Origin of the sequence: Paenibacillus nicotianae (assembly GCF_042681745.1) — a bacterium.
Taxonomy (GTDB): domain Bacteria; phylum Bacillota; class Bacilli; order Paenibacillales; family Paenibacillaceae; genus Saccharibacillus; species Saccharibacillus nicotianae.
Genome location: NZ_JBHUGF010000010.1, coordinates 2433928 through 2549270, shown reverse-complemented (window position 1 = coordinate 2549270; position 115343 = coordinate 2433928). Strand labels below are relative to the sequence as shown.

98 protein-coding genes, 2 tRNA genes and 2 riboswitches (2 of these 102 only partly in view) are annotated in these 115343 nt (G+C 39.6%); of the genes, 80 read left to right on the top strand and 20 right to left on the bottom strand.

The annotated features are described in order from the left end of the window. The 8 genes from ACFSGI_RS15360 to ACFSGI_RS15325 all read left to right on the top strand — a co-directional run. Positions 1-930, top strand: the 3' portion of a protein-coding gene (locus tag ACFSGI_RS15360) for an ABC transporter ATP-binding protein (RefSeq protein WP_204825099.1). Its footprint begins 609 nt before the window's first position; the window shows 930 of its 1539 coding nt (coding positions 610-1539); its start codon lies beyond the left edge, outside the window; it ends in the stop codon at positions 928-930. Next, entirely contained in the window at positions 923-2002 is a 1080-nt protein-coding gene (locus ACFSGI_RS15355) for an ABC transporter permease (RefSeq protein ID WP_204825098.1), read from the top strand. The genes ACFSGI_RS15360 and ACFSGI_RS15355 overlap by 8 nt, the downstream gene beginning before the upstream one ends. Continuing rightward, positions 2002-2964, top strand: a complete 963-nt coding sequence (locus ACFSGI_RS15350) for an ABC transporter permease (protein WP_204825097.1) — start codon at positions 2002-2004, stop codon at positions 2962-2964. The genes ACFSGI_RS15355 and ACFSGI_RS15350 overlap by 1 nt, the downstream gene beginning before the upstream one ends. Positions 2965-3935: 971 nt before the next feature. Beyond that, positions 3936-5684, top strand: a complete 1749-nt coding sequence (gene ilvB, locus ACFSGI_RS15345) for a biosynthetic-type acetolactate synthase large subunit (protein WP_204825096.1) — start codon at positions 3936-3938, stop codon at positions 5682-5684. Further along, positions 5681-6169 (top strand): acetolactate synthase small subunit, encoded by a 489-nt coding sequence (gene ilvN, locus ACFSGI_RS15340; RefSeq protein ID WP_069327256.1) that lies wholly within the window; start codon positions 5681-5683, stop codon positions 6167-6169. The genes ilvB and ilvN overlap by 4 nt, the downstream gene beginning before the upstream one ends. Positions 6170-6376: 207 nt before the next feature. Then, entirely contained in the window at positions 6377-7369 is a 993-nt protein-coding gene (gene ilvC / locus ACFSGI_RS15335; protein ID WP_204825095.1) for a ketol-acid reductoisomerase, read from the top strand. 199 nt (positions 7370-7568) lie between these two features. After that, positions 7569-9113 carry a 2-isopropylmalate synthase gene (locus ACFSGI_RS15330; RefSeq protein ID WP_204825673.1) on the top strand — a complete coding sequence of 515 codons (1545 nt, stop codon included), beginning with the start codon at positions 7569-7571 and terminating at the stop codon, positions 9111-9113. Between the two features lie 208 nt (positions 9114-9321). Next, positions 9322-10401, top strand: a complete 1080-nt coding sequence (locus tag ACFSGI_RS15325) for a hypothetical protein (RefSeq protein WP_204825094.1) — start codon at positions 9322-9324, stop codon at positions 10399-10401. A gap of 234 nt (positions 10402-10635) precedes the next feature. Here ACFSGI_RS15325 and ACFSGI_RS15320 read toward each other — a convergent pair whose 3' ends face one another. Continuing rightward, the gene (locus tag ACFSGI_RS15320; protein WP_204825093.1) at positions 10636-11616 is read right to left on the bottom strand and encodes an aldo/keto reductase; all 981 of its coding nucleotides are present in this window, start codon (positions 11614-11616) and stop codon (positions 10636-10638) included. A 376-nt stretch (positions 11617-11992) separates the two neighbouring features. Between ACFSGI_RS15320 and leuB the strand changes: the two genes are divergently transcribed. From leuB to ACFSGI_RS15285, 7 genes are all read left to right on the top strand, one after another. Further along, on the top strand, positions 11993-13087 hold the full coding sequence (leuB, locus tag ACFSGI_RS15315; RefSeq protein ID WP_204825092.1) for a 3-isopropylmalate dehydrogenase: 1095 nt from the start codon (positions 11993-11995) through the stop codon (positions 13085-13087). A 264-nt stretch (positions 13088-13351) separates the two neighbouring features. Next, the gene (locus ACFSGI_RS15310) at positions 13352-13900 is read left to right on the top strand and encodes a peroxiredoxin (protein WP_069327262.1); all 549 of its coding nucleotides are present in this window, start codon (positions 13352-13354) and stop codon (positions 13898-13900) included. A gap of 182 nt (positions 13901-14082) precedes the next feature. After that, entirely contained in the window at positions 14083-14487 is a 405-nt protein-coding gene (locus tag ACFSGI_RS15305) for a hypothetical protein (RefSeq protein ID WP_137222228.1), read from the top strand. A gap of 129 nt (positions 14488-14616) precedes the next feature. Further along, entirely contained in the window at positions 14617-15612 is a 996-nt protein-coding gene (locus ACFSGI_RS15300) for an AAA family ATPase (RefSeq protein WP_204825091.1), read from the top strand. Further along, positions 15613-16767, top strand: a complete 1155-nt coding sequence (locus ACFSGI_RS15295; RefSeq protein ID WP_204825090.1) for a DUF58 domain-containing protein — start codon at positions 15613-15615, stop codon at positions 16765-16767. It begins immediately after the preceding gene. After that, the gene (locus ACFSGI_RS15290; RefSeq protein ID WP_204825089.1) at positions 16764-18098 is read left to right on the top strand and encodes a DUF4129 domain-containing protein; all 1335 of its coding nucleotides are present in this window, start codon (positions 16764-16766) and stop codon (positions 18096-18098) included. The genes ACFSGI_RS15295 and ACFSGI_RS15290 overlap by 4 nt, the downstream gene beginning before the upstream one ends. Before the next feature lie 113 nt (positions 18099-18211). Further along, positions 18212-19183, top strand: coding sequence for an aldolase catalytic domain-containing protein (locus ACFSGI_RS15285; RefSeq protein WP_204825088.1), 972 nt, complete (start codon positions 18212-18214; stop codon positions 19181-19183). A 98-nt stretch (positions 19184-19281) separates the two neighbouring features. On the opposite strand, the gene ACFSGI_RS15280 is transcribed toward ACFSGI_RS15285, so the two are convergent. Together ACFSGI_RS15280 and ACFSGI_RS15275 are read right to left on the bottom strand one after the other, a co-directional pair. Continuing rightward, a complete protein-coding gene (locus tag ACFSGI_RS15280) occupies positions 19282-19542 on the bottom strand; it encodes a hypothetical protein (RefSeq protein ID WP_379283582.1) in 261 nt (86 codons plus the stop codon). After that, positions 19539-19862 (bottom strand): YbjQ family protein, encoded by a 324-nt coding sequence (locus ACFSGI_RS15275; protein WP_204825086.1) that lies wholly within the window; start codon positions 19860-19862, stop codon positions 19539-19541. The genes ACFSGI_RS15280 and ACFSGI_RS15275 overlap by 4 nt, the downstream gene beginning before the upstream one ends. A gap of 161 nt (positions 19863-20023) precedes the next feature. Here ACFSGI_RS15275 and ACFSGI_RS15270 point away from each other — a divergent pair. From ACFSGI_RS15270 to ACFSGI_RS15245, 6 genes are all read left to right on the top strand, one after another. Then, positions 20024-20100 (top strand) — tRNA-Pro (locus ACFSGI_RS15270). 9 nt (positions 20101-20109) lie between these two features. After that, positions 20110-20180, top strand: a tRNA-Gly gene (locus ACFSGI_RS15265). Between the two features lie 551 nt (positions 20181-20731). Further along, a complete protein-coding gene (abc-f, locus tag ACFSGI_RS15260) occupies positions 20732-22741 on the top strand; it encodes a ribosomal protection-like ABC-F family protein (protein ID WP_204825085.1) in 2010 nt (669 codons plus the stop codon). A gap of 482 nt (positions 22742-23223) precedes the next feature. Further along, positions 23224-24237, top strand: a complete 1014-nt coding sequence (gene pheS, locus ACFSGI_RS15255; protein ID WP_204825672.1) for a phenylalanine--tRNA ligase subunit alpha — start codon at positions 23224-23226, stop codon at positions 24235-24237. 19 nt (positions 24238-24256) lie between these two features. Further along, on the top strand, positions 24257-26698 hold the full coding sequence (pheT, locus tag ACFSGI_RS15250; protein WP_204825084.1) for a phenylalanine--tRNA ligase subunit beta: 2442 nt from the start codon (positions 24257-24259) through the stop codon (positions 26696-26698). Between the two features lie 179 nt (positions 26699-26877). After that, positions 26878-30516, top strand: a complete 3639-nt coding sequence (locus ACFSGI_RS15245; RefSeq protein WP_204825083.1) for a hypothetical protein — start codon at positions 26878-26880, stop codon at positions 30514-30516. 88 nt (positions 30517-30604) lie between these two features. Here the strand turns inward: ACFSGI_RS15245 and ACFSGI_RS15240 are convergent, their stop codons facing one another. Continuing rightward, the gene (locus ACFSGI_RS15240) at positions 30605-31051 is read right to left on the bottom strand and encodes a cupredoxin domain-containing protein (RefSeq protein WP_204825082.1); all 447 of its coding nucleotides are present in this window, start codon (positions 31049-31051) and stop codon (positions 30605-30607) included. 304 nt (positions 31052-31355) lie between these two features. On the opposite strand from ACFSGI_RS15240, the gene ACFSGI_RS15235 reads away from it, so the two are divergent. The 3 genes from ACFSGI_RS15235 to ACFSGI_RS15225 all read left to right on the top strand — a co-directional run bounded on the left by ACFSGI_RS15235 (position 31356) and on the right by ACFSGI_RS15225 (position 34898). Then, positions 31356-33728: an endonuclease MutS2 gene (locus tag ACFSGI_RS15235; protein ID WP_204825081.1), complete on the top strand. Its 2373-nt coding sequence runs from the start codon at positions 31356-31358 to the stop codon at positions 33726-33728. A 108-nt stretch (positions 33729-33836) separates the two neighbouring features. Then, a complete protein-coding gene (locus ACFSGI_RS15230; protein ID WP_204825671.1) occupies positions 33837-34235 on the top strand; it encodes a DUF350 domain-containing protein in 399 nt (132 codons plus the stop codon). Positions 34236-34277: 42 nt separating this feature from the next. After that, entirely contained in the window at positions 34278-34898 is a 621-nt protein-coding gene (locus ACFSGI_RS15225; protein WP_204825080.1) for a hypothetical protein, read from the top strand. Between the two features lie 119 nt (positions 34899-35017). On the opposite strand, the gene ACFSGI_RS15220 is transcribed toward ACFSGI_RS15225, so the two are convergent. Continuing rightward, entirely contained in the window at positions 35018-36268 is a 1251-nt protein-coding gene (locus tag ACFSGI_RS15220; protein ID WP_204825079.1) for an NAD(P)/FAD-dependent oxidoreductase, read from the bottom strand. Between the two features lie 229 nt (positions 36269-36497). On the opposite strand from ACFSGI_RS15220, the gene ACFSGI_RS15215 reads away from it, so the two are divergent. From ACFSGI_RS15215 to ACFSGI_RS15145, 15 genes are all read left to right on the top strand, one after another. Then, a complete protein-coding gene (locus ACFSGI_RS15215; RefSeq protein ID WP_204825078.1) occupies positions 36498-36998 on the top strand; it encodes an Lrp/AsnC family transcriptional regulator in 501 nt (166 codons plus the stop codon). Between the two features lie 90 nt (positions 36999-37088). Continuing rightward, positions 37089-38291: an aminotransferase class I/II-fold pyridoxal phosphate-dependent enzyme gene (locus tag ACFSGI_RS15210; protein WP_204825077.1), complete on the top strand. Its 1203-nt coding sequence runs from the start codon at positions 37089-37091 to the stop codon at positions 38289-38291. 162 nt (positions 38292-38453) lie between these two features. Continuing rightward, positions 38454-38663 (top strand): aspartyl-phosphate phosphatase Spo0E family protein, encoded by a 210-nt coding sequence (locus tag ACFSGI_RS15205; protein ID WP_379283983.1) that lies wholly within the window; start codon positions 38454-38456, stop codon positions 38661-38663. A gap of 165 nt (positions 38664-38828) precedes the next feature. Continuing rightward, positions 38829-39374 carry a hypothetical protein gene (locus tag ACFSGI_RS15200; protein WP_204825075.1) on the top strand — a complete coding sequence of 182 codons (546 nt, stop codon included), beginning with the start codon at positions 38829-38831 and terminating at the stop codon, positions 39372-39374. 30 nt (positions 39375-39404) lie between these two features. Beyond that, positions 39405-39971, top strand: coding sequence for a cob(I)yrinic acid a,c-diamide adenosyltransferase (locus ACFSGI_RS15195; RefSeq protein ID WP_204825074.1), 567 nt, complete (start codon positions 39405-39407; stop codon positions 39969-39971). 84 nt (positions 39972-40055) lie between these two features. Then, positions 40056-40973 carry an RluA family pseudouridine synthase gene (locus ACFSGI_RS15190; RefSeq protein ID WP_204825670.1) on the top strand — a complete coding sequence of 306 codons (918 nt, stop codon included), beginning with the start codon at positions 40056-40058 and terminating at the stop codon, positions 40971-40973. Positions 40974-41037: 64 nt separating this feature from the next. Then, positions 41038-41400 (top strand): arsenate reductase family protein, encoded by a 363-nt coding sequence (locus tag ACFSGI_RS15185; protein ID WP_204825073.1) that lies wholly within the window; start codon positions 41038-41040, stop codon positions 41398-41400. A gap of 231 nt (positions 41401-41631) precedes the next feature. Next, entirely contained in the window at positions 41632-42066 is a 435-nt protein-coding gene (locus ACFSGI_RS15180) for a hypothetical protein (RefSeq protein ID WP_204825072.1), read from the top strand. A gap of 98 nt (positions 42067-42164) precedes the next feature. Then, the gene (locus tag ACFSGI_RS15175; protein WP_204825071.1) at positions 42165-42617 is read left to right on the top strand and encodes a GNAT family N-acetyltransferase; all 453 of its coding nucleotides are present in this window, start codon (positions 42165-42167) and stop codon (positions 42615-42617) included. 139 nt (positions 42618-42756) lie between these two features. Beyond that, positions 42757-43635 carry a 5'-3' exonuclease gene (locus ACFSGI_RS15170; RefSeq protein WP_204825070.1) on the top strand — a complete coding sequence of 293 codons (879 nt, stop codon included), beginning with the start codon at positions 42757-42759 and terminating at the stop codon, positions 43633-43635. Continuing rightward, complete coding sequence (locus ACFSGI_RS15165; protein WP_204825069.1) at positions 43636-44727, top strand: phosphodiester glycosidase family protein; 1092 nt, start codon at positions 43636-43638, stop codon at positions 44725-44727. Between the two features lie 122 nt (positions 44728-44849). Next, positions 44850-45752, top strand: coding sequence for an ROK family protein (locus tag ACFSGI_RS15160; protein ID WP_204825068.1), 903 nt, complete (start codon positions 44850-44852; stop codon positions 45750-45752). Continuing rightward, positions 45742-46485 (top strand): DsbA family protein, encoded by a 744-nt coding sequence (locus ACFSGI_RS15155; RefSeq protein ID WP_379283573.1) that lies wholly within the window; start codon positions 45742-45744, stop codon positions 46483-46485. Before ACFSGI_RS15160 ends, ACFSGI_RS15155 begins: the two co-directional genes overlap by 11 nt. Before the next feature lie 4 nt (positions 46486-46489). Next, a complete protein-coding gene (locus tag ACFSGI_RS15150) occupies positions 46490-46954 on the top strand; it encodes a disulfide oxidoreductase (protein WP_204825066.1) in 465 nt (154 codons plus the stop codon). 240 nt (positions 46955-47194) lie between these two features. Then, positions 47195-49978, top strand: a complete 2784-nt coding sequence (locus ACFSGI_RS15145; RefSeq protein WP_204825065.1) for an HAD-IA family hydrolase — start codon at positions 47195-47197, stop codon at positions 49976-49978. Positions 49979-50149: 171 nt separating this feature from the next. On the opposite strand, the gene corA is transcribed toward ACFSGI_RS15145, so the two are convergent. Beyond that, the gene (gene corA, locus ACFSGI_RS15140; protein ID WP_204825064.1) at positions 50150-51085 is read right to left on the bottom strand and encodes a magnesium/cobalt transporter CorA; all 936 of its coding nucleotides are present in this window, start codon (positions 51083-51085) and stop codon (positions 50150-50152) included. 467 nt (positions 51086-51552) lie between these two features. Next, a riboswitch (SAM riboswitch) is annotated at positions 51553-51686 on the top strand. 138 nt (positions 51687-51824) lie between these two features. Here corA and metA point away from each other — a divergent pair. From metA to mqnC, 5 genes are all read left to right on the top strand, one after another. Beyond that, a complete protein-coding gene (metA, locus tag ACFSGI_RS15135) occupies positions 51825-52766 on the top strand; it encodes a homoserine O-acetyltransferase MetA (protein WP_204825063.1) in 942 nt (313 codons plus the stop codon). Positions 52767-52813: 47 nt separating this feature from the next. Beyond that, a complete protein-coding gene (locus ACFSGI_RS15130) occupies positions 52814-54004 on the top strand; it encodes an aminotransferase class I/II-fold pyridoxal phosphate-dependent enzyme (RefSeq protein ID WP_204825062.1) in 1191 nt (396 codons plus the stop codon). 6 nt (positions 54005-54010) lie between these two features. Beyond that, complete coding sequence (locus tag ACFSGI_RS15125; RefSeq protein ID WP_204825061.1) at positions 54011-55177, top strand: trans-sulfuration enzyme family protein; 1167 nt, start codon at positions 54011-54013, stop codon at positions 55175-55177. Between the two features lie 300 nt (positions 55178-55477). Further along, positions 55478-55591: a putative holin-like toxin gene (locus ACFSGI_RS15120; RefSeq protein WP_379283569.1), complete on the top strand. Its 114-nt coding sequence runs from the start codon at positions 55478-55480 to the stop codon at positions 55589-55591. A 478-nt stretch (positions 55592-56069) separates the two neighbouring features. Then, positions 56070-57206 (top strand): cyclic dehypoxanthinyl futalosine synthase, encoded by a 1137-nt coding sequence (mqnC, locus tag ACFSGI_RS15115; protein ID WP_204825060.1) that lies wholly within the window; start codon positions 56070-56072, stop codon positions 57204-57206. A 149-nt stretch (positions 57207-57355) separates the two neighbouring features. Here mqnC and ACFSGI_RS15110 read toward each other — a convergent pair whose 3' ends face one another. After that, positions 57356-58324 carry an NAD(P)H-dependent flavin oxidoreductase gene (locus ACFSGI_RS15110; RefSeq protein ID WP_204825059.1) on the bottom strand — a complete coding sequence of 323 codons (969 nt, stop codon included), beginning with the start codon at positions 58322-58324 and terminating at the stop codon, positions 57356-57358. A gap of 242 nt (positions 58325-58566) precedes the next feature. Next, complete coding sequence (locus ACFSGI_RS15105) at positions 58567-58899, bottom strand: antibiotic biosynthesis monooxygenase family protein (protein WP_204825058.1); 333 nt, start codon at positions 58897-58899, stop codon at positions 58567-58569. 108 nt (positions 58900-59007) lie between these two features. Here ACFSGI_RS15105 and ACFSGI_RS15100 point away from each other — a divergent pair, with 108 nt between their 5' ends. The 15 genes from ACFSGI_RS15100 (at position 59008) to ACFSGI_RS15030 (ending at position 77275) form a co-directional block, all read left to right on the top strand. Continuing rightward, positions 59008-59922, top strand: coding sequence for a LysR family transcriptional regulator (locus ACFSGI_RS15100; RefSeq protein WP_379283565.1), 915 nt, complete (start codon positions 59008-59010; stop codon positions 59920-59922). A 140-nt stretch (positions 59923-60062) separates the two neighbouring features. After that, on the top strand, positions 60063-60608 hold the full coding sequence (gene yfcE, locus ACFSGI_RS15095) for a phosphodiesterase (RefSeq protein ID WP_204825057.1): 546 nt from the start codon (positions 60063-60065) through the stop codon (positions 60606-60608). Between the two features lie 431 nt (positions 60609-61039). Then, entirely contained in the window at positions 61040-62980 is a 1941-nt protein-coding gene (gene thrS / locus ACFSGI_RS15090; RefSeq protein ID WP_204825056.1) for a threonine--tRNA ligase, read from the top strand. 188 nt (positions 62981-63168) lie between these two features. Continuing rightward, positions 63169-64236, top strand: coding sequence for a cell wall-active antibiotics response protein LiaF (liaF, locus tag ACFSGI_RS15085; RefSeq protein ID WP_204825055.1), 1068 nt, complete (start codon positions 63169-63171; stop codon positions 64234-64236). 3 nt (positions 64237-64239) lie between these two features. After that, entirely contained in the window at positions 64240-65310 is a 1071-nt protein-coding gene (locus tag ACFSGI_RS15080; protein ID WP_204825054.1) for a sensor histidine kinase, read from the top strand. Continuing rightward, positions 65279-65938 carry a response regulator gene (locus ACFSGI_RS15075; RefSeq protein ID WP_204825053.1) on the top strand — a complete coding sequence of 220 codons (660 nt, stop codon included), beginning with the start codon at positions 65279-65281 and terminating at the stop codon, positions 65936-65938. Before ACFSGI_RS15080 ends, ACFSGI_RS15075 begins: the two co-directional genes overlap by 32 nt. Before the next feature lie 186 nt (positions 65939-66124). Beyond that, the gene (locus ACFSGI_RS15070) at positions 66125-67780 is read left to right on the top strand and encodes a S1C family serine protease (protein WP_204825052.1); all 1656 of its coding nucleotides are present in this window, start codon (positions 66125-66127) and stop codon (positions 67778-67780) included. 205 nt (positions 67781-67985) lie between these two features. Next, positions 67986-68675 (top strand): response regulator transcription factor, encoded by a 690-nt coding sequence (locus ACFSGI_RS15065; protein WP_204825051.1) that lies wholly within the window; start codon positions 67986-67988, stop codon positions 68673-68675. A 20-nt stretch (positions 68676-68695) separates the two neighbouring features. Next, positions 68696-70207 carry a sensor histidine kinase gene (locus ACFSGI_RS15060; protein WP_204825050.1) on the top strand — a complete coding sequence of 504 codons (1512 nt, stop codon included), beginning with the start codon at positions 68696-68698 and terminating at the stop codon, positions 70205-70207. A gap of 142 nt (positions 70208-70349) precedes the next feature. Beyond that, positions 70350-71324 carry a 4-hydroxy-3-methylbut-2-enyl diphosphate reductase gene (locus ACFSGI_RS15055; protein ID WP_204825049.1) on the top strand — a complete coding sequence of 325 codons (975 nt, stop codon included), beginning with the start codon at positions 70350-70352 and terminating at the stop codon, positions 71322-71324. A 289-nt stretch (positions 71325-71613) separates the two neighbouring features. After that, entirely contained in the window at positions 71614-72678 is a 1065-nt protein-coding gene (gene aroF / locus ACFSGI_RS15050) for a 3-deoxy-7-phosphoheptulonate synthase (RefSeq protein ID WP_204825048.1), read from the top strand. 386 nt (positions 72679-73064) lie between these two features. Further along, entirely contained in the window at positions 73065-74489 is a 1425-nt protein-coding gene (glnA, locus tag ACFSGI_RS15045; protein ID WP_204825047.1) for a type I glutamate--ammonia ligase, read from the top strand. A gap of 641 nt (positions 74490-75130) precedes the next feature. Next, on the top strand, positions 75131-76219 hold the full coding sequence (serC, locus tag ACFSGI_RS15040) for a 3-phosphoserine/phosphohydroxythreonine transaminase (protein ID WP_204824903.1): 1089 nt from the start codon (positions 75131-75133) through the stop codon (positions 76217-76219). Positions 76220-76358: 139 nt separating this feature from the next. Beyond that, positions 76359-76823 carry a tRNA (uridine(34)/cytosine(34)/5-carboxymethylaminomethyluridine(34)-2'-O)-methyltransferase TrmL gene (trmL, locus tag ACFSGI_RS15035; RefSeq protein WP_204824902.1) on the top strand — a complete coding sequence of 155 codons (465 nt, stop codon included), beginning with the start codon at positions 76359-76361 and terminating at the stop codon, positions 76821-76823. 197 nt (positions 76824-77020) lie between these two features. Continuing rightward, positions 77021-77275: an AbrB/MazE/SpoVT family DNA-binding domain-containing protein gene (locus tag ACFSGI_RS15030; RefSeq protein ID WP_069326911.1), complete on the top strand. Its 255-nt coding sequence runs from the start codon at positions 77021-77023 to the stop codon at positions 77273-77275. Positions 77276-77433: 158 nt separating this feature from the next. On the opposite strand, the gene ACFSGI_RS15025 is transcribed toward ACFSGI_RS15030, so the two are convergent. Both ACFSGI_RS15025 and ACFSGI_RS15020 read right to left on the bottom strand, forming a co-directional pair. Beyond that, on the bottom strand, positions 77434-78501 hold the full coding sequence (locus ACFSGI_RS15025) for a phosphodiester glycosidase family protein (RefSeq protein ID WP_204824901.1): 1068 nt from the start codon (positions 78499-78501) through the stop codon (positions 77434-77436). Continuing rightward, positions 78498-78893, bottom strand: a complete 396-nt coding sequence (locus tag ACFSGI_RS15020; RefSeq protein WP_204824900.1) for a hypothetical protein — start codon at positions 78891-78893, stop codon at positions 78498-78500. Before ACFSGI_RS15020 ends, ACFSGI_RS15025 begins: the two co-directional genes overlap by 4 nt. A 247-nt stretch (positions 78894-79140) precedes the next feature. Here ACFSGI_RS15020 and ACFSGI_RS15015 point away from each other — a divergent pair, with 247 nt between their 5' ends. Continuing rightward, positions 79141-79860 (top strand): response regulator, encoded by a 720-nt coding sequence (locus ACFSGI_RS15015; protein ID WP_204824899.1) that lies wholly within the window; start codon positions 79141-79143, stop codon positions 79858-79860. Between the two features lie 48 nt (positions 79861-79908). Next, on the top strand, positions 79909-81126 hold the full coding sequence (locus ACFSGI_RS15010) for an aminotransferase-like domain-containing protein (protein ID WP_204824898.1): 1218 nt from the start codon (positions 79909-79911) through the stop codon (positions 81124-81126). Here the strand turns inward: ACFSGI_RS15010 and ACFSGI_RS15005 are convergent. Next, a complete protein-coding gene (locus tag ACFSGI_RS15005; protein WP_204824897.1) occupies positions 81123-81842 on the bottom strand; it encodes a DUF2161 domain-containing phosphodiesterase in 720 nt (239 codons plus the stop codon). The two genes, ACFSGI_RS15010 and ACFSGI_RS15005, sit on opposite strands and share 4 nt — an antisense overlap. Positions 81843-82111: 269 nt before the next feature. Between ACFSGI_RS15005 and ACFSGI_RS15000 the strand changes: the two genes are divergently transcribed. Both ACFSGI_RS15000 and ACFSGI_RS14995 read left to right on the top strand, forming a co-directional pair. Then, positions 82112-83167, top strand: a complete 1056-nt coding sequence (locus tag ACFSGI_RS15000) for a protoglobin domain-containing protein (RefSeq protein ID WP_204824896.1) — start codon at positions 82112-82114, stop codon at positions 83165-83167. A 115-nt stretch (positions 83168-83282) separates the two neighbouring features. Next, entirely contained in the window at positions 83283-83531 is a 249-nt protein-coding gene (locus ACFSGI_RS14995; RefSeq protein ID WP_069326918.1) for a type B 50S ribosomal protein L31, read from the top strand. A 206-nt stretch (positions 83532-83737) separates the two neighbouring features. On the opposite strand, the gene ACFSGI_RS14990 is transcribed toward ACFSGI_RS14995, so the two are convergent. The 4 genes from ACFSGI_RS14990 to ACFSGI_RS14975 all read right to left on the bottom strand — a co-directional run bounded on the left by ACFSGI_RS14990 (position 83738) and on the right by ACFSGI_RS14975 (position 88852). Beyond that, positions 83738-85057 carry an MBL fold metallo-hydrolase gene (locus ACFSGI_RS14990; RefSeq protein WP_204825043.1) on the bottom strand — a complete coding sequence of 440 codons (1320 nt, stop codon included), beginning with the start codon at positions 85055-85057 and terminating at the stop codon, positions 83738-83740. Next, a complete protein-coding gene (locus tag ACFSGI_RS14985) occupies positions 85057-86742 on the bottom strand; it encodes an ABC transporter permease (protein WP_204824895.1) in 1686 nt (561 codons plus the stop codon). The genes ACFSGI_RS14990 and ACFSGI_RS14985 overlap by 1 nt, the downstream gene beginning before the upstream one ends. 14 nt (positions 86743-86756) lie before the next feature. Then, positions 86757-87791, bottom strand: coding sequence for an ABC transporter substrate-binding protein (locus ACFSGI_RS14980; RefSeq protein WP_204824894.1), 1035 nt, complete (start codon positions 87789-87791; stop codon positions 86757-86759). A gap of 77 nt (positions 87792-87868) precedes the next feature. Further along, positions 87869-88852: an ABC transporter ATP-binding protein gene (locus ACFSGI_RS14975; RefSeq protein ID WP_204824893.1), complete on the bottom strand. Its 984-nt coding sequence runs from the start codon at positions 88850-88852 to the stop codon at positions 87869-87871. A gap of 217 nt (positions 88853-89069) precedes the next feature. Between ACFSGI_RS14975 and ACFSGI_RS14970 the strand changes: the two genes are divergently transcribed. Together ACFSGI_RS14970 and ACFSGI_RS14965 are read left to right on the top strand one after the other, a co-directional pair. Beyond that, positions 89070-89945, top strand: a complete 876-nt coding sequence (locus tag ACFSGI_RS14970) for a LysR substrate-binding domain-containing protein (protein ID WP_204824892.1) — start codon at positions 89070-89072, stop codon at positions 89943-89945. A 173-nt stretch (positions 89946-90118) separates the two neighbouring features. After that, entirely contained in the window at positions 90119-90991 is an 873-nt protein-coding gene (locus ACFSGI_RS14965; RefSeq protein ID WP_204824891.1) for a hypothetical protein, read from the top strand. A gap of 83 nt (positions 90992-91074) precedes the next feature. Here the strand turns inward: ACFSGI_RS14965 and ACFSGI_RS14960 are convergent, their stop codons facing one another. Beyond that, positions 91075-91371, bottom strand: a complete 297-nt coding sequence (locus tag ACFSGI_RS14960; RefSeq protein WP_204824890.1) for a hypothetical protein — start codon at positions 91369-91371, stop codon at positions 91075-91077. Positions 91372-91759: 388 nt separating this feature from the next. After that, positions 91760-91918: riboswitch (FMN riboswitch) on the top strand. A gap of 136 nt (positions 91919-92054) precedes the next feature. Between ACFSGI_RS14960 and ACFSGI_RS14955 the strand changes: the two genes are divergently transcribed. Further along, positions 92055-93032, top strand: a complete 978-nt coding sequence (locus tag ACFSGI_RS14955; protein WP_204824889.1) for a DMT family transporter — start codon at positions 92055-92057, stop codon at positions 93030-93032. Positions 93033-93251: 219 nt separating this feature from the next. Here the strand turns inward: ACFSGI_RS14955 and ACFSGI_RS14950 are convergent, their stop codons facing one another. Then, entirely contained in the window at positions 93252-94580 is a 1329-nt protein-coding gene (locus ACFSGI_RS14950) for a family 43 glycosylhydrolase (RefSeq protein WP_379283980.1), read from the bottom strand. A gap of 388 nt (positions 94581-94968) precedes the next feature. On the opposite strand from ACFSGI_RS14950, the gene ACFSGI_RS14945 reads away from it, so the two are divergent. The 11 genes from ACFSGI_RS14945 (at position 94969) to ACFSGI_RS14895 (ending at position 111265) form a co-directional block, all read left to right on the top strand. Further along, positions 94969-96258: an extracellular solute-binding protein gene (locus ACFSGI_RS14945; protein ID WP_379283552.1), complete on the top strand. Its 1290-nt coding sequence runs from the start codon at positions 94969-94971 to the stop codon at positions 96256-96258. Between the two features lie 3 nt (positions 96259-96261). Next, complete coding sequence (locus tag ACFSGI_RS14940; protein WP_379283550.1) at positions 96262-98052, top strand: cache domain-containing sensor histidine kinase; 1791 nt, start codon at positions 96262-96264, stop codon at positions 98050-98052. Positions 98053-98080: 28 nt separating this feature from the next. Further along, the gene (locus tag ACFSGI_RS14935; RefSeq protein WP_204824887.1) at positions 98081-99685 is read left to right on the top strand and encodes a response regulator; all 1605 of its coding nucleotides are present in this window, start codon (positions 98081-98083) and stop codon (positions 99683-99685) included. Positions 99686-99878: 193 nt separating this feature from the next. Continuing rightward, positions 99879-101171 (top strand): ABC transporter substrate-binding protein, encoded by a 1293-nt coding sequence (locus ACFSGI_RS14930; protein WP_204824886.1) that lies wholly within the window; start codon positions 99879-99881, stop codon positions 101169-101171. A 103-nt stretch (positions 101172-101274) separates the two neighbouring features. Further along, positions 101275-102159, top strand: a complete 885-nt coding sequence (locus ACFSGI_RS14925; RefSeq protein WP_204824885.1) for a carbohydrate ABC transporter permease — start codon at positions 101275-101277, stop codon at positions 102157-102159. 17 nt (positions 102160-102176) lie between these two features. Next, positions 102177-102989 carry a carbohydrate ABC transporter permease gene (locus tag ACFSGI_RS14920; RefSeq protein WP_204824884.1) on the top strand — a complete coding sequence of 271 codons (813 nt, stop codon included), beginning with the start codon at positions 102177-102179 and terminating at the stop codon, positions 102987-102989. 92 nt (positions 102990-103081) lie between these two features. Next, the gene (locus tag ACFSGI_RS14915; protein WP_204824883.1) at positions 103082-104845 is read left to right on the top strand and encodes a glycoside hydrolase family 2 protein; all 1764 of its coding nucleotides are present in this window, start codon (positions 103082-103084) and stop codon (positions 104843-104845) included. 298 nt (positions 104846-105143) lie between these two features. Further along, on the top strand, positions 105144-106697 hold the full coding sequence (locus ACFSGI_RS14910; RefSeq protein ID WP_204824882.1) for a PTS transporter subunit EIIC: 1554 nt from the start codon (positions 105144-105146) through the stop codon (positions 106695-106697). Beyond that, the gene (locus ACFSGI_RS14905) at positions 106672-107520 is read left to right on the top strand and encodes a PRD domain-containing protein (RefSeq protein WP_204824881.1); all 849 of its coding nucleotides are present in this window, start codon (positions 106672-106674) and stop codon (positions 107518-107520) included. Before ACFSGI_RS14910 ends, ACFSGI_RS14905 begins: the two co-directional genes overlap by 26 nt. A gap of 484 nt (positions 107521-108004) precedes the next feature. Next, positions 108005-109519: a glycoside hydrolase family 68 protein gene (locus ACFSGI_RS14900; RefSeq protein WP_204824880.1), complete on the top strand. Its 1515-nt coding sequence runs from the start codon at positions 108005-108007 to the stop codon at positions 109517-109519. Positions 109520-109723: 204 nt separating this feature from the next. Then, a complete protein-coding gene (locus tag ACFSGI_RS14895; protein ID WP_379283978.1) occupies positions 109724-111265 on the top strand; it encodes a glycoside hydrolase family 32 protein in 1542 nt (513 codons plus the stop codon). A 76-nt stretch (positions 111266-111341) separates the two neighbouring features. Here the strand turns inward: ACFSGI_RS14895 and hepT are convergent, their stop codons facing one another. The 3 genes from hepT to ACFSGI_RS14880 all read right to left on the bottom strand — a co-directional run bounded on the left by hepT (position 111342) and on the right by ACFSGI_RS14880 (position 112687). Beyond that, entirely contained in the window at positions 111342-111743 is a 402-nt protein-coding gene (gene hepT / locus ACFSGI_RS14890) for a type VII toxin-antitoxin system HepT family RNase toxin (RefSeq protein ID WP_204824879.1), read from the bottom strand. Beyond that, positions 111740-112153 carry a type VII toxin-antitoxin system MntA family adenylyltransferase antitoxin gene (gene mntA, locus ACFSGI_RS14885; protein WP_204824878.1) on the bottom strand — a complete coding sequence of 138 codons (414 nt, stop codon included), beginning with the start codon at positions 112151-112153 and terminating at the stop codon, positions 111740-111742. Before mntA ends, hepT begins: the two co-directional genes overlap by 4 nt. Before the next feature lie 96 nt (positions 112154-112249). Then, the gene (locus ACFSGI_RS14880) at positions 112250-112687 is read right to left on the bottom strand and encodes a GNAT family N-acetyltransferase (RefSeq protein WP_204824877.1); all 438 of its coding nucleotides are present in this window, start codon (positions 112685-112687) and stop codon (positions 112250-112252) included. A gap of 191 nt (positions 112688-112878) precedes the next feature. On the opposite strand from ACFSGI_RS14880, the gene ACFSGI_RS14875 reads away from it, so the two are divergent. The 3 genes from ACFSGI_RS14875 to ACFSGI_RS14865 form a co-directional block, all read left to right on the top strand. Continuing rightward, a complete protein-coding gene (locus ACFSGI_RS14875) occupies positions 112879-113070 on the top strand; it encodes a hypothetical protein (RefSeq protein ID WP_204824876.1) in 192 nt (63 codons plus the stop codon). Between the two features lie 180 nt (positions 113071-113250). Beyond that, positions 113251-114690 carry an amidase family protein gene (locus tag ACFSGI_RS14870; protein WP_204824875.1) on the top strand — a complete coding sequence of 480 codons (1440 nt, stop codon included), beginning with the start codon at positions 113251-113253 and terminating at the stop codon, positions 114688-114690. 187 nt (positions 114691-114877) lie between these two features. Then, positions 114878-115343, top strand: the start of a protein-coding gene (locus tag ACFSGI_RS14865; RefSeq protein WP_204824874.1) for a methyl-accepting chemotaxis protein. Its footprint extends 1070 nt past the window's final position; only the first 466 of its 1536 coding nucleotides appear in the window; the start codon lies at positions 114878-114880; the stop codon falls past the right edge of the window.

Sequence of the window (115343 nt, the reverse complement as noted above, 5' to 3'; positions counted from 1 at the left end):
AAAGAAATTATGCAAATTGCTGACAATGTAACAATTATTCGTCGTGGTAAGGTAATCGATACTGTCAAAAAGTCAGAAACGACACCACAAGAATTGGCTGAAAAAATGGTCGGTCGTAACGTTACTTTCAAAGTAGATAAAAAACCTGCTGAACCGGGTGCTGTTGTATTGCAAATGGAAAATATCATTTCTAACAACAAAGAAGGCGCGGCTATTCTACAAGGATTGAATTTACAAGTGCGAGCAGGAGAAATTCTGGGTATTGCCGGTGTTGATGGTAATGGTCAAAGTGAATTGATTGAAGCGTTAACCGGTCTGCGTCATGTTGATGGCGGTACTGTGAAATTGCTGGGGAAAGATATCACTAATTTGTCTCCACGTAAAATTACAGAATCCGGTGTATCTCATATCCCGGAAGATCGTCACAAGCATGGTCTAGTACTCGACTTTTCAGTGAGCGAAAATATGGTACTGGAAACGTACTATAAACCTCCGTTTAATAAAGGCGGATTTTTGAATTTTGATGCGATTGATAAGCATGCTACACGCCTTGTTGAGCGCTTTGATGTGCGTACACCGAGTATTGGTACACATGCGCGTTCACTATCTGGTGGTAATCAGCAGAAAGCGATTATAGCGCGTGAGATCGATAAAAATCCTACATTAATGATTGCTGCTCAGCCTACTCGTGGTCTGGATGTTGGTGCGATTGAATTTGTTCAACAACAATTGATTGCACAGCGTGATCAAGGAAAAGCAGTATTATTGATTTCATTTGAACTGGATGAAATTATCAACGTATCTGATCGCATCGCTGTTATTTATGAAGGACAAATTGTAGGCGAAGTGCTACCAGAGAAAACCAATGATCAGGAATTAGGCTTGATGATGGCAGGAAGCACCGCGAAGAGAGGTGCAGCACATGAATAATATTCTCAAAGCGATTACTAAAGATTCGTTTGTGTTGCCAATTGTCGCTATTATTATGGGTCTGATTCTAGGTGCTATCGTAATGCTGATTGGCGGATACAATCCGATTGATGCGTACTCTGCATTGTTAACTCGTGTCTATGGTGATCCGTATGATTTCGGTGAAGCTATTCGTGAAATGACGCCTTTAATTATGACAGGTATGGCGTTTGCATTTGCAGCACGCGCAGGGCTATTTAATATCGGTGGCGAAGGACAATTTCTAATTGGGATGACGGCTGCTACAGTCGTTGCTGTTAACCTTCATGGTCTACCAGCTTATATCCATGCACCACTTGCTATTATTGCAGGAGCTGTGTTTGGAGGATTATGGGCGGCTATCGCTGGTTTCCTCAAAGCTGTTCGAGGAGTTAATGAAGTTATCTCCTGTATTATGTTGAACTGGATCGGTCTGTATCTAGCTAACTTTGTGATTAATCACTTTATGCTATTACAAGGTCAAAACCGTTCAGAAGATATTCAACCAAGTGCATCGATTGCAATCATGTGGTTATCTGAAATGATGGGTAATGCTCGTGTACACTGGGGAACCGCAATTGCTTTGGCTGCGGCTGTATTCTTCTATGTATTTATGTGGAAAACAAAACAAGGGTACGAGCTTCGTGCTGTTGGTTTCAACCAAGATGCTTCCAAATATGCAGGGATGAACGTGAATCGCAATATTGTCAAAGCAATGTTTATCAGTGGTATGTTTGCAGGTCTTGCAGGATCTTTTGAAGTATTAGGTGTATTCCAATATCAATCGGTTATGGCAAGTTCGCCAGGAACTGGATTTGATGGAATTGCTGTAGCTTTGATTGGTCTAAATAATCCATTTGGTATTATTTTAGGTTCGATTCTATTCGGTACATTAACATATGGTTCAGCAGGCATGAGCTTTAGTGCTGATGTTCCACCGGAGATTGTACGGATTGTTATCGGAGCAATTATATTCTTTATTGCAGCGCAAGGCATTGTACGTTGGGTGTTAAAACCTTTTTATGCTAAACGTAAGAAAGAGAAGGTGTTGTAATGGACGTGTTGACTATTATTGGACAGCTAATTAATACGACGCTAGTCTTTGCTACAGCACTTATCTTTACATCTTTAGGCGGTATTTTCTCAGAAAAATCTGGGGTTACTAATCTAGGGTTAGAAGGTTTAATGATTTTTGGTGCATTTGCAGCAGGCGTAGCAGGATTTTATGCTCAAGATGCAGGATTAAGTGGCTTTGGTGCAGCTTGTATCGGTGTATTAGCAGCGATCGTATTTGGAGTGTTGGTTTCTTTAATTCATGCTGTAGCTTCGATTACGTTCAAAGCAGATCAGGTTATCAGTGGTATTGTTATTAACTTCCTGGCTGCTGGTAGTACATTGTACATGGTTAAATTGTTATTTGATGGTGCAGGTGAAACAGGATTGATCTCTGGATTTGATAAAGTGAATATTCCTTATTTGTCTACAATTCCATTGATCGGTGATGTCTTTTTCCATGCTTATCCTACAACGTATTTAGCTGTATTAGCTGTGATCGTTACTTATTATGTATTGTACAAAACACCATTTGGTCTACGTCTACGTTCTGTTGGGGAACATCCAAGTGCAGCAGATACGGTAGGGATCAAAGTCAATCGGTTACGTTATATCGGAGTTATGTTGAGTGGAGCACTTGCTGGTATCGGTGGAGCAACAATAACACTGACAACAACAGGAACATTTTCACATAATACGATCTCAGGTCAAGGTTATATTGCGATTGCGGCGATGATCTTTGGTAAATGGAATCCGTGGGGAGCATTTGGAGCGGCTGTATTCTTCGGTCTTGCTCAAGCAGTACGTAACTATGTACAGCTATTTGCTTGGACACAAAGTATTCCGCAAGAAGTGATTTATATGTTGCCATACGTATTAACAATTATTGTATTGGTTGCAGCAGTAGGACGTTCAAGCGCACCTTCTGCACTAGGACAACCTTATGATCCAAGTAAACGTTAATAGAGATAAGTGAGCTATCTTTGTAAATAATGAACTAAAGTCGAAGTTTGGATTTTTCCGAACTTCGACTTTTTTTATCTATATAAGCAGAAATATAAAATCAATTTGGTACTAAAAAGGTATACTTCCTGTAGATATGATATAATTTTTATAGGAATAAAAAGTAAAAAGAGTAAATATTTTATTTAGTGTAAAGAAACAAGTGAGCTAGCATTTTTTCCAACTTTTAGTGCTTGTTAAACAAAGATTTCTTTTATGCTATTTAGAAAGATTGTGCATAGGAGACAAAATACATACTTATTTACTTGGTATAATATATAATAGATATGTGTGCTAAAGCTTGGTTTGATTACTTTTTTTAAGTATGTAACAAATGATATGCCAAAATAAGATTGTAAAGAATGACAAAAAAGAAGTATTGACTCTATCGAAAATGAATCATATAATATTCCTAAATCATTTGAGTCGCTGACAAGCGTAAGCGGCAGTAATCATTGAATATTATGTATCGGCTATGAAGAGGACGAAGTTTTAAGGGCTCTTTTGTCCAGAGAGTGAAGCATTTGGTGTAAGCTTCATCAGAATCCCTTATATACGAGCTCACCTCGGAGCTGTTTTCCTGAAAGGCATATGCAATCGTTATAAATCGTATCGATTTGTATCTTTCTCGTATGATTATTAGGGAAAATCGTAAGGTCTACGTTACAGACAACAAGTAAAGTCTTAATCTACTTTACTTTATGAGGCGTACTTATGCTGTGAAGCTGTGCGCAAATATGGGTGGTACCACGGAAGCTTAGCCTTTCGTCCCTCAATAACAGATTTTTCTGTTTGAGGCGGCGAAAGGCTTTTTTGATGTCTTTCTTCCAGTTATAACAGAAGATCTGTATTGTATATCCTAAGCTGGATAAAAGGATTTTGTTCATTTGCCAATGTAAGATTGATGTGAATTTTTGGGAGGAGGATGACTTATGAGTACGAATATACCTAATGTACAATCAACAGATGAATTGCGTGAGAAATGGATGAAACCAGAAGTGATTACAGGTTCGGAGATGTTACTTCGTAGCTTACTACTGGAAGGTGTAGATTGTGTCTTTGGCTATCCGGGTGGAGCTGTATTATATATTTATGATGCGATGCATGGATTTGAAGATTTCAAACATTTGCTAACACGTCATGAACAAGGTGCTATTCATGCAGCAGACGGTTATGCTCGTGCTAGTGGTAAAGTTGGCGTATGTATCGCTACTTCGGGACCAGGAGCAACCAATCTGGTAACAGGAATTGCAACAGCTTATATGGATTCAACTCCATTGGTTGTAATCACCGGGAACGTAGCAACAACATTGATCGGAACCGATGCTTTCCAAGAAGCAGATATTACCGGTATCACAATGCCAATCACCAAGCATAGTTATCTGGTACGTGATGTAGAAGATTTGCCAAGAGTGATTCATGAAGCATTCCATATTGCCAATACAGGTCGGAAAGGCCCAGTATTGATCGATATTCCCAAAGACGTATCGGCAGCAAAAGCATTATTCAAACCACATACAGAACCTGTAGCAATGCGTGGTTACAATCCAACAGTGACACCTAACAGACTACAATTAGATAAATTACATCAAGCGATTGCTGAAGCAGAACGTCCATTGATCCTTGCAGGTGGTGGAGTCGTATACTCTGGAGGTCATGAAGAACTATTCAAGTTTGTTACTTCTGCTGGTATTCCGATTACAACAACTTTATTAGGTCTTGGCGGATTCCCGAGTGGTAATGATCTATGGATCGGTATGCCGGGGATGCATGGAACGTATACAGCGAATAATGCGATTCAACAATCAGATTTACTTATCAATATCGGAGCACGATTTGATGATCGGGTAACTGGTAAGTTAGATGGCTTCGCACCACATGCCAAAATCGTTCATATCGATATTGATCCTGCTGAAATCGGTAAAAATGTAGCGGTAGATATTCCTATCGTAGGCGATGTAAAAACGGTACTGGAAATGCTAAATGTCAATGTACCTTATGCGACAAAAGCAGATGCATGGCGTGCTAAAGTAGCAGACTGGAAACAAGAAAAACCGTTCCGCTATGATGATTCAGATGAAGTATTGAAGCCACAATGGGTGGTAGAAATGCTTAATGATACAACCAATGGTGAAGCGATCGTAACAACCGATGTAGGACAGCATCAAATGTGGTCTGCACAGTATTATCGCTTTAATCAACCTCGTTCATGGGTAACTTCAGGTGGACTAGGAACAATGGGCTTTGGTTTCCCTTCTGCTATTGGTGCACAGATGGCTAATCCAGAACGTCTTGTTATTTCGATTAACGGCGATGGCGGTATGCAAATGTGTTCACAAGAACTAGCGATTTGCGCCATCAATAATATTCCTGTCAAAATTGTTATTTTGAACAATCAGGTATTGGGAATGGTTCGTCAGTGGCAAGAGTTGATCTATGATAATCGGTACAGTCATATCGATCTTGCAGGAAGCCCTGATTTTGTAAAATTAGCAGAAGCCTATGGTGTTAAAGGTCTACGTGCTACCAATAAAGAAGAAGCACAAGCCGCTTGGAAAGAAGCGATGGATACACCAGGACCAGTCGTTGTCGAGTTTGTTGTTAACAAACACGAGAATGTGTATCCAATGGTTACTCAGGGATCTACCATTGATCAAATGTTAATGGGGGATGAAGAATGAATATCATGAAGCATACTATCGCAGTTTTGGTAAATGATCAGCCCGGCGTTCTTCAAAGAGTCTCAGGACTCTTTGGCCGTCGGGGATTCAATATCGAAAGTATTACAGTAGGTCAATCGGAAGAAGTAGGATTGTCGCGAATGGTTATTGTGACGACAGGCGGCGAGAAAACGTTAGAACAGATCGAAAAACAATTATACAAAATTATCGATGTTATCAAAGTTATCGATCTAAGCTCTAAGCCTATGGTTACGCGTGAATTGGCATTGATCAAAGTAAAATCAGAGCCGGCTGAACGTCCAGAAATTATGGGAGTAGTAGAAACATTCCGCGCATCTGTTGTCGATATCGGCCCTAATAGCCTAATGGTTCAAGTCGTAGGAGATACTCACAAAATAGATGCTATGCTTGAATTATTGAAGCCTTATGGTATACGTGAACTTTCCCGCACAGGCGCGACAGCGATGATACGCGGTAACGTATAAAAGATTATGGATAAGGCAAGAGCGGGTAATTTGAAAAGATAACAGTATAACTTCATCTCTATCGTATTGAGGTTTAATTTGCAGATGAACTAAGTTTCTTCTATATCATGTTGTCTTTTGAAATACCCGCTCTTGTCAGAGGGTTGCGTATTATGATTACCGGTGTATACCGAGAACAAGCTTCATACATTAGAGGAGGAATAAAAAATGGCTATAACTACTTACTATGAAAATGATGCAGAATTGAACGTATTAAAAGGTAAAACGATCGCAATTATCGGTTACGGAAGTCAAGGACATGCTCATGCACAAAACTTGCGTGATAGCGGACTATCTGTAGTTATCGGACTTCGTGAAGGTAAATCTTTTGACAAAGCAAAAAATGATGGTTTTGAAGTACTATCTGTAGCAGAAGCAACTAAACGTGCAGACCTTGTACAAATTTTGATGCCTGATGAAACACAAGCAAGTGTATACAAAAGCGATATCGAAGCTAACTTGAAACCGGATGCTGCTTTGCTATTCGCTCATGGATTCAATGTTCACTTTGGACAAATCGTAGCTCCAGAAGGTAATGATGTATTGCTTATCGCTCCTAAATCTCCAGGACACATGGTACGTCGTACATATGAAGAAGGATTCGGTGTACCAGGCCTAATCGCGATTCATCAAGATGCTACAGGTTCTGCGAAAGAAATCGGTTTAGCTTATGCTAAAGGAATCGGTTGTACACGTGCCGGTGTTATCGAAACATCATTCCGCGAAGAAACAGAAACTGATTTGTTCGGTGAGCAAGCAGTACTATGTGGTGGTGTAAGTGCGCTAGTTAAAGCTGGATTTGAAACATTGACAGAAGCTGGTTATGCTCCTGAAATGGCATACTTCGAGTGTCTACACGAATTGAAATTGATCGTTGACTTGATGTATGAAGGAGGACTATCTACAATGCGCGATTCGATCAGTAACACAGCAGAATATGGCGACTATGTAACAGGTCCTCGTATCGTTACTGAAGATACGAAAAAAGCAATGAAAGAAGTATTGTCTGATATCCAACAAGGTAAATTCGCTCGTGACTTTATGCTTGAAAACCAATCCGGTCGTGCATTCTTGACAGCAACTCGTCGTAACGAATCCGAGCACCAACTAGAAGTAGTAGGTAAAGAACTTCGCGGTATGATGCACTGGATCAAAAAATAAAAAGATTTAAAATATCTATCCTAATATAAATGAAGTCAGAAAAAATAGCTTGATAGTAAGAGTCTCAGCTATATAGGGATAGTAAAAGTATGGTGCAATAAACGAAAGTATAGCTAAGACCGGTATGTAGTAAGGAATAGGAATATATCAGCCTTACTGCATACCGGTATTTTTTTCAAAAAAACAAGGAGGTGCGATGATGCGCAAAATTTATATTTTTGATACCACATTGAGAGATGGAGAACAATCGCCGGGAGTGAATTTGAATACTCGCGAGAAAGTAGAGATTGCTTATCAACTCGAAAAATTGGGTGTTGATCGGATAGAAGCTGGATTCCCGGCAGCATCACCTGGTGACTTGGCAGCGGTTAATGCTGTAGCACGTGCAGTCAAAAATGCTAGTATTATTGGTCTGGCGCGAGCTAGAGAACAAGATATCGATGCGGTACGCGAGGCACTGAAAGGTGCGCAAGATCCGTGCCTACATCTGTTCTTGGCGACTTCACCGATTCACCGTCAATATAAGCTTCGTATGGAAAAAGAACAGGTTAAAGATACAGCACGTTCCGCGATTCGTTATGCCCGTCAGTATTTTGACAAAGTAGAATTTTCATTAGAAGATGCAGGACGTACTGAATACGACTTCATGGTTGAAATGGTTACGATGGCTGTAGAAGAAGGCGCTTATGTCGTGAATATTCCTGATACGGTAGGCTTTTTGACTCCTTATGAATACGGTAATATTTTCAAACACCTAAAAGAAAATGTACCTAATATTGAAAAAGTACAATTGAGCGCTCACTGTCATGATGATCTAGGAATGGCAACAGCGAATGCACTGGCTGCAATTTTGAACGGTGCAGATCAGATCGAAGGTACGATCAATGGGATCGGCGAACGTGCCGGTAATACATCGTTGGAAGAAGTAGCGATGGCTTTGGAAACGCGTCAAGATTTCTTTGGTGCCAAAACAAGCCTGACTCTGTCTGAAATCGCACGTACTAGCCGCTTGGTCAGCAAATTAACAGGTATGGTCGTCCCGGGTAACAAAGCGATTGTTGGAGCTAATGCGTTTGCACATGAATCCGGTATTCACCAGGATGGTATGTTGAAAGAAAAAACCACTTATGAAATTATGAGCCCAGAAACGATAGGCTTTAAAGCGACCAAACTTGTGATGGGTAAACACTCGGGTCGTCATGCGTTCCGTGAGCATTTGATCGAACTAGGTTATGATTTGACAGAAGAAGCATTAAACGAAGCTTTTGCTAAATTTAAAATTTTGGCTGATAAGAAAAAAGAAATTTCGGATGATGATCTGTTCGCGTTGCTAGAAGAGCGTCTTGCAGATGCGCCTGAATTGTTCCAATTGGATTCACTGTTTGTTTCTTTTGATAGTGAAGGTTCTCCAACAGCGAAGATTCGTTTGTCGACAGCGGATGGAGAAGTACGTGAAGAAGAATCTAGTGGTAACGGTTCTGTTGACTCCATTTACAATGCTATCGATAAAGCGTCACAAGAAGAAGTAAAACTAGCCGATTACTCGATTAAAGGAGTAACACAGGGTAAAGATGCACTTGGTGAAGTACATGTTGCTTTAACGCAAGATGGTATTACTGCACAAGGCCGCGGGGTAAGTACAGATATTCTAGAAGCGAGTGCTCGTGCGTATGTCGATTCATTGAATCGTCTGGTCGAAAAGCGTAAAACGTACGGTAGACGCGATAATATTTCGATGATCTAAAAATATTTTAAAAAAATAAAGATTTAGGTTGTAAATAGCTCGTTATTTTTTACTTTATATAATGTAAGACCTTTTAACCACACTGTTGTAATGGCAGTGTGGTTATTTATTTAGTAGAAGTAGAAGTAGAAGTAGAAGTAGAAGTAGAAGTAGAAGTGTAGTCAGTCGTCTAGAACAAAATCATATCAAATTCGAGGAGGAATACAGTATGACCTGTCAAGGTAAAGACTTACCTATCGAAGTTGTAGACACTACAGGAATTGTTCAGTACGATATCGCTTCAGCTACCAAAGGTGGCACCCGGCGCTTAATGGTAAGTGATAATCCTGAAACGTTGAATGAAGCTAATTTTCCTGTACGTCATGGTACATTATGGCATGATGTGGTACAGACCAATAACAAAACAGTCCAACACCGTATTTTTGCATGGCATTATAATGTGCTGAAAGATCCGGTAAAAGTCGGAATTACGCTTGAAAATAAAGCGAATCATGGTGCTCTTCGCATTACATCGGTGAATCGTGAGTATCGAATCGGTGGAGATGATGTGAACTGGATTAACGATATTGGTACTTGTATTTCCAGAGCTACTTTAGGAGGAACAGCTGATCAACGTACAGCCGAAAATCCTTTAATCAAACAGTTACAATCTGGCTTGATCGAGAGTTTTATTGTACCACCGGGTAAATTGCTTGGATTTATGTATGACTTTACAGTAGAAAGTACAGATAGCGGACAGATTAGTTATGAAGTACGTACGGTCGCTTCACGTGATACCGCATATGATCTTACGTTGATCAAATCAGCTCCGTTGCCACCTGCACCACAAGCTCATCCACGTGGCAGTTGGAACTTTTCGGAGACTAATGCGATCACTCCTGTTTATACAGTAGGATCAGCTCGTGTTATTTATCCAACAGCTACAAAAACAAAAAAAGATGGATCATTGCCAGCCGATCAATTATTTACAGCAGCAAATAGTGAACTACCCAGTTCTTTAGATAATCGTGCTCAATTTGGAGCAGTCTACAATGTTACTGTTCCGGTTAATAACCCCTCTTCACAGACACGTACGATCAAAATTTCGCTGAATCCACGCGGTGGTAGTTATGGTGGAGCTGTTCGCAAAGATGGGCAGACGTATGGAGTTCCATTGATGCGTACCAACACTCAAGCATGTCCGGTGTATACCGTTAATGCGACACCGGGAAATAGTAAATATACGTTTGCTTTGATGATTGCAGGTGCTTCTTCTACACCATTAGGTATTTTGGTAGAAACTCTTTAAGCATATAAGCGTTAAAAAATAGTAAAGTGATACTAGCAAATAATTAGATAGAAAGAATCTAGATAGCAATAAAATAGCTATACTACAGCAATAATATAATCACAATCTAGCAATGATCTAGCAACAATAAAAAAGCTCTTCTTTTGTCTTTGCAGACAAGTAGAAGAGCTTTTTCTAATGATTATTCATGTATAGAAAACAGAATGCTTATAGATAAAGAAAACAATGTACTATTTACCAAGCGTAAGCTTTAGGAGCAGCTCCACCAGGACCTGGGAATATTTCATCCAGACGAGTCATAGTAGCTTCATCTAGCTTCACATCGATAATACGTAAAGAACTTTCAAATTGTTCTGCTGTACGTGGTCCAATAATTGGAGCAGTCACAGCCGGATTAGCAAGTACCCATGCCAGAGCAACAACATCTTGAGGTTCACCTAGTTCATTACACAATTCAGCGTATTGTTCTAGTTGTTCTTTATGTTGATCTACTCGATTAGCATCGCCACCACTACGTGAACCTTCGATTTTTTTGAGTGCATTACGTCCAAGCAATCCACCATCTAATGGACTCCATGGAATAACACCTAATCCAAGTGCATGAGCAGCAGGGAGAACTTCCAATTCAGGTTGACGGCATAACAGACTATATTTGTGCTGTTCTGAAATCAGACCTAAGAAATTACGGTTTTCAGCAGCTTTTTGAGCGATAGCGATATGCCATGCAGCAAAGTTACTTGAACCGACATAACCAATTTTACCTTGTTGAACAGCGACTTCAAAAGCACCCCATAATTCATCCCAACTTACATTCGTATCGATATGATGCATTTGATACAATTCAACATGATCTGTTTGTAAGCGTTTGAGAGAACCTTCAAGGTGACGACGAATTTTGTAAGCAGATAATCCACCATCGCTATTCGGCCCATCTAAGTCTTTGTGCATCGTTCCATATACTTTAGTCGCTAACACCACTTTTTCACGACGGTTACCGCCTTGTTTGAACCAACGTCCGATAATCTCTTCAGTTGTTCCAACACCTACTTTAAATCCGTATACATTTGCAGTATCAAAAAAATTGATCCCTGCATCAAGAGCAGCGTCCATAATGCGGAATGATTCTTTCTCATCTGTAACAGGTCCAAAATTCATCGTGCCCAAACAAATACGGCTGACCTTTAACCCTGACTTACCAAGATATGAATAATCCATAATATGCACTCCTCTGTTTTTAAAATATTGAATAGCATGTCTAAATGCACTCTATATTATTCTAGACCTTGTATCTGTGAACAGCAAACTTCTTTATCCATAATTTGGAACAAACTCCTATGTTGCTATATCATATAATAATACGGAAGTGGAAAGTGAAATCATTATAACTTGCAAAGGCGATAAATTTCTAATTAAATAATCTGTTGTATCTATAAAAGGAATGATCTAAATTGCTTAATCTATCTATCAAAAGAAGCTTATAGGATTTGCCTATGAAGGTCATAGTTTGTATATCTTGGATAAGACCTGACATGTATGATAAAACTGTGTATAGGTGAAATGAACGAACTCAACATAAAAGGAGACTTCTAATATGACAGACGTAAAAAAAATCGCAGTAATTGCCGGTGACGGTATCGGACCAGAAGTTGTAGCAGAAGCTGAAAAAGTATTAAAAAAAGCAGAAGAATTATATGGTTATTCTTTTGAAACGGAACATGCGCTATTTGGTGGGATTGCTATAGACGAAAAAGGAACACCGCTTCCTCAAGAAACATTAGATGTGTGTAAAAGCGCAGATGCTGTATTACTGGGAGCTGTAGGTGGACCCAAATGGGATAACAACTCTAAAGAATTACGTCCAGAAACAGGTCTACTCGGAATTCGCAAAGCATTAGGGCTATTTTCTAATTTGCGTCCAGCCGTTGTATTCGATTGCTTGAAAGAAGCGTCTACACTAAAACCAGAAGTGCTTGAAGGAACCGACTTAATGGTAGTCCGTGAATTGACAGGCGGTATTTATTTCGGTGAAAAATTAAGAAGACAAGGCGAGCATGGAGAAGAAGCTGTAGACACTTGTGTATACAATGTGACTGAGATTGAACGTATCACTCGTCAAGCTTTTGAAATTGCTCAAAAGCGTCGTAAAAAATTAGCTTCTGTAGATAAAGCGAATGTACTTGAAACGTCTCGTCTATGGCGCGAAACAGTGAACCGGATCGCTCCTGATTATCCAGATGTAGAACTAGAGCATGTATTGGTTGATAACTGTGCGATGCAATTACTTCGTCGTCCATCTAGCTTTGACGTGATCGTGACTGAAAATATGTTTGGCGATATTTTGAGTGATGAAGCAGCTATGTTGACAGGATCGATCGGAATGTTAGCTTCTGCGTCTATGGGAGATAGTACCGATGCAGGTAGCTTTGGATTGTATGAGCCAGTACACGGATCAGCGCCTGATATTGCAGGACAAGGATTAGCGAATCCGATTGCGACTATTTTGTCTGTAGCATTAATGTTCCGTCTAACATTCAATTACGCAGAAGCAGCCGATGCTATTGAAGCGGCTGTTGCCAAAGTATTAGATGAAGGTCATCGTACAGCCGATATTGCTGTAGATAAGAGTCAGGCATTATCCACTTCACAAATGGGTGATTTGATCGTAGCCGCTATGCAAAAAGCATAATCAGTATATCTATCACTTTTGATCTTAGAAATTGTTTTTATTTGTGATCAAAATGTGACATTAGCTCTCTTTACTAGAGCTAGCGGACGTTAAATTGTACCGAAAAATCCTTATTTAGAATTATTATAATAAAGTATCTCTTCTAATCTTGACTTTGATTTGGGTCGATGATAACATTCTTGTCATAGCGTTTAGAGTTATGATATAGATAGGAAAGAAAAGTGTGTTTTGACTTTTCTTATATAAAAGGAGGAATACTGGATTATGGCAGATCGTTTGGTAGGTAAACAAGCACCAGATTTTAATATGGAGACTGTTTCTGGTGATGGTAAAGATTTTGGACGCGTTCAATTGTCCGATTACAAAGGAAAATGGTTGGTGTTTTTCTTCTATCCACTAGATTTCACTTTTGTATGCCCTACAGAAATTACTGCACTTAGTGATGCAGCAGAAGAATTCAGAGCATTAGATACTGAAATTGTTGGTGTAAGTACTGACTCTATTCACAGTCACAAAGCTTGGATTAGCACTGCTCCAGAAAACAATGGTCTAGGTCAATTGAACTTCCCATTGGCTTCCGATATTACGAAAAAAGTTGCTTCTGATTATGGCGTATTGATCGAAGAAGAAGGCGTAGCACTTCGCGGTCTATTCATCATCGATCCAGAAGGCGAATTGAAATATGAAGTGGTCAACCACAACGATGTAGGTCGTAGCGTAGAAGAAACTCTTCGCGTATTGCAAGCTCTACAATCTGGTGGATTGTGCCCAATGAACTGGAAACCAGGACAAAAAACATTAGTTACTTCTTAATATAAGAAAAAGTAATCTATTTTGCCCCTTCATTCGTATATTCTACGAATGGGGGGGTTTTGTCTTCTCCCAAAAAAGTGTAGAATGGACACAAGCTGGTTAATAATCATTCACAATCACTTATTTTGATGATATTGGGGTAAGGTTGAAAATCATAGAATAATGTATGGAGGGTGAGCAACATGAGCTTTTGCTGTGGCGGCAGTATGATAGGTACGAAAGGGACTTTAAAACATTTTCGAACCCAGGTTCATAATGTTCCCCTACTCGTATGCCCTGTATGTGAACGGGTTGAAGTTCACTACAAAGTAGAAAGTGAGTATGAGATTTTGGCTGAGTATGCGCATGGAGATGGCACACCTGAGATCGATTTTCAGGATTATGTGATGGAAGATGAAGCAACCATGTTCGAGAATTGCGTGAATATGGAAGAAGATGATCCAATGACCATGGTGCAAAGTCAGATCGATATGGGTCTAGACCTGCTCGCTGTAGCCAAAAAAATCAATGATGAGAAATGGGAACGTGATCTGAAAAGACGCCTTGCTGTGATGAGTCTACGTCGCTCTCGTCTTCAACACAAATAAGTTATATAGATTACGGACAATTGAATATATAAAAAAGGAGAAGCTCTTGATAAAGCTTCTCCTTTTTTGCATTTCATCCAAATCACTGTATGATAAAAGGAGATAGGTACAGAAAGGAAGATTAATACTATGGATACATATACCGTTCAGCATGTAGCGAATCGACTTCAACAACAAGTAGGTCAAGTTATTGTAGGTAAAGATCATGAGATTCAATTGTTACTGACCGCTTTATTTGCTTCCGGTCATGTATTGATGGAAGATGTACCCGGTACCGGTAAAACGATGCTTGCCAAAACACTAGCGGCAGCGATGAGTTGTCATTTTCAGCGGATACAATTCACACCAGATTTGTTGCCTTCTGACCTTACAGGAATCCACTTTTTCAATCAAAAAGAAAGCGAATTCACGTTTCGAGCAGGGCCTTTATTTGCTAATATCGTACTGGCAGATGAGATTAATCGGGCGACTCCACGTACTCAATCCAGTCTGCTGGAATGTATGGAAGAACAGCAGATTAGTGTCGATGGCGAGACGATGAAGCTAGATAATCCTTTTATGGTGATTGCTACGCAAAATCCGGTCGATAACCAAGGAACATTTCCATTACCAGAAGCACAGATGGATCGATTTATGCTAAAAATGTCGATGGGTTATCCTTCTGCGGAAGAAGGAATTGAGATTTTGCGTAGAACCTCAACCTCTTCACAAGTAAGTAAAGAAACAGCAGATCATACTGCGTCTCCTGCTTTTGAACAAGTCACTCGTGAACAAATTATCGAAGCAAGACAGCTCTGTCAGGCAGTGACTATTCATCATGATCTATTAGGCTATATTGTTCGTCTTGCAGAAGCTACACGTAGACATGAAGAGATTGCTCTAGGGGCAAGTCCGCGAGCAACCCAAGCGTTACTACGAGCTGCTCAAGCATATGCAGCTATACAAGGCAGAGATTATGTATTACCCGATGATATTCAGACGATGGCATCTCCTGTGCTGTCACATCGATTAGTATTCAAAAATCGGCATCATAATGATAAACATAAATCTGCTCTAATCATTCAATCGATTCTAGATACTGAACTGGTTCCTACCGAAGCCAATCTGGAAAGTAGAGTGAAGTAAATGGAGTTTTTCTGGCTACTTCTGATTGCTGGAGTTGTTGTATTACTTCAAGCTCTAGTGTTAGGCAGACGATCTCTTCGGCAGATTGATTATGATCGCAAATTATCTCGAACTTCCTGTCATGTTGGCGATACTATTGAAATGATCGAGATTATTCAGAATAAGCGCCGTATTCCTGTACCGTGGTTACGATTAGAATCTATTTTACCAGCAGGGTTCCAATTCGGTCATCAAGCAGAGACAGCGATCAGTGAAGGAACGTTGTATCAGAACCATACCAGTCTATTCAGTTTGTCTGCGCTCACACGTATTACACGCACGCATCAGATTATTTGTCGACAACGTGGTGTTTTCCATATGGATAGTGCTTTGATGAGTGCAGGGGATGTATTTGGATTGGCACGTGCCAATCGACCACTTCGGATTGAATCTACGATGACTGTCTATCCGGCTTATACGTTGATAGACGATATGCCAGAAGCCTATCGAAGCTGGCAAGGAGAAGTTGAAGTTAGACGTTGGACCAATGAAGATCCTTTTTTGATTACAGGTGTACGAGAATATGGTTCAGGTGATCCGATGAATCAGATTCACTGGAAAGCAACAGCGCGCACAGGTCAATTACAAGTGTATCGTCAAGGGTATAGCGCGGATCCAGACGTAATGATTCTACTTAATATTGAAATTAGTGAACAGATGTGGCGGGTCGTCACCGAGCCGATTGTGGCGGAATGTGGTCTGAGTTATTGCGCAACGATTGCAGCAGATCTGATTGGCAAAGGGATGAAAGCAGGCTTTGGACACAATGCGATTATAGCAACAGAAGATGAGCAAGATGCTCGGATTTTACCTGCTTATGGCAGTGAACAATTATCTGCATTGCTTCAATGTATGGCAGAAGTACAATTAAAAAGTAGACTGCCTTTTCATGAATTTTTACAATCATTTGTTCCGCAACAAGGACAGCCCAATAACATGGATATTTTAATCGTGACTCCACATGTATCCGAACCGATCAAGCAAGCTATCACGAATTTGGAACAGTCTGGTTCTACTGTTAGCATTTTGCATGTACCCGGTATCGAGCAGTTGAAGAAGTCTAATCTATATCAGACAATGCAAGATCACCAACCAAGCAAGAAGGTGAGCGTATGACAACCAAAGATCGTTCAGGACTAGCAAATTATCCGATCTCTAATCACTGGCAACCACTTGCTTATATGCTGGCAGAAGTAGCGGCATGCTTTCCGATTATCGTTCTGTTAGATGCTTATCTATTTCATACAGATCAACCTGTATTATGGGCATTATGGCTTCTATGTGCAGGCGGTCTTGGGATTACACTACGTATCGCTAGTAGACCTTATTCTGTAAAATGGAAAACGGTAAGCTGGTCTATAGTATGGATTGTAATAGCAGCATGTGTATTTTGGATGATGGTGCAACAGGTGGGCTTATCATCGATCTGGATAGCCAGTCTATGTATCATTATTATCGGACTATTTCGCGGTAATATGCTGGTAATGGGGGATTGGGATCAATTATTTCCACTGACATTGCAATTGATTTTGCTGATAGTAGCATGGATTTTTTATGTGATTACAGGTTCAGAAGGCGATCTATCCTCTGCACATTTTGCGATTTATATGGCAGGTATGATTCATTTGTTTGCGATTCTAATGCGATGTGGTTCCCGTCAGATTAGCTATTCCGTCTGGGAAGATGGGTTCCCTCTGGCTGCTCTCCAATTGGTGATTCGTCGAAGTCGGCGTTGGACATGGATTTTGATTGGATTGATTGCGGTTATCGGTGGTAGTACACAATTATCTATGATATTAAGCTGGTTATGGCAGAAGATCGTATCTCTTTTTCAAAATAATGAAGTCACAGTGCCTAATCAAATGATTGAACCTATCACACCGCCCCCATTGTTACCACCAATAGAGTTACCAGAGCAAAGCCCTTCTATTTTGAATCCGGCTTGGATTGAGCGAATCGCTCAGATTATTATGATTGCTGCTTTAGCGGCTTTTGTATTTGGTGTAGGACTGTTTCTATACCGTCTGCTTCGCAAATATGGCCCACCGCTCTGGCGCTGGTTATTGCGTATTCTCGGGATCGAAAGTGAGATTGTTGTACCTTTGCAAGAGCAATCTTCTGGCTATATCGATCAGATCGAAAAGATTCGTCCCACATCTTCAACGTTAGGAAAGCGTTATAACAAAAAAGTACCGGATGATCCTGCTGAACGGGTGCGTTATCATTATGAACGATTGATTCAGCGAGGGATAAAGCGTGGTCTGGATCAGCATAAGGGAGATACACCAAATACACTTGGACGCAAAATCGTTCACTTGAATCCAAAGGAATCTCCAGCCTCTTCTGAACAACGTATCTACATCTTAATAGACTGGTACAATCAGATTCGGTATGGTGCCAAGTCTGTAGATACTGAAGAACTGAAAGATTGGGAGAAAAAAGATTGAATATTTCATGAATTTATTCATGTGAAGCTTTAAAGCGTGTTAGAAAATTCTTTACTTTTAAAGGATGCTTACAGTATCATGGAGAGAATGAAACGGCTGAAAGGAGATTAACAATGAAACTTAATCCAAGCAAAATTGTAGACTGTACGATTCGTGATGGAGGTCTAGTGAACAACTGGGATTTCAGCGTAGAATTTGTACAAGATTTGTATAAAGGTCTGAACGAAGCAGGTATAGAATATATGGAGATTGGTTACAAAAACTCTCCAAAATTACTTAAAGGTGCAGAAGCAGCAGGCCCGTGGCGTTTTCTAGATGACGATTTCTTGCGTACAGTTATTCCTCAAAAAGGAACGACTAAATTGTCTGCACTTGTCGATATCGGTCGTGTTGCCGAAGAAGATATTTTGCCTCGTGAAGAAAGTATGTTAGATCTGATTCGTGTCGCTTGTTATATCAAAGATGTCGACAAAGCGCTTCAATTGGTGCAAACCTTCCATGATCGCGGATATGAGACAACGATCAATATTATGGCATTGTCTAATGTGATGGAAAATGAATTGCTAGAAGCGTTTGAATTGATCAACGAAAGTGTTGTCGATGTTGTGTATATTGTAGATAGCTACGGTAGTCTAGATTACAAAGACATGCTTTATTTGGTGGATAAATTCAAAACAAACTTGCCTAACAAACGTCTGGGTGTACATACCCATAACAATATGCAAATGGCGTTCTCTAACACGCTTGTAGCAGCAGAGCATGGTGTTGAATTACTGGATGCTTCGGTATACGGTATGGGACGTGCAGCAGGTAACTGTCCAACTGAGTTGTTAGTAACTCATTTGAAAAATACAAAATACACATTGCGTCCAGTATTAGAAATCATCGACAAACATATGATTCCTTTGCGTGAAAAAGAAGAGTGGGGTTATATCATTCCTTATATGATCACAGGATCATTGGATGAGCATCCACGTTCTGCAATGGCACTTCGTGCTTCAGATGACAAAGATAATTCTGTTGATTTCTACGATAAGTTGACGACTCCAGAAGTAAGCTTTGATTCTTCTAAAGGAACTAAATAGAATTAGCTAAACGTGCATAATCCATAAATAAAAAGAGCAATCTTCCTTAACAACTGGAGATTGCTCTTTTTGTTTATGATGTTCTAAGTAAATATCTATTAAGATTGAGAATATTCTTCAACATACGAACGTGTACCTGTTTGTTCATCATAATAGACTCGGTATGTTTTGCCATCAGCAGGATCAACAAACACTTCAGAAGTAGGGTGGGAATGTTTGAGTATATCGTTTTGTTGTTCGGAAGATCGTCGTTTTCCTTTGTATCGTTTATCAAAAAAGTACCAGCTTATTAAAAGTAGCGCAAGGAACCCACCAATTTGTAACGCAAAATAGATAGCGCCCATATTGAAAAAACTCATGCGATCGGTTCAATGGTCACTACTGTACCATAAGCAACAATTTCACTCATACTATTACCGATATCTCCGCTATCAAATCGCATCATGACTACAGCATTGCCGCCCATAGTATGAGCACTTTCCACCATACGATCCAAAGCCTGACGGCGACCATCTTCGATCATTTGAGTATATTGCTTGACTTCACCACCGACTAATCCTTTAAAAGAAGCCATAATATCGCCACCTATTCCGCGTGCACGTACAACCACACCAAAAGTCGAGCCAAGAACGTTAGTTACCCGGTAACCCGGAATATTTTCAGTCGTTACGATAATCATTTGTATCACTCCTGTCTGATTGATAAAAGGTATACTATACTTTTTATATACGTAAATCTATCTAAAATGATACACAAATAAAAGAAGTTGCAAGATAAATTTGAATATGGTATATTATATCTTGTCGTTAAGAAAGCCTAATGACTTTCCAAACGTGACCTCGGGATGTAGCTCAGCTTGGTAGAGCACCTGGTTTGGGACCAGGGGGTCGCATGTTCAAATCGTGTCATCCCGACCATCCATTTATGCGGGTGTAGTTCAATGGTAGAACTTCAGCCTTCCAAGCTGATAGCGTGGGTTCGATTCCCATCACCCGCTTACTGAAATACCAAGAGAAAGTCTTTGCGAAAGCGAAGGCTTTTTTTGTTATATTCATCTTGTTTCTAAAATATAGTTTCACATATATAAGTATAATGATGATTGTAACATTTGGCTTTTCGCTAAACTTTTGTTATACTGTCGTTGTCAGCGGTAATGATATAGTTTGCGTTTTTCAAGCTGACCATTCTGAAGAAATGAGAGGGTCCTATTGTCCAATGAAGTAAACATACGAATTTCCCTACGAACTGCACATGATAAAGCAGGCAGACAGCTCAAGCGGCTGATGCAAACGGGAGACGTATGTCCATGGATAGCAATAGGAAACTGTTATAATCACAGTTCAGGATGAATAAATTGTTTTTACTTTTGTGGTTAACGATGTCTTATGTCAACAACAGATATCACTAATCTAAAAGTAGAAGCACTGTATACTTATATCCTTTTGCTTATTTTACATATGGATGATTATGAATCTGACGTTCGCATGATTAACCGCGAGAGCATCTGCTCTGGCGGTTTTTTTATGATTTCAGAGAGGATGATGTTCAATGACAACCATCGTAAAAGTAAGCAATCTGGCAAAAGAGTGGAACGGTCAACAAATTTTTAAACAAGTGAATCTACAAATAGAAGCAGGAGAACGTCTCGCCTTGATTGGTGAAAATGGAAGTGGTAAAAGTACGCTGATCCAATTGCTAATGGATGATACTGAATGTACGGAAGGTAAAATCGAACGCTTTTTACCATTATCACAGTGGGATTGGATGAGACAGCAAGATGATCTTGAGCATATTCATCAAGGCTGGACAACGTTAGAAATAGCCAGACAAGGGAAGCCGGAATTGTGGGATTTGCGCCAACAATTAGATGAATGGGAGCAACAACTTCAGCATATTTCGGTGGAACAAGAAGGCGATCTCTATAATCAAGTGTTAGAGCAATATGGAAGTACGTTAGAAACGTATGAAAAATATAACGGATTCCTGTGGGAAATTGAAGTGGAAAAGCAACTGACAACAATTGGGATTACATCAGAGCTATGGAATATACCGTATACCCAGTTAAGCGGAGGTCAGAAAACAAGAGTACGTCTAGCCTCTGTCTTAACGCGTGAGACGCAGTTGTTGATCTTAGACGAACCTACCAATCATTTAGATACCGACACGATGGAATGGTTAGAAAAACGATTGCAACAATATACAGGTACATTGTTATTTGTCTCGCATGATCGTGAATTTGTAGATCGGATGGCAACGTCTGTCTGTGAATTGACATCGACAGGGATGACCAAGTATAAAGGTGGATACCGCGATTATCGTGAACACAAACAGCGCGAATTGCGAGCACAAGAATCACTGTACAAAAAGCAAGAACAACAGCGCAAAGCGTTAGAAGAATCGATTCGCAATTATCAGCAGTGGTTTGAACAAGCTCACCATGCGGCGGGTAAACAAAATGAAGTGAAAATCACCAAAAGCTTTTATAGAGATAAAGCGAACAAAAATATTTCACGCTATCATGCCAAAGAAAAAGCACTGGAACGATTAGATTCAGAAAGTGTGCAAAAACCGCGTGCTGCTGACAAAATGAACTTTGAATTAGAAGCGAGTGAGTTTAGAGGGCATACCTTAATTCGCTTGGATGATGTAAGTTTTGCATATGATTCTGCTCCAGAAAAAATAGAACAACAACATCAGACAATAGAGCTTTCAGATCATGCTCTGATTCAACATCTTAATATGAATGTACAACGTGGTGATCGTATAGCGATTACAGGGCCAAATGGGTCAGGCAAAACGACACTAATCAAGTTACTACTTGGACAGTTACAACCTTCTAGTGGTGAATTATGGCATCATCCAGCATTGAATATAGGGTACTTTTCACAGGAACTGGAAGGGTTGCCACTAGAGATGACATTGCTGGATAGTCTGCTTGTGTTGCCATCGATGACACGCACTGAAGCACAAACGATTTTAGGTTGTTTTTTGTTCCGCGGCGAAGATGTCTATAAGCAGATAGGACATTTAAGTATGGGAGAGCAGTGCCGGGTTGCATTAATACGGTTATATTTTGGCGGTGCAAATGTATTAATTCTCGACGAACCGACCAACTATCTAGATATCGCTGCGCAAGAAGTCATTGAGTCAGCGCTACAACAGTATGCAGGAACGATTATTATGGTGTCTCATGATCGGATGTTAGTTCGGCGATTAGCGACCCGATTGTTACAACTAGAGCGCAATCATCAGTATCAATGGTTTGAAGGTACTGTAGAAGAGTACGAAGCGGCTCAGACACATCAGCAACAAGAAGCTCAGGCAGGTGGAGTAGAAGGTTATCAACAACGTATGATGCTGGAATTGCGTCTATCTCAATTGTTAGCAGGGCTTGCCGATCAGAAGCAGTCTTATTCGTCATCCCGATCTCATGAGCATCTGCCTAAATCTACACAGGATATCGAACATTTAAATATAGAGCAGAACGATAATGACCCTATCTGGCAAGAAATCCAATCTTTACGCAAAGAATTAGCATCCTACTCGTCTCGTTCGTAAATAAATAGAATGTTCTTTTTGCATAACAATCGTTGACGGGAAGGCTGGTTATTTGTAAAATAGTGAGTATCTATTTTCACTATGACATCTGCAACGAAAGAGAAGAGTAAACAGTACTGTCGGACAGGGAGAAAATGCCATTAGATTGAGAGCATTTTTACAGAAGCAGGCTGTTGAAGTTCACTCTGGAGCAGCGTTCTGAAATATAAGTAAGCTTGTACCATTAAGCTGATCTATAGATTAGGAATAGCCGGTGTAACGATCCGTTATCGTCGTTTCGAGCGAGAAGCTTATAATCTACATGTGATTGATCTAGAGGAGACTCTATGTTGAGATACAGATTATAAATTTCTAACAAGGGTGGTACCACGGTCTTTTCGTCCCTTAAGGGGAGAAAAGGCCTTTTTTTGTTGTTTTGATAAAGTTCACACACTGCGGGATAGGAAGAAAGGGGCTTAACAACGATGAGCGAAATCGTCCAAATGCAAGAACATTTGCTTGCTTTGAAATCAGAAGCACTGGAAGTATTAGAAAAAGTAGCAACACCAAAAGAGCTAGCAGATCTACGTGTTAAATACTCTGGTAAAAAAGGAGCTTTAACCGAAGTATTGCGTGGTATGGGTAAGCTTAGTGCTGAAGAACGTCCGGTTGTTGGTCAAGTTGCCAATGAAGTGCGTGAAGCGATTGAAGAAGTAATCAATCGCAAGCAAGAAGAATTTGTACGGGCTGAGACAAATGAGCGTCTAGCGGCTGAGAAAATCGATGTAACTTTGCCAGGTCGTGGATTGCCACAAGGCGGTATTCATCCGATTAACAAAGTAATTGAACAAATGGAAGATATTTTCTTAGGTATGGGATACAGCGTGGCAGAAGGCCCTCAAGCGGAAAGCGATCATTATAACTTTGAAGCATTGAATTTGCCGAAAAATCACCCTGCTCGCGATATGCAAGATTCCTTCTATCTAACCGAAGATTTGTTGATGCGTACGCATACTTCTCCGGTACAGATTCGTGCGATGGAAGCAGCAAAAGGAAAAGCGCCTTTAAAAGTTATTTGTCCGGGTGCTGTATACCGTCGTGATGATGACGATGCGACTCACTCTTTCCAATTTTTCCAAATCGAAGGATTGGTGATTGATAAAGGGATTCGTATGAGTGATCTTAAAGGAACATTGCTTCAATTTGCACGTGAAATGTTCGGCGAGTCTACCGAAATTCGTTTGCGTCCAAGCTTTTTCCCGTTCACAGAGCCTAGCGTAGAAGTTGACGTTACGTTTGTGAAAAAGAATGGTGAACGTATCTGGATCGAAGTATTAGGTTGCGGTATGGTTCATCCTAAAGTGTTAGAAATGGGCGGTTTTGACCCTGAAGTATATAGCGGATTTGCATTCGGTATCGGTGTAGAACGGATAGCGATTTTGAAATACGGTATCGATGATATTCGTCATTTCTACAGCAATGATATGCGTTTCCTCAAACAATTCTCACGTATCTAATATAAAGGAGTGAATAGCAGTGAAAGTATCTACACAATGGCTGTCTCAATATGTTTCTTTGGATCAAGTCACTCCAGAAGAACTAGCTGAGCGAATTACACGTTCAGGAATCGAAATCGACAGCGTGGAATATCGTAATCAAGGCATTACTAACGTTGTCGTTGGTTATGTGAAAAGTAAAGAAAAGCATCCTGATGCAGACAAATTAAATGTATGTGTGATTGATGCAGGTCAAGGTGAAGATTTACAGATCGTATGTGGTGCTAAAAATATCGATGCCGGGCAAAAAGTTCCTGTCGCTCTTGTGGGTGCTAAATTACCAGGCGGGATGGATATCAAAAAAGCCAAATTACGCGGTGTATTATCGCAAGGCATGATCTGTTCTGCAAAAGAACTAGGTATTAACGATAAATTGTTACCTAAAGATCAACAAGAAGGTATTTTGGTTTTGCCTGAAAATACAGAAATTGGTACACCTATTGTGCAATTGCTTGGTTTGGACGATGCGATTTTGGATTTCGATCTGACACCGAACCGTTCAGATTGCTTGAGTATGTTAGGAGCGGCTTATGAAGTAGGCGCTATTCTAGGTCGTGATGTCAAATTACCAGAACTGAATTTTGTTGAAGCTGGAGATGCAGCAGCAGATCATATTTCAGTTACTATTGAAGCAACCGAGCAATGTAGTCACTTTTCAGCTCGTTATATCAGTGGTATTACTGTGGGAGCTTCTCCATTATGGTTACAAAATCGTCTGATTGCAGCAGGTATTCGTCCGATCAGTAATATTGTTGATATTACTAACTTCGTAATGTTGGAATATGGACAACCACTACATGCTTATGATGCTGACAAATTAAATCAAGGTGCGATTGAAGTACGCATGGCACGTGAAGGTGAAGTACTTACCACCTTAGACGATCAAGAACGTAAATTAGATGATCGTATGTTGCTGATTACAAGCGGCGGACAACCTGTAGGGTTAGCCGGTGTAATGGGTGGCGCTGATACGGAAGTGACTTCATCGACGGTTAATATTTTATTAGAATCTGCGAAGTTCGACGGTGGAACAATTCGCAAAACATCACGTCGTCTTGGACTTCGTTCAGAAGCAAGTCAACGTTTTGAAAAAGAAGTAGATCCTTCTGCTGTTGTGCCTGCATTGAATCGTGCGGCTGAATTAATCGTTCGTTATGCACATGGATTGATTCATGAAGGTATTGTAGAAGAAGTTGCACAAGTAGCAGAAGAGAAAACTTTGCAATTGTCTTTGAGCAAATTAAATCGTTATTTAGGTACAGAATTGTCTTTACTTGAAATCAAAACGATTTTTGCCCGTTTGCAATTCCCTTGTGGCGATGTAGCACAAGACTTATTAGAAGTTCGTGTTCCTACTCGTCGTGGTGATATTGTACGCGATGTTGATTTGATTGAAGAAGTGGCTCGTCTATATGGATATGATAATATTCCAACGACTTCTATTGAAGGTACAACAACACCGGGAGCATTAACCAAATCTCAACGCTTGCGTCGTACGATTCGCCATTTGCTCACTCATGGTGGATATCAAGAAGCGATCACGTATTCATTCACACATCCAGCGAAAAATGATCTGTTCCCACAATTGCGTGGAGAACAGCAACAAGTTGCACTGGCGATGCCAATGAGTGAAGATCGTAGCGTGTTACGTAGCACATTGATTCCGCAGTTGTTAGAAACAGCTTCATTTAACCGTAATCGTAAGCAGGAAAATCTAGCTTTATTTGAAATCGGTAGTGCATTCTTCAGCTCTGAGCAAGAATTGACTCGTCAACCGACAGAGATTCCTTTACTTGGACTATTGCTTACAGGCAGACGTCAACAAGCACAATGGAATACAGGCAATGAACGTGTTGATTTCTTCGATCTCAAAGGTGCATTAGAAAGCCTATTACAATATCTTGGACTACAATCTTTGATCACATACAAAGCAGATCAACCACAAGGATTCCATCCAGGACGTTCTGCATCTGTTTATTTGCAAGTCGGTAGTCAGCAACAATGGATCGGTGTAATTGGACAGATTCACCCTGATATTCAACGGGAGTCTGATCTGGAAGATACGTATGTAGCAGAGATTCAATTGGCTCCATTATATGAAGAAGCTGATGAGAAAATCGTATATAGCGAGTTGCCACGTTATCCTTCTGTACAACGCGATATTGCTGTTGTAATCAATGAAGACGTAGCAGCAGGAGAATTATTATCGTCTATTCGCCTGACAGCTAAAGAATTGTTGGAAACCGTGCAAGTATTTGACGTCTACACTGGTGATCGTGTAGGTGAAGGTAAGAAGAGTGTAGCGATAGCTATCGTATACCGTCATGCAGAGCATACATTAACAGACGAAGAAGTCACAGCTGTACATGATCAAGTCTTGACGGTGTTGTCTGAACAATTTGGTGCAGAACTGCGTAAGTAATCAGTTTGTCCCATCTTTATACTGCGTAGATTCCCTATCCAAATGACTGAGAAATAAAGAATCATGTTTGTTAGGGATGATAGCAGGAATTGACAAGAGTCGCATCGAATAACAATCGATGTGGCTTTTTTGTCTACATCCAACTAGAATAAACAGAAGAAGTAAAGGAGGGCACGATTGTGACAACACCCGAACGTATTCGAGTAAACGTGGATATTTATGGAACAACTTATAAATTAGTTGGCACGAGTGCCGATTATATGAGACAAATTGCTCGTTATGTAGACGAGCATATGAACGATATATCGCAAGCTCATTCTCATTTAGATAAAGCTAAATTAGCTGTATTAGCGGCTGTACACATGGCAGAAGAATCGATTAATGCCCAGATCAATCAGTCTGAATTTGATAAAGCTATCGCAGAGCAACAGCGCTTAAATACAGAGTTAGAACAATTACAAAGTGTGAAAGATCAACAACAAGAATTAATTCAGAAATTACAACAGGACAATCAACAACAAACAGCGACCAATGAACAATTACAAAAAAATGTAAAAGAAACATCTGCTCAATTAACACAGACTCAGCAAAAGCTAACTTCTGTGGAAGGGCAAAATAAACAGATTCAACAGCAAAATCAAGAACACAAATTAAATAACGAACAAATACAGCATAAATGGAAAATTGCTGAAGAAGCTCTTCAAAAAGCTTTGAAATCAAATGTGGAATTAGAACAAAATCTGCAACAAACGACAGAAAATTTACGCAGTGAGATTAATCTTTTAACAGAAAATGAAGAAGTGTCCAGTTTGCGAGTAATGGAGTTAGAAGAGCAGTTGCAACTGTTACAACAACAACATGATCGTATGCAACAAGATCATGCCGAACTGGAGGAAAATAACAAACGTACACTAATAGAGTTACAAGAATTAGAAGAAAAGCATAATCAACTCATCACACAAATAGCGGAAGCGCAAGAAGAATCCGAGACATGGCGCGAATTGTCTGTGCAACAAGAAGAAGAGTTGCAGACAGTACAAATTAATTTAACAAATGCACAAACGCAACAACAGCAATTAGAAGAGCAACTACGTGCATCTCAGCAACAAGTAACTGAATTACAAGAACAATTGGATACTGCTCAGCAAGAGATAGCAGAATCCAAAGAAGAATCTAATCGTTGGTATGAATTAGCACAGCAACAAGAGCAAGAAGTACAAAAAGTACAGATGGAATTAACACAAGCTCAAGAACAACGTCATACGTTAGAAGAACAAGCTTCTACAACCAAAGAACAAATGTCTATTTTGCATCAACAATTAGCAGATGCTAAAAATGAAGTATCCGCTACCAAACAAAGATTAGAAACGTGGCGCGAACTATCCGGTCAACAAGAACAAGAAGTTGCTCATATTCAAGCTGAATTGTCCCAAGCTCAAGAGCAACAAGTTGTATTGGAAGAACAGCGTGTAACGATAGAAGAGCAGCTTAACGAATTGGAAGAACAAAAGTCAGAACTGGATCAACAGCTAACAGAACTACGTCAAGAAAATGCTACGCTCAAAGAAGAAGTAGACACATGGCATGAACTATCAGATCAACAAGAACAAGAATTACAGACTGCACAAACCGAACTTGCACAGCAACAACAACAATATACAGCTCTACAACAACAACATGCTACTGTGCAAGCAGAATATGAATCATTACAATCAAGAAGTGAACAGTTACAGATCGAACATCAGTCTTTACAAGAGCAAGCACAGCAGTTGCAAAAGCAACAAAATGATCTTAATCAACAGCTAAGTACACTTCAAGAAACATTAACGGTAACACAAGAAGAAGCAGGAACATGGCGCGAATTATCAACACAACAAGAGCAAGAAGTGTCACAAATTCAAGCTGAATTGGCGCAGGTACAAGAACAATATACTGCTTTGCAACAGCAATCGAACAGTATTCAGACCGAGCGTAATGATCTGGAAAATCAATTGCATGTACTGGAAACAGAGCAGTCGGATTTACAGCAACAATGGGTAGAACTTCAAGAAACATTAACGATAACGCAAGAAGAAGCAGGAACATGGCGTGAATTATCAACACAACAAGAACAAGAAGTGTCACAAATTCAAGCTGAATTGGCGCAGGTACAGGAACAGTATACTGCTTTGCAACAGCAATCGAACAGTATCCAGACCGAGCGTAATGATCTAGAAAATCAAGTGCATGTACTGGAAACAGAACAGTCGGATTTACAGCAACAATGGGTAGAACTTCAAGAAACATTGACGGTAACACAAGAAGAAGCAGGAACATGGCGCGAATTATCAACACAACAAGAACAAGAAGTGTCACAAATTCAAGCCGAATTGGCTCAAGTACAAGAACAATATAATGTTCTACAACAGCAATACGCTTCAGAGCAACAAGCTCATGAATCAGTTCAAGCACAAGTGCTTCTATTAGAAGAACAACAATCGAATCTTAATCAACAATTAGTCGAACTCAAAAACACATTAACCGTTACTCAAGAAGATGCGGAGACATGGCGTGAGTTGTCAGGACAACAGGAACAAGAAGTTCAGCGTATTCAAGCTCAATTATTAGAGACGCAAGCACAAGCACAGACTGTAGAACAGCAAAGAGTACAATTGGCAGAACAACAGGCTGTTTTGAATCAACAACTTCATCAGGTTCAGCAAGAATTAGCAAGTGCTCAAGAAGAAGCGGAGACATGGCGCGAACTTTCTAGCCAGCAAGAGCAAGAAGTAGAACAGGCTCAAGCTCAGTTGTCTCAAGTGCGTGAACAGATGCAACCATTAGAACAGCAATTGCAGACACTGGAAGAACAACGTCATCAACTGGAAATGCAGCAGTCATCTCTCCAGCAAAAACTGGAAGATGTACAGCAACAGGTGATTACTGCAACAGAAGAAGCCGAGACATGGCGTGAATTGTCAACGCAACAAGAAGATGAAGTGAATCGTCTGCAAGCCCGTTGGACAGATGCTCAAGCGGAACGTCAGGTATTAGAAGAACAGCTTCGTGTTATCGAAGAACAACGTCAGACATTAGAATATCAATATCAAGATTTGGAAGAGTTACAGTCTGAACGTATCGATCAGCTAAATGAATTGCAACAGCAAAAATCAGCGATTCAAGAAGAAATGGATATGTGGCGTGAGCGCTCTAACGAGCAAGAAGATGAATTGCATACGTTACAAGCTCAATGGTCACAAGAACAGCAATATCATCAAGAGGCACAAGCTCAGGTAGCTACATTGAATCAAGAGTTATATGCTGTGCAAGATAAGCTAGGTCAACAAGAGCAAATGTTGCAAGAAGCAAATCACAATCTAGATCAATGGAATGAACGGTATACTCAATTAGAAGAAGATTATCGTACAGTGAGTCGGAATGAAGAAGGTTATCTAGAAGAAATTGGGCGTTTGGAACAACAAAGTCATCATTTGCGTCAAGAATTAGAAGAGTGGCAACAACGTATCAATGAAACCGAGCAATTACAACAAGAGCAAGCACAGCATATTGAACGGTTGGAGCAACAAGAACGTGAGTGGCGTGAACAACAAGATCAACTGGCTACTGTAGAGACACAGAAGTCGGAAGAAATGCAAGAGATATTGCAGCAGTACGAAGTGTCTTCACATCAATTACGATTGGTTCATATTGAACTGGAAGATCAGCGTGAAGAGAAAGAGCGCGTTATACGTGAGTTAGAACAGTTACAAGAACAGCATCGTCGTTTGGAAATTGAATATAATGAGTGGATGGAATTAATCGAGCAGGACCAGAATTAGATATCAAAATCCCTTTCTGCTTATCACTACGTATGTGGATGTAGTGAAACAGAAAGGGATTTTTTGATACTATAATGAATTCAATACATTAAGCTTCGTCTACGATTAATTTAGCAACCATTGTACTATGACCGGAACCACACATGATTGAGCACGCAATATCAAATTGACCTGCTTCTTGTGGAGTGACTGTCGCTGTTGTATTTTGTGAATCCAGATCGACATTAAGTGCTGGAATCATTACACCATGATTACCTTGTACACTTTCAAATACGATCTGTACAGGTTGTCCTTTTTTAACATGGTATTCTTTTTGGTCAAATGCATAATTAGTTGCTTTGATCATCAATTGTTGTGTACCATCAGCAGGTGCAACACCTGTCTCGGTCACACCACTTTGTGGTTGATTAGTAGCAGACTCGTTTTTTTGACCACAAGCAGATAAAAGAACCATTACTGCGATCATTATACTAACGATAATCAGTGTTCTTTTGTACGTGTTTACTTTGTGATTCGGTTGAGATGGGGTATACATGCATTAATTCCTCCTATAGCGGTATATAATAATGATCATTGCCAATATTCATAAATAGTATAACGCTGTTCTACATAAAGAGTAACTGATATCATCAAATTTAAAATAAAATATGGCGAAAAAAAGAAATACAATCGCTAAAGTCATGATTTAGCAATACATCTAAATCAGATATTTTTGGAGCTTATTATAAGTATTGATTATTTATCGTGGAAGTATTTTGTGAATATTTAGTCTAGATGTATAATAAGAAGTAGTGCATTATATTATAAAGGAATTTGTTAGTTAGAGGAGTGTCATTACGTTGAACGAAAAAATATTCCATACCATGCAGTATGGTCAAATTTTGAATACATTATCTTCACATGCAGCCACTTCAATCGGGAAACGCGCAGCGCTTGCTTTGCAACCGGATACGGATTTGGAGCATGTCAAAAAATTACTTCAAACAACAGACGAAGCGACATTAGTAGATCGTCTGAAAGGAACCCCTCCTTTTGGTGGGATTGTTGATATCAGTGCAGCAGTTAGTCGTGCACGTATTGGTGGCACATTGAATCCAAGTGAATTATTAGGAGTTGCAAATACGATTATGGGCGGTAGACGTGCACGTCGTCATGTCGAGATGGTACATGAAGAAAACCCTGTCCCTATGCTAGCTGATCTGGTAGAACTGATCTCTGATCAACGTCCACTGGAAAAAGCCATTCGTGCTTGTATTGATGATTCTGCTCATGTGATGGATTCGGCAAGCCCGGAACTTGCCGCAGTACGTCGTGAACTACGTTCAGGTGAAGTGCGTATCCGTGAGAAGCTGGATAGTATGATCCGTTCTCAAAGTGTAGCCAAAATGTTGCAAGATCAATTAGTCACGATTCGTGGTGATCGCTTTGTTATTCCGGTAAAAGCAGAATATCGTGCTCACTTCGGTGGTATTGTTCATGATCAATCCGGTTCAGGTGCGACCCTGTTTATTGAGCCAGAAGCAATTGTAGCGATGAACAATAAACTACGTGAAGCCAAGTTACGTGAAGAACGCGAGATTGAAGTAATTTTGCAGAAGCTGACCGCTCAAGTATCGGATCAAGTAGAACTGCTCAATTATGATATTGATATTCTGGCAGACCTTGATTTTATTTTTGCCAAAGCCAAATTAGCTCGCTCGATGGACGCTACTATGCCGAAGATGAATGATCGTGGATTTTTGAAATTAAAAAAAGCACGTCATCCACTGATTCCACTTGCTCATGTAGTACCAACTGATCTTGAACTTGGCAATGAGCATACTAGCATTATTGTGACTGGCCCGAATACCGGTGGTAAAACCGTTACACTCAAAACAGTAGGGTTACTTAGTCTGATGGCGATGTCAGGTCTATTTATTCCAGCCGATGAAGGCAGTCAATTATGTGTATTTGATGCAATCTATGCAGATATCGGTGATGAGCAAAGTATCGAACAGAATCTAAGTACATTTTCTAGTCATATGACTAATATTATATCGATTCTGGAGCAAATGACGCCTAAAAGTCTGGTGTTATTTGATGAATTAGGAGCAGGAACCGATCCGGCAGAAGGCTCGGCGTTAGCGATTGCGATTCTGGAGTATATTCATTCACAAGGTTGTCGAATGATTGCAACAACTCACTTTAGCGAACTGAAAGCTTATGCTTATGATCGTAAAGGCGTGATCAATGCAAGTATGGAATTTGATGTGAATACATTGAGCCCTACGTATCGCTTATTGATAGGCGTACCAGGACGCAGTAATGCATTTGCTATTGCTTCACGCTTAGGATTATCTGAAAAGATTCTTGATGTAGCTCGTGGCGAAGTAGGGGAAGAAGATCAACGTGTCGAAAATATGATCGCTTCACTAGAAAGTAATCGTCTAAGTGCAGAAGAAGATCGTAATACAGCAGCTACATTGCGTTCGGATATGGAGAAATTACGTGGTCGTTATGAACGTGATCTGGCTAGATTAGAAGAGCAACGGGATAAACGTCTGGAAAAAGCAGACGAAGAAGCACGTGAGATTATCGAAAAAGCGCGTAAAGAAGCCGATGAAGTAATTCGTTCGTTACGTCAACTTGCTCAAGAAGAAGGCGCTGCTGTTAAAGATCATAAGCTGACTGCAGCTCGTAAACAATTAGATGATGCGACTCCAGGGCAACGCACGAAGAAGAAATCTACTTCTTCTACCGAGTCCAAAAAAGTCAAACCACTTGGGCCTGGTGATGATGTTATGGTGTATAGCCTGAATCAACGTGGACATATCGTAGAATTATCTGGAACCAAAGAAGCGGTAGTACAGATGGGTATTTTGAAAATGAAAGTTGCTCTTAGTGATCTTGAATTGGTTCAATCTGCTGCTACAATCAATGCACAGCCACAGAAAAAAGCAACAACGATCAAACGTTCACGCGAAGACAATATGCGCTCTGAACTTGATCTACGCGGTGCAAATGTAGAAGAAGGATTGATGGAAGTCGATCGTTTTCTCGATGAAGCTTTTTTAGCGAACCTCGGACAGATTTATATTATTCATGGTAAAGGTACAGGTGTACTGAGAACAGGGATTCAAGATTTCTTGCGTCGTCATAAGCATGTCAAAAGTTTCCGTACTGGTGAATACAACGAAGGTGGCAATGGCGTTACTGTAGCTGTACTGAAATAATCCGGCTTGAAACCATTACAGTGTTCATGCGTAATGAATAGAAATGTCTGTAGATGATTTCAGTACCGGAAGGAGCTATGAAGTGGCGTGAAAGATTATATTGATCCGATGCTTGCACATCCGGTCGGGATGATGATCGGTTTTTTCTCGGTAGCTGTACTACAGCTTATCGTATTTTTATGGTGTTTCGAAATGGTAGCCAAATATAAATGCTGGGATGAAATAAGACGCGGTAACGTAGCAGTAGCGATGGCAACAGGCGGTAAGATTTTTGGGATTTGTAATATTATGCGATTTTCGATCGAAGCGCATAGTACCGTATATGAAAGTCTCGGTTGGTCTGTGATCGGTTTTGTTTTACTTCTGGCTGCTTATTTTATATTTGAATTTTTGACACCTGTATTCAAAATTGACGAAGAAATTGCAGCAGATAATAAGGCTGTAGGTTTGATCTCGATGATTATATCGATCTCTTTATCGTACGTGATAGGGGCGACTATTTTATAATCGAGATTGAACTGAAATATGAGGGATGAGAGGAATTACAACATGGATACAACAATATGTCCTTGGTGTGATAGTGAGATTGTATGGGACCCCGAATTTGGACCGGAAGAATTGTGCCCGCACTGTCATAATGAATTAAATGGTTATCGTACACTTAATATTGCCTTAGATGAAGACGAAGATGAGGAATATGTGGAAGGCGGACAGAAGCCACCTGCTGAAGTTCGTAGAGCACCTGTAGCGCCTGCTGCTCAACCTGAAGAAGAGCAACAATCTTTTGCTTCCCGAGCAACCAGTCTGTTGAACGATGCAGAGCTATTTACTCAACCAAGTCTTTCTTCACTCAAAACGATTGAGCAGTATGGTGATGAGAATTTCAATATGGTGCAGTATGAAGAAAATGTAGAGCAATTGCTGGATCAGCAAGAAGAGATTCCGCAATGTCCACATTGTCAGGAGTACATGTTGCTTGCAGGAACGCAAGAGATGGGTGGAACTGGATTTACTCCTTTGCCTGCAACAGCGAATAATATAGCGATTTTACCGTCTACGTTTAAAGTGAATGTATATGTATGTCCAAGTTGCTTCCATGTTCATCAAAGTCTGTGTGAAGATGAACGTGTAGCTATTATTGATAAGATTACGAATTTAAATGAACAATAAGCATATCGAATTATAGATAAAAAGCTCTTATTCTCTACCTGATAATAGGTGAGGATAAGAGCTTTTTGCTGTGTTAACTATAGAATTGCATGATTATCAAATAGATTCACTACTGGAGATTATACGACAATATCGTCTACCGTTGCAGGTGAAGGCTTGGTTGTACGAGTCAATCCAAACAGTTGCAATTCAGGACGCTCGATTCCTGTAATCGTATCTGCTAGCAATTGAGCAGCAATAGCGCTGTAGACTGTTCCGTTACCACCATAACCTTCAACAAAATAACTGTGAGGGTAATCTGGATGTCCACCGATATAAGGTAATCCATCACGACTAGAGCCGAAGACGGCTGCCCATGCATAATCGATCGACAATTCACCTACATTTGGAAAAAGAGTCTGAACTTCTTCTAGCAATTTCTGTGATTGCTTCACCATCCGAACATCGCGCCATTCGGGATCTGTAAACGGCTCATCCAACCCGCCTACAACAATGCGGTTATCCGCAGTGGTTCTCATATAAAGGTATGGACGTGTTGTTTCCCAGACCATACTTTGCTCATGCCAACCCTCCCAGCTTTCTACAGGGTTAGTCATGATCGCATAAGTCGTTTCCAAAAATGCGCCACGTTCTTTTTTCATTTCTTGCGTCGCATAACCTGTCGCATAGATAACCGTACGGGCACGAATTTCAATATCACCGGCATAACAGGTAACCCCTGTATCATCGGCAACATGACTTGTAATTTCGACTCCTTCGTATAACTGTGCACCATGATTCATCGAATCAGCCATCAACGCATGAATAAAGCGGTACGGATTCACTTCAGCATCGCCATGTGTATATAATCCACCTGCTTTTTGAAAAGAAAAACGCTTCGCAATTTCTTCTGCGTCCCAATATTCAGCTTCAAATCCAAATCGTTTGAGATTTTCGTATTCTTCTTTTAAAGCAGGTACGTCTTCAGGATTGCTTGCATAATATAGACTGCTGCGTGGAATCAATTGAGCATCAATCGGTAAAGTTGGAGCAATACCGATCAAATACTCCATCGCTTGCTGGCAAAGACGGTAAAACAATACTCCATTTTGCTCGCCAAATGTATTGATGCAAGAAGTCATCATTTTATCATTCGTATATTGAAGTAAACCGGTATTAGCTACAGAGCTACCTTGACCGATTTTTGATTTTTCAACAAGCACTACATTGATGCCTCGATGTGCTAGTTCACGCGCAGACAAAGCTCCGCCCATTCCGCCACCAATAATAAGTACATCACAAGCAATATTTTCTTGTAGTGATTGGTATTTCGGTGTTTCTGATTCCGATAATGTTTTGTCCCATGCGGTACGGTTTGTATGCAGATCCATAATGTTTCGCTCCTCGAGGTATAATAATAGGCTACCTGTGCTGACTGTCTAAGTAATAAGATTAAGTAACCTGATTGACATCATATTGAAGCAGTTCGTTCCGATAATCGTTTGACAGATACAGGTGTGCAGATGAGTAGCAAGTAACAATCAAATCAAAGGGTTGGCAGAAATGGGCGATTCATGTCATACTTATGATTAATCTTGCGCACTTGGAGGCTATTACATTATGAAAGAATTGAGCGACCTTAAATTACAAATATTAGATTTGTTAAAAGAAGATGCAAGACGCACACCGCAACTTCTTTCTACATTATTAGGTGTCGAGGAAGCAGAAGTAACTCAAGCGATTCGCGAATTAGAAGATGAGCATGTGATCGTGAAGTATACTTCTGTAGTGAACTGGAGTAAAGTCGATGACGAGAAAGTGACAGCATTGATCGAAGTACAGATTACACCGGAACGTGGTAGAGGATTTGAAGGTATTGCAGAACGCATTTATTTGTATCCACAAGTAAAATCTGTTTATTTGATGTCTGGTGCGTATGATCTTCTGGTAGAAGTAGAAGGCACCAATTTGAAAGAAGTAGCAAGCTTCGTCTCAGATTGCTTATCTCCTATTGAATCGGTATTATCTACCAAAACCCACTTTATACTTAAAAAATACAAGCAAGATGGCATTATTTTTGAAGAACATGAAGATGACCGCCGCTTGATTATTTCTCCATAACTTAAATATTCGTTGTGTTACACAACTCCTTTTGATAAAAGCAGAAGAAATCGCGCTGAAGAAATAAAGCGCTGAAGGAAGAGGATTGCTATGATTGTCAATAATGAACAACAGACTGGATCATCGAAATCGATGACTTCGTACCTTTCACCATTGGTTCAAGATATTAAGCCTTCAGGTATTCGTAAGTTTTTTGATCTGGTGAGTGCCAGTAAAGATATCATTACGCTAGGTGTAGGGGAACCGGATTTTATTACACCCTGGCATGTGCGTGAAGCTTGTGTCTATTCGTTAGAGCGTGGATATACACGTTATACTTCTAATGCAGGTATGCCTGAACTTCGTGAAGCGATTTCAGGTTATTTGGAAAATGAATTCAAAACAGCTTATGATCCTAAAGATGAGATTCTGGTGACGGTAGGCGGAAGTGAAGCGATTGATTTAGCTTTGCGTGCGTTGATTACACCGGGCGATGAGATTTTGATCCCTGAACCTTGTTATATCTCTTACTCACCAATTACAGCAATTGGTGGAGGAATCCCTGTTGGTATTGAGACATTTGCCAAAGATAATTTCAAATTAACAGCAGAAGCGTTAGAAGCACAGATTACGCCGCGCTCCAAAATTTTGATCCTTTGTTATCCAAGTAATCCGACAGGTGCAATTATGACCTATGAAGATTGGTTGCCGATTGCCAAAGTGGTTGAGAAGCATGATCTAATCGTGATTTCTGATGAAATTTATGCCGAATTAACCTATGGCACCAAACACGTAAGCTTCGCATCTGTGCCGGGTATGCAAGAACGGACGATTTTGGTGAGTGGATTTTCCAAAGCATTTGCGATGACAGGCTGGCGTATGGGCTATGCTTGCGGACATCGTGATCTCATTTCTGCGATGCTCAAAATTCACCAATACACAGTCATGTGTGCTCCTGTAATGGGTCAAGTAGCAGCTTTAGAAGCATTGACCAATGGATTAGGTGAAAAAGATAAAATGGTAGAGTCCTATAATCGCCGTCGCCGTCTGATTGTTGATGGATTCCGCAGTATTGGTCTGGAATGTCATGAACCTCAAGGTGCTTTTTATGCTTTTCCAAGTATTCAGAATACAGGGCTAACCTCTGAAGAATTCGCTCAACAGCTTCTTGTAGAAGGAAAAGTTGCGGCTGTTCCGGGCAGTGTATTTGGACTCGGTGGCGAAGGGTTTATCCGCTGTTCTTATGCTACATCGGTCGCACAATTAAGTGAAGCATTGGAAAGAATAGGTTCATTCGTAGCTAAAATAAAATAATTGTCACATAATCTTCTTTTTTCCTTGAATTAACAATTTTCCTGCTTTCATTTACATGATCCTGTGATATAATGGGTCTTTGGAAGCAGGAAATCATGACTCAAGGGAGGGGATTATTTGTATTGCGCTGAATATAATTTACCGGGATATCGTGGACATAACATTGCAGAGAGTAATGGAGTATGGTCTACGTCCTCAGAGAAGTCTTCACAGATACTTTCCCTAGAGGATGAAATTTATTTGCTTCGTATGCGTATGGAACAGTTATTCTTGGAAGAGCAATCTTTTACATCAGAAGTTGTTATTGAAATTAGTATGTTGCTTGACCTCAAAATTAATGAATATATGCGCTCTCATCAAAAACATTTGTAATGCTTATCTCGACAGAATGTTTAGATATAATCGATTTTGTGATCGCTAATAGGCTGTAGCATTTATAGACTGAAATCAACAGAGGGTCCTCAAAAAGGAGCTTCTTTTTTTACGTCAAATAGCTGTGGTATGATGGGATATAGTGAATTGAAGGAGGAACATTGGGTGAAATTGTGGATAAAAGGATTACTGTTAAGTATAAGTATGGTATTGATTTTAACAGCTTGTGGTGGGGATCAACCGAAAGATCCTAATCAGGTGACTGTTTTTATTATGGGTAGTGAAGGATTCTCCCAAGAATTAGCAGATCAGATCAAGCAAGATTTGCAGACTAAGCTTGGCAGTACAATGAAAATAACTGTCAATACAACACCGATTTACTCCGCTGAAAAGTTAACGCTAGAATATGTTGATCGTCAGGATGATATTATTATTTTGCCGGAAAATGATATGAAAGCTTATTCAATCAATGGTGGTCATATGGTACTGGATAAAGACTTTGATTCCAAAACGTATGCTCGTGGTGTAACGATGGGTAGTGTCTCTGCAGAAGATGTAGACAAACAAGAAAAGCATCTATTTTCTATCCCTGTCGATCAAATGAGTATGTTCAAACAAATCAAATATACGCCAGATAATCTATATGCGACGATTCCTGTATTTGCAGACTATAATAAATCGCTCAAAATCTTAAAAGCGATGACAGAATAATATCGTTCTATCATCTATGTGGAGGGAATAATGAATATTTATACACGTACAGGCGATGAAGGACAGACTTCCGTTATTGGAGGTCGAGTCAGTAAAGACGATGCTCGTGTGGAAGCCTATGGGACTATAGATGAGTTAAATAGCTTTGTCGGTCAAGCATTGGCGATAGCGAATAATGAATCTTTTGCAGATATCCAAGAGCAGTTGTTAATGATACAACATGAATTATTCGATTGCGGAGCAGATTTAGCTTTTGTAGCATTAGATGAAAGTAAGTATAAAGTTCATGCTGAATTAGCTGTTCAATTGGAACAATGGATTGACCAGTATGAAGCAGAAAATCCACCGATAGAACGGTTTATTTTGCCAGGAGGTCATCCTTTAGCGGCTTCTCTACACGTCTGTCGTACAGTATGCCGTCGTGCGGAACGAAGAGTCGTAACACTAGGTGCAATAACAACGATTAATATAAATGTGCGTAAATACTTAAATCGACTTTCAGATTATTTTTTTGTGATTGCGCGTACAGCGAATGTGCGTTCAGGCATAACAGATATTGAATATATCCGTAGTCAAAAAGTATTTCGACGTGATTGAGGGACTACTGTGATTAATGCCAAAAACGAAACTAACGATTATTACGAACCAATACTGTATAAAATACAACCGCAAGACGAAGGCATGATTCTCAAAAATATTATGCAGCGCCGGATGGGCATTTCACGCAAATTGCTTTCACGTCTTAAAATGACCGAGCAAGGTGTAATGCTAAACGGTCAACATGTCTATGTAAGCGTCAAAGTGCAAGCAGGCGATCTGTTAGAGATTCGGATGGAGCGCGAACAATCCGATGATATTTTGCCACAACCACAGCAGATTGATGTGATCTATGAAGATCAGCATTTATTGATCGTTAATAAAAAAGCAGGCATTATCGTGCATCCTACCAGTGGACATTACACCGATACATTAGCAAATGGAGTCGTTCATTACTGGCAAGAGCGCGGGGAGAAATTCCGCTTTCGTCCGGTGCATCGCTTGGATCAAGATACATCAGGTGTACTAGCGATCGCTAAAAATCCGTATGTACATCAACATATTTCAGAACAAATGATTCAGAATACGGTGCAAAAAAGATATCATGCCTATGTGCATCATGTGCCGGCGATTTTGCAAGATCGTATCGAAGGAGCAATTGATCGTGATCTGATTGAGCCTCATATGCGAGTCGTTACGCCGGATGGATATCCAGCAGCTACCCGTTATCAAGTGCTAGAATCTTTTCCAGAGCGTGATGTATCTTTAGTCGAACTGGAATTAGAGACAGGACGTACCCATCAGATTCGGGTACATATGAAGCATATAGGTTGCCCGTTAGTTGGTGATCGGTTGTACGGTTATGCGCGACCAGACCATCATATAGACTCTTCTAGCTCTATCGCTCATTGGGATCAACTTGCAGGCAGACAAGCGTTACACGCAGTTGAATTGGGTTTTGTTCATCCTGTAACAGGTGAAGAGATGCTTTTCCATGCCCCGTTACCTGAAGATTTAGCGATACTGGATGCAGCATTGCGGGGACTGGGAAATTCATTGTAAAGACTGGAAATGTTCATAAGAATAAAATCACTTTTTGAAAAAGTATTAAAGGAGAGTAAATCGGATGAGTAAATTAACGGTATATCAATATCCACAATGCAGTACATGCCGAAATGCAATTAAATGGCTACGTGCAGAAGGTCATGAATTGAACTTGATTCATATTGTAGAATCTCCACCGACAGCAGAGCAATTACGTGAATTGGTTGAACATAGTGAACTAGAATTGAAGAAATTTTTCAATACGAGCGGTGAAGTGTATAAAAGCCAGAATTTAAAAGAAAAATTGCCATCGATGGATGCTCAAGAACAACTACAATTATTATCTGAAAATGGTAAATTGATTAAACGTCCGATTGTTACAGATGGAGATAAAGTGACTGTAGGATTTAAAGAAGCAATGTACGAAGAAGCATGGAAAGCATAAAGCGTACACTTCTATGTGGTAGTTAGAACGATGATCTAGATAATAATAAGACTCACTTGTATAAAAAGTCTTTTACTGAGCAGATCGTTGCCAGCTAAAAGGCTTTTTTATTTTTACTAATTGTACATAGGATCAAAACAGCTAAAAAACCGACAATTATTTATTTACATTATCTGCAAAAGAAATCATAATATTAGAGATGTATAATTACAAAAATGGGGGAAAAAGGATATGAATAAAGTATGGTCGAAAGCATCGGCGATTCTTTTGTTAGGAAGTGCTATTTTGTTCAGTAGCAGTGCATCTACGCCTGTGTATGCTTCATCTTCTGCGTATACAGTGACTTTTCAAGAAGCAAGAATGGTTTCAAATGATCATGTAGGTAATGAGTGGGCTATCGCAGCGAAAGTAGCTGGTAAAGCAATTGATGAAGGCAAAAGTGTGAATGTAAATGTAGATTCAAAAGGTAGTATCAAATTGTATGGTTATGTTATCGAAGAGGACAAAATTCCTGATGAAGGTGAAAATACAAAAGTAGTAAATGTATCTTCGATTTCTAGTAAAGGTTCTACGTTTAAAGTACGTGTCACAGTGACTGAAAATAGAGGTCGTTATTCTGGTAATGAAGCGATATGGGAATTTACGTACAAAATCAAAAAACAATAATATATAATATATTGGAGTCGCTTTATATCTGAACACGTACATTATCTCAGGTATAAAGCGATTTTTATACCTATTTGATTAGTCAAAGGATGGAGATCATGCACCAATCACCAATTAAACTCGTTCAAGCATCATCGATACATAGAGAGCAATTAGCTGAACTACGAGCGATTGTTCTGCAAAAGGATCTTACCCGTCTGGGTCGATTTGATGAGCATAACGTTCGTCAACGTTTTCGCAATGCTTTTGATCCTAGTCATACATGGTTGATCAAAATGGAAGAAAAGATAGTAGGTTGCGTGGCTTTAAAGCCCGAACTAGATCATTATACGCTAGAGCATTTTTATATGTATCCTGATGTTCAAGGTCAAGGAATAGGCAGTCAGACACTTCATCAATTACTGACTCAGCCTTATCTTCAAGGTAAAGTAGTTCAACTCAATGTTCTACAAGGTAGCCCGGCAAAACGACTTTACGAACGTTTTGGATTTAAGCTTGATTCTGAAGATGAAGTCGATATTTTTATGAGTTGTACGATATCAATAAAATAGTATTAAAATAAAGAACCAACTATAGAATAATTAAAAAATGTAAAGTCTTGTGAATACTTGTACAGTATCGTAAAAATTCGGTATGATATACTCAGATTGGATTCATCTGTATTGAAGAGAGAAGGTAGAAGTGAAACTAATGAAAGATCAAAAAATAATGTTAGTCGATGGAATGGCACTGCTATTCCGAGCTTATTATGCTACAGCGCAATCCGGTTATATTCGTCGCACCAAGTCAGGTATTCCTACGAATGCAATTTACGGGTTTGTACGTTATCTGTGGGATGCTGTACAACTGTATAACCCTACTCATATTGCCTGTTGTTGGGATGTCAGTAGCAAAACGTTTCGCACCGAAGAATTTGCCGCTTACAAGGGGAATCGATCGGCTGCACCGGATGATTTGATTCCGCAATTTGATTTGATTCTAGAAGTGACCGAAAGTATGGGTATTCCTAATCTAAGTGCCCCCGGTTATGAAGCGGATGATTGTATAGGTACGATTTCGCGTGAGCTTGAAGCGGATATGGAAGTTCTGATTTTGACAGGAGATCATGATATGTTACAGCTCGTAGATGAACGAACCAGTGTAATTATTATGAAAAAAGGCTATGGCAATTACAAAGTCTATACTCCTGAATCATTAATGGAAGAAAAGGAATTAACACCTGCTCAGATTATTGATATGAAAGCTTTGATGGGCGATGCTAGCGACAACTATCCAGGAGTCAAAGGAATCGGTGAAAAAACAGCCATTAAGCTGGTCAAAGAATATGGAACGATCGCAGGTATTTTGGAAAATTTAGATCAATTAACACCTTCGATTCGTACAAAAATTGAAAAGGATCTCGATATGCTTCATATGTCTCATCGCTTAGCGGCGATTCATCGTGAAGTACCTGTCGTCTGTTCGTTGGATGCTAGTCTTTTGCTTTTAGAAGATGATATTGTTCTGACGAAATTTGAAGAATTAGAGATCAAAAGTCTTTGTTCGATGTTAGGCGTAGGTGTATTTTAAATGAAAACATCATCGCGCTTCCTCATTGGCATGTTGTCTATCGTGATGATTCTGTGCTTGCTACCTACTGCTGGTTCTCCAGCAGTAGCAGCAGGATCAGGATCGGGAATCCGAGCTTCGACGCAGAAAGTGTCTGCTGCTGGACGAACATTTACAGTACAGACGGTTCATATTCCGAAAGGAACCAAAACAGGCATAGGACTGGCTAATCAACATGTTGGTCAGACGGCTTCCTTATCGTCTATCGTCAAAAATGTTGGTGCTCAAGCAGCAATTAACGGTGCTTTTTTTGAAGCTTATGGTGGTGCGCCTGACCCTTATGGTACGTTAATTAAAAATGGTCGTATTGCGCATTTGGGCAGATATGGAACTACAATAGGATTTTTGGCAAATGGTACAGCTTTGATGGATTCGTTGCGATTGTCTATTACAGGAACAGTGCAATCGACAACAGGTAAATCATCTAGCTGGTATGCTATTTGGGTGAATCGCCTTCCAGGTACGTCTAGCACATCTGTTATTTACACTTCTGATCGGGGTACAAATACAGGCTTTACAGGTGGAATAGCAGTAACCGTAGTGAATGGTAAAGTCACTCATAAAGGAAATAATAACAAAACAACAATTCCTACTAATGGATATGTGCTTGTGTATACAGGAGATCAGAAATATGCGGCTGATCGCTTTACGATAGGTGCAACTGTTAAGATGAATATTGCTTATCAAGATATCAAAGGCAAAGATATTCCATGGCAACAAGTTGTGACTGCGGTAGGTGCAGGGCCAAGACTGGTGAAAGACAGCAATATCGCTTTGAATGCAGTGGAAGAAGGATTTCAAGATCCTAAAATTTTGACCGATGCCGGTGCGCGTAGTGGTATTGCGATTATGGCAGATGGTTCAGTTATGATTGCAACTGTTCCTGGAGCAACAATGAAGCAATGGGCAGCTATTATGCAGAGGCTGGGCGCGAAGCAAGCGATGAACTTAGATGGAGGCGCTTCATCGGGGATGTATGCTAATGGACGCATGATTACACCACCCGGACGATTACTAAGCAATACGTTGATTTTTGGTGCAAGCGGTTCATAAGTGCTCGTGTCGACATCATTTCGACTTCAATATCATATATGATCAATATGGAGCATCTCTGCAATAATTTAGGGGAATACTAATCTATCCATACAGGATAACTCAAAGGAGATATATCATTTATGAAAAAATTAGGGGCTATTGAAGCAGGCGGTACTAAATTTGTATGCGGGATTGGTACAGAGGATGGAGAGATTTTAGAAAGAGTAAGTTTCCCTACCGAAACGCCTGAGATTACGATGAAAAATGTAATTTCTTTTTTTGAAGGTAAAGAAGTAGAAGCGATCGGTATCGGTTCTTTTGGACCGATTGATCCGATTAAAGGCAGCCCAACGTATGGATACATAACGACTACACCGAAGCCACATTGGGGACAATACAATATTGTAGGACATATGAAAGAGCATTTTGATGTACCGATTGGTTTTGATACCGATGTGAATGGAGCGGCGTTGGGGGAACATAAATGGGGAGCGGCGCAAGGATTAGATAGCTGTATTTATATTACGGTAGGTACAGGTATTGGTGCTGGCGCTGTAGTAGCTGGCAAAATGCTACATGGATTATCTCATCCAGAAATGGGACATATTTTGGTTCGTCGTCATCCTGATGATCATTTTGAAGGATTCTGTCCTTATCATGGCGATTGTCTGGAAGGCGTAGCAGCCGGCCCTGCGATAGAAAAACGCTGGCAAGTCAAAGGTTCTGAGCTGACTCCAGAACATCCTGCATGGGAAATGGAAGCTTACTATCTGGCACAAGCGTTAATGAACTATGTACTGATTTTATCCCCACAAAAAATAGTCATGGGTGGCGGTGTAATGAAGCAAGAGCAATTATTCCCGCTGATTCGTGAAAAATTACAAAAGCTGTTGGCTGGTTATGTACAGCATCCTAGCTTAAATGAACAGATTGACCAATTTATCGTTCCTCCACAATTGGGCGATAATGCTGGATTATGTGGAGCGCTTGCGTTAGCAGATCTAGCATGGTCTGGAGAAAAAGGTGCAACCAATGGCGAATAAGAAAAAAGTAAATCCCGCAATTAAAAGACAGCAACAGCAAGAGTACAAACAAAAAGAAGCATTACGTCAAAAGAAGTTAATGCGTAATCTAATTATTGGAACAGTAGCTGTGATTGCAGTTATCGTATTACTTATTATTTTTGTACCGAATAACAAAACAGCCGAAGCGACTACGTTTGATTACAGTCAGCTTCCAGTTAAAGGTGAAACAACAGCTCCTGTCAAAATTGTAGAATTTGGCGATTTCAAATGCCCGATTTGTAAGCAGTTCAATGAAATCATTGTGCCCCAAATTCAAAAAGATTATATTTCCAATGGTACAGCAGCCATGTACTTTATGAACTTCCCATTTTTGGGCCCTGATTCTACGACAGCAGCTTTGGCAGTAGAGTCGGTGTATCACCAAAATAATGAAGCGTTCTGGAAATATTTTGACACTATTTATACTAATCAAGGCGATGAAAATACAGAATGGGCAACTACCGATTTTCTGGTTGATTTGGCTAAAAAAGCAGATGCGTCGATCGATACGACCAAGCTTCGTCAAGATATAGAAAATAAAACGTATGCCAAACAAGTACAAGCTCAATATGATAAAGGAAAAGAATTAAATCTTCCAGGTACGCCGTCGATCTATATTAATGGAGTCGAATATACAGGAGATCTTGGAGATTATACCGCACTCAAAGCAGCGATCGAGAAAGCCAAAACAGAAGCTGGATCGGAGGGCTAATACGATGAATACAGAATCGTCTCCATCTTTTTTAGCGCGATACTATTTATTTCTAGCATGGATAGTAGCTATTGTAGCTACTGGTGGAAGTCTGTATTTGAGTGATGTAATGCTACTGGAACCTTGTAAATTATGCTGGTATCAGCGTATTTTTATGTATCCGCAGGTGATTTTGCTTGGGATTGCTGCTTATCATAATGATCGTCGTATTGTTAGATATTCGATGCCGCTCGTGATTCTTGGTGCATGTGTAGCCATTTACCATTATGCAGAGCAACATATTCCAGCTTTGAGCAGAATTTTACCATGTACAACAGGGGTTCCTTGTAATAAGCCTTATTTTGAATGGTTTGGTTTTATTACGATTCCTTTTATGGCGTTAATCGCTTTTATCTTGATTGCTTTGTTGTTATGGAGAGGTAGTCGTGCAGCAGATGCAATTGCTTATGAAGATGAAGAAACAGAATAAATAGCCATACCGTTGATTGATATCAGTACCTTGTCTTCTTTTTAGCATCTATTGTTGAAAAGAAGACTTTTTTTATAAGTCTGCTCTGAAAAATATAAACGGGATGTGGGTACAATATGGCTTGAAAGAAATAGCTATTTTGAATCAATTTTGATCTATTTGATGTAATGAGCAGGTTTAACGGTTAACTATAGTAAGAGAATACTGTTCAATAACTAGATAAAAATGGAGGAATATCGAATGAGAGAAGGCAATTCAATATATGAAGTAGAGCCGTGGTCGATTCGAGAATCTTCGTTTGACCCTATCCATAATCGTAGAGGAGAAACTATTTTTACAGTTGCTAATGGATATTTGGGAATGCGTGGACATTTTGAAGAAGGATTAGAAGGTGCAGGTATTAATGCACTGAACGGTACGTATTTAAATGGATTTTACGATTCAGCAGATATTACGTATGGAGAAGAAGCTTTTGGTTATGCACGTAAACGTCAGACGATGCTCAATGTCACCGACAGCAAAATTATCGAGTTATTTATCGATGGCGAACAATTTAATTTATTGAGCGGGCGTGTGATCGAATACGAACGCATTTTGGATATGCAACATGGGGTTCTGTCTCGTCATGTAGTATGGGAAAGTGGAACAGGTAAACAAGTACAAGTAGATACACAGCGCTTGATTTCATTTGATAATAAGCATGTAGCGATGGTTCGTTATACTGTTAAACCTGTTAATTTCACAGGTGAAATTAAACTGGTCTCTGCATTAAATGGTAAAGTGACCAATGAAATATCAGCAGATGATCCACGAGCAGGATCGGCTTTTGGAGGGCAAGTATTACATACGGTTCAGTCGTATGAAGAAAATACGTTTATGGCTCTAGAGCAACGTACGACAGAAACAGAATTTCATTTACTATGTGGAGCAGATCATGTATTAGATTACAAGCATACGTTAGACACAGCAATAGAAGATGAGCGAATCGCCAAGCATTTCACAATGCATGTAAAAGAAGGACAATCGATCACACTGGATAAATCAATTGTGTATTATTCTTCGAAAGATTATGAAGTAGAAGACTTGCTGATTTTGGCACAATCTACATTAAAAGATGTGAAAGCGAATGGCTGGGATACTTTAACAGCGAAGCAAAAGGAATATTTAGATGAGTTCTGGGAAATTGCCGATGTAAATGTGGAAGGCGATGAACTGTTACAGCAAGGATTACGATACAATGCGTATCAATTATTCCAATCGGTCGGTCGCGATGGCAAAACGAATATTAGTGCTAAAGGAATTACAGGAGAAGGGTATGAAGGACATTATTTCTGGGATACAGAAACTTATATGTTACCATTCTTTTTGTATACTAAGCCCGAGTTAGCGTTACGTCTGTTGGAATACCGTTATTATACATTGCCAAAAGCAAGAGAACGCGCAGTAGAAATGGCAGCCGAAGGCGCTCTATTCCCGTGGCGGACAATCAACGGAGAAGAAGCTTCTGCTTATTATCCAGGGGGAACCGCTCAGTTTCATATTAATGCCGATGTAGCTCATGCTATTATTCAATACGTAGAAGCAACAGGCGATCAAGACTTTTTGCAAACCAAAGGTCTAGAGATGTTGATCGAGATTTCAAGATTCTTCTTATCAGTAGGAAATTGGATTACAGGCAAAGGATTCTGTATTAATGGAGTTACCGGCCCTGATGAGTATACCGCGATTGTGAACAACAATACGTATACGAATATTATGGTCAAAGATGCATTAGAATTTACTGTTCATGAATTAACACAGTGGGAAGAATTGACTCCAGATTCTTATCTTGCTATGCACAGTGTAATGGGACTAACCGAGGAAGAAATTGCAGATTGGGCACGTGCTGCGGATGAAATCTATATCCATCGTCAGAATGGACTGATCGGTCAAGATGATTCGTTTCTGGATAAAGGCGTATGGGATTTTGACAGTACACCGGCTGAAAATTATCCATTGCTTTTGCATTATCATCCATTAGTCATTTATCGTCAGCAAGTAATTAAGCAAGCCGATCTGATTCTAGCATTTTATTTGCTAGGGGAGAAATTCACCAAGCTAGAAAAAGTAAAAAACTATGCGTACTATGAGCCATTGACGACACATGATTCTTCATTATCAGCAGCGATTCATGCGATTATTGCAGCAGAACTTGGCAATATGGATCATGCTTATAATTTCTTTATCGAATCAGCACGTATGGATCTGGATGATATTCATGGCAACGTCAAAGACGGTATCCATGCGGCTTCGATGGCAGGTAGCTGGCTAACGATTATTGGTGGATTTGCAGGAATGCGTCAATATGATGGTCGCCTGCATTTTGAACCGAAGTTACCACCAAGCTGGACAGAGTACTCCTTCCGGGTACAATTCCAAGATCGTCTTGTAAATGTGAATGTAGAAGGCAACAAAACAACGTATAGTCTTGTTCGCGGGGAACCGTTGACGATAGAGCATTATGGACAAGAATATGTAGTAGCAATGACACAACCGCTTGAAGCAAATAATCGTGATCTTTGTGCGATTGTGTTCGGCTTGGAAGGTGTCGTAATTCCGGTGATTGATGAAGAATCGGAAACGATTGAATCCGCAGAATTGTTGCCAGGCGTAAATGATTTACTTCAACATTTTGCTGATCATAACATTGCTGTAGTATTGGCATCTCACCGTACCGATGCAGAAGAAGTTGTAGAGAAATTAGGAGTACGACAGTACTTCAACCGAATCATTACATCGGATGATGTAGAGTTCAGCAAGCCTGATCCTGAAATATTTATCAAAGCAGCGAATTCCGTAAATATTCATCCTTATCATACAATGGTTATCGAAGATTCTACCGAGTCGATTCAATCGGCTCGTCAAATCGGGATGAAAACAATCGCTGTAAGTTCTCTATCCCGAATCGATAGCGCTCACTTTACAGTGCCCGGCTTAGATGGACTAAACCTAGAAACCATGATCCGCTGGATGCAACTTCCTTAAGCGCTTGGCATCATAAGCGCGACCAAGTCAAATGGAAAATGATTTTCGTGCAGCAAAATATCTTACAACTAGCGCTTGGTATCATAAGCGCGACCAACTCGCTAAGTCACCAATCAAAAAAAGCTGTCCTTGTTCATCTAATGACGATGAATAAGGGCAGCTTTAATCGTTTCAGATCCAATCTTTTTTGCGGAAAGTGAAAAACATAGTTAGACCTAACGTGATCATAATTCCGATGACCAACGGGTAACCGAAGCGCCAATGCAATTCGGGCATATCTTCAAAGTTCATTCCATAAATACCTGTAATCACAGTCAACGGCATAAATATCGTTGTGATTGCTGTAAAAACACGCATAATTTCATTCGCACGATTAGAGATACTGGACTGGTAAGCTTCTCGTAAGTTACCCATCAGATCGCGGAACGTATCAAACATCTCGGATACTTTTACCGCATTCTCATAAACGTCACTGAAATATTTTTGCAATTGATCATCGATCAGACGAAGATCTTTTTTATTCAATGTATTGATCACTTCACGCTGAGGGCCAAGTACACGTTTGAGCCATAAAATCTCGCCACGCAAACCAATAATTTCATTCAAATGTGATTTTTTAGTATGCATCAATATATTTTCTTCCAGTAGTTCGATTTGATCTTCGATCCGGTCACCTACAGCGAAGTAATTATCAACAACAAGGTCAATTAACAGATACATAAATTTATCAGCGCGGCTAACTTCCTCTTCCCATAGAATCGGTTTGAGTACACGCAATTCATTAATTTTCTGCTTGGTGACAGTAATAATATAATGCCGTCCTAGAAAAATATTCAGGGCACGCAAAAAAATCTCTTCGTTATCAAAACGAATACTGTTCACTACAATAAAATAATGACTTTCATAAATTTCGATCTTAGGACGTTGTTCTTCTTCACTCAAGCAATCTTCTACAGCTAGATCATGAAGCATAAATAATGGTTGTAGTTCTATCAAATCTTCCAAATCTGCATCGATCCAGTAAAATCCTTCTTCAGGTGCTACCAGTGTGTCGGTAATATTTTCTACTGGAGTGAATGCTCCAGCATTAACGTGCCGAACTTTCATTGTGTTCTACCCCTTTATTATGAAATGAGCAGGGAAAGAAGCGGCAACCGCACACCTGTTTACAAAGCTTCGCTATAATTTATGAAAAAACGGAGAAGATTTTTCAATAATGGCGCGTTACTCCAGTGCCCTATGGTTGTCGTTTGTTTCCTGCAATTTGTCCATCCGTCCTGCTGCCAACTGGGCCTCGGGTCGCCTTCCATTTTGAAATTCACCTCTTTGTGATTTAGATATTTATGAAAACCATGAAAAAACGTCAAATACTTGTTAAGTATAACGTGGTCTTGAGAGCCTTTCAAGCTTAAATAAGAAACCTCTTTTTTTAATCAACCAATACAGTTACCAACAACTTATTTATCGGTTTGATCCCACTCATTTTTCACAGCACTTGACGGCAGACAGTAGAATAGTATAAATTATGGTATAAGAAAAGTATCAAATCATGTTATTTTAAATTGAATAAGCAAATCTTATCAAGAGCAGGTGGAGGGACTAGCCCGATGAAACCCGGCAACCGGCGGTATAACCGCACGGTGCTAATTCTTGCAGAGATATAAGTTGATGGATCATCCTAGACTTAATATCTGCTGACAGATGAGAGAGGCGTCTATTATATACGCGAACATATCGCAAATGACCTTTCTCAAGTATCAGGAGAAAGGTCATTTTTGTATATGCTCTTAATGAATCTTTCTCCTGAAATGATAAAAAAATATACACATTCAAGGAGTGAACAAACATGCCAATCAAGATTCCAGATAGTTTACCTGCCAAAGAAGTATTAACTGGGGAAAATATTTTCGTAATGGATGACAGTCAAGCATTTCAACAGGATATTCGTCCATTGCGGATTGCTATATTAAATTTAATGCCTACAAAAGAAACAACAGAAACGCAGTTGCTACGTCTGCTGGGAAATAGCCCGCTTCAAATTGATATTTATTTGTTACATGCACAATCCCATACATCTAAAAACACATCAACAGAATATTTGAACTTATTTTATAAAACATTTGAAGAAGTCAAACATCTACGATTCGATGGTCTGGTCGTCACAGGCGCTCCTGTAGAAACGATGGACTTTGAAGATGTGAACTACTGGGAAGAGATTCAAGGGATTTTTGATTGGAGTAAAAAAAATGTTACTTCAACAATGCATATCTGTTGGGCTTCACAAGCAGGACTGTACCATCATTTCGGTGTTCCCAAAGTTGATTTACCTGAAAAATGTTTTGGTGTATTTCCACATACATTAAATAAAGAAAACGTAAAATTGCTACGAGGATTTGATGAGTTATACTTTGCTCCTCATTCCCGTCATACCGAAGTACGTCATGAAGATATTGCGAAAATTCCTGAATTGGAGATTTTATCAGAATCAGAAGAAGCAGGAGTATATCTAGCTGCAACCAAAGATGGCAGTCAGATTTTTGTAACAGGGCATTCTGAATACGATCCCTTGTCACTGAAATGGGAATATGAACGTGATATTGCGAAAGGAATGGATGTTGCACCGCCGAAAAATTATTTTCCAAATAATGATCCTACTCGCACACCACCTTCTACCTGGCGTGCTCATGCGAATTTATTATTTTCCAACTGGCTCAACTATTATGTATACCAAGAAACACCATATGATTTGGAAAGTGCCAAAGCTGAAGTAGGTAATTATAGTATCTAATTTGAGATCAACCCAATTGATTGTTATTTCAGAGGAGGAATTATAGTATGACGGATCATCATTCAAGCGAACGAACTCTTAACATTGAAAGCAAATTGGCACAGATCGGTTCGATTAATGAACCGGTAACAGGGGCGATTAATTTCCCGATTTATCAATCAACCGCCTTCCGTCATCCCGCTCTTGGTAAAAGTACAGGCTTTGATTATATTCGTACAACCAATCCAACTCGCGCCGTACTAGAACAAGCTTCAGCAGCATTAGAATCAGCAGATGCAGGATTTGCCTGTAGTTCCGGTATGGCTGCATTACAGACTATTTTTGCGCTGTTCGGTCAGGGAGATCATCTGGTCGTATCGCTTGATCTGTATGGTGGCACATATCGTCTTTTGGAACGCATTTTATCCAAATTTGGAGTAACGGCTTCTTATGTAGATACCAATGACCTAGAAGCATTAGAAAAAATAGTTCAACCGAACACCAAAGCTGTATTTATTGAGACCCCAACTAATCCGTTGATGATGGTGACCGATATCAAAGCTGTAGCTACCTGGGCGAAAAGTCACCAGTTGCTAACGATCGTGGATAATACGCTATTGACTCCTTTTTTCCAGCGTCCGATTGAATTGGGAGCAGATATTGTGATCCATAGTGCGACCAAATATCTAGGTGGACATAATGATGTGCTAGCAGGTCTGATTATGACCAAAGGAGAAGAATTGTCTGCTGAAATGGCATTTTTGCATAACTCAATCGGTGCAGTGTTATCACCGACCGATTCGTATCAATTAATGCGCGGAATGAAAACATTGGCATTGCGGATGGAGCGTCATGAATATAACGCTACTGCAATGGCGAAGCATTTGGTAGATCATCCACAGATTGCTGAAGTGTTCTATCCAGCATTGCCAGATCATCCGGGATATGATGTGCAGAATCGTCAATCCAGCGGTAATACAGGAATCTTTTCATTTAAAGTGAAAGATGCTCGTTATATTGAACCGATTTTGCGTAGTATCAAATTAATTGCTTTTGCCGAAAGTCTGGGCGGAGTCGAATCATTAATGACGTATCCAACGGTACAGACACATGCTGATATTCCAACCGAGATTCGTGAAGCGATCGGTGTCGATGATCGTCTGTTGCGCTTTTCTGTCGGTATTGAGCATATTGATGATCTGATTGCTGATCTAGATCAAGCGCTGGAAGTTGCACGTATTGAAGTAGAAGGAGTGTGATCGAATATGGCTTACTCTTCAGATCATTCCTCTTCTCGCAAAATCGATACCAAATTAATTCATTTTGGAGCTGCTTTTGACAAAGCAACAGGCGCTTCGAGTGTACCGATCTATCAGGCATCTACTTTTCATCAAGAAGATATCTCTAATCCGCCACTCCATGATTATAGTCGTTCAGGTAATCCAACTCGTCAAGCATTGGAAGATTATATTGCTTTGCTAGAAGGAGGAGCCAAAGGATATGCTTTTGCTTCAGGAATGGCAGCGATCTCGACCGCATTTCTGATTCTGTCTGCTGGTGATCATGTGATTGTGACTGAAGATGTATATGGAGGAACGTATCGTTTTTTGACTACTGTATTGAATCGCATGAATATTGAGATCAGTTTTGTAGATATGACTGATCTGGATCAGGTGAAAAATGCACTTCGTCCGAATACAAGAGCAGTCTATATGGAGACTCCTTCGAACCCTACCTTGAAAATTACAGATATCGGTGCTGTAACGGCTTGGGCAAAAGAACATCATCTGCTGACAATGGTGGATAATACGTTTATGACCCCTTATTATCAGCGTCCGATTGAAATGGGTGTGGATATTGTTCTTCATAGTGCGACCAAATTCTTAGGTGGACATAGCGATGTGCTTGCAGGACTTGCCGTTGCCCGCACACCTGAGATTGGAGCTCAACTCAAGCATTTACAAAATGGACTAGGAACGGTACTAGGTCCTCAAGATTGCTGGTTATTGATTCGTGGGATGAAGACACTTGCCGCAAGAATGAATCATTCTGAAAAAAGTACAGCCAAGCTAGCGCAATGGTTGAATGAGCGTAATGATATTGAAGCTGTCTATTATCCAGGATTAGAAAGCCATCCAGGAGCAACGATTCATGCTTCTCAATCTTCAGGAGCAGGTTCTGTGCTTTCGTTTGATGTAGGTTCAGGTGAACGTGCCAAAAAAGTACTGGATAGTGTTCAAATCCCTTTAGTTGCTGTAAGTTTAGGAGCCGTTGAGAGCATTTTATCGTATCCAGCGACGATGTCTCATGCTGCTATGGGCGAAGGAGTACGCAAAGAACGTGGAATAACTGATGGGCTATTGCGCTTTTCTGTAGGTTTGGAAGATATTGATGATCTTATTGCTGATTTAGAGCAAGCTTTGCAAGATTAGAAAATCCTTATGACTTCAAACAATATATAGTTCACTTATGTGATGAATATTTTTAAATTTGTATAAAAGTGTTGTTAGATATCTTAAATCAATCTAGTATTTTGGCTAGCATTATAAATAAAAAGCGAAGTACCTTCTTATTGGTTCAAAGGTACTTCGCTTTTTTTGTCTATATTATAGTTTAATTTCCTTTTTTGAGATATTTATATTCTTAGATATGTTTTTTTCTTATACTCAAAATAACCACACAAGTCTTAATGGGCGGTCGGCTAGTTTCTCAATAGAAGAGAGGTAATGCTTGTGGAGGTTAAAGATACATTAACGTTAATGATCCAATTTGGTATCCTTATTGTTTTGATACTGGGTTTGGTTGTGACGATTATAGTAGCTATGAACCAAAACAAAAAGAAATAGACCGTCTGTAGCAAGGAACCGGTCTATCTCAATAAATTAGATCCACCTGAGTTGCCGACTGCTCTTAAAGTAGACTGTTGCCAAGCAGAAAAGATGTTAGCGCATCTTTTCTGCTTTTTTTATAGCATACATCTAAAAAGCGACAAGCATCTAATTCACAATATAATGTTGTATATACTCATACTATATCATATTCTAAAATGAGAATAAATTATTTTTAAACTATAAAATCGCTAAATTCCCTTATTTGATTGGCATTTATCTTATACGATATGTATAATTTTTCTTACAAAAGATCACCTTCCTGTCACAGTCAACGACTATTTTTCATTTGTGAAATATGGTACGATGGATGTGTTGTCATTATTTCAATTTTTAGATATGCATTTTGTGCCTAAATGGGTTATATATAGGACAATGCTCAAATTCACCTTCAGACACCAGTAAGATGTCTGAATAGGATAAGGGAGGCTGCAATATGAGCGCGGTAAACCGTATCTTGGAAAAAGCCGAACGGGGCGAACGCTTAGATTTAGAAGAAACTATTATGCTATATGAGTCCGATGAGATCGAGAAAATGGGGCATGTAGCCAATCAATTAATGTTACGCAAAAATCCAGATCCGATTACAACATTTGTGATTGGGCGTAATGTTAACTATACGAATGTTTGCGATGTATTCTGTCGTTTCTGTGCTTTCTATCGTAGTCCGAATTCAAAAGAAGGTTATGTACTGTCAGATGAGGTTATTTTGCAAAAAATTCAGGAAACCGAAGATGTGAACGGAACTGAAATTTTGATGCAAGGTGGAGTGAATCCTAATCTTCCTTTTGAATACTATACCGATCTATTGAAAAAGATTAAAAAGAACTTCCCTAATATCACAATGCATTCTTTCTCGCCTGCTGAGATTATGAAAATGAAAGAAATCTCTGGTATGTCTTTGGAAGATACTGTACGTGCGATTCATGAAGCTGGACTTGATTCATTGCCAGGTGGCGGTGGAGAAATTCTAGATGATCGTACTCGTCGCAAAATCAGTCGTTTGAAAGGTTCATGGCGCGATTGGATGGATGTTATGCAGACAGCTCACAAAGTAGGCATGAATACTACAGCGACAATGGTTATCGGATTCGGTGAATCGATGGAAGAACGTGCTCTTCATTTATTGCGTGTACGTGAAGCACAGGATGAATGTATCCGTAATGGCTATGATTCTGAAGGTTTCCTTGCTTTTATTTCGTGGACATTCCAACCGGATAACACCAATATGAAAGCTGAAAAGCAAACACCAGAACAATATCTTAAAAATGTAGCAATCAGCCGGATCGTGCTCGATAATATCAAGCATTTCCAATCCTCATGGGTAACGATGGGACCAGAAGTTGGGAAAATGTCTCTTCATTATGGTTGTGATGACTTTGGTAGTACGATGATGGAAGAAAACGTAGTATCTGCGGCAGGTACAACGCATAAAGTAAATATTGAGCAGACATTACAAATTATTCGTGAAGCAGGCAAAATTCCTGCTCAACGGGATACAAAATATAATATTCTCAAAGTATTTAACGATGAGACTCAAAAAGTCGCTCATGACTTTATTATGCAGAACTAATCACTATGTAATTATAGAAAAGCTCAACGATCAGTGTATAACGATCGTTGAGCTTTTTTTGTCTTTTTTAGTTGATGATGATCATCATACAACGAAAAATAATCGTACATCTTTATAAAAGGTATCGTATTTTGAATGAAGTGATGTAATCAGTGGATACCTGTTGCTAATTCATCGACTACTTCTTGTACAGTTTGGATTTTGGTAATCGGTGTAATACCAGTTCCTACTGTAATAATACCACCTTCACCACTACCTTCAAGCATACCAATACGTATAGCACTCGAACCACCGGAAGCACTAGCAATTTCTTCGCGAGATGCTCCGTGCTTGTCCATTTCGACTAATTTTTCAACAAGCGGTGTAGATAATGAGCGATAGTAAGCTGGTAAAGTACGGTACAATAACAAATCAGATGCAGATGAATCTACAATTTTTTGCTTCACTGATTCTGCTGCCGGGTTTTCAATAGTCGGAATAAAGCGACTTCCCAAAAACACACCTTCTGCACCTAGAGCAAAAGCACTTGTAACCCCGCGAGCGTCACCAATTCCGCCAGCAGACACTACTGGAATATCAAGCACATCGACGATCATAGATGTGATCGTAAATGTACCAATACCATTGGTTGGTAACGTTCCACCTTCATCAAATCCAGTTACAACATACACATCCACACCCATAGCTTGAGCAGTTTTTGCATCTTCAAAAGTTGGGGTTAAAGGGCGGTAAACAATTTTAATATTGGCTTCTTTTAAAGGATTCATAATCTTTTCAGATAATGTTCCTTCAACACCGTTGAGAAGCACCACTTTGACATCTTCTTCAATAATTATTTCTAAAATAGGCCATGTGTACTTCAAATCTCCATCCACAATAATTGTTGTACCAAATGGCTTATCAGTTAGTTCCTTTGTTTTACGAATCTCACGGCGCATCCGTTCTGCGGTTTCTGTTGGAGAAGTCGTTATGGTTGTCTGACCTGCATTAGGGCCAAGAATCCCCAAGCCACCTGCATTACTGACAGCAGCTACAAATTCAGCATTTGTAATCCAGCTCATCGGCCCTTGTATAATAGGTTTCTCAATTCCAAGAATATCGGCTACACGATTGCTCATCTTATTCGTCCTCCCACTCTATTCAATACTGCACATGATCTAGATATGCACTACTGTACAATGTCATTTGACTTCTTTTTTAGATGACTCACTATAATAGTTAGCCTATTAATGATGTAGTCGTATTTATACTAATTAGAAGCTGTAAAATCATCATACGTTTGAATATTTTATTTGAGAAGAAGGCAATTTTAATGAACATAGTACATAGTTTTGTACTTTTAGAAAGGAAAAGCGATTACTCAAATCTTGTCAAAATGATAAGCATGTTCTACTTTACATACTTTTACAGAATAAGATTGATACCATTTTGCTTTGCCTTGATCTTGAGCAATCTGATGAGCAGGATTACTTTTCCATTGACGAATATCTTCGAGTGTTTTCCAATAAGAAATAGTAACTCCTGCTCCTGAAGGTTCACGATAACTTTCGATTCCAAGAAATCCGGCTTGATCTTGTCCCATTGATTCCATCTGGTCAGCCATTTGACTATATCCTTGATCACCTGTAGTTCGTTGACTGGTGAAAATAACTGCGTAGTAAGGCATTTCAAAACGATTAGATCCTAAATTCATATTCGCCATCCCTTTGCTTGATATTGAGTTAAGTATACCTAGCCTATTAACATAAATAAAATGAATGTTTATAATAATAAGTATGAATTATTTTCAAGTATAAAAGAGGTGGATAAGATACATATTCATAAATATCAGATTTTTAGTACAGTCGTTAGGCTAGGAAGTCTGACCAAAACAGCACAGGCTCTTAATCTTACTCAATCTGCGGTAAGTCATGCGATAGCTGGACTAGAAAATGAATTGGGACTAAAATTGTTAATTCGTAATCGTTCAGGCATTCGTCTCACTGACAGTGGAGAACGTATATTGAAAAAAATTAACGAATTGTTGCAGATCAATGATCAACTGTTAGTTGAAGTTGATGCTATTAAAGGGTTAGAGACAGGGAAAGTGACTTTAGGTACATTTTCGAGTGTATCTATTCAGTGGCTGCCACAGATTATGCAACAATTTCAAGAGCAGTATCCTCATATCGATATTCAATTATTAGATGGTAATTATACTGAGATAGAGAATTGGATTATCGAAGGTCATGCAGATTTGGGATTTGTTCATCTACCTGTATCTTCTACACTGCAATCTATTCATTTGTATCAAGATCAAATGGTATGTGTATTACCTGCACATCATCCTTTGCAACAATATGATTATATTAAGCTTGAGCAGATTATGGATGAACCTTTTGTAATGCCAGTAGCAGGTTGCGATACAGATGTTCAAATGATTTGGAATCTAGCTCATATGACTCCTAAGATCAAATATCGATTAGAAGATGATCATGCAATTATAGCGATGGTAAAACATGGTCTGGGCATTAGTATTTTACCGGAAATGATTTTGCGTTCGATGTATACGCAGGATTTATGTTTGCGACCGTTAGCGGGAGTCCATCAGCGAAAGATTGGGATTGCTGCAACGTCTTTCCAGACCATTTCACCTGCAACTCAAAAATTTATTGCTTGTATTCAATCTTTTGTAGAACATTATCGTATAGCTGATATTCCTATATCGTCTCAATGACCGGAATACAAGCTGTTATGTTTATAATAGGGTTACACGATAGTTAATGATATAATATATAAGTGCATTTACGTTAATACCTGTATGTTCACTGGCATAGAAGCTAGAATAACCTATTTGTTGAAGGAGCTTTTAAAGTTATGAAATTAATGTTTATTTCTGATATACATGGATCGTTACACTGGTTAAGACGTGTACTCGAAAAAGCTGAAATTGAGCAGCCGGATCAATTGATTTTTTTAGGTGATTATATGTATCATGGCCCACGCAATCCGTTACCTGAAGAATATAATCCATCTGAAGTTGCGAACACGCTCAATTTATATAAAAACAAAATTATCGCTGTACGAGGAAATTGTGATTCTGAAGTGGATCAGATGTTACTTGAATTTCCGATGATGGCAGACTATATTATGCTATACCATGAAGGGATGCGTATCTATGTGACACATGGTCATGGATACAGTATCGATAACTTGCCATTGTTACAGCCGGGTGATGTATTTATTCAAGGACATACTCATGTACCTGTAGCTGATTTGCAAAATCATATCTATGTGCTCAATCCAGGTTCTGTTGCTTTACCCAAAGAAGACTATCCTAATTCGTATGCTGTTCTTGAGCATGGTACATTTACAGTCAAAGACTTTGATGACAATATGATCAAATCGATCTCATTCTCTTGACGCTTGACCGATACACTTTTATAATGATGAAGCAATGTATCATCTAAATCTACAAAGCATCGATAAAGATATGAGTTATAGTGATCGTCCTGTACAGAGAGAAGGAAAGTAGTATGCTGTAATTCCTTCCTGTGACAGCTATAATCTTACCCCTTTAGAGCTATAAAGTTGAATCCGAATCTGTGTTATATTTCGGTAGTATATTTTATCGGATCATCCCCGTTATCAGATGTCGAATGAAGGGTCTGTATGTAGAAGGTTATTCTAGTAACAGATCGAATCAGGGTGGAACCACGGGTACATACACAGCACTCGTCCCTTGCGGGATGGGTGCTTTTTGCTGTTTTTAATTGTAACTATTACGAATAAGACAGCTAATAACAGTGCATGCAGATACATGAATAGATGTATACGACTAAGGAGGAAATAATATGGCGATTCAGATTAGCTTACCGGACGGTTCTGTTCGTGAGTATGAAGCAGGAAGTACAATTGGAGATGTAGCCAATTCGATCAGTAAAAGTTTGTTCAAAAGTGCAGTAGCAGGTAAATTGGATGGTATCGTAGTTGACTTGAATACCCCTTTGCATGATAAAGCGTTAGTCGAAATTGTTACTCCTGACAGCGCAGAAGGCGTAGAAGTAATCCGTCACAGTACAGCGCATTTACTTGCACAAGCGGTGAAGCGTTTATTTGGTCAAAACGAAGTTAAATTAGGAATTGGGCCTGTAATCGAAGATGGTTTCTATTATGATATGGATCTGGAACATCCTTTGAATCCAGAAGATTTGCAAAAAATCGAAAAAGAAATGGAACGTATCGTTTCTGAAAATCTACCGATTACACGCCGCGAAGTCAGTCGTGAAGAAGCACTTAACATTTTCCACGAACTTGAAGATCCATACAAAATTGAATTGATCGAAGCATTGCCAGAAGATAGTGTAATTACGATTTATGATCAAGGTGAATTCTTCGATCTATGTCGCGGACCACACGTACCATCCACTTCTAAATTAAAAGTATTTAAATTGCTCAGTGTAGCAGGTGCGTACTGGCGTGGAGATAGCAAAAACAAAATGTTGCAACGTATCTACGGAACTGCTTTTAACAAAAAGCCTGAACTAGAGCAACATCTTCATTTCTTAGAAGAAGCTAAAAAGCGTGATCACCGCAAGCTGGGTAAAGAACTGCAAGTCTTTACATTTTCTCCACTTGTAGGTCAAGGTCTACCAATCTGGTTGCCAAATGGTGCGAAATTGCGTCGTACACTGGAACGTTATATCGTAGATTTGGAAGAAAAATTAGGTTATAGCCATGTATATACACCTGTACTTGGTAACGTAGATTTGTACAAAACATCCGGTCACTGGGAACATTACCAGGATGATATGTTCCCGAAAATGGTATTGGATAACGAGGAATTAGTGCTTCGTCCGATGAACTGTCCGCATCATATGATGGTATATAAAAGCGATCTACGCAGTTACCGTGATCTGCCGATTCGGATTGCAGAATTGGGGATGCAACATCGTTATGAAATGTCTGGTGCATTAACAGGTCTACATCGTGTACGTGCGATGACGCTAAATGATGCTCACTTATTCGTACGTCCAGATCAGATCAAGCAAGAATTTGCACGTGTTATCGAATTGATTATGGAAGTATACAAAGATTTCGGTATTACCGATTACCGTTTCCGTTTATCTTATCGTGATCCTGCGGATACAGAGAAATATTTCCCGAACGATGAAATGTGGGAAAATTCGCAACGCATGTTACGCGAAGTTGTTGAAGGTCTGGATATGCCTTTCTATGAAGCAGAAGGCGAAGCAGCATTCTACGGGCCGAAGTTAGATGTACAGATTCGTACAGCACTAGGTAAAGAAGAAACATTGTCTACGGTACAATTAGACTTCTTATTGCCAGAGCGCTTTGAGTTAGAATATATTGGCGAAGATGGACAAAAACATCGTCCTGTCGTAATTCATCGCGGTATTCTAGGTACAATGGAACGCTTTACAGCATTCTTATTAGAAAACTTTGTCGGTGCATTGCCTGTATGGTTAGCTCCTGTACAAGCTAAAGTGATTCCAGTATCCGGTGCGTTTGAAGAATATGCACGCAAAGTAGAAGACGATCTTCGTCGTAGTGGTGTAACTGTAGAATCCGATCTACGTAATGAAAAATTAGGTTACAAAATTCGTGAAGCACAATTGGAAAAAATTCCGTATATGTTCGTTGTCGGTGAGAACGAAATGAATGCTAATTCTGTTTCTGTTCGTAAACGTGGCGAAGGCGATATCGGTATGATGTCTGTAGAAGAAACGATCAAAATGTTACGTGATCAAATCGCAGACCGCACTATTTTTTAAATAAATTAACGATTGCTATTTAGTTATTATTCTCAACCTGTTACACTAGCCCTAATTCAGTGATTATTCACTAATTAGGGCTTTTCTCCGTCTATAGGCGGATACAAAGTTCATTCTGATGCCACTATTGTTCTATTCTAATTATGAGTACACTACATATATAGAAGTACAGAAAGCGAGGAACAAAAATGAATAGACATTTATTCCGCAAAACATTCTGGGGTATAGGGTTAATCGGAATTGGCGTCGTATTTATGTTAAATAGAATGAACTTGATTGATTGGGGCATAGGCGATGTCATTTCATTGTTATGGCCGCTGATTTTGTTAGAAATAGGATTAAATGAATTACTATTTAAATGTAAACGTGATATCGGTGGCTGGATTATGACTGTTTTAGGTGTTTACTTTTTAGGAAGAAATATCGGTATGATTGATTATTCATTGGTCGATGCTGTCAAAATGATGATGCCGTTACTATTAGTGTTAGGCGGATTGTATTTGATCTTCAATAGACATCAACCTAAAAAGTCTGCCAAACAACCACCATCAAATGAAGATTATTCTGCTCCACCGCCACCACCGCCTGCATCTCCATTAGATGATTGGTTTGAACAAGAAATGGAGCGCAAAGGCAAACCGGTTCATTCCGCAGATTATACAAAAGAATTTGTAGAGCGTTCTCCACTATCATCGCAACCACCACGTTCTACGTATCATGCAGATCAACAATCGTTTCGTACCAAAATCAATTTGAATAAAGAAGATATTCGATCTTATAGCAAACATAGAGAAGCACATCGTGAACAATGGAGACAGCATCGTCGTGACTGGAGAAAGCACCATCGTAAAAAATGCGGTTATGATTATGATCCTTCAGTAGAAAACAAATCTGGTTTTATTGGTGATGTGCATATTGGTAAAGATTATTTTGAACTCAAACCGATGAATATTTCTCATTTTATTGGTGATACCATGTTAGACTTGACCAAAGCACAGATTGCTTATGGTGTAACCCGTATCGAAATTTCTGCTTTTATCGGTGATGTGAAAGTCTATATTCCAAGTGGAATCGAAGTAGGCATCAAAGCGCAAGGTAATTCATTTATCGGTGATATGAATATTCTTGGACGTGAGCGCGAAGGTATGATGAGTCATATGGATGGTGAAACGATCGAATATGAAGAAGCAGGCAAGCAAATAGAACTTGTAGTCAATGCTTTTATCGGTGATATTCAGATTAGTCGGGTGGGTTAATGGATGCGAACAAAATGGTTTAAAAATATCAAATGGGAATTGATCGGCTTTTTTACTACAGGTGGATTGTTGACCGTTATTATTATTTTTCTAGCGATCAGGCAGGGGTACATTATCCTTAGTGTACCCTACGTCTGGTATTATTATATTGCAGGTATTATTATCATTTGCATGGCAGCAGGTTATGTAGCAGGTCAGCGGATTCAGCGCCGCATTGATTATGTTCATTTAAAAATGGTGCAAGTAGGCAAAGGGAATTTCAGTATACGGATGGAACCGACAGAAGATGAATCGTTTAATCGGGTGCATGAACAATTCAATACGATGATGAGTACGGTTGAACGTAAAATGAGAATTTTACAGCAATTGGGTGAAAAAGAAGTCATGGAGCGGGCGATTGAGACCGAACGAGCCGTATTGGAAGAAAGACGACGGATGGCTCGTGATCTACATGATTCGGTTAGTCAGCAGTTATTTGCGATTCATATGTCTGCGTCATCGTTACCGAAAATGCTAGAAAAAAATGAACAGCAAGCCAAAATTGTGATGGATCAAGTCATTCAAATGTCGCAATTAGCCCAAAAGCAAATGCGAGCATTGATTACACAACTTCGACCGTTAGAACTGGAAGGGCGTTCATTAGCAGAAGCATTAGAGTTCTGGTTTCCAGACTATTGTCGTCATAATGGGCTTAAAGGAATACAAGATATTGAATTAACAGGTCAACTGACGGAAGCAAAAGAACGTCAGCTTTTTCTTATTGTACAAGAAGCGCTTGCTAATATTATCAAACACGCCGATGCTACGATTGTGAGTCTATCGTTACAAGAAGATCGCCATCATGTCGCTCTACATATTAGTGATGATGGTAAAGGATTCAATAGTTCGATGCATAAGCAAGGCTCATACGGATTAACGATTATGTCGGAGCGTGCTGAGAAGTTGGGTGGACAAGCAGAAGTAATTAGTCGACCTGGAGCGGGAACAACAATACGTATCCATATTCCCAAATTCGATATTCATGAAGAAGAGGAGAATCATGATGGAAAAAATAAAAATTCTGTTAGCGGATGATCATGATATGGTACGGATGGGTCTCAAAACATATCTAATGTTAGAAGATCAATTTCATATTATTGCCGAAGCGGCTAATGGTAGAGAAGTGCTTGATCTATTAGAAAAAAGTGCTGATCATGAGATGCCTGATTTAATTTTGATGGATATGATGATGCCGATTATGAATGGTGTTGAAGCAACACGTCTGGTATTGCAAAATTATCCGCAGATGAAAATTGTGATCTTAACTAGCTTTTTAGAAGATGAGCTGGTGGTAGAAGCGATTGAAGCAGGAGCGGTCAGTTATATTTTGAAAACAGTATCTGCCGAAGAATTGATTTATGCATTGCAAGGAGCAAGCCGGGGTATGCCGGTGATGACCGGTGATATTTCTCAAGCGCTTACTAGAGGGATTCGCCAGCGGAGCACTGTACAGAATGAAGCTTCTCAATTGACGGTTCGGGAACGTGAAGTACTTATGCTAATTGCTGAAGGAATGAGCAATAAAGAAATTGCAGAAGAATTACATATCAGTATCAAAACAGTCAAAACGCATGTCAGTAATTTGTTGATGAAATGCGAATTAGACGATCGTACTCAATTGGCTATTTATGCACATCGCAAAGGTTGGGTTAGTCAACCGTAGACCACTCCCATACAAAAAAATGATAACATTTCCTATATTTATGATATATTAACTTACTCACCTAGGATTTATTTTCTTTTTAATTGTTTTTAAGGTGAGATTAAGGTTAATAAGCGAATATAAGGATGTAGCAAATAACACATCCGGTTATTTTAATATCATGGGAACCTTGGGAGGTTGACTTCAATGGACGAAAAGAACAAAAATGATTTGAATAATGGCTTCAATCCTGATGGCCAAAACAATGATACAGCAAACCGCAATACCAACGAATCAAATTCAAATAATGATTCTTCATCAGACCAATCGCACTATTACTCATACGGGCCTTTCCAATCATTAAGTAAAGATAAAGACGCAGAGGAAGTTCGACAAGAACCTGCTCAGGAAGCTAGAAAAGTGGAAATGACTCCATCGCAATCTAGTCGTCCAGTGTATCCACCAAGTTCAACTCAGCCACCACGTACAGATCATATTAATTCTCTAAATAGCAATCACGACGATAATAATGGCAACCGCAAAACCAGTCAATTTCAATACAACAAACCTAAAACTTCTGCCAAAACAGTGATTGCTTCTATATTAGCAGGTATGTTGATTATGACAGCCGGTATGTTCGGTGCAGATCGCGCTAATCTATTTACACCAGAGTCTGAATCAACAACGACAACCAATGTTGCACCTGCTTCTGCTGTTACAACAGATAATTCTGTGACTCAAGCAGCATTGCCTGCCGGATCAGCAGATGTAGCTGAAGTTGCGAAGAGTGCCAGCCCTGCTGTTGTAAAAATTGAAACATTGTCTAAATCAGGTTCAGCTAGTGGTGGAACCAACCCATACAACGATCCAGCATATCGTTTCTTCTTCGGTGATCAAGGTGGAGGAAGTAATGAAGGCGGAGGCAACGGCGGAGATAGCAGTGGCGGTTCTTCCGGTTCACTCACTCCACTAGGTATTGGATCTGGATTTATTTTTGATAAATCTGGATATATCTTGACGAATGCGCATGTAGTCGGTGATGCAGATGTTATTCAAGTGACACTTGAAAACAACAAAACACCGTACACTGCTAAACTAATGGGTAAAAGTACAGATCTTGACCTTGCTGTACTAAAAATTGAACCTAAATCTGGAGAAACATTCCCATCGGTTACTCTAGGTAACTCTGATAACCTGGCTATCGGAAGCTGGTTAGTAGCGATTGGTAATCCTCAAGGATTTGATCATACTGTAACAGCAGGTGTATTAAGTGCTAAAGAACGTAGCATTACAGCATCTGATGCATCTAATGGACAATCTACAGACTACACTCACTTGTTGCAAACAGATGCTTCTATTAACCCTGGTAACTCAGGTGGTCCATTGCTTAATATGAATGGACAAGTTATTGGTATGAATACAGCAGTTAGTGAAGATGCGCAAGGGATTGGATTTGCTATTCCTTCCAATGTGATCTTAAATGTAGTAGATCAATTGAAAAAAGGTGAAAAAATCCCAACAACACCTGTTCCATTTATCGGTGCTTCTCTAATGTCTTTGACATCTGAAGTATCCAAACAGTTGGGTATTGATACTACAGAAGGTTCTGTAGTGACAGAAGTATTGTACAGATCTCCTGCTTATCAAGCTGATCTACGTTCTTATGATGTCATCACAGGAATCAACGGTACCAAATATACAAATAGTCAAGATTTAGTAGCAGCTATTCAAAAACTAAAAGTTGGCGATTCTGCAACACTGAATGTGATTCGTAACGGTAAAACAATGGATCTTAAAGTCACAATCGGTAATCGTAATGACTTTGATACGACTTCTCCAAGTACAGGCGGTACAGGTCAATAATAAGTAGTTGTGAAATAAATAAGTATAGTCGCTTGGATTGTATAATAAATCATGCTATAAAATCATAAGCAATACAGGAAGGCGGAAAGGGCATACCTTTCCGCCTTTCTTATGACTGTATCGACAAATAACTATTCATTGTTACAATAGAAGAAATAACAATTATAATGTTTGCTAAAAAAGATATAGTAAAGGGGTACAACCGATGAGAGCTACTATTTTAATTATTGATGACGATGAAAAAATTATCTCGATGTTACGTCGTGGTTTGGCATTTGAAGGATATGAAGTATTGACTGCTTCTAATGGAGCAGAAGGATTAAAACAAATGCTAGAAAACGATCCTGCACTTATGGTATTAGATGTAATGATGCCACAAGTGGATGGATTTGAAGTATGTCGTCGTGTGCGTGAAGCAGGCAGTTCTGTGCCTATTTTGATGTTAACCGCGAAAGACGAAGTAGAAAATCGTGTGAAAGGGCTAGACGCTGGGGCAGACGATTATTTGGTGAAACCTTTTGCATTAGAAGAAATGTTAGCGCGTGTTAGAGCATTGTTACGACGTAAGCCTGAATCAGAAGCTTCTACAAGTACGCGTCTAACATTTGAAGATTTAACAATAGATCCTGATGCGCGTGAAGTCACCCGAGATGGTCAACGACTAGAATTAACAGCGAAAGAATTTGAATTATTACATTTATTTATGCAAAATCCAAAACGTGTCCTATCTAGAGATTTGATTATGGATAAAATTTGGGGTTATGACTATAGCGGTGAATCCAACGTACTTGAAGTTTATATTGCTATGCTTCGTCAAAAAACAGAAGAGCATGGTGGAATACGTCTGATTCAGACGATCCGCGGTGCCGGCTATATTTTAAGAAATAACAGCTAGAGAATGAAGGAGCTGACAGTATGTCAATACGTTTAAGACTGACGGTATGGTACTCGGGGATACTGGCAGTGACTTTGATGCTTTTTAGTATAGCTATTTATGGATTTGTTTATTTTAATACGTATCAAGATTTACAAAATCGTTTGATTGATCAGATTAGCAAAACACAGACGACTGTAGTTACATTAAATGATAAGCAAGTCGATATTTTTTTATCGCCTAAAGATCATGATCGTTTAACAAATGCTGGTTTTCGAGTAAAAATTAAAAATTATGTTAATGGAATCAATAACAATATTAATGGTTCTTTTCTACAAGCGCCTGCTTCAAATAAAATACCTAATGAATTAAAACAAATTCAATATAATGATCGTACTTATTTGGTTGCTTATGATGGTATACCCGGTCAGATTAATAATCATATAGCTGTAGTTGGCGTAATCATCGTAGCTGCGGATATGACCGATGCTCGCCAACTGTTTGACGATCTGCGTGTAACCTTGATCGTAGGATCGCTGGCTACACTATTTATTGCGTTCACATTAGGTTTATTTCTAGCGCGCAAATCAATGGCTCCGATCGAAAAAGTTATAGATGCGGCAAGTCAGATCCAAAAAGGAAAAGATTTAAGTGTACGGATCGATTATGATGGACCTCATGATGAAATCGGGCAGTTGATCAGTACAGTGAACGGGATGTTAGGTAGAACCGAAATATTTTATAAAGATCTAGCAGAAGCATATGCTGCTCAGCGTCGGTTTGTATCTGATGCTTCTCATGAATTACGTACTCCGCTGACTACGATTCGTGGCAATGTAGACTTATTGCAAAAAGCATGGAACAAAAAACCTCATGAAGCGCCTCATTTAGATGAAGAAAGTCTCAAGCAATTGTCGATGGAATCGATTAATGATATTGCTGACGAATCCAAACGAATGAGTCGACTTGTTAATGATATGCTTTCGTTAGCTCGCGCCGATGCAGGGCAGACTATCGTGATGGAGAGCTTGCCTGCGGGTGCTCTTTTGGATGATGTGATGAGACGTGCCCAATTTATCCCGCACAAAGCAACATGGCAACCAGCGAATACTGTGGCGTTAGATGACTATCATATTTATGGTAACAAAGATTATCTACAACAAATGTTGTTTATTTTTATTGAAAATGCTTTTAAATATACCAAAGAGGGTACAGTATCTCTAGATACCGTATTGTATCAAAATCAGATTGGTATTCGGATTAGTGATACAGGTATCGGTATGGATCAAGAAGAAGTGCCACATATTTTTGAACGGTTTTATCGAGCAGATGAATCGCGTGGTGTAACGCCGGGCACAGGCTTAGGATTGTCGATAGCGAAATGGATTATCGATGAACATGCCGGTTCTGTAGAAGTCGTAACTGCCAAAGGCAAAGGAACAACATTTGTAATCTGGCTTCCACTGGCGGCTGTGCCTGTCGAAAACAAAGCTGAACCTGTATTTGATGTAGAGCCTGAGACTGATATTCCTGATCCCTCCAAACCAGAATAGACAACAGGTAGCAAACAATAGTAGCTTTTTGTGATCATGTTTGCTACTTTCCTTTCCTGCGCCCTATCAAATGGGTTATAATGAAGTTGCTATTGCTTCTTTCGTAAGATAAGCCAACCCTAGAAAGCAGGTGTACCCCTTCATGGAAATTGTAAAGATTGCGCCGCGTGGGTATTGTTATGGTGTAGTAGATGCTATGGTGCTTGCTCAGCAAGCTGCCAAGAACCTTGACTTACCACGGCCTATTTATATACTCGGTATGATTGTGCATAACAGTCATGTCACTCAATCATTTGAAGATCAAGGTATTATTACATTAGATGGGCCGAATCGTGTAGAGATTCTAGAGCAAGTAGAAAGTGGAACGGTTATTTTTACCGCTCATGGTGTTTCTCCTGAAGTGCGCCGTCTAGCTCGTGAAAAAGGATTAACTACTGTTGATGCGACATGCCCTGATGTAACACGTACGCATGATCTGATCCGCGACAAAGCAGGAGAAGGTTATCAGATTATTTATATCGGCAAAAAGGGTCATCCTGAACCTGAAGGTGCAATTGGTGTAGCACCGGATCAAGTACATTTGATAGAAAAAGAAGAAGAAATTGATCAATTGGAGATTCCAGCAGGTAACATTGTAATTACCAATCAGACCACAATGAGCCAATGGGATATTCGCTTAATTATGAAGAAACTTCTGGAGAAATTCCCGGGAGCAGAAGTACACAACGAGATCTGTTTAGCGACACAAGTTCGTCAAGAAGCTGTAGCTGAACAAGCAGGTCAAGCAGAGCTTGTTATCGTTGTAGGCGATCCACGTAGTAACAACTCTAATCGCCTAGCACAAGTATCAGAAGAAATCGCAGGTGTTACTGCTTACCGTATCTCTGATATTACAGAACTCAAGCGTGAATGGTTAGTTGGTAAAAGTAGAGTAGCAGTTACTGCGGGTGCATCTACACCAACTCCGATTACCAAAGAAGTTATTAATTATCTAGAAAAGTATGATAATGAGGACGAATCAACATGGGAAATGGTAAGAACTGTTGATCCTAAGCGTCTATTGCCACCTGTGCGTGAGAAAAAAGGTAGAACAACCAATCAACCTGTCCGCCACTGATGGACATTGTCCACGAAATAATAGATATAGAGTGCCTAACCCTTGATGGGAAAGGCACTTTTTCTTTTTTTATTTTTTATACTATGCGTACAAGATTTTGTACTATGACACAGCTTGACATGTCTAACAGAGTGCTGTATATTTACTTTAGTGATTAAAAGCTTAAAAGCGAACAAGCGTCTAAGTGATGATGTAAAAATATAATAAATATCACCTACCCAAATCATTTTATATAGTCAGCAATCTATTTTCATATCATCATCAACACATACAGAGAGGAAGATTATACATGATCGTTATCGTATCGAACCAAACACCGCAGGAGCAAGTAAAAGAGATTACTACTGTGATCGAACAAGCAGGCTTACAAGCCCATATTTCTCGAGGAGCCGATCATACTGTTATCGGTCTTATAGGTACAGCAGAACCTCGCTTGATGGAACATTTACAGCAGATGAAAGGCGTCGAAAAAGTAATGAAAATTTCCAAATCCTACAAATTAGCAAGTCGTGATTTCCATCCTGAAAATACTGTTATCCAAATCGGAGATGTATCGATTGGTGGCGGCGAATTAGTAGTTATGGGCGGTCCTTGTGCAGTGGAATCAGCAGAACAGATTGATGAGATTGCTCGTCTGGTCAAAGCAGCAGGTGGACAAGTATTACGCGGTGGAGCATTTAAGCCACGCACAGGGCCTTACAGCTTTCAAGGTGTTGGCGTTGAAGGATTAATAATGATGGCAGAAGCAGGGAAGAAACATGGACTGCTGACGATTACAGAAGTAATGACACCGGAATATGTGGATATCTGTGGTGAATACGCTGATATTTTGCAAGTGGGTACACGTAATATGCAGAACTTTGATTTACTGCGCAAATTAGGAGAAAGCAAAAAGCCTGTATTGCTTAAACGTGGATTCAGTTCGACTTATGATGAATTTTTGAATGCAGCGGAGTACATTCTGGCAGGTGGTAACCCCAATGTAATGCTATGTGAGCGTGGTATTCGTACGTTTGAGCAATACACTCGTAACACGCTAGATCTGTCTGCTATTCCTGTATTGCAACAACTGAGCCATTTACCTGTGATTTCGGATCCAAGTCATGGTACAGGACGTCGTGAATTGGTAGAGCCTATGACCAAAGCATCCGTAGCTGCTGGGGCAGATGGTCTTATTATCGAAATGCATACCGATCCCGATAATTCGATGACCGGTGATGGTGTACAATCGTTATTCCCAGATCAATTTGCTAAGTTATTACGTGATTTAGAGCAATTGTCTCCGCTTTTAGGCAAAACATTCAACACAGCCAAAGCACCAGCAGCGTTTTTTGAATCCTCTGTCCAAGTGTAGTATATTTAGATTAACCGAATATTATTTAAAATTGAGTTGATTTGAATAGGGACACGTATGTACAAAAGCAGAGAGTATTTCTGTATAGCTTGTTTAATTTTCATGTTAGGTATGACTGGAATATATTAGCATTTTAGAAAACGATGTAAGGTTTAAAAAAACAGCTCACTCTATCCGATTTTTAATAGACGGATTGACGAGCTGTTTTCTTTTTTGGTAAGCTATGAGTGTAAGCATATCTTACATAAATTTTAGAGATATGTAAAAAGGCTATTGACGATGTGAGGTTTTAGGATTTATAATGACGACAGAAAAAAAATCGAGAGAATGAACATTCGACATCGAAAAAGAGTGTAATGTTCGGAAATTTGGGGAGGAAAGTACAAATGGCGGTAGAAAATGTATTGAAGCTTGCACAAGAAAACAACATTGAGTGGTTTGATTTTCGTTTCGTGGATTTGTCAGGTCGTGCGCACCATATCTCTTTGCCAGCTAGTGAAGTGGATGAGGATACTTTTGTAAATGGTGTTGCGTTTGACGGTTCTTCAATTCCTGGGTTCCGCGGTATTGAGGAGTCTGATATGGTGATGATGCCAGATCCTGAGTCCGTATTTATCGACGCTTTTACTGCTCATCCAACGTTGAACATTATGTGCAATATCTTCACCCCGGACGGCGAGCGTTATGAACGTGATCCGCGCGGTATTGCAGAGAAAGCGGAAGAATATCTGCAAACAAGCGGTGTAGGAACAGCAGCATTTTTTGCTCCTGAATCCGAGTTCTTTATCTTTGACGATGTACGTTACCAAAGCGATGTAAATGTATCTTCTTACTCCGTTGATTCTAACGAAGCATTCTGGAATACAAATCGCAAAGAAGATGGCGGCAACCTTGGTTTCAAAATCCGTAAAAAAGGCGGATATGTTCCAGTAGCTCCTGTCGATTCTCAACAGGATATTCGTAGCGAAATGTGTCGTTTGCTTGAAGAAGCAGGACTTCGCATTGAGCGTCATCACCATGAAGTGGCTACTGCTGGACAAGCAGAGATCAACTTCCGTTTTGACACTTTGAAATTAACAGCTGATAACTTAATGAAATACAAATATATCGTGCATAACACAGCACAACAATATGGCAAAACAGCAACATTTATGCCTAAACCTTTATTCGGTGATAACGGTAGCGGTATGCACGTTCACCAATCTATCTTTGATGGCGATACTCCTTTGTTCTACGAAAAAGGCGCTTACGCTAACTTGAGTGAAATGGCATTACATTACTTGGGCGGTATTTTGTATCATGCTCCAGCATTGATTGCTTTGACTAACCCAAGTACGAACTCTTTCAAACGTCTTGTTCCTGGTTATGAAGCTCCAGTTAACTTGGTGTTCTCGAAAGGTAACCGTTCAGCAGCAGTTCGTATTCCGATTGCTTCTGTAACACCTAAAGGTTGTCGTATCGAATTCCGTACACCGGATTCTACAGCTAATCCTTACCTTGCGTTCTCTGCAATGTTGATGGCTGGTCTTGATGGTATCAAGAAAAAAATGGATCCTCGTGAATTAGGATATGGTCCTTTTGACAAAAATATTTATGAATTGCCAGAAGAAGATAAAGTAGGTATCCGTAGCGTTCCAGCATCTTTGGAAGAAGCTTTGGATGAATTGGAAAAAGACTTTGACTTCTTGCTTGAAGGCAATGTATTTACAAAAGACTTTATCCAAAACTACATTTCATTCAAACGTGCAGAAGCAAAAGATGTTGCTATTCGTGTACATCCACACGAATTCAGCTTGTACTACGATTGCTAATTATTGCTTATCTCATATATTAGATCGTAGAGATCAAGTAATCAGAATCCTCCGGAACATCATTTCCGGAGGATTTTTATATGAGTAGAAAAATAAAACGATTACATTTTATTTTGTTCACAAGATATCGCAGGATGATAGATAGTAAGTGACAAAAGACACTTGATCACCCCTACAATAGCTGATATCATAGCGATAATCATTTAGCACAAACCTAACATCTAAGCGCTTGGCACTATAAGCGCGATCCGTAAAATGGAAAGTGATTTTTGCAAAGCAAAATATCTTACTTCTAGCGCTTGGCATCATAAGCGCGATCCGTAAAATGGAAAGTGATTTTTGCGAAGCAAAATATCTTACTTCTAGCGCTTGGCACCATAAGCGCGACTCGTAAAATGAGAAAGTGATTTTTGCGAAGCAAAATATCTTACTTCTAGCGCTTGGCATCATAAGCGCGATCCGTAAAATGGAAAGTGATTTTTGCGAAGCAAAATATCTTACTTCTAGCGCTTGGCACCATAAGCGCGACTCGTAAAATGAGAAAGTGATTTTTGCAAAGCAAAATATCTTACAATCAGCGCTTGGTACCATAAGCGCGAAGTGAAAAGTGGAATGTTGAAATTGAAAGGGTGGAGAACAACATGACAAAAAGAGCGTACAATTTTAATGCTGGACCTGCTGCATTGCCTTTAGAAGTATTAGAGCGGGCGCAAAAAGAATTTGTGGATTATCAAAATACAGGAATGTCTATTATGGAGATGTCACATCGTGGCGCAGTATATGAAAAGGTACATAGCGAAGCTCAGGATCGTCTGTTGTCGTTGTTAGGCAACCCGGAAGGTTATAAGGTATTGTTTTTACAAGGAGGCGCTAGCACTCAATTTGCTATGATTCCAATGAATTTATTAGCTGAAGGCAAAACAGCAAGTTTTGTAGCGACAGGAAGCTGGGCAAGCAAAGCGTTAAGCGAAGCGAAGTTAATAGGAGATACAACAGTTGTAGCTTCCTCAGAAGAAGATAAATATATGAAGTTACCCGATCTAAGTCAATTGGACTTACCAGCGAATACAGCTTATGTACACGTGACTTCCAATGAAACGATTGAAGGAGTACAATTTAGTGAGTTTCCTGATACAGGGGATATTCCTTTAGTAGTAGATATGTCGAGTGATATTTTGAGTCGTCCGTTAGATATGAGTAAGCTCGATATGATCTATGCTGGCGCGCAAAAGAATTTGGGGCCTTCTGGAGTAACCGTTATTATCGCAAAAGAAGAACTGGTTAACGAGTCTCCAAAGCATATTCCATCGATATTCCGTTATAGTACACATGCTAAAAATAATTCGCTATACAATACACCGCCTGCTTTTTCGATATATATGGTAAATGAAGTGTTAAAATGGATAGAAGAAAAAGGTGGATTGGAAGGCATTCAGCGTGAAAATGAAGCCAAAGCTACTTTGATCTATGATGCTATCGATAACAGTCATGGATTTTATAAAGGTGCAGCAGAAGTAGACAGTCGCTCTATTATGAATGTTACATTCCGCTTAGCATCTGAAGAATTAGAAAAAGCATTTGTAAAAGCTTCGGAAGAAGCTGGATTTATCGGCTTGAAAGGTCACCGTAGCGTAGGCGGTCTACGTGCTTCGATTTATAACGCTGTTCCTTATGAAAGCTGCGATGCTCTGGTTGAGTTTATGAAGGAATTTCAGAGCAAAAATGGCTGAATGTACTAAGTAATGACAGCCTTCCCCTCTGGGAAGGCTTTTTTAAAAAAAATTTCCAATTATTTTTGTCAAAAGCTGTCGCATTTTACCGAAATCGGTTATAATCAAAAAGAACTATATAAAAGGTGGAAATAAACCTATGGCACTACACATTGTACTCGTTGAACCTGAGATCCCGGCAAACACCGGCAATATTGCTAGAACATGCGCAGCTACAGGAACGCATCTGCATCTTGTCCGTCCTTTAGGCTTCAAAACGGACGATTCTACATTGAAAAGAGCAGGTCTCGATTACTGGCATGCCGTCAATATTGAATATCATGATTCTTTCGAAGAGGTTCAAAAGACCTACTCAGATCACCGTTTTTTCTTTGCTACAACTAAAGTAAAAAATAGATATTCTGATTTTCAATTTCAAGATGGTGATTTTCTCGTATTTGGTAAAGAAACTAAAGGATTGCCACCTGAATTAATTGCAGCAAATGCAGATACAGCTATGCGTCTGCCAATGTCAGATGATGTGCGTTCACTGAATCTTTCGAACTCAGCCGCCATCATTGTATATGAAGCACTGCGTCAACTTAACTTTTTACATTTAGATTAATTGGTATGAATTGACTCTGTATCTTTATTTTAGTAGGAAATAATAAAAGTTAGCAGGATTCAAGAAGTAAGTGGAGAAATAAAAAGGAAGTACTAAAATTAAGTGAGTATATAGCTGATATTCCCAATTTTATAATGACTTCATTTCTCTACTGCTTCAATTAGCAAAGTATAAATATTAGTGAGGTGTGTATTAGTATGAAACCAGCAGGCGTTGTACGTAAAGTCGATCAACTTGGAAGAATCGTATTACCGAAGTCTTTGCGCAAAAGATATCAAATGAATGAAGGAGATCCTGTAGAAATTTTAGTGCAGGGTGATCATATCATTTTAGAAAGATATCGCCCGAAATGTGTATTTTGCGGATCGATGGAAGAAGTAGGGGAATTTAAAGAGCGTTATGTATGTGCTCAATGTATGGAAGAAATGAATTTAATTCCAAAAAATGCTTAATTTAATTAATAAAAGACATTTTAAATAAAAGAGACTCATTTGCAGTGTCTTGATAAAATGTGCAATCAAAAAGAACCTTCCGATGTTGCCTGGTGCATAACGGAAGGTTCTTTTTTTTCATACTATTGTATCTATAGAGAATATCACATATCAGAACATTATTTAAAAAATAAAAAATGGGTTGGAACAGGACGCAAGCTTCCATCGGAAGGATGATTGATGACGCGTCCGTTCAAGATAAGCGAGGTAGAACCACCGCCATCCAGATTATAAGCATCGACAACACCCATTTTGGATAGCTTGTTTTGCAATTCGACCAGAGTTGCGCCGGAACTACCATTTTCATTATAGCCGTCCGCAACAATCACAATAATTTGATCGTCTTTGTATTTACCAATCACTGTTCGTGGTGCACGCAAAGGCGAAGCTTTCCATTTTGCAGGAATCGGCACTTTTTTGCCATTTTGAATCAATACCGGTACAAAGGAAGCACCAAACGAAGGGTCTAACGCATCCAGATTAGCTTTGCTTGTAAATTTGCCACCGATCAGTTGCCCTGACTTATTCATCCCTACAAAAAATAAATCTTTGAATGTCGATTGAAATCCATTTAGATATTTTCCGTTGAGTACAGTGGTACTAAGTGGATAACGCTTGCCTCCTCCATCTGCAAATCCTCCAGCATTAATCCCTGCAATAGCGCCAGATCGCTGAACAGCAGTCAGTGTCGTTTCGGAACCGCCAAATGAATCTTTACCCAGTGTCATATTCATAGCAGAAGGTTCTTTGAGTTTGATTTTCATAGCATATGCTTTGTATGTGCCTGGATTAAGACGGTACAGTTCAATATTGATCCGGTTGCTGTTTACTTTTTCAGAAGCTGCTCCTAGTTTGGAAGTGATTCGTTTATTGTAAATTTGTTCAGGCTTATTGGCTTGTACAGAAGCCGTCTGAACAATGCGAGACATCGTCGATGTGGTCTGATTGTATAACTTGGTTGTGCGCTCGATAGACGATGATGTCTGCACAGCTACTTTTTCAGCTTCATCCAGATGAGTCAGAATCTGCTGTGATTGATCGCTGAGATGACTGACCGGCGCATATTTTTGAATCTCTAAAGGAACGGCAACCTGATTGGATTGAAACAACAAAACGAATAACAATCCAGCAAAAGGTGCTGTAGCTAACATCAACAAACGATTGATTTTTTTAACACGTATCGTCATTTCAACAAATCCATTTTCTTTTGTAGTGTATTAAGCTGTTTTTGTACTTCGTTGAGTTGAGTATACAATTTGTTGCTATTATCTGTTTTGCTACTCGCATTGTCTTTGGTAAATGTAAGCAGTTCGTTAAAGGAATCGACTTTGCTTTGTAAAGCGGTCATTTCTTTAGACATATCATTTAAACGAGTTTCATAATCATTTTGCAATACAGCGATTTGTCGTTCTGTATCTGCTTGAATCGATGCGATCATCTGTTGCTTCATATGATTGCTATATAAGTAGGCGATTGTTGCACCAAGTCCAATAATCAATATCCAAAAGACCAGAAACCATTTGGCAGAGAACCCTTTGTTTGGCTGATGTCGCATCGTTGTTCGGGAAGAAGGCTGCATATTCACTCACCTCAATAAAGCTTGTATTTTTGACCAAAATCCATTTTAACATGTCCCATATACCCAGTCTATCTTCGTAGATAAGATTCTAGATTCTTCCAATATGATTCTTATATTATCCAATTCTCGCATGAGAACATATCCACAAATATCCAAAAAACGTTAAAAATCTAGAGAAAGATGCCGATATCAAGGTATATGTTAATAAGCAGTAACAAATAGCTGTTTACAAAGGGGGAGTATCAAAATGGAAGACATTTGGAAGGTTATCATTATTGATAATCATCCGGCGCTGATGCTTGGAACAAAAATGATACTAGAAGAGACAGCCAATTTGAGTGTTATCGGAACTGCAAGTTCTGTAAAAGATGGAGTCGATTTAGTAGCAAGTGTTCAACCTAACTTGATTTTGCTTGATGATGCATTACCTGAAGGATCGGTTCAATTTTATTTGCGTCAAGTCAAGCAAGCGAGTAAAGATAGCCATGTTATTGTGCTTACCAGCGACAATCATTTATCCTTATTTGCCGGATTAATGAGTATGGGTGCCAGTGGGATGTTATCAAAAGAATCTTCGCCAGCTCAATTGTTACATTTGATCAGTAGTCTGCGTCAAGGATCAACCGTTATTCCTCTATCATGGCTTCATCAAGGAGTAGTTCCTATTCCTGCTGAAATTCCTACCGATGGTTATTTCGATCTTTCCAAAATCGAACACACGATTATGATTCAAATTACACAGGGGTTTACATACGATAAGATCGCTTATATGATCCGTGTGAGCCGACGTTCTGTTGATAATTATTTACGCAAAATTTATCATAAACTTGGTGTGAATAGCCGGGCTCAAGCGATCGAAAAATATACGTTGTATTCGCATACAGCTTCTTTTAATAATGCTCCTATGACCAACATGATTACACCACCTGAAAGTATCGTTCCAGTAAAAGAGGTTGCCCTCGATTAAAGTTCAGGTGTATGATCTTGAAAAAGCATCGTACAGGAGGCTGGAGCGGTGGAATTTTCTTTTGCAGCAAGTGTGAGTCATATGCCTTCATTTTCGGTCAGATCGATAGACAACCGACAGCGTCGTGAATCGTGGATTTCATTAGCTGAAGAACTACCAGCAGAAGAACTATTTCCGCTGGCACAATTAGGAGAGGCTGCCGGTGCTGTATTTTCAGCAGGTCCTCTTGTTCTTCAGTATGGAGAAGCCGCTGGTTCATTGGCTTTACGGAACTGGCTTAATACACGCTGGCAAATCGATCAGAAATTGAATGTAGATCCTGAAGATATTTTGTTAACATCAGGCAGTCAGCAAACGATAGATTTGTTGGTGCGTATTTATGTAGATCGGGAAGATACTGTACTGGTAGAGTCTCCGGCTTCGCCAGGATGTCTGCAAGTGCTTCGATTACAAGGAGCAAATGTGCTTCATGTAGATTGTGATGAAGAAGGAATGATTCCAGAAGATCTGGAACGGCTGATTGTAGAGTATGGTCCTAAGCTACTGTGCGCTTCACCAAGCTTTGCGAATCCTACAGGAAGAGTATGGAGCTTGGAACGTAGAAAAGCTATTCTAGAGCTCTGTAAGCGATATGAATTGTTAATCGCAGAAGATGATTCGTATGGCGATTTGCGCTATGGATTAGAGTCGGTTCGTTCTTTTCGCCGTCGTTATCCAAGTCTATTTCAATTGGATCGGGAGCAGGGCGGTAATCATGTGCTGTATATCGGTTCATTTAGCAAAACAATCGCTCCTGCATTGCGCGTAGGTTGGGCAGCAGGAGATCAACGGTTGATTGAAGTGATGTCGGCTGCTAAGCAAACAGCCGATTGGCAATCCAGTTCGATGAATCAGGCTATTTTGTTGCGTCTGTTACAATCCCCTCGCTTCAATTGGGATAATCATATTACGATGCTCAATCGCGAATATGAGATTCGACTCAAATTAATGCTGGAATTGCTCAAGCGTCCGAACTGGCAAGGAACCACAGTAGATGTTCCTTCAGGCGGTATGTTTTTGTGGGCGGTATTGCCGGATCAGTTAGATGGAGAAGAATTACTGACACATGCAATGTCCAAAGGAGTCTCCTTTTTACCGGGAGCACGATGTTATGCAAGTGACGAAGGTAAAAGTGCGATTCGTCTCAACTTTACCCATCCTGGACGGGATGAGCTATTGTTGGGAATGAATCTAATTTCGGAGTGTATTGCTGAACTGCGAAGTTAAAGCGACTTCTGATTCTCGATCACATGAGCATATTGTTCTAAAGCCAGTATACCTGATGGAGTCAATTGATAACTGCCTCGTGCTACACGTTCAAACCAACCATAATAGTTGCGCTGCATAATCGCTGCTGTACTACCAACACCACTTCGTTCCTTTAATTGTCGCGGGGATAGGTAAAGGTCAGTACCAAACGCAGAAGCGATTCGCAGCGCTTTTTCGCGGTAAGCAGTAATCAGAGGAGTTCCTGTACTGCCACCTAGATTGTAATCACCGCTACGTTCGGCAATTTCTTGCAACAGTCGCTGTTTGCGACTTCCGCGACGTACAGCTTTGGCTGGCTTAGAAGAAATAGTTGGACTACATAATATTTCTACAAATGGAGCTTTGGTTTTGTATAACGTTACGGCAATCAATCCCAATCCCAGACGCTGACAGAGATCGGTGATTTCACGCCAACGCTGATTATGAGCGCCTTTTTTAGCACGATTTTTTTCTACAGCAAGATATACGTTGGAACTGAGCTTCAGCCGTTCGATACCTTGTAGAAGTAGAGCAATATTGAATGTTTTTTTGATTTCGATAATAAGGGGTTCATGATCTTGTTCTCGTATGCCTACTAGATCGCAATGTTTAACCTCACTTTTGATATCATATCCCTGAGCCGCAAAAAATTGTTTGAGAGGAAGATAAAGTTCGGTTTCTCGTTGTACAGCCACGATATTCTCTCCTTTAGATAGGTATGTCTTATATCTATGTCATAGTACTTATATTAAGTGTTATGTTCGAAAGTATAGCATAGCAGGATAATAACATAGAAGTCATGAACCAGAAGAGATCGAATAACAGTATATTTACAAATCGATTGTTCATTAATGTTACACATAAAGATACAACTAACACTTTCAATTGGCTATGTTTTACAATAAAAGGTAAAATACGAATAAATATATGTGTATGTATTAGAGAGAAAGAGGGGATATCAAGCATGATCCAAGTATCTGCACAACGACAGCAACAACTTCAATATATTGGCTTGAAAGAAGCTGACTTGCAATTACTGCATCAACATTATGATTTATTTGTGAAAGTGGTTGATGAGGTTGTTGATCAATTCTACAATCATATAGAGCAATATCCGGTATTACATGATATTATCCAGCAAGCTGGTTCTACGATAGATCGTCTCAAACAAACGCAGCGTGATTATTGGATTTCATTAGCATCTGGAACGATAGATGAATCCTTTATCGAGCAAAGGTTAAAGATTGGTCGTATTCATTCGCGAATAGGGCTTAATTCTGATTATTATCTAGGGACTTATATGACCTATACCAATATAGCAACCGTTGTATTAGAGCGCGAATTGCCAGATCAGTGGATAAAAGTACTACATGCTCTGACCAAAATGTTCAATTTAGATTCGCAACTGGTGCTTGAAGCTTACGGTGAAAGAGAGCAGTATCATATTCAAGAAATGGCGAATCAAAAGCAACATATGTTAACAGCTGTAACCGAAGCGGTAAATCAGATGAGCGAAATGATCATCAAATTAAATGATAATGCAAGAGTGATCTCACAATCAGCAGATCAAATGGCACAGTCTCAAGAAAGTTCACTACAACAGATGGACGAGTTAGGTCATGAGGTCAAAGAAATCAGCAAAGTGGGTACAGTTATGCGTGAGATTTCTGAACAGACCCATCTATTAGGTCTTAATGCTTCGATTGAAGCGGCTCATGCTGGTGAATATGGAAGAGGATTCAGTATTGTAGCGCAGGAAGTAAGAAAGTTAGCAGGATCGTCCCAGAATGCATTACAAGATATCAGTATGACTTTGAAAGTGATTATGACCAAGCTTGATCAAGTACAATCTGAATTTGGTAAAAATGTAGAATGGTCACGTCATCAAGCAGGACGTTCTCAAGAATTAGCGGCTTTTGCAGATATGATCCAACAAGTAGCTTATGAATTAGAACAATTACAACATACAGAGACTATAGATTCTACAGTTGTAGTAGGGACGCATGCGAACCCTAAATGATCTTGAAAAAGGCTTAAAATTAATTGCAAATAAAAAACATAAGTTCTTTGACATTTCGATATAACGGTGTATAATAAGAAAAGTGCGATTAATTTTATGAACGAAGGTGATACTCATGAAAAAAGAAGGACATCCTAAATTCCAACAAGCTATTTTTCTTGATCCAAGTTGCGGATATAAGTTCCTGAGTGGAACAACTAAAACTTCCGGCGAAACTATGGAATGGGAAGATGGCAACACTTATCAAGTGATTCGCGTTGATACAAGTTCTGCTTCTCACCCGTTTTACACTGGTAAACAAAGAAACGCAGACATCGGTGGCCGCGTAGACAAGTTCAACAAAAAATACGGCTTGAAAAACTAAGACGTAAGTTGAGCGAAATTTCAAAACGTTTTCGGACTGTTTTGAACCGTCATAAAAAGCGTACCTGTTCGTATCCTAGGATATGAACATGGTACGCTTTTTTTGTTGTCTTTTTAGATAGATAATCTGTGTCTAGCAAACAAAAACGAGAGTACACTACTTAGATTGAGCGCTTTGCACAGAATTTTATCTATGACTCCTATGACTCAAAATTGTATTTTATCTTCAGGAAGCAAAGAATGTATCCGGTGGAAGCCTTCTTGTTCTAATCGTAGTGCCAGTCCATCAGTACGCGACTTGGTGGCATGAACCAGTAGAGCAGGTGGACTTTTGAGATCAAGTAGCATACGCCTTACATCTGGAAGCCCTTGATGGACTTTGTAACGCACGTAAAAGACTTTACAACCTTCTCGTTCGGTATCCAGCAACAGTCTACGTCCGAAGCACCCATGAGCTAGATGACCTGTAAAAATCAATGCATTATGCTCATTGTGAGCGATTCGCTCGTAATGCTGTTGTGCTTTGACAGATTGCATCATGCCATCATCGGTAAACAAAATAAACGATGTATATTTTGCAGGCAGTTCTGTACGAGATTGTTCATCATCCATTACATATAAATACGGATGTTGTAGCAAACGTTCTATTCGGGCACACGCTTGAGCATGGAGCCAGTAGGTGTCTGTAGTAAAAGAACGCAAATTATTAAGTAATCCAGCTTCAACAAGCAATGGAGTATCAGGATACTCTTCGCTTGCCCACAGCATTAATTCTTGCCCTCGTCCATAGACAGGAACAGGAAGCATGACTGCTCCTTGTTGCCGAAGCGTCTCATCCATATGCCTTTTTAATTGAGTCAGCTTATTATCTTGATGATCAGGATCAACGCCATAAGCAGCATCGATAATCGCGATATCCAGATCCGGTAAAATGCCGGGAACAGTCTGTGTTTTTGAAATTAATCGTGTCTGGTGTAACGGTCGATCTGCGGCTAATAACTGCGATTCAGACGTATAATCTCCCGAAAAGAAAATATATTTATCATGCCAGCAGAGTGCTAGCCAGATCGAACCAGGTAAATGACCCGCTCGTCCCCAACATACATCCAGATGGGGCAACAAAGGGCTCCAGCTACCCGGTGGGACAATATCTTCTAAATAACGGAATTGGATACGTTGTTGATCTTCATCATCGTAGGGACGTGTTGCCGAGCGGTGATCGGTATACCTTTTCCATGCTTCAAAATAAGCAGGTAATTGTCCAACAGTGGCTCTGGTTGTCCAGACCTCACCGGTATATCCATGCTTGTACAATAAAGGTAAAGCTATACAATGATCTTCATGCGCATGAGACAAAAATACAGTTTGCAGGCTGGCAACCATTTCTTCGATATCAGGTGTGATCGGATATTGCCCGTCACCTTCTTTTTTGACACCATAATCCAGCAATATACTCTGCTCTCCCTGTTGAAGTAGATAGCTGGATCGACCATGTTCACCTGCACCGCCAAGTATAGTAAGTTCCATCATGATAATTGTTGCTTTCGATAAGCAGGTAGTGTCTGTAAAATCAATAGCAAGATTGTTGTAATCCCTACTGAAACTACAGCCATCGCCATACCCATTGAGACAGCACCTTGTTCAAATTGAGCAAAAATATAAGTTGCTGAAGTCTGCATCGATGGTGGCAAAATCAACAGGGAAGCCACCAACTCGCGATTAGCAATCGTAAAGGTCATCGTCCAACCTGCAATCATACCCGGAATCAATAATGGCAATAAAATCCGGCGGAATACATACAACGGACGACCACCAGAAATCGCACCGGCTTGTAATAAAATAGGATCAATCTGTCCGTTATTCGCTTTGACATATTGTAAGGTATACGGCAAAAATAAAATGATATACGTTAGCACAACCATACCGTATGAATTGTAAAGAGGGATTGGCATCCATGGAGAATTCCAGAACAAAATCAACCCAACCACAATTACAATACCTGGTACGGTATTAGGCATTAAGCTAAACAGATCAATCCATTTTTGTGATAAACGTTTGCCTTGTCCTACTTTCAGTGCTAGAAATGTACCGATCAATACAGCGATTGTAGAAGCGACCAGTGAAAGAGTAAAGCTATTGACCAATGCTTCCATACTTTCAGAACCCCAACTGAGTAGATCACTGTAATGTTGTAAAGTAAAATTACCAACAGCAAGCCCTGTGCCACGCAAGCGTAATAAAGATGCTGTAATTACAGAAAAGTAAGGAATCCCGATAGAAGTAATTAGCAATATACCGATATACAACCAGCAGATTAGACCACTCCAACCACGTAACGAATACTTTTTACTACGAACTCCTTTACCTCCTGTTAAGCGATAAGAATAACGACTGCTTAATATACTCTGGATATACCACATCAGTAAGCAAGCTGTTAATAGCAAAGAAGCAAGCGAAGTCGCTTTACCAAAATCTATAGGCCAGCTTGAAATATATTTATGAATTTCAGATGTCATTACATAAAAGCCGATTTTGCGACCAAATGTAGCAGGGGTACCAAATTCAGCAATCGTTTTGACGAAAATTAATAATGCACCCATTGCATAACTAGACAATAATAATGGCAAAATAATGCGACGGAAGCGATAACCGAAGGAAGCACCATGTACAGAAGCAGCTTCTTCTGTGCTTCCACCTATCTGTTCTAACGTATTGCGAAGAATCAGATAGAGAAAAGGAAATAGATGTAGACTCATAATCATCACCATGCCACCAAAGCTAAAAAAAGCAGGTGTGATTTTGGCAGAAGCAGGAAGTATCTGCTCCATATAGCCGTTCTTTTGCATAAATAACATCCAACCCATCGAGCCAATATAAGGTGGTGTCATAAAAGGAATTAAAAAAACAACATCTAACCAGCGCTGTCTACCGATCGCTGTTTTCGCCATCATCCATGCTAAAGGAAGAGCTAAAACAGTCGTCGCTATAATCACACAACAGCCGAGCCATAATGTGCTGAACATGACCGATGTGAGATCGCTTTGGCCGAGTAGACGCAAAGGAGCCATCAGATCAATCACACCATTTTGTTCAATGGCTGTTCGGAAGATCATTAGAAGCGGAAATAGAATTAGTACGGCGAGCAGCAAAAATGCCGCAGCCGTACTGATTTTTTGATAGGAGAATAAAGTTGGGTTTGTCTTTGTTTTCATCATAGGATCACCACTTATTTGTATAGGTTCGTAAATTTGGTTGTTGTTTCTTCGCTATGTTCGCCCATCCAGTCCCATTTCACAGGATATGTTGGAATATCGCTCAAGTTCGCACGGTTGTCAGCAGTGATATCTGTTCTGCCGGGCAATAGATAAGCACTTGTGACCATTTGCTGTGCTTCATCTGACAGCAGGTAGTCGATAAATTGCTTAGCTTGATCCGCATGTTGACTTGTTTTGATAATCGCCGCAGGACGTGGGCTAATCACTGTACCTTCTTTTGGATAAACGATATCGACAGGTTCACCATCTGCTTTGGCTTTGTATGCCATATAATCGACACCAGCGGCTACCGCTGATTTGGCTCCAGTGATTACAGGGTCAAGCGCTTCTTGATTAGCGCCTGCGATTGCAACACCATTTTGCTTATACTGTTCAAATAATGACCAACCTTTATCTCCTTCAGCACTAAGATAACCAGTAATAAAATCAAGTGCAGAACCAGATAGTGAAGGATCAGGAATATTCACTTTATCTTTCCATTCAGGCTTCGCTAAATCTGCCCATGATGTTGGTGGAGTGGTTACTTGTTTGGTGTTGTATACAATACCTAATGCAGATGCACTATAGCTAAAATATTTGCCGTCTGTATCTGACCAGTCTTTCACTAATTTATCGTGATTAGCTGCTTCTGGATAAGCCAGTGTCATATCTTCTTTGGCTAGTGCTTGCATCGATGGCAGAGAAGCGAGAACAACCACATCAACTACAGGATTGGATTTTTCAGCTTCCATACGAGACAGTATTTTGCCTGTTGTGCCCTGGAACATTTCTACTTTAATGCCTGTTTTTGCTTCAAAACCAGCTTGAATTTTTTTGGCTAATCCTTCAGGGCCTGCGCTGTAGACAACAAGTGTGCCTGCATCTTTGGTTGGTGATTGTGCCGAACCGGATGCACCTGTAGAAGTACTACAACCTGCCAGTGTTGTTCCTAAGATTGCTGTCAAAGCAAGTAAACTTCCTTTTTGCCACAATTGATTCCATTTCATTATTTATTCCTCCTAAAGTGGTTGAATCCATATTTAAATTAAAACGCTAGCTTATAAAAGTGGATAAAGATCAACAGTTAAACAGGGACGGGGTTCAGTGTATGAACATGGTGTGCTGAAATATAAATCGTGACTTGCTCACCAACAGTCATTCGCTCATCTTGATAAGCAGTCCATAGACGTTCTTCGCCCATATCGAGTTGAATCTCATAACGATCACCCATATAGCTGACTTGCTGTATCATTCCAGTATGTATATGTTCGTCAGGAGAATGATTGCTGTGCCAGCGGATATGCTCGGGACGAACCATCTGATGTCCTTGATCGATCCAGTTGGAATGACCAATAAACCGAGCTACAAATGGATGAGAAGGCTGTCTGTAAATTTGTTCCGGTGTTCCACGTTGCAAAATAGATCCTGACTGCATCACGATAATCTCATCTGACATTGCCATCGCTTCGGTCTGATCATGAGTCACATAGAGAGCAGTAACTCCTAATTGCTGTACCAGATTCATTAATTCGGTTCGCATTTCATCACGTAGAATCGCATCTAATGCACTCAAAGGTTCATCGAATAAGATTAACCGGGGTTGCATCACGATTGCTCTAGCAAAAGCGACACGTTGTTGTTGTCCACCAGAAAGTTGATGGGGGTAACGTTGTTCCATCCCTTGCAAACGAACTTGTTCCAGTGCAGTCAGTACGCGCGCTTGAATATCTTTTTTCTGACCGGAAGCTCGTAGACTAAACGCTACATTTTCAAAAACAGTTAAATGCGGCCACAGTGCAAATTCTTGAAATACCATCCCAAATCCCCGGCGATGCGGAGGTACATTTTTACGTTGCGTAGAAGAGTACAGAATATCGTTGGCTATTCGTAATTCTCCTTGATCAGGTGTCTCCAATCCTGCGATCATGCGTAACAATGTTGTTTTCCCACAACCGGAAGGGCCTAGTAATGTAGTGAATTTGCCAGAAGCGATAACCAGATCAGTCGCTTGTAAAGCTTGTACACCATCAAAAGATTTGCTGATGCCTTGAATCGTTAATGCTGTCATTGTGTATTCCACCTATCTTTGACGCTTGTTCATTGGCATGTATGATAATGGATACTTACTGCCTTGAACTACTTTCTATACGTAGTATATCTGCTCAATTTGTACGGGGTATGTGGGGAATGTAAACGCAACATTAAGTTTTTAGTGTGTTCCTTTTGACAATCATCGAATGTTTCTATGGTACGGTGAAAGAAAAGCAGTTACAGGGGGTTAGTCGATGAATTTGATCAAATTACAAATTGTAGAATTATTAGATCGTCATCACAAAATTACAGCAGTCGCAGACGAGTTAGGGCTCAAACAGCCTACAGTTACATTTCATATGAAAAGTTTGGAAAAAGAAATGGGAGTTGCTTTGTTTGAATCTAGAGGGGGCAAAGTGATGCTCAAAGAACCGGGCAAAGCGTTACTCCATTATGCGATCAAAATTAATGCTTTGGCAGCAGAGTCCAGAAGAGTAGTGCAAGAATTTGGTGCTTTGGAACGTGGTAATCTGCGTATCGGAGCGAGTTATGTACCGGCTACTTATTTATTACCTTCTATTATTAATAGGTTTAGTCGCACTTATCCAGGCGTGAGTATTTCGATTGCCGTTAAACCTTCACCTGTAATTCGTGAAATGTTGATCAATCATGAAATTGATCTAGGTATTATGCTGACAGAATCTTTTGAACATCCTTCATTAGTCAAAGGATTGGTAGATGAAGATGAAATGGTTGCTATTTTTGCACCGAATCATCGCTTAGCAGACTATGAAGAATTGCATATAGATACGCTTCGTCAAAGTCGATTTGTTTTGCATGGAAGCGAATCAAGTACCCGTCAATTGAGTGATCGTTGGATGAGCAGTGTAGGAGTATGGTCAGAACAATATATGGAACTGGATTCACCAGAAGCGATTAAAAAGTCAGTCATGTTGGGCGAGTATGTTTCTTTTTTATCCAAAATGGCTGTTGAAGAAGAAGTGCAACAAGGTCTACTTCATATGCGACCGTTACCAAATACTCCATTTCATCGTTACATCTATTATGTATACAATAGCCAACGTCATTATTCAGGGCTTATTCATCAGTTTGTGAAATCTTTTGGTTAAATCGATATTTGATTACCTGTAGATGATTGCTATCGAAAAAATGATGAATAGCATACAGAAAGTATAGATATGTTTTACGAAATCATTTATGTATGTTGATTCCGCTATCATTGTTCACTGTTACATTGGAATAGTAGTCAAATGATATTCCACAGACAGGGGAGAATGTGCAAATGAGTTTAGGATTGAAATTAGGTAAAAAAGCTCCATTGGTATTGTTAAGCAGTGTGTTGTTCGCAGGGTTGTATATTCCACAATCTACATCTGTTGTTGATGCCAAAGCCGCTAATCTCACACCAACGTATGAGGTTAAATTTATGCTGGATGATGATATTCTGAACAGCGACCTGACGATTCAATCTGATGTACAAGATGCGTTTGATCTACCTGCCAAAGCGCAAAAAATTGCTGTAGAGTATTTCGATACAAGCGATAAGCAATTGGATAGCGAAGGCTGGAATGTACGTTTTCGCAAAAAAGAAGATAAAGATAATTTTGAAATGACGTATAAAAAGCGTTACAGTATTTCAAATGGAGATATTGATGCAGCACTAACCCTTGCTAATCAACAAGGATTCGATGCTTCTGATACTAACTATGAAGCAGAAGTCGATTGGGGATACAGCAAGCAGACATTAAGTCTTTCTAATGATAAAAAATCAAAAGCAACCACGTCAGGCGCAACATTGCCTGCGGATAGTAAAGCATTGTCTCTACTTGTCGATAATCTTCCAGGTAAATTGAAAAAATGGAAAGATGGATCAAGCTGGGGTGAAAAGCAGTTGAAAGCATCGCGTGCTTATGGCCCGGTGATGGCTAGTAAATATGAAGGAACATGGAACGGAATCGATGTAGATGTAGAAATTTGGCCGATTCGTAATGCTTCTGGTACAGGTACTGAGCCTGTAATTGAGATTTCGTTCAAAACGGATGATTACAACACCGCTGCAACAGATCGTCAACAATTGATGAACTATTTGAAGCAAGAAGGTTGGCTAGTACCACAAGATTCACTAAAAACACAATTGGTGTTAGATCGCTATTAAAAGTATGCTGATTGAAAATAGACAATAAAAAGAAGCACCCTGCGAGGTGCTTCTTTTTTGTTAAACTATGTTGCTCGGGCGTATTAGTATCCGCTACGTTCCATATTGTTAACACTTGCGAAGAATGCTGCACCAAAAACAATAAAGATAATAATGTAGATAACGATAATGATGGCAGCCCATAAAAGACCTGCTTTTGCATAGTTAGCTTTGGTAGGGTGAGTATCTCCACCGAAAGCCCATACAAATAACATGACTAAATTGACGATAGGAATGAAAAGCAACAAAAGTGTAAGCATCCATTCTTTAACGCTGATGATGGAAGTCGGTGCATCCGGCTGCGCAGGCGGGTAACCAGTGTTTTGTGAATTGTAATCCAAATTTTTCTACCCCTCTCAGTTATGTACTAAATATTGTGTAAAGATGTAAAGCCTCTATGATTATACAACTGTTACAGATATGTGACAATAGAGTAATATGAATAAAATTAGGAAGAGATGTTATATTTATTTGCAAAATCAATCGATCTATAGAAACATTCGATAGATACTAGACATTCATTTTAATTATTGTATAGTATAGTTAATCGATCGGAATTAAAGTTTTAAATATATTGCAAACTATTTATTTGTACGAAACTATTGCAAGTTACTAAAAGTATCTTTATAATGAGATATATTGAATGTTTGATACAAGAAAGTTTTCAAATCTTATTTTCATGGTTAAACATGAGAGTAGCTTATTTATACTAATAAACCAAAATCGAATAGAGATCTTCGGGGTAGGGTGCAATTCCCGACCGGCGGTGAACATTTTTTACAAGTGAAAAAATGGTAGCCCGCGACTCATTTTTCTGTTTTATAGAGGAATGACTGATCTGGTGAGAATCCAGAGCCGACGGTACAGTCCGGATGGGAGAAGATCAACCGATAAACATGCCAGTGTATTGTAAAATACAGTTGCACGTTTATTTGATCAAGCCCCCGTTTATTGTACGTTGATAACGGGGGCTTTCCGTATGAGATCTCATATTCAAATTCTAATCACGTAGGGAGTTTGAATCATGGAAAATGCAAGTTATAACATCAAAACAGCATCATCAGCTAGACAGCGTCATATTAAAAGTGGATTTTGGCTCGTTTTTGTAGGAGCGGCGTTATGGGGCGTTGATCCACTGTTCCGAATTATTTTACTCAAAACAATGACTTCAACCCAATTGGTATTGTTGGAGCATTTGATTGTTTTTCTAGCGGCGGCGCCTGTTTTATGGGTGAATCGAGCTGAATTAAAAGGTTTGAAAATGCGCCATATCGGAGCCTTATTGTTCTTATCATGGGGCGGATCGGCGATTGCTACGATTTTATTCACGATGGGACTGGCTCATGGTAATCTCAATGCAGTCTTGTTATTACAGAAATTACAACCAATCTTCGCGATTGTGTTAGCTCGTATCATTTTAAAAGAAGTATTACCGCGTGGATTTGGTTGGTTGTTTGCTTTAGCATTAGTAGGAACGTATATCTTAACCTTTGGATTCGCTATTCCGATTGGTCATATGAGTGAATTTGTACAGGTTGGTAGTCTATTTGCTCTAGGTGCGGCTGCACTATGGGGTGGATCAACTGTTATGGGACGCTTAATGGTCGGTCAGATGAAATATGAAACGGTTACTTCATTACGCTTTATTATGGCTTTACCATTATTGCTTGTTTTAACATGGCATGAAGGTGCAGCATGGAGCTTATCTGCTGATTCCGGTGGTATCGCAGCAGTATCTCTGAATTTGCTAGGTCAAGCATTGTTGCCGGGCTTGCTAAGTCTATTAATGTATTACAAAGGATTGTCGACAACAAAAGCTTCTGTAGCTACATTAGCAGAGTTGAGCTTTCCATTAGTCGGTGTTGTGATTAACTGGATCGTATTCGGACAATTATTGACATGGGCTCAACTGGTCGGCTTTTTGTTAATCTGGGTCGCATTATTCTTTATTTCCAGACGTCAACAACCGTCTGATGCCAAAACAGCTGTTCCTTCTGCATAATAAGCTCTTTTGTATCATCATAGGTTCTTTTATACAAAGAAAGTATAGTGTCACTCACTTATAAATCGTACTTTTTAATAAAAATAAAAATCCTGTCTACCTAGCGCAATCTCGCTTAGTAGACAGGGTTTTTTTAGTCTGTATAAGATAAAGATATTAATTCCATAGAATATCGAATATTTAGTAATTCTTTATCCTCATTCAGAACGCTGATTCTACTTATTTAATCGGTACCAGATCAAAAAAGTCTAACTCTCCATACCCACTTCCTTTGCTAAATCGAATCGTATGATTACCTGCTGTCAAAGATAGACGTTGCGTCGATAATCCCCAATTTTCCCAACCTTTATTAGTAATAAAAAAGTCTGTTGCATTATTGCTATCTACAGAAAGGCGCAGTGTAGACCAATCCAGTCCGTCTGTTCCATTGCCTGTACGCGCAGCCAACATATATGTTCCTGTTGTAGGAACATTCACCGAATATTGTACATAACTGCCTGTAGTATCGATATGACCTGCTTTTGACAGTCCTGAACCATTTGGGCTTGAGGAAGCATAAGCCGCCCCGCCAAAAGTTCCTTGTTCACCTTCATAACGGGTGCGATCCGGTTCACCAGATGGAATAGCTATCTGTGTATTTGGATTGAGCGGTTGACCGAATTGAGGAGTATTATCTGTATTCCAGCTAAATTTCTGTGTACGAATTTCCCGGTTCCAACCTGCATTGTTGAATTTGGCAGAATGATACACAATCCAATCTTCTTTGCCGTCAGGAGATGTAGTAAACGAAGCATGACCCGGGCCATACACTCCATTAGCAGAAGCAAATACAGGTTGAGCACGTTTACTCCAAGCCGAAGGACTTAACAAATTGCTGTTCGTCTGTGCTGTAATTAATCCCAAAGCATAATCATTCGTCCAGCTTCCGCTAGCAGAATAGATCAGATTAATTTTATCGTTTTTGATTACCACTTGAGGGCCTTCGTTGACATTCGGTTGGTGATTAGTCTCCCATCCATACGTAGGACGAGCGATCTCAACACGCGCTGAATCGATTGTCCAGGGATTACTCATATGAGCGATATATAAATTTTGTCTAACATTGTCTGTTCCTTCCCAGCCTGACCAGATAAAATACAATTGTCCATTCACCGCTAATGGAGTACCATCGATTGCCCAGCGGTTGGTTGTATCTGTGATCTGACCTTTGTCTACCCATGTCCCTTGCATCGGGTTACTACTGGTATTCTGCATCACATACATACGATGATTCGCATTATCGCCGTCGTCTTTAGCATAGTAAATGTACCATGCTCCATTAAGAAAATGAATTTCTGGTGCCCATACATTTTGTCCGCCTGTTGTAATTTCACGCTTTTCAGCAGCATCAATACCGGTTAATGTAGAAGATTTCCAGATCGTGACATTGTTACCTGTCGTTTTTGTGAAATAATAGAATCCATCAGTATGCTTATACATCCACGGATCTGCACCATCTTGCATAATGACATTGTAAAACTGTTTTTGTACAGATGCCGCAGAAGCCATACTGATACCGGTGCTCATAAGCAAAGTGAATAGCAAAAATAAAACTCCTCCTTTGATGATCAAGCGATAACGTTTCATTGATTCAGCTCCTTTTAATATAGTGAATAGATAACGCTTACAATACGAACTGTAACGCAGAATAATGTCGGGGAACAGGACGATATTTTGGATGGATAGACATTCTATTGGAGATATGAACGTGAGCGTCTGAATAAAGAGTTTAACCGTTTACACTTTGGGAGCAAACAGGTACATTAGGCGTAATTCATATGCGTTATTTGGCTTTAGGATGGAGTACATTTACAAAGTGAGGTTGGGTTATATGGTGAGATGGATCAAGCGGTATAGGTTGCCTGTGACTAGGCTAAAATTATATGTTTGGCTTGTTGTGATATTGATCATCGGGATCATTAGTTATGGGATAGCGCGTGGAGGGATAACATCGTTAGTTGGTGATCGTTCTCATTCGCAGTCAATAGCTAATTTATCGACTACTGATCCTATTCAAATCTCATTTTGGACACCTTTTAGTGGTGGTGATATTTCTTTTATGAATGAACTGGTACAACGTTACAATCAGGAAAATACCGATCATATTGTTGTGACGATGAAAAATAATAAATCAGATGATTACTATACCAAATTATCAACAGCTATCGTTACAGAAGAAGCGCCGGATGTAGCGATCATACATGCGTCAATGTTCGCTCAATATATACCAGCCGATTTTATCCAACAGATCGATACTGTTGCTGCTCAAGCAGGAGTAAATTGGAACGATTTTAATCCATCTATTTTAGCAAGAACGATGATCCAGACCGACCATTATGCGATTCCATTAGATACGCATTTTAGCATATTGTATTATAACAAAAAATGGTTAGCCAAAGCAGGATTGTATCATGATGGAAAAGTTCAGATCGAGCCAGGAGAAAAAGGATTTGTAGACTTTTTGCAGACGTTACAACAGCATATTCCTCAGGATGTTGCACCGCTTGCTGTGCCGAATGTGCGGATCGACTCTTTATGGTTATGGTGGTCATTGTATGCTCAGATAGAAGGGGGAGGACAATTGTATACTTCTGATGGACAACATGCTGCTATCGATATGCCAGCCGCCAAGCGATCATTGGAATTGGTTACTTCCCTTTATGAGCAACAGTTAATTCCGCCTAATATCAATGATGCTTCTAATGAGTTTGCTAAAGGGAAAGCAGCACTACTTTTTTTAGGTGTATGGTCTATCGGTTCTTTTGAAAAAGTACCTGATTTGGATTTTGGTGTGATGCCATTTCCACAAATCTATGATCATGCAGGATCATGGGGAGATGCTCATACTCTTGCTTTTCCAACCCATCATGAACAAGATCCAGCCAAAGTACTGGCGGCTGTCAAATTTGCACACTGGTTAGCCGAGCATGGAGCAGTATGGGGAGAAGCAGGGCATGTGCCTGCTGTTCAAGCGGAAGCATTATCACAAGCGTATCTTTCGCTACCTTTTCGCAAAGAGTATGTGGATGAAGCTAATCATGTTGAATATTTCCCCAGCAATCCGAAGCAAATTATGATCAGCGATGCACTGATTAATGAATTGGAGAAAATCTGGTACGGTAAGCAAAGTGTAGATCAGATGCTTGATCATTTAGAACCTTTGATTAACCAGATTTTGAAGGAGTAAGTGATGCAGACATATATGAAAGACTGGATTCGTCGCTGGAAAAATATGCGGTTGGTCACCCGGCTGATTATTATGAATATTACACTTATTTCGATTCCGTTGATTATTTCTTCCGTGATATCGAGTATCGGTTATTCAGATTCAATTCAGACAAATGCAGGTCAATATCAAGCAGACGTTGTGCGCGAATTTACTTCGAATTTGGATGCTTATATGAATGAGTTAGTGTTATTATCTGTTTTGCCCTATCAGTCCCCAGAAATTATGGATTATCTGGAGCAGGATACACAAGACCAAGTGATTGATCGCTATGAAGACCGTTTATTGTTAGAAAATTTTGTACGGCGTATTCGGGTGAATGGACGGGTCGATATTGCAGGAGTCGCTTTGTTCACCAATCATACGCACTCTTCTTATGTCGAATTACCAGATAGTCCAGGTCGATTTGCAGAGTCAGGAGATCGAGAACGATTATTAGCACTGGATACTGAATTATCTGGCAAGGGGTATTTTATCGCTCCTCATGCAGTGCTGTCTGATAATGGAACCGTCTATCAAGTCTTTTCGATTGCTCGTAAAATTCGTAGTCTGGATAACGGCAAAGAATTAGGAGTGCTGGTGATTGATGTGCCTGCCGAGGCATTGACTGATCGTATTACACATCTTGCAGGTTCGCCTACATCGTTATTTGCGATGATCGATCAGCATAAGCAATTGATTTATAAAAGCCCTTCTTTTCCAGTAGATGATCCTATTTTGCAACAATATGGAGGAGAAGGTACGTTAACAATTCATAATGGCAAGCAATCGGTACTACTTACGTACCAGACCTCGCCTGTGACTCATTGGACAGTACTTCAAGCGGTTCCTGTATCAGTGTTGGTACAAGATGCAGAGCAGGTCAATCGGCAAATGATCTGGTTAGGCGGAATCTGTCTGATTATCTCGGTCATTGTATCGATTTTTCATGCTATGCGTATCACAAGACCACTTAGTGTATTACGGGATTCTATGAAACTTGTAGAACGTGGAGAGTTTGATATTACTTTACCTGTTCAGCAAACAGACGAGATCGGTCATTTGAGTCGTACTTTTAATATTATGGTATCTCGTTTAGGAACATTAACTTACCGATTATATGAAACCGAGATTCGAGAAAAAAATGCGCAGATCGCTTCACTTCAAAGTCAGATTAATCCTCATTTTTTGTACAATACACTCGGTTCAATCAGTATGTATGCGGAGCTCGAAGGCAATCGTGAAGTGGTTCAAATGACCAATCATTTAAGCGCATTGCTCCGGTATAGTATTGGAAGCGATCATAGTGAAGTCACTATCGAACAGGAGTTAGATCATGTACGAGGATACCTTTCGATTCAACGTATTCGGTATGATGAGCGTTTAACGTATACGATTCATGCAGACCCATCGCTATTATCAAGCCCTATGATTCGTTTGACACTACAACCATTAGTAGAAAATGCAATTATTCATGGGTTAGAACGAGGTCGTGGTGATATTTATATTCAGATTGAAGTTCATATCGCACAACAACAGATTCAGATAGATGTGATCGATAATGGACCAGGTATGGAAAACGAATGGATCGAAGAACAACATCTTCATATGGAAGCAGGTATTTTGCCAGAAGGCCCGGGAGGTCATGGATTGGTCAATGTTCATCGCAGAATTGCACTCAAATATGGTAATGACTATGGAATTACATTGCATAATCGAGATGAAGGAGGATTACGCGTTACTGTTGTGATGCCTGCATCGGATATCACATATTAAGATGAATAGAAGAAAGGAGACTTTTCTTATGTATAATGTATTAATTGTGGATGATGAGATGATTTTTCGCAAAGGAATAACTCATTTAATTCATGAATCGAATCTGGAATGGACAGTTATCGGTGAAGCTAGAGATGGATTAGAAGCACTGGAAATGATTCAGTCTCAACGTCCTCATCTGGTGATCACTGATATACGAATGCCTCGGATGGATGGTATTCAACTACAAGCCACACTGGCAGAACAATATCCTGCTATTCGCTGTATTGTACTGAGTGGACATAATGATTTTGAGTATGCGCGTAGTTCGATTCGTAGCGGTGCTAGAGATTATTTGCTCAAGCCGGTCAATAAAGAAGAGTTATATACTGCTTTATGCAAAGTAGAGACAGAGCTGACTAAAGAAAGTGAATCTCAATCGGTAGCAGAACATATGCCCAGTCAGCAAGTGATTAGACAGCAATTACTGAGTAGTCTGATTCATGGTAATATCGCTTATGATGAAGGTGAATTATTCGATCAAGCCAGCATTTCGTTTCCTCATAACGGTATATATTGTCTGATTGTGCAATTGGATCGAGATTCGGTTACAGAGCAACGTTATCGTCAAAATGATCCTGAATTATTCTTTTTGTATATTCAGCAATTTGTGCGTGAGATTATTATAGAGCCTTTACAAGGATATACTTTTATAGATCATCACAAAGTGGTGGCTTTGATTAATAGTGATCGAAGTGAAGCAACTGCACAGCAAATCAAATCATTGTCAGGACAATTAATTCGCAATATTAAACGCATATCTCAGATGACGGTTACGATTGGGATTGGTGGCGGAGTAGATGATCTAGAATCGGTACCGAAATCTTATCGTGAAGCAGAGACTGCTCTGTTATATCGATTGATCTCGGGAGGAGATCAAGTACTGGTGTATGAATCTTCGACGACGAATACGATGCCATTATCTCGATTACAGGCAGCAGACAGACATTTTTTGGAACAGTTATTAGCACAGGAAAATGGACAAGAATTAACCAAACAAGTGCAAGCTTTTATCGAACGATTATGTCGACAAATCAATCATCCAGAAGTGATCCAGCAACAAATATGCAAAATATTGTTAGAGTGTTATGAGATTGCACTGGATTACAAAGTACTCAGTGAATGGCTGAATAAACAGGATATGGGTATGATCTTACAACAGGTATTGTTGATTAATGAGCGTCAGCAACTTGCCCAATATTGCGGACAATTGTTGTATTCGCTCTACGATCTGATTCAGCGCAAAGAAGGTCATGTGATTCATGCTGTTGATCAGGTGGTGCGTTATCTGGAAGAACATTACGCAGAGCCGATTACCCTTAATCTGATGGCAGAAAAAGTCTACTTGAATGCTTCTTATCTGAGCAGTCTATTCAAACATAGATTAGGGCATTCATTTGTTGAAGTATTAACCGAGATACGGATTCGAGAAGCAATCAAGCGCTTGATTCATAGTGATGAGAAAATCGCTACGATTGCTTATGATACAGGGTTTGTAAATATTCGCCACTTTAATAGAGTATTCAAAACAGAAACAGGAACTACACCCAAGCAGTACCGGGATAGTCGTCGTCATTACCAGCACCCTGTATGATCTGATCTACACATAGAGTAGTCAGTAATGAATGGAAATAAAAAGAACGGCTTTTCCAGAACAGACCTAAATATATGTCTATACCATCGAAAAAAGCGTCATGGTTCCTCCTTATAGAATGAATTAAGATTTTAAATGTAAGCGTTATCTAAAAAACGCACATATTTAGTTATTCGATAAGGGGGTTCTATTGATGAGAAAAACAAAAGGTATTCAAGCCGCATGTATATTGATGGTGGCGATGTTGATCCTATCTGCTTGTGCTGGAGGTAGCGCACCTGCCAGTAGTTCGGAAAGTGGTAAAACAGGTGGCAAAACACAAATCTCATTCTGGACACCTTTTAGTGGCGGAGATGGAGAATTTATGACTGCTATGGTCGATAAGTTCAATCAGGAAAATCCAGATATTCAAGTCGAACAGCTTAGTAACCGTTCAGAAGATTATTATACCAAATTACAAACCTCGTTAGCTTCAGATCAAGCACCTGATCTAGCGGTATTACACTCTTCGCGGATGCCTCAATTTGTACCTGCTGGTTATGTGACACCACTTGATGATCTTGCCGCAGGTTCCAAAGTGAACTGGGATGAATTTAATCCTACTATTCTAGAATCTACTATCTATGATGGCAAACATTACTCTATCCCACTTGATACTCATGCAATCGTTATGTATTACAACAAGACTTATTTGGAAAAAGCAGGTGTACTGAAAGATGGCAAACCGGTATACGATCCATCACCAGAAGGATTCACTGCTTTTTTGACCAAAATTAAAGATGCTGTTCCAGCAGATGTAGCTCCATTAGCACAGCCTAGCGTACGGATAGATGCTTACTGGATGTTCTGGGGATTCTATAACCAGTTAACCGGTGGTGGTAAGTTCTATGATGACAATGGCAAAGCAGAGCTTAACAATCCACAAGCCAAGCAAGCATTAGAATACGTTAACAGCTTGTATACGTCCAAATTAATTCCGCCGAATGTAAATGATGCAGTGAAATTATTTCAAGATCAACGGGCGGCTGTATTGATTACAGGAGTATGGAGTACAGGTTCATTTGAAAATATCAAAGGATTAGACTTTGCTGTTGTACCGATGCCACAAATCTATGATCAACCTGCCACATGGGGTGATTCGCATACATTAGCTTTGCCCAAACACAGTCAGGAAGATCCAGCCAAACAACAAGCTGCATTAACATTTGCAAATTGGTTAGCAGAGCATGGCGATATGTGGGCAAAAGCAGGGCATATTCCAAGTGTCACCAAAGTATTGGATTCTAAAGAATTTAAAGATATGCCGTATCGTAGCGATTATGCTCAATCGGCTGACTTTGTAAAATACTGGCCTCGTAACGAAAAACAAGGACAGGTCAACGATAATGTAGTGAAAGAATTTGAGAAAATGTTAGCAGGTCAGCAAGATCCAGCGACTACACTTCAAAAAGCAGATGCTTCGACTAACAAAATTACCGGCAAATAAAGAGATCATGATAGATCCATAAGAAATAACAAAAGAAGCGGAGCGACATCAAGATCATACCGCTTCTTTTGTTTGATCTTACTTTGGAAAGGAGTAGACGATTATGGGCACCAAGTCTTTAGCACATCAAGGATGGATAACAGGCATATTAATGATTTTGCCATATACAATTTTCTTTGTCCTATTTTCTTTATTTCCGATCTTATACGGATTACGGATCAGCTTTTATGACTGGTCTTTGCTTGGGGATAAAGTATTTGTAGGATTTCAAAACTATACCAATCTTATAGCGGATGAAGAATTTCGCAGTAATTTAATGCATACCATAGTATTTACAATAATCAGTGTGCCATTAGTCAGCGGAATCGGGCTATTGTTAGCTATTCTGGTTCATGGGATACGTCGTGGACAATCTTTTTTCCGTATCTCTGTTTTTATGCCATATGTATTATCTGTTTCGGTTATCTCTAGCATTTGGGTGATTTTTTTACAGCCGTATACTGGATTGTTTAATCAGATTTTGCGGGCAGTCGGGCTTATTCATGAAGAGATTTTTTGGTTATCACAACCGACGCTAGCCTGGGCGGCAATTATTATGTCTACGATCTGGTGGACTGTAGGATTTGTTTTTATTTTGTTTCTAGCAGGGCTTCAAGATATTCCAGCTTCCTTTTATGAAGCAGGGCAGATTGAAGGAGCAAACCGCTGGCAGACATTCTGGTATATCACATTGCCATCGTTATCACGTATTACAATACTGGTGATTGTGCTTCAGACGATAGCTTCTTTCAAAATTTTCGGTCAATCCAAATTGATTACAGGCGGAGGACCAGCAGGAGCAACCAAAACGGTCGTATTCTCGATTTATGAAAATGGATTTCAGACATTTCAGATGGGATATGCGTCGGCGATTGCTTTTGTGCTTATGCTCGTTATTCTGGTGATCTCTTTAGTACAGACCTTTATTTTGCGGAGACTGGAATCTTAGAAAGGAGAGAGTCATACATGATGGATCGTATCTATTATTATTTTATTCGTATTGTAGCCGTAGTCCTTGCTATATTTTTTCTGATTCCTGTCGTCTGGATGTTAGCGTTATCGTTGACGCCAGAAGGACAAAATGTATTTGGAAATGGATTTCATTTTTCTTTGGCGAACTATCAGAAAGTATTAAGTCAGGCTCCGATCTTTGGTTGGATGGGGAACAGCCTAATGGTGTCTGTGATCACTACAGCTCTGGTACTGATCTTATCTTCGATGGCAGCTTATGCATTTTCTCGAATTACATTTCCAGGTAGCAAATTTATGTTTTTGTTATTTTTATCTGGACTGATGATTCCAGCAGAAGCGACATTGATTCCGTTGTATCTTTTTATGAGAGATTTAGATCTGCTTGGCACACGGACTTCACTTATTTTGCCTGCTGTTGCCGGGCCGATGGGAATTTTTATTCTCAAGCAATTTTTTGATGGATTACCAAAAGACCTTGAAGAAGCAGCTCGAATCGATGGAGCAGGATTTTTCAAAGTCTGGTACAGCATCTTTTTGCCATTGTCTCGTCCGGCATTGGCGGCTTTAGGTATTTTTAGCTTTATCGGTGCATGGAATGATTATGTATGGCCGCTGATCTCGATTTCGGACAAAGCGTATATGACGATTACATTAGGATTGCCGATGTTCCAGAGTTCTTATGTACAACAGTATGCACTTCCAATGACGGCTAATGCGCTGGCAGCGATTCCGGTGTTAATTGTATTTTTGATTTTCCAAAAGCAGATTATTAAAGGAATTGCTTTTACAGGTGGCAAAGAGTTATAAATTCAGTATTTGTAGGATGTATTTTATGAATATAAATAGATGTGAAGTAATAGGATATACGCGCTTACTACTTATAAGGAGGAATAACAATAATGACTGCAACAACAACTCGATCTGAATATCCAAGACCACAATTTGAACGAGCAGACTGGATCAATCTAAATGGAACATGGGAATTTGCATTTGACGATGAGCGTGTCGGTGATCAACAGAAATGGCATCTGGATCAACAAGCTGTGTTCGATCAGAGTATTCAAGTGCCATTTACATTTCAAAGTGAGCTAAGTGGTATCGGGGATACTGGATTTCATGATCTGGTCTGGTATCGCAAATCGATAGAAATTCCTTCAGATTGGAAAGGCAAGCGCACGATTTTACATTTTGGAGCGGTGGATTATACAGCAACGGTCTGGATTAATGGAAAATGGGCGGCATTTCATGAAGGTGGACATACTCCTTTTCAAGCGGATATTACCGAACTGTTAGAAGAGGATGGCAATGAAATTGTGTTGCGTGTAGAAGATTACAGTCAAGATGTGACGTTACCGCGAGGCAAGCAGTACTGGAAAGAAGATTCTGCTAGTATTTTCTACACACGTACTACAGGCATCTGGCAGACGGTATGGCTTGAAGCGGTTGACCCTGCTCATATTTGCAAAGCTAAATTTACTGCTGATATTGACCATAATGAAATCAAAGTGCGTTTATTTTACTCTTCGGTTACATTACAAAAAGAATTACGTACAAGATTAACGATTACATTTGAAGGTGAATTTGTAGCACAGGATGAACTTGTAGTGACTCATACCGAACATACACGTTCGATTGGTTTGCACGATTTTAACGATCATGAACTTGGACGCTGGTGGTCACCGGAAAAGCCACATTTATACGATATTCAGCTAGAGTTAGTAGAACAGGACATTGTTATTGATCGTGTTCAATCTTACTTTGGGATGCGTAAAATTTCGATCGAAAATGGAAAGATACATTTGAATAATCGTCCTTATTTTCTGCGTCTCGTACTTGATCAAGGGTATTTCCCCGATGGAATCTTAACTGCACCATCTGACGAAGCTTTTATTCAAGATATCGAATTAACACAAGCTATGGGCTTTAATGGAGTGCGCAAGCATCAGAAAATGGAAGATCCGCGCTTTTTGTACTGGTGTGATCGTAAAGGTCTGCTTGTATGGGGAGAAGCCGCTAATGCGTATAATTACTCGGAAGAATATGTACGCCGCTTTACACATGAATGGCAAGAAGTGCTTGAGCGTGATTATAATCATCCGTCGATTGTGGTCTGGGTACCGATGAATGAGAGTTGGGGCATTCCTAATGTGAAAAACGATCAGCGTCAACAACAGCATGGACTGACTCTGTATCATTTGACCAAGTCTTTAGATGATACTCGCCCTGTGATCTATAATGATGGCTGGGAAATGATGGACACTGATCTGGTAGCGATTCATGATTATGCATGGCAAGAAGAAGTGTTGGATCAACGCTATGCTTCGGTTGAAAATGCGGTACATAGTCTGCCTGGGAATCGTGAGATTTTTGTCGGTGGAGCAACGTATCAAGGGCAACCTATTTTGATCACCGAATTTGGCGGGATTGCTTATAAAAAAAGCGATTGGGAAGGTTGGGGGTATTCAGGAGCAGACAATGATGAAGATTATCTACAACGTCTAGCAGCCGTTATTCGTCCATTGCATCGTTCTCCGATAGTTCAAGGATTCTGTTATACCCAGCTAACCGATGTAGAACAGGAGATCAACGGTCTGGTCACTTATGATCGTAAGCCCAAAGTTCCACTCGAAGATATTCGCCGTATCGTTATGAACTTATCATAAATATATATCATACTTTATCGTAAGTAGACCCAAGTGTTGCTGTATACCTGACTATATTGGTCTTAAGGTATCTAGCAACACTTTTTTTGCATGCCATCCAATCTATTATCTTCTAATATCGTTATCATCGTTTGAATAATTGATGCAAAAGATTGTCTTAATTCACAAACTACCCTATACTACAAAGTTGTTACTTTATAACGCTTATGAAAATTTCATGATATTTCAAAGCTACTTTATCATAAAAAATAAGTAGATTCATTCGTTCTGGATTCAACCCGATAAAGGAGGAATAGTGTTGTCAGATCAAAAAAATCTGCCATCTTCTCGTAAACGATATGCGCAGGGCAACCCGACCGAAGAGCTTGCTCGACATCTTATCTATTTATCCGGTGGGCCTGATAATCTGGTAGAAGTGATACACTGTACAACACGTATCCGCTTGAAATTGAAAAATGATCATCAAATCAATGTAGCGGAACTGCAACAGATCAAACAAGTACAAAATATCAATAGACTACCCGGGCAATTACAGATTATTGTCGGCCCTGAACTTGTCTACAAATTACATCGGAAAATGAATATTTTGCTTCGTCAACATGAACAATCAGCCGATGACCAACCATCTATAGAAGATCAATCCAATACTACAACGCAAGTCGATCAGTCAGCAGAATCACAGAATCTATATCGTAGACGAGGAATAACTGGACGTATTATGCAGGTGGCAACTGTATTTTCAGATATTCTAATTCCTATATTACCGCTGTTTATAGCGGCAGGTATTTTATTAGGCATTGTCACAATTCTCCAATCCTCTAGCTGGGTAGCAGAAGATGCGGTATGGTTCCGATTACTCGGATTGCTAACAAGTTCTGCTTTTCAAGTGATCAGTGTATTATTCGGTTATCATGCAGTGAAACGATTTGGTGGTACTCCAGCGATCGGAGCAGTTCTAGGTATAGCCATGTCTCAGCCGGATCTAGCGATCTTGATAGGGCATACAACTGTCCAGGGTGTTAATACACTCGTAGCACCTCAATTTAGTTATCAAGGCGCGATGATGCCGATTATTCTAGCGGCACTGGTGATGGCATGGATAGAAAAAGGAATACGTCGTATTCTGCCAGCATCTGCATCTACCCTTCTCGCTCCAGCGATCAGTCTGATTACAGGTGGTACTCTGGCTATTTTATTGATTAGTCCAGTCGCGATCTGGCTTGGAGAATGGATAGGTCAGTGGTTAGAATATCTCTTTACGTATGGAGGAACGTTGTTCGGATTGATTCTAGGCGGCATTTATAGCACGATTGTTTTGACTGGTCTGCATCAAGGCATCCAAGCGCTAGAGATTGCACTGATCTCAGACCCTCATGTCGGTGTTAATTTTCTGTTGCCGATCTGGTCGATGGCGAATATGGCACAGGGTGGGGCAGGGCTTGCTGTCTATTTAGCGACTCGTAATCATGAACTAAGAAAAGTTGCATTATCAGGATCGATTACTGCTTTTCTTGGTATTACAGAACCGATAGCTCTCGGGGTAAATCTCAAATTAGGTCGTCCATTTGTGAGTGCGGCTATAGGGGGAGCAGTAGGAGGCGCTTATGTAGGGCTTCATCATGTGGTAGCTAGCTCATTTGGATTAACAGGGATTCCTATGCTAGTCTATATTATTCCTTTTGGAGAACTGAATTTTATTCATTATATGATAGGATTTTTGTTATCAGCCGGAATTGCGTTTTTGACTACTCTGTTGTTAGGGGTAGAAAAACCAGCTTTTCGCTATAATATCTCAAACGTTGTTCGTAAATTCACAGGAGGAGCTTATGAAGATCAAAAAGATTCTCAATAATAATGCTGTGGTCGTCGATGATCATGGACAAGAAAAGATTGCTATGGGTGGCGGTATTTCTTTTGAAAAAGGGAAAAATGATATCGTAGATACCGGGCGTATCGAAAAACTATTTGTGTTAGAAGATCAGGAGCGTTACGGGTATCTTCAAGAAATGCTACAAAAGTTGCCTGAAGAAGAGATCGCTGTATCTGAACAGATTATTTCGTATGCAGAACAAGAACTACAAGTTTCTTTTAATGAACATATTCATATCGCGTTAACAGATCATTTGTCATTTGCTCTGGAACGTCTGCGTAGTGGCATGATTATTCATAATACTTTATTAGAAGAGATTCGATTGCTGTATCCTGCCGAGTTTGAAATTGGGCTACATGCCAAGCAATTGATTACAAAGCACTTGCAGATCGATATTCCTGAAGATGAAGTGGGATATATTGCGATGCATATTCACACCGCACGAATGAACGCAGGAGCGCAAGAAACAGCAACAAGTATGGCGGCGATGATCAAAGATATGGTGAAAGATATTGAATATATGTTACATCAACCACTGAATCACAAGTCAGCCGATTATGAACGCTTGATTAGCCAACTGAAAAGTATTCTTCAAGAATATGAAAAAGATCAGCCAGGAAGTGAGCTTAATCGTGAATTAATACAAATAGCTGTAGAGAAATATAAAACGTTATATGAACAAGTAGAAGAGATGGCAGAGAATATGGAAGATGAATATGATTATACTTTTACAGAGAGTCAGTGTGTCTTAATTACGATTGAAGTGAATCGTTTACTTGAAAGACTGGGTCATAACTCCTGCTAATATAAGATAACTCACTTTTTTAATTACGTTAAAAAGAGTTTATAATGGCACAAAAACTTCTAACCAGACGAAAAGTAGTTTATAATTTAGGCTAATGACCCGAGTCGATAGTTAGTTATATTAAATTGAAATTGAGTATCAACTAGGCACAAAGTATGAACGGCTTATAACAAATTACAAAAATGTAAACTTTGAAACAGTGAAAATAAGACCATAAACAATGAAAATGAATGAAAAATTACAGAATTATCCTTTTTTCTCTTTTTACAAATTGATCCATTCAGTCTATAGTGTCTTATGCATTTGCCCTATAGAATGAATGTCAGCAACAGCATATTCGGGTGTGTTACTGGTAAAGCAGGCAAGACCTAAAAAACTCCGTGAGGAATCCGTACGACAATTGTCGTCTATTCTTCAGAGAGATTTTTAGGTCTTTTTTGTGCGCCAAAACAGCCACAATTTGAAATTAGAGAGGAAGAACACAATGAAAATCAAGAATTTCTCAAGAAAAACAGCTGTTATGATGATGGCAGCAACAATGCTAACAGGAGGAACTTCTGTTTTTGCAAGTGGATCAGAATCTGATTATGGTAACGGTACACAACCTACTCCACCACCACCTGTTGTAGAAACACCGTCATCTGTTTTTAATGATACTTATGGATTTACACATCTAACACGCTTTGATGCATTGAAAATAGCAAGTCAACAAAAAGAATCTCGCTATCAGGTTCCTCAATTTGATGCTTCTACGATTCGTAATATTCCTTCTGCTAAAGGTAAAGATGCGAACGGCAATACGATAGACCTTGATGTATGGGATACATGGCCATTGCAAAATGCAGATGGTACTGTAGCGAACTACAACGGTTATGAAGTTGTTTTTGGTCTAGCTGGTGATCCGAAAGTATCGTCAGATACTTTTATCTATCTGTTCTACAAAAAAGCAGGTGACCAATCATTAGATGCTTGGAAAAATGCAGGTCGTGTATTTAAAGACAACGACAAAATGGTACCTAATGATACGATCTTAAATAATCAATCGGAAGAATGGTCAGGTTCAGCGACAATGACCAAAGACGGCAAAGTGCGTTTGTTCTATACTAACCGTCAACCCTGGGATGTAGACAAAGGATTTTTCGGTAAACAAACATTAACGACTGCTCAAATTAATGTATCTGAACCTTCAAATGGAACACTTCAGGTCAATGGTGTAGAAGACCTCAAGTCTATTTTTGACGGCGATGGCAAAATGTATCAAACGGTTGATCAAGCGTTCCGTGCAGGTGATTATTCAGATAACCATACATTAAGAGATCCGCATTATGTAGAAGACAATGGACATAAATATCTAGTCTTTGAAGCTAATACAGGTTCGGAAACAGGATATCAAGGTCAATCTATGTTCTCGAACAAAGCTTACTATGGTGGAGATGACGATTTCTTCAAATCAGAATACCAAAAAGTGATGAACAACCCGAGTCGTAATTATATGACAATTGCGAATGGTGCACTGGGTATTATTGAATTGAATAATGATTATTCGCTTAAAAAAGTAATGAAACCACTTATTGCTTCTAACACAGTTACCGATGAGATCGAACGTGCTAACATTTTTGAAAAAGATGGCAAATGGTATCTGTTCACCGATACACGCGGTGCTAAAATGTTTGTCGATGGTGTTGATGCTGAAGATATCTATATGCTTGGATATGTAGCTGACTCGATTGATGGGCCTTACAAACCACTAAATGGTAGTGGACTGGTATTGCATCAAGATTTGAACAAACGTGATGTTACATGGAACTATGCTCACTTTGCGATTCCACAGGTAAAAGGCAACAAAGTCGTGATTACTAGCTATATGACCAATAGAGGGTTCTATACAGATCATCATTCTACTTTTGCTCCTAGCTTTGAAGTTGAGATCAATGGTAGTGAGACTAGAGTTGTTCCTAATAGCATTTTAGAGCAAGGTCAAGTAACATCGAACAAATAAAGTTCTAATCTATACGTTTTGAAGATTCAATAGATAGACAGGAAAAGAAAATGTTCGCCGAATAGCGGCATTTTCTTTTCCTTTATTGCTTTTATCCGTAGATTGAAATGTAGTCACAAAAAGGAAACACTAATATATGGAGGTGCTCACTTGAACAACAGCAACCACGTATCTAAATATCGCCGGACACTCGTTGTTCTCAGTGTGTTCGGATGTATTATATTAGGTGCCTTACTCTACTTTTTTACACAGACTAGCGCAAAAGGAAGTACTCAGAACAGTCTTGCTAACTATAATGCTTCTCATACAAATGCAACATCAGTCAGTAATGAACGCCCTGATTATCATTTTACAGTGCCAGACAAATGGAAAAATGATCCGCAACGTCCTATTTATTTTAAAGGAAAGTATCATTATTATTACCTATATAACAAAGATTATCCGAATGGAAACGGCACCGAATGGCGTCATGCTACTTCTACCGATCTGATCCACTGGCAAGATCATGGAGTAGCCATTCCCAAATATACAAATAAAAACGGTGATCCGTGGTCAGGTTCTGTCGTTGTCGATACGAACAATACTGCTGGATTCGGTAAAAATGCATTTATCGCGATTGTCACGCAACCGTCTGCTAACGGTGGAGCGCAAGAACAGTATTTATGGTATAGCAAAAATGGAGGGAATACATTTACTCCGTATGGGAAAAAACCGATTTTATCGAATCCAGGAACGGCTGATTTTCGTGATCCCAAAATAACATGGGATGCTCGTTCCAAACACTGGATTATGTTAATGGCTGAAGGTAATAAGATCGGATTTTACACATCTACTAACTTGAAAAAGTGGACGTACACCAGTGGATTCCTTACTGAAAATGTAGGTATACTGGAATGCCCTGATCTGTATTTGATGCAAGCAACCAATGGAGCGTATAAATGGGTACTGGGTGCAAGCGCTAATGGTCGCGGAGCAGGGAATCCAAATACGTATGCGTACTGGACAGGAAGTTTTAACGGGAAAAAATTTATAGCTGACCGTCAAGAACCGAAATGGTTAGATCATGGATTTGACTGGTATGCGGCTGTAACATTTGATATTGCTGGAGCTTCTAATCCTTATGAACAACGTTATGCTTTTGGATGGATGAACAACTGGGATTATGTAAACAATACACCGACAATGAAAGAAGGATTTAACGGGATGGATTCGATTGTTCGTAAAATACGACTTCGTTTCAATGGTCAATCCTATGGTCTATCTTCACAACCAATTGGAGCGATCAGTCAGTTACCTGCTTCTACCAAGACCGTTCAACGGCTAGAAGTCGAAGGTACACAAGCGCTCGATATAAGTGGAGCTTCTTATCAGTTAGATACGGATATCTCATGGTCTGACTTGAAAAATGTAGGCTTGCGTCTACGAGAATCGGCAGATAAAAGCCGTCATGTAGATGTAGGAGTATTTGTAGAAGGGAAGTATACGTATGTGAATCGAGCATACACCGGTCATCCCGATACGAATGGAAAAAGTCTGGAAAGTAAGGCTGCATTCAATACCGATAAGAAAAAAGTTCATTTGAAAGTATTAGTGGACACAAATAGTATTGAAGTCTTTGTCGATGATGGTACAGTAGCCTATTCCAGTCTGATTTTCCCGAACAAAGAAGATCAAGGAATCAGTCTATTTGCAGAGGGTGGCAAAGCTGTTTTTGAAAATCTAGTCATAAGACAATTTAACTCATAATCAATCAAGCCGAACCTTTTGAATCTGTATTCAATCAAAAGTGTTCGGTTTTTTTTGATCAGATTATGTTGGCTTTTTAAGCGCTGATAGCAGTAATAAACTTTTCAAAATCATCCAATTGTTCTTCGATAATCCCTTGAATAATTTCAACCTGTACACCTTGATAGTCGTGAATCGCGATATTACGAAACCCAACCATCGCTTTGATACTTTGATTCAATTCTTTATCCAATAATCCATTGCGAAACAGCAGATCAAACACATCTCGACTGCTCTGCGGTACTCCAAGATGACGCTCAGAAATAATATGTATCGCCAGATCAAGACAAGCTTCACAAGCCCGTTGAAGATTCAAAATAATCGAATCCTGCTTGGTATAGTTGAATAAATTGTCTTCTTCGCCGGCATATTCTTCATGAATCCGGGCAACACAGCGACGAATCGTAGCCGTTTTGTTAAGTAAAATATCTTGATTCATAGCGTGCCTCTTTTCTCCATAAAGTGATCTAGTATCGATTGGCGTTTATCATTTAATAGCACATATTCGCGAAAAGCTTGAATATATGTCAGTTGCCGCAGTAAAGGATTTTCTTCATATAATACTATTCCTGTAGTAGCGATCTGAATCTGAAATACAGTACTACTTTCTTGAAAATCTATCAAATCAACATCTCGATCTAACAAATCTGCTAATTGTTGTCCGATCCGAAATCGTTGATATGTTGATCGACGAACTCGTGACAAATAAGCAATATCGATATCACTTTCAGGTCTCATTGTACCTTTGGCAACTGAACCAAAAATGATAATTGTATGAGCCTCACATCGGCTAGACAACTCTTCCACAATAAGGAGTTGTTGCTTTGGAGACAAAGATCGTATCGACAACTACAACAACTCCTTTATCGTGTAAAGTTTTATTTTATAGTCAGTAGATCACGTGTAATTACAGACTATTTCATGTGTATGAATAATCATCTATTATTATAATGATTTGGTGAACAAGACATGCGGAATATCTGATTCCAGAAAGATATCAGAAGACTTCACATATCCTAAGCGCTCATAAAAAGAAGCCGCTTGTGTCTGACCATTTAATTTGGCTTGAGTTAGCCCTTGTTCTCTTGCTAATTGTTCCATATGTTCAACCAGCATTTTGCCAACACCATACTTACGATAGTCTTTCATAACGCAGATGCGTTCTAATTTGGCTACACCTTCAACCACACGTAGACGTGAAGTCGCAACAGGTGTCTCACCATCATACACGATAATATGTGGAATAGTGGTACTTGCATTATCCCACTCATCGTATTCTTCGTCTAAAGGTACGCCTTGTTCATTAACAAATACGGCTTTGCGAATAAACAGACAATGATCCAATTCATATTCATTTTCGACTTGCTTGATAAGTAGTTCCATTTCCAGACCCCATCCTTGTATTTGTTTTATGTTGATATTTCTTCTACATTACTTCTACTTATATCTGTAGATTAAGAAAGTAAATAGACTTCTTTATATTCTAACGAAATGAATATAAATGTAAACCACCCCATTTTACAACCTCTAACAAAGTCTGTTAAAATATTGAAAAGACGAAGGAGTTGAATAAGATGAATGAGATGTTTCATAATCTAGGAGACCGTCCACTTGATGAAAATGCACAAAGAGCCGCTCAATTTAAACATAAAGAACGAGAAAGCAGAGAACATAAAGGGTATTCTTTTCTATATGAAGCTACGAATTTGTTGATTGGCGTCGTGATACTGGCTGCTGTTGTAGGGATAGGTGTATGGTTAAGCTAATAGATAACGGATTACGATATCATTGAGCAGAAGAATCTGAATCTACATGTCAGGTTCTTTTTTTGTACATTATTTTGTACATTATAATGATACATAGATACAGGTTACCAATTTGCACAACAGACCAATCAATTATAGAATCGATACAAGGTAGTATGCGAAGCTGAAAGGGGTACACATATGATTGATTTTCCGTTACAAGAAGTACGTATTCGAGATTTGCAACAATGGATGGAGACAGGGGAGCAGACTTCTGTCTCGTTAACATCTTTATATATGGAGCGTATCGCGCAAATAGATCAAGATGGGCCGATGTTGCGATCGGTGATAGAACTGAATCCAGATGCAATCTATATTGCTACTCAGATGGATCAAGAGCGAGCACAAGGACAAGTTCGCAGTCTATTGCATGGAATACCGGTATTGATTAAAGACAATATTAATACAGGAGATCATATGCATACCAGTGCAGGGTCGCTGGCATTAGCAGATTCATTTGCACCGGAAGATGCTTTTTTAGTCAAGCAATTACGCCAGGCTGGAGCAGTGATTTTGGGCAAAACCAATCTTACTGAAATGGCGAACTTTATGTCTTTTGATATGAAAAATGGATATAGTGCTCGCGGAGGGCAGACACTGAATCCGTACGGCCCCGGACGATTAGATGTAGGAGGTTCAAGTGCAGGCTCAGGAGCTGCTGTAGCCGCCAATCTATGTGCAGTAGCGGTAGGCACAGAGACATCAGGTTCGATCTTAAATCCGTCTAGCAAAAACAGTCTGGTAGGTATCAAGCCTACACTGGGTCTGATTAGTCGTACAGGAATTGTACCGATTACGTATACGCAAGATACAGCCGGGCCGATGGCAAGAAGTGTAGAAGATGCAGTCATTTTATTAAGTGCATTAACAGGTAAAGACGAACAAGATGTATCTACACAGATTTCACCAACACCGGTACTTGATTATACCGCTTATCTTGATCCAGAAGGACTACGTGGAGCGAGAATAGGAATTAACCGGGCATTTGAAAAGCATTGCAGTGACGAAGAAAAGTCTATTATAGAAGCTTCGATTGAGGCGATGTATCATGCAGGAGCAGTTATTGTAGAACATACGGATCTTCCTGAAATTGTATCCCAAGACATGACTGTATTATTGTACGAATTTAAGTCTGCACTGAATCATTATTTATCCACATTAGGTTCACATTCATCGATTCGTACTTTGCAAGACATGATCGATTATAATCATCTTCATCATCAAGATGCACTGAAATATGGTCAGGAAATATTAATCAAAGCACAGTACGAAACATCGGGTAGACTTACAGAAGCTAACTATATTCAAGCACGCCTTAACAACTGGCGCCAAGCGCGTGAACAAGGAATCGACCGTCTGTTGCAAGAACATCAATTGGATGCGATCTTTACACCATCATCTTATACCGATGCACCGGCAGTCGGTGGGTATCCAGCGATTATTGTACCGGCAGGGTATCGCCGAGATGGTATGCCATTCGGAATCACCTTTATGAGTACAGCGTACAAAGAACCTGAATTGATTCGAATCGCGTACGCTTTTGAAAAAACAGTACCTGCACGCAGAAGTCCAATGTTATAGGTTGCCAATAAACGAAAAAAAGCAGTAATTCTGATTTCAGAGTTACTGCTTTTTTACGTGGTTATTTATGCAAAAAAATAACTAAAAAAATTAGTGAATTAACTGTAAACTTTTTGCTGAATTTTGACGAAATAGTAAAATAGAACTATTTCACTGTTAATGATTGACCACATCGAAGGAGGCGCTTATGAACAGCGTATTAACACAAAATGATCAAACAAAAGCAACACCTTATGAAAGATTAGCTTCTAAGCTTTTGCTATATACATTAGCTATTATTTTAATCAGTTGTATTCCTATTTATGGAGCAATGTACTTTTTTCATCTTGTTGATTTGTATGCATGGTTATATTTAATCGTTTGTGTATGTATTTTGGTTCCAGCCGCTTTCTTTATTTTCAAAAAAACAAATCATTTATCGATAGGTAAATATCTATTAACTCCATTATCGTTTATCGCTTGTACAACAGTAATCTGGGTGCTTCCTTCTCAAGCTTCATGGTCTGCTTTTTTAATCTATATTACGCTTTCTGTAGTGTATTTGAATATGCGTGTCAGTATTGTAGCGACAATCTATGCGGTTGTTTTAGAAGCAGTATTATTGATATTTGATCCTATCGTTACAACAATCTCTGCGTTAGATATTATTGTAC

What these genes read in the sequence shown, in the direction of transcription:
- ACFSGI_RS15355 (WP_204825098.1), top strand. Translation starts at nt 923, where the DNA reads ATGAATAATATTCTCAAAGCGATTACTAAAGATTCGTTTGTGTTGCCA.
- ACFSGI_RS15350 (WP_204825097.1), top strand. Translation starts at nt 2,002, where the DNA reads ATGGACGTGTTGACTATTATTGGACAGCTAATTAATACGACGCTAGTC.
- ilvB (WP_204825096.1), top strand. Translation starts at nt 3,936, where the DNA reads ATGAGTACGAATATACCTAATGTACAATCAACAGATGAATTGCGTGAG.
- ilvN (WP_069327256.1), top strand. Translation starts at nt 5,681, where the DNA reads ATGAATATCATGAAGCATACTATCGCAGTTTTGGTAAATGATCAGCCC.
- ilvC (WP_204825095.1), top strand. Translation starts at nt 6,377, where the DNA reads ATGGCTATAACTACTTACTATGAAAATGATGCAGAATTGAACGTATTA.
- ACFSGI_RS15330 (WP_204825673.1), top strand. Translation starts at nt 7,569, where the DNA reads ATGCGCAAAATTTATATTTTTGATACCACATTGAGAGATGGAGAACAA.
- ACFSGI_RS15325 (WP_204825094.1), top strand. Translation starts at nt 9,322, where the DNA reads ATGACCTGTCAAGGTAAAGACTTACCTATCGAAGTTGTAGACACTACA.
- ACFSGI_RS15320 (WP_204825093.1), bottom strand. Translation starts at nt 11,616, where the DNA reads ATGGATTATTCATATCTTGGTAAGTCAGGGTTAAAGGTCAGCCGTATT.
- leuB (WP_204825092.1), top strand. Translation starts at nt 11,993, where the DNA reads ATGACAGACGTAAAAAAAATCGCAGTAATTGCCGGTGACGGTATCGGA.
- ACFSGI_RS15310 (WP_069327262.1), top strand. Translation starts at nt 13,352, where the DNA reads ATGGCAGATCGTTTGGTAGGTAAACAAGCACCAGATTTTAATATGGAG.
- ACFSGI_RS15305 (WP_137222228.1), top strand. Translation starts at nt 14,083, where the DNA reads ATGAGCTTTTGCTGTGGCGGCAGTATGATAGGTACGAAAGGGACTTTA.
- ACFSGI_RS15300 (WP_204825091.1), top strand. Translation starts at nt 14,617, where the DNA reads ATGGATACATATACCGTTCAGCATGTAGCGAATCGACTTCAACAACAA.
- ACFSGI_RS15295 (WP_204825090.1), top strand. Translation starts at nt 15,613, where the DNA reads ATGGAGTTTTTCTGGCTACTTCTGATTGCTGGAGTTGTTGTATTACTT.
- ACFSGI_RS15290 (WP_204825089.1), top strand. Translation starts at nt 16,764, where the DNA reads ATGACAACCAAAGATCGTTCAGGACTAGCAAATTATCCGATCTCTAAT.
- ACFSGI_RS15285 (WP_204825088.1), top strand. Translation starts at nt 18,212, where the DNA reads ATGAAACTTAATCCAAGCAAAATTGTAGACTGTACGATTCGTGATGGA.
- ACFSGI_RS15280 (WP_379283582.1), bottom strand. Translation starts at nt 19,542, where the DNA reads ATGAGTTTTTTCAATATGGGCGCTATCTATTTTGCGTTACAAATTGGT.
- ACFSGI_RS15275 (WP_204825086.1), bottom strand. Translation starts at nt 19,862, where the DNA reads ATGATTATCGTAACGACTGAAAATATTCCGGGTTACCGGGTAACTAAC.
- abc-f (WP_204825085.1), top strand. Translation starts at nt 20,732, where the DNA reads ATGACAACCATCGTAAAAGTAAGCAATCTGGCAAAAGAGTGGAACGGT.
- pheS (WP_204825672.1), top strand. Translation starts at nt 23,224, where the DNA reads ATGCAAGAACATTTGCTTGCTTTGAAATCAGAAGCACTGGAAGTATTA.
- ACFSGI_RS15240 (WP_204825082.1), bottom strand. Translation starts at nt 31,051, where the DNA reads ATGTATACCCCATCTCAACCGAATCACAAAGTAAACACGTACAAAAGA.
- ACFSGI_RS15230 (WP_204825671.1), top strand. Translation starts at nt 33,837, where the DNA reads ATGCTTGCACATCCGGTCGGGATGATGATCGGTTTTTTCTCGGTAGCT.
- ACFSGI_RS15225 (WP_204825080.1), top strand. Translation starts at nt 34,278, where the DNA reads ATGGATACAACAATATGTCCTTGGTGTGATAGTGAGATTGTATGGGAC.
- ACFSGI_RS15220 (WP_204825079.1), bottom strand. Translation starts at nt 36,268, where the DNA reads ATGGATCTGCATACAAACCGTACCGCATGGGACAAAACATTATCGGAA.
- ACFSGI_RS15215 (WP_204825078.1), top strand. Translation starts at nt 36,498, where the DNA reads ATGAAAGAATTGAGCGACCTTAAATTACAAATATTAGATTTGTTAAAA.
- ACFSGI_RS15210 (WP_204825077.1), top strand. Translation starts at nt 37,089, where the DNA reads ATGATTGTCAATAATGAACAACAGACTGGATCATCGAAATCGATGACT.
- ACFSGI_RS15195 (WP_204825074.1), top strand. Translation starts at nt 39,405, where the DNA reads ATGAATATTTATACACGTACAGGCGATGAAGGACAGACTTCCGTTATT.
- ACFSGI_RS15190 (WP_204825670.1), top strand. Translation starts at nt 40,056, where the DNA reads ATGATTCTCAAAAATATTATGCAGCGCCGGATGGGCATTTCACGCAAA.
- ACFSGI_RS15185 (WP_204825073.1), top strand. Translation starts at nt 41,038, where the DNA reads ATGAGTAAATTAACGGTATATCAATATCCACAATGCAGTACATGCCGA.
- ACFSGI_RS15180 (WP_204825072.1), top strand. Translation starts at nt 41,632, where the DNA reads ATGAATAAAGTATGGTCGAAAGCATCGGCGATTCTTTTGTTAGGAAGT.
- ACFSGI_RS15175 (WP_204825071.1), top strand. Translation starts at nt 42,165, where the DNA reads ATGCACCAATCACCAATTAAACTCGTTCAAGCATCATCGATACATAGA.
- ACFSGI_RS15170 (WP_204825070.1), top strand. Translation starts at nt 42,757, where the DNA reads ATGAAAGATCAAAAAATAATGTTAGTCGATGGAATGGCACTGCTATTC.
- ACFSGI_RS15165 (WP_204825069.1), top strand. Translation starts at nt 43,636, where the DNA reads ATGAAAACATCATCGCGCTTCCTCATTGGCATGTTGTCTATCGTGATG.
- ACFSGI_RS15160 (WP_204825068.1), top strand. Translation starts at nt 44,850, where the DNA reads ATGAAAAAATTAGGGGCTATTGAAGCAGGCGGTACTAAATTTGTATGC.
- ACFSGI_RS15155 (WP_379283573.1), top strand. Translation starts at nt 45,742, where the DNA reads ATGGCGAATAAGAAAAAAGTAAATCCCGCAATTAAAAGACAGCAACAG.
- ACFSGI_RS15150 (WP_204825066.1), top strand. Translation starts at nt 46,490, where the DNA reads ATGAATACAGAATCGTCTCCATCTTTTTTAGCGCGATACTATTTATTT.
- ACFSGI_RS15145 (WP_204825065.1), top strand. Translation starts at nt 47,195, where the DNA reads ATGAGAGAAGGCAATTCAATATATGAAGTAGAGCCGTGGTCGATTCGA.
- corA (WP_204825064.1), bottom strand. Translation starts at nt 51,085, where the DNA reads ATGAAAGTTCGGCACGTTAATGCTGGAGCATTCACTCCAGTAGAAAAT.
- metA (WP_204825063.1), top strand. Translation starts at nt 51,825, where the DNA reads ATGCCAATCAAGATTCCAGATAGTTTACCTGCCAAAGAAGTATTAACT.
- ACFSGI_RS15130 (WP_204825062.1), top strand. Translation starts at nt 52,814, where the DNA reads ATGACGGATCATCATTCAAGCGAACGAACTCTTAACATTGAAAGCAAA.
- ACFSGI_RS15125 (WP_204825061.1), top strand. Translation starts at nt 54,011, where the DNA reads ATGGCTTACTCTTCAGATCATTCCTCTTCTCGCAAAATCGATACCAAA.
- mqnC (WP_204825060.1), top strand. Translation starts at nt 56,070, where the DNA reads ATGAGCGCGGTAAACCGTATCTTGGAAAAAGCCGAACGGGGCGAACGC.
- ACFSGI_RS15110 (WP_204825059.1), bottom strand. Translation starts at nt 58,324, where the DNA reads ATGAGCAATCGTGTAGCCGATATTCTTGGAATTGAGAAACCTATTATA.
- ACFSGI_RS15105 (WP_204825058.1), bottom strand. Translation starts at nt 58,899, where the DNA reads ATGAATTTAGGATCTAATCGTTTTGAAATGCCTTACTACGCAGTTATT.
- yfcE (WP_204825057.1), top strand. Translation starts at nt 60,063, where the DNA reads ATGAAATTAATGTTTATTTCTGATATACATGGATCGTTACACTGGTTA.
- thrS (WP_204825056.1), top strand. Translation starts at nt 61,040, where the DNA reads ATGGCGATTCAGATTAGCTTACCGGACGGTTCTGTTCGTGAGTATGAA.
- liaF (WP_204825055.1), top strand. Translation starts at nt 63,169, where the DNA reads ATGAATAGACATTTATTCCGCAAAACATTCTGGGGTATAGGGTTAATC.
- ACFSGI_RS15080 (WP_204825054.1), top strand. Translation starts at nt 64,240, where the DNA reads ATGCGAACAAAATGGTTTAAAAATATCAAATGGGAATTGATCGGCTTT.
- ACFSGI_RS15075 (WP_204825053.1), top strand. Translation starts at nt 65,279, where the DNA reads ATGGAAAAAATAAAAATTCTGTTAGCGGATGATCATGATATGGTACGG.
- ACFSGI_RS15070 (WP_204825052.1), top strand. Translation starts at nt 66,125, where the DNA reads ATGGACGAAAAGAACAAAAATGATTTGAATAATGGCTTCAATCCTGAT.
- ACFSGI_RS15065 (WP_204825051.1), top strand. Translation starts at nt 67,986, where the DNA reads ATGAGAGCTACTATTTTAATTATTGATGACGATGAAAAAATTATCTCG.
- ACFSGI_RS15060 (WP_204825050.1), top strand. Translation starts at nt 68,696, where the DNA reads ATGTCAATACGTTTAAGACTGACGGTATGGTACTCGGGGATACTGGCA.
- ACFSGI_RS15055 (WP_204825049.1), top strand. Translation starts at nt 70,350, where the DNA reads ATGGAAATTGTAAAGATTGCGCCGCGTGGGTATTGTTATGGTGTAGTA.
- aroF (WP_204825048.1), top strand. Translation starts at nt 71,614, where the DNA reads ATGATCGTTATCGTATCGAACCAAACACCGCAGGAGCAAGTAAAAGAG.
- glnA (WP_204825047.1), top strand. Translation starts at nt 73,065, where the DNA reads ATGGCGGTAGAAAATGTATTGAAGCTTGCACAAGAAAACAACATTGAG.
- serC (WP_204824903.1), top strand. Translation starts at nt 75,131, where the DNA reads ATGACAAAAAGAGCGTACAATTTTAATGCTGGACCTGCTGCATTGCCT.
- trmL (WP_204824902.1), top strand. Translation starts at nt 76,359, where the DNA reads ATGGCACTACACATTGTACTCGTTGAACCTGAGATCCCGGCAAACACC.
- ACFSGI_RS15030 (WP_069326911.1), top strand. Translation starts at nt 77,021, where the DNA reads ATGAAACCAGCAGGCGTTGTACGTAAAGTCGATCAACTTGGAAGAATC.
- ACFSGI_RS15025 (WP_204824901.1), bottom strand. Translation starts at nt 78,501, where the DNA reads ATGACGATACGTGTTAAAAAAATCAATCGTTTGTTGATGTTAGCTACA.
- ACFSGI_RS15020 (WP_204824900.1), bottom strand. Translation starts at nt 78,893, where the DNA reads ATGCAGCCTTCTTCCCGAACAACGATGCGACATCAGCCAAACAAAGGG.
- ACFSGI_RS15015 (WP_204824899.1), top strand. Translation starts at nt 79,141, where the DNA reads ATGGAAGACATTTGGAAGGTTATCATTATTGATAATCATCCGGCGCTG.
- ACFSGI_RS15000 (WP_204824896.1), top strand. Translation starts at nt 82,112, where the DNA reads ATGATCCAAGTATCTGCACAACGACAGCAACAACTTCAATATATTGGC.
- ACFSGI_RS14995 (WP_069326918.1), top strand. Translation starts at nt 83,283, where the DNA reads ATGAAAAAAGAAGGACATCCTAAATTCCAACAAGCTATTTTTCTTGAT.
- ACFSGI_RS14990 (WP_204825043.1), bottom strand. Translation starts at nt 85,057, where the DNA reads ATGGAACTTACTATACTTGGCGGTGCAGGTGAACATGGTCGATCCAGC.
- ACFSGI_RS14985 (WP_204824895.1), bottom strand. Translation starts at nt 86,742, where the DNA reads ATGAAAACAAAGACAAACCCAACTTTATTCTCCTATCAAAAAATCAGT.
- ACFSGI_RS14980 (WP_204824894.1), bottom strand. Translation starts at nt 87,791, where the DNA reads ATGAAATGGAATCAATTGTGGCAAAAAGGAAGTTTACTTGCTTTGACA.
- ACFSGI_RS14975 (WP_204824893.1), bottom strand. Translation starts at nt 88,852, where the DNA reads ATGACAGCATTAACGATTCAAGGCATCAGCAAATCTTTTGATGGTGTA.
- ACFSGI_RS14970 (WP_204824892.1), top strand. Translation starts at nt 89,070, where the DNA reads ATGAATTTGATCAAATTACAAATTGTAGAATTATTAGATCGTCATCAC.
- ACFSGI_RS14965 (WP_204824891.1), top strand. Translation starts at nt 90,119, where the DNA reads ATGAGTTTAGGATTGAAATTAGGTAAAAAAGCTCCATTGGTATTGTTA.
- ACFSGI_RS14955 (WP_204824889.1), top strand. Translation starts at nt 92,055, where the DNA reads ATGGAAAATGCAAGTTATAACATCAAAACAGCATCATCAGCTAGACAG.
- ACFSGI_RS14950 (WP_379283980.1), bottom strand. Translation starts at nt 94,580, where the DNA reads ATGGCTTCTGCGGCATCTGTACAAAAACAGTTTTACAATGTCATTATG.
- ACFSGI_RS14940 (WP_379283550.1), top strand. Translation starts at nt 96,262, where the DNA reads ATGCAGACATATATGAAAGACTGGATTCGTCGCTGGAAAAATATGCGG.
- ACFSGI_RS14935 (WP_204824887.1), top strand. Translation starts at nt 98,081, where the DNA reads ATGTATAATGTATTAATTGTGGATGATGAGATGATTTTTCGCAAAGGA.
- ACFSGI_RS14930 (WP_204824886.1), top strand. Translation starts at nt 99,879, where the DNA reads ATGAGAAAAACAAAAGGTATTCAAGCCGCATGTATATTGATGGTGGCG.
- ACFSGI_RS14925 (WP_204824885.1), top strand. Translation starts at nt 101,275, where the DNA reads ATGGGCACCAAGTCTTTAGCACATCAAGGATGGATAACAGGCATATTA.
- ACFSGI_RS14920 (WP_204824884.1), top strand. Translation starts at nt 102,177, where the DNA reads ATGATGGATCGTATCTATTATTATTTTATTCGTATTGTAGCCGTAGTC.
- ACFSGI_RS14915 (WP_204824883.1), top strand. Translation starts at nt 103,082, where the DNA reads ATGACTGCAACAACAACTCGATCTGAATATCCAAGACCACAATTTGAA.
- ACFSGI_RS14905 (WP_204824881.1), top strand. Translation starts at nt 106,672, where the DNA reads ATGAAGATCAAAAAGATTCTCAATAATAATGCTGTGGTCGTCGATGAT.
- ACFSGI_RS14900 (WP_204824880.1), top strand. Translation starts at nt 108,005, where the DNA reads ATGAAAATCAAGAATTTCTCAAGAAAAACAGCTGTTATGATGATGGCA.
- hepT (WP_204824879.1), bottom strand. Translation starts at nt 111,743, where the DNA reads ATGAATCAAGATATTTTACTTAACAAAACGGCTACGATTCGTCGCTGT.
- ACFSGI_RS14880 (WP_204824877.1), bottom strand. Translation starts at nt 112,687, where the DNA reads ATGGAACTACTTATCAAGCAAGTCGAAAATGAATATGAATTGGATCAT.
- ACFSGI_RS14875 (WP_204824876.1), top strand. Translation starts at nt 112,879, where the DNA reads ATGAATGAGATGTTTCATAATCTAGGAGACCGTCCACTTGATGAAAAT.
- ACFSGI_RS14870 (WP_204824875.1), top strand. Translation starts at nt 113,251, where the DNA reads ATGATTGATTTTCCGTTACAAGAAGTACGTATTCGAGATTTGCAACAA.